At 67.7% G+C, this 114725-nt stretch carries 100 protein-coding genes, 1 tRNA gene and 1 pseudogene (2 of these 102 running past the window's edge); 38 read left to right on the top strand and 64 right to left on the bottom strand.

Annotated features, from left to right (window positions below):
* Positions 1-34, top strand: partial view of an SCO1664 family protein gene (locus tag AC1DB8_RS03475; RefSeq protein WP_476892177.1) — the 3' portion only. Its footprint begins 734 nt before the window's first position; 34 of the gene's 768 nt are visible here — the last part of the coding sequence; the start codon falls outside the window, past its left edge; its stop codon occupies positions 32-34.
* 106 nt (positions 35-140) lie between these two features.
* On the opposite strand, the gene AC1DB8_RS03470 is transcribed toward AC1DB8_RS03475, so the two are convergent.
* The 3 genes from AC1DB8_RS03470 to AC1DB8_RS03460 form a co-directional block, all read right to left on the bottom strand.
* Positions 141-1463, bottom strand: a complete 1323-nt coding sequence (locus AC1DB8_RS03470; protein ID WP_476892176.1) for a nicotinate phosphoribosyltransferase — start codon at positions 1461-1463, stop codon at positions 141-143.
* Between the two features lie 1170 nt (positions 1464-2633).
* Positions 2634-2897, bottom strand: a complete 264-nt coding sequence (locus tag AC1DB8_RS03465) for a hypothetical protein (protein WP_476892175.1) — start codon at positions 2895-2897, stop codon at positions 2634-2636.
* Positions 2898-3171: 274 nt separating this feature from the next.
* Positions 3172-3735: a dihydrofolate reductase family protein gene (locus AC1DB8_RS03460; protein WP_441417143.1), complete on the bottom strand. Its 564-nt coding sequence runs from the start codon at positions 3733-3735 to the stop codon at positions 3172-3174.
* A 335-nt stretch (positions 3736-4070) separates the two neighbouring features.
* Here AC1DB8_RS03460 and AC1DB8_RS03455 point away from each other — a divergent pair, with 335 nt between their 5' ends.
* Positions 4071-4508, top strand: coding sequence for a DUF1003 domain-containing protein (locus AC1DB8_RS03455; protein WP_476892174.1), 438 nt, complete (start codon positions 4071-4073; stop codon positions 4506-4508).
* A 118-nt stretch (positions 4509-4626) separates the two neighbouring features.
* The gene (locus AC1DB8_RS03450; RefSeq protein WP_476892173.1) at positions 4627-5541 is read left to right on the top strand and encodes a DMT family transporter; all 915 of its coding nucleotides are present in this window, start codon (positions 4627-4629) and stop codon (positions 5539-5541) included.
* A gap of 792 nt (positions 5542-6333) precedes the next feature.
* Here the strand turns inward: AC1DB8_RS03450 and AC1DB8_RS03445 are convergent.
* Both AC1DB8_RS03445 and ychF read right to left on the bottom strand, forming a co-directional pair.
* Positions 6334-8424: a putative bifunctional diguanylate cyclase/phosphodiesterase gene (locus tag AC1DB8_RS03445; RefSeq protein ID WP_476892172.1), complete on the bottom strand. Its 2091-nt coding sequence runs from the start codon at positions 8422-8424 to the stop codon at positions 6334-6336.
* A gap of 672 nt (positions 8425-9096) precedes the next feature.
* Positions 9097-10182 (bottom strand): redox-regulated ATPase YchF, encoded by a 1086-nt coding sequence (ychF, locus tag AC1DB8_RS03440; protein WP_441417133.1) that lies wholly within the window; start codon positions 10180-10182, stop codon positions 9097-9099.
* A gap of 145 nt (positions 10183-10327) precedes the next feature.
* On the opposite strand from ychF, the gene AC1DB8_RS03435 reads away from it, so the two are divergent.
* Positions 10328-11620 carry a DNA recombination protein RmuC gene (locus AC1DB8_RS03435; protein ID WP_476892171.1) on the top strand — a complete coding sequence of 431 codons (1293 nt, stop codon included), beginning with the start codon at positions 10328-10330 and terminating at the stop codon, positions 11618-11620.
* Between the two features lie 48 nt (positions 11621-11668).
* Here the strand turns inward: AC1DB8_RS03435 and AC1DB8_RS03430 are convergent, their stop codons facing one another.
* Positions 11669-12760, bottom strand: a complete 1092-nt coding sequence (locus AC1DB8_RS03430; protein ID WP_441417131.1) for a 4-hydroxy-3-methylbut-2-enyl diphosphate reductase — start codon at positions 12758-12760, stop codon at positions 11669-11671.
* Between the two features lie 22 nt (positions 12761-12782).
* Positions 12783-13646, bottom strand: coding sequence for a hypothetical protein (locus tag AC1DB8_RS03425; protein ID WP_476892170.1), 864 nt, complete (start codon positions 13644-13646; stop codon positions 12783-12785).
* A 220-nt stretch (positions 13647-13866) separates the two neighbouring features.
* On the opposite strand from AC1DB8_RS03425, the gene xseA reads away from it, so the two are divergent.
* Together xseA and AC1DB8_RS03415 are read left to right on the top strand one after the other, a co-directional pair.
* On the top strand, positions 13867-15153 hold the full coding sequence (xseA, locus tag AC1DB8_RS03420) for an exodeoxyribonuclease VII large subunit (protein ID WP_476892169.1): 1287 nt from the start codon (positions 13867-13869) through the stop codon (positions 15151-15153).
* Between the two features lie 99 nt (positions 15154-15252).
* Positions 15253-15495: an exodeoxyribonuclease VII small subunit gene (locus AC1DB8_RS03415; protein WP_175321268.1), complete on the top strand. Its 243-nt coding sequence runs from the start codon at positions 15253-15255 to the stop codon at positions 15493-15495.
* A gap of 15 nt (positions 15496-15510) precedes the next feature.
* Here AC1DB8_RS03415 and AC1DB8_RS03410 read toward each other — a convergent pair whose 3' ends face one another.
* The 8 genes and pseudogenes from AC1DB8_RS03410 to AC1DB8_RS03375 form a co-directional block, all read right to left on the bottom strand.
* Positions 15511-16365 (bottom strand): polyphosphate kinase 2 family protein, encoded by an 855-nt coding sequence (locus AC1DB8_RS03410; RefSeq protein WP_441417128.1) that lies wholly within the window; start codon positions 16363-16365, stop codon positions 15511-15513.
* A 69-nt stretch (positions 16366-16434) separates the two neighbouring features.
* Positions 16435-17655, bottom strand: coding sequence for a pyridoxal phosphate-dependent aminotransferase (locus tag AC1DB8_RS03405; RefSeq protein ID WP_175321266.1), 1221 nt, complete (start codon positions 17653-17655; stop codon positions 16435-16437).
* Positions 17656-17843: 188 nt separating this feature from the next.
* The gene (locus tag AC1DB8_RS03400; RefSeq protein WP_441417127.1) at positions 17844-18806 is read right to left on the bottom strand and encodes an ABC transporter substrate-binding protein; all 963 of its coding nucleotides are present in this window, start codon (positions 18804-18806) and stop codon (positions 17844-17846) included.
* Entirely contained in the window at positions 18803-19549 is a 747-nt protein-coding gene (locus AC1DB8_RS03395) for an ABC transporter permease (protein ID WP_441417126.1), read from the bottom strand. The genes AC1DB8_RS03400 and AC1DB8_RS03395 overlap by 4 nt, the downstream gene beginning before the upstream one ends.
* On the bottom strand, positions 19546-20256 hold the full coding sequence (locus tag AC1DB8_RS03390; RefSeq protein WP_441417125.1) for an ABC transporter permease: 711 nt from the start codon (positions 20254-20256) through the stop codon (positions 19546-19548). Before AC1DB8_RS03390 ends, AC1DB8_RS03395 begins: the two co-directional genes overlap by 4 nt.
* Positions 20256-21353 (bottom strand): ABC transporter ATP-binding protein, encoded by a 1098-nt coding sequence (locus tag AC1DB8_RS03385; RefSeq protein ID WP_476892168.1) that lies wholly within the window; start codon positions 21351-21353, stop codon positions 20256-20258. Before AC1DB8_RS03385 ends, AC1DB8_RS03390 begins: the two co-directional genes overlap by 1 nt.
* Before the next feature lie 261 nt (positions 21354-21614).
* Positions 21615-22784 (bottom strand): annotated as a pseudogene (gene rsgA / locus AC1DB8_RS03380) (ribosome small subunit-dependent GTPase A).
* Positions 22785-23026: 242 nt separating this feature from the next.
* Positions 23027-23479, bottom strand: a complete 453-nt coding sequence (locus tag AC1DB8_RS03375; RefSeq protein ID WP_175321262.1) for an NUDIX hydrolase — start codon at positions 23477-23479, stop codon at positions 23027-23029.
* A gap of 65 nt (positions 23480-23544) precedes the next feature.
* Here AC1DB8_RS03375 and AC1DB8_RS03370 point away from each other — a divergent pair, with 65 nt between their 5' ends.
* Positions 23545-24582 (top strand): pirin family protein, encoded by a 1038-nt coding sequence (locus tag AC1DB8_RS03370; RefSeq protein ID WP_476892167.1) that lies wholly within the window; start codon positions 23545-23547, stop codon positions 24580-24582.
* A 33-nt stretch (positions 24583-24615) separates the two neighbouring features.
* Here AC1DB8_RS03370 and AC1DB8_RS03365 read toward each other — a convergent pair whose 3' ends face one another.
* Positions 24616-25545, bottom strand: a complete 930-nt coding sequence (locus AC1DB8_RS03365; protein WP_476892292.1) for an N-acetylglucosamine kinase — start codon at positions 25543-25545, stop codon at positions 24616-24618.
* A gap of 51 nt (positions 25546-25596) precedes the next feature.
* Between AC1DB8_RS03365 and AC1DB8_RS03360 the strand changes: the two genes are divergently transcribed.
* Positions 25597-26631 (top strand): nitronate monooxygenase, encoded by a 1035-nt coding sequence (locus AC1DB8_RS03360; protein WP_476892166.1) that lies wholly within the window; start codon positions 25597-25599, stop codon positions 26629-26631.
* Positions 26632-26755: 124 nt separating this feature from the next.
* Here AC1DB8_RS03360 and AC1DB8_RS03355 read toward each other — a convergent pair whose 3' ends face one another.
* Positions 26756-27739, bottom strand: coding sequence for a LysR family transcriptional regulator (locus AC1DB8_RS03355; protein ID WP_476892165.1), 984 nt, complete (start codon positions 27737-27739; stop codon positions 26756-26758).
* Between the two features lie 90 nt (positions 27740-27829).
* Between AC1DB8_RS03355 and AC1DB8_RS03350 the strand changes: the two genes are divergently transcribed.
* A complete protein-coding gene (locus AC1DB8_RS03350) occupies positions 27830-29185 on the top strand; it encodes an MFS transporter (protein ID WP_476892164.1) in 1356 nt (451 codons plus the stop codon).
* On the opposite strand, the gene AC1DB8_RS03345 is transcribed toward AC1DB8_RS03350, so the two are convergent.
* Positions 29182-30345: a trans-sulfuration enzyme family protein gene (locus AC1DB8_RS03345; protein ID WP_476892163.1), complete on the bottom strand. Its 1164-nt coding sequence runs from the start codon at positions 30343-30345 to the stop codon at positions 29182-29184. The genes AC1DB8_RS03350 and AC1DB8_RS03345 overlap by 4 nt on opposite strands.
* Positions 30346-30478: 133 nt before the next feature.
* On the opposite strand from AC1DB8_RS03345, the gene AC1DB8_RS03340 reads away from it, so the two are divergent.
* Positions 30479-30985, top strand: a complete 507-nt coding sequence (locus tag AC1DB8_RS03340) for an Lrp/AsnC family transcriptional regulator (protein WP_175321256.1) — start codon at positions 30479-30481, stop codon at positions 30983-30985.
* Between the two features lie 22 nt (positions 30986-31007).
* Here AC1DB8_RS03340 and AC1DB8_RS03335 read toward each other — a convergent pair whose 3' ends face one another.
* Positions 31008-32249: an MFS transporter gene (locus AC1DB8_RS03335; RefSeq protein WP_441417117.1), complete on the bottom strand. Its 1242-nt coding sequence runs from the start codon at positions 32247-32249 to the stop codon at positions 31008-31010.
* 175 nt (positions 32250-32424) lie between these two features.
* Here AC1DB8_RS03335 and AC1DB8_RS03330 point away from each other — a divergent pair, with 175 nt between their 5' ends.
* Positions 32425-32964, top strand: a complete 540-nt coding sequence (locus AC1DB8_RS03330; protein ID WP_476892162.1) for an Lrp/AsnC family transcriptional regulator — start codon at positions 32425-32427, stop codon at positions 32962-32964.
* Positions 32965-32971: 7 nt separating this feature from the next.
* Positions 32972-33967 carry a magnesium/cobalt transporter CorA gene (gene corA / locus AC1DB8_RS03325; RefSeq protein ID WP_441417115.1) on the top strand — a complete coding sequence of 332 codons (996 nt, stop codon included), beginning with the start codon at positions 32972-32974 and terminating at the stop codon, positions 33965-33967.
* A gap of 92 nt (positions 33968-34059) precedes the next feature.
* Here corA and AC1DB8_RS03320 read toward each other — a convergent pair whose 3' ends face one another.
* The 5 genes from AC1DB8_RS03320 to AC1DB8_RS03300 all read right to left on the bottom strand — a co-directional run bounded on the left by AC1DB8_RS03320 (position 34060) and on the right by AC1DB8_RS03300 (position 38903).
* The gene (locus AC1DB8_RS03320; protein ID WP_476892161.1) at positions 34060-34401 is read right to left on the bottom strand and encodes a hypothetical protein; all 342 of its coding nucleotides are present in this window, start codon (positions 34399-34401) and stop codon (positions 34060-34062) included.
* Between the two features lie 67 nt (positions 34402-34468).
* On the bottom strand, positions 34469-36061 hold the full coding sequence (locus AC1DB8_RS03315; protein WP_476892160.1) for an ABC-F family ATP-binding cassette domain-containing protein: 1593 nt from the start codon (positions 36059-36061) through the stop codon (positions 34469-34471).
* A gap of 214 nt (positions 36062-36275) precedes the next feature.
* Positions 36276-36929 (bottom strand): hypothetical protein, encoded by a 654-nt coding sequence (locus AC1DB8_RS03310; RefSeq protein WP_476892159.1) that lies wholly within the window; start codon positions 36927-36929, stop codon positions 36276-36278.
* Between the two features lie 239 nt (positions 36930-37168).
* Entirely contained in the window at positions 37169-37630 is a 462-nt protein-coding gene (locus tag AC1DB8_RS03305; protein WP_476892158.1) for a GatB/YqeY domain-containing protein, read from the bottom strand.
* Between the two features lie 133 nt (positions 37631-37763).
* Positions 37764-38903 carry a hypothetical protein gene (locus AC1DB8_RS03300; protein ID WP_476892157.1) on the bottom strand — a complete coding sequence of 380 codons (1140 nt, stop codon included), beginning with the start codon at positions 38901-38903 and terminating at the stop codon, positions 37764-37766.
* Positions 38904-39262: 359 nt separating this feature from the next.
* On the opposite strand from AC1DB8_RS03300, the gene AC1DB8_RS03295 reads away from it, so the two are divergent.
* Positions 39263-39676, top strand: a complete 414-nt coding sequence (locus AC1DB8_RS03295; RefSeq protein WP_476892156.1) for a hypothetical protein — start codon at positions 39263-39265, stop codon at positions 39674-39676.
* A 163-nt stretch (positions 39677-39839) separates the two neighbouring features.
* Here AC1DB8_RS03295 and AC1DB8_RS03290 read toward each other — a convergent pair.
* The 5 genes from AC1DB8_RS03290 to galU form a co-directional block, all read right to left on the bottom strand.
* Positions 39840-39912 (bottom strand) — tRNA-Ala (locus tag AC1DB8_RS03290).
* Between the two features lie 46 nt (positions 39913-39958).
* On the bottom strand, positions 39959-40759 hold the full coding sequence (locus tag AC1DB8_RS03285) for an SDR family oxidoreductase (protein WP_476892155.1): 801 nt from the start codon (positions 40757-40759) through the stop codon (positions 39959-39961).
* Between the two features lie 79 nt (positions 40760-40838).
* Positions 40839-41603, bottom strand: a complete 765-nt coding sequence (locus AC1DB8_RS03280; protein ID WP_476892154.1) for a hypothetical protein — start codon at positions 41601-41603, stop codon at positions 40839-40841.
* 300 nt (positions 41604-41903) lie between these two features.
* Positions 41904-42545 (bottom strand): GNAT family N-acetyltransferase, encoded by a 642-nt coding sequence (locus tag AC1DB8_RS03275; RefSeq protein ID WP_441417107.1) that lies wholly within the window; start codon positions 42543-42545, stop codon positions 41904-41906.
* Between the two features lie 4 nt (positions 42546-42549).
* The gene (gene galU, locus AC1DB8_RS03270; protein ID WP_441417106.1) at positions 42550-43455 is read right to left on the bottom strand and encodes a UTP--glucose-1-phosphate uridylyltransferase GalU; all 906 of its coding nucleotides are present in this window, start codon (positions 43453-43455) and stop codon (positions 42550-42552) included.
* A 109-nt stretch (positions 43456-43564) separates the two neighbouring features.
* Here galU and AC1DB8_RS03265 point away from each other — a divergent pair, with 109 nt between their 5' ends.
* From AC1DB8_RS03265 to AC1DB8_RS03255, 3 genes are all read left to right on the top strand, one after another.
* The gene (locus AC1DB8_RS03265) at positions 43565-44194 is read left to right on the top strand and encodes a 5-formyltetrahydrofolate cyclo-ligase (RefSeq protein WP_476892153.1); all 630 of its coding nucleotides are present in this window, start codon (positions 43565-43567) and stop codon (positions 44192-44194) included.
* 137 nt (positions 44195-44331) lie between these two features.
* Positions 44332-44583: an FmdB family zinc ribbon protein gene (locus AC1DB8_RS03260; RefSeq protein ID WP_441417104.1), complete on the top strand. Its 252-nt coding sequence runs from the start codon at positions 44332-44334 to the stop codon at positions 44581-44583.
* Between the two features lie 297 nt (positions 44584-44880).
* The gene (locus tag AC1DB8_RS03255) at positions 44881-45447 is read left to right on the top strand and encodes an RcpC/CpaB family pilus assembly protein (protein WP_476892152.1); all 567 of its coding nucleotides are present in this window, start codon (positions 44881-44883) and stop codon (positions 45445-45447) included.
* Positions 45448-45480: 33 nt separating this feature from the next.
* Here the strand turns inward: AC1DB8_RS03255 and AC1DB8_RS03250 are convergent, their stop codons facing one another.
* The 8 genes from AC1DB8_RS03250 to AC1DB8_RS03215 form a co-directional block, all read right to left on the bottom strand.
* The gene (locus tag AC1DB8_RS03250; protein ID WP_476892151.1) at positions 45481-45768 is read right to left on the bottom strand and encodes a hypothetical protein; all 288 of its coding nucleotides are present in this window, start codon (positions 45766-45768) and stop codon (positions 45481-45483) included.
* 52 nt (positions 45769-45820) lie between these two features.
* Positions 45821-49636 (bottom strand): AAA family ATPase, encoded by a 3816-nt coding sequence (locus AC1DB8_RS03245; RefSeq protein ID WP_476892150.1) that lies wholly within the window; start codon positions 49634-49636, stop codon positions 45821-45823.
* 221 nt (positions 49637-49857) lie between these two features.
* Positions 49858-51447, bottom strand: coding sequence for a glutamine-hydrolyzing GMP synthase (gene guaA, locus AC1DB8_RS03240; RefSeq protein WP_441417101.1), 1590 nt, complete (start codon positions 51445-51447; stop codon positions 49858-49860).
* Positions 51448-51542: 95 nt separating this feature from the next.
* Positions 51543-52055: a DUF3817 domain-containing protein gene (locus AC1DB8_RS03235; protein WP_441417100.1), complete on the bottom strand. Its 513-nt coding sequence runs from the start codon at positions 52053-52055 to the stop codon at positions 51543-51545.
* Positions 52052-52924, bottom strand: a complete 873-nt coding sequence (locus AC1DB8_RS03230) for an SURF1 family protein (protein WP_441417099.1) — start codon at positions 52922-52924, stop codon at positions 52052-52054. The genes AC1DB8_RS03235 and AC1DB8_RS03230 overlap by 4 nt, the downstream gene beginning before the upstream one ends.
* A gap of 75 nt (positions 52925-52999) precedes the next feature.
* Complete coding sequence (locus AC1DB8_RS03225) at positions 53000-53488, bottom strand: PTS sugar transporter subunit IIA (RefSeq protein ID WP_441417098.1); 489 nt, start codon at positions 53486-53488, stop codon at positions 53000-53002.
* Between the two features lie 62 nt (positions 53489-53550).
* Positions 53551-55302 carry a glycerol-3-phosphate dehydrogenase/oxidase gene (locus AC1DB8_RS03220; RefSeq protein ID WP_175321236.1) on the bottom strand — a complete coding sequence of 584 codons (1752 nt, stop codon included), beginning with the start codon at positions 55300-55302 and terminating at the stop codon, positions 53551-53553.
* A 92-nt stretch (positions 55303-55394) separates the two neighbouring features.
* Entirely contained in the window at positions 55395-56531 is a 1137-nt protein-coding gene (locus tag AC1DB8_RS03215; RefSeq protein WP_441417097.1) for a GuaB3 family IMP dehydrogenase-related protein, read from the bottom strand.
* 294 nt (positions 56532-56825) lie between these two features.
* Here AC1DB8_RS03215 and AC1DB8_RS03210 point away from each other — a divergent pair, with 294 nt between their 5' ends.
* A complete protein-coding gene (locus AC1DB8_RS03210) occupies positions 56826-58730 on the top strand; it encodes a S8 family peptidase (protein WP_476892149.1) in 1905 nt (634 codons plus the stop codon).
* Positions 58731-58861: 131 nt separating this feature from the next.
* On the opposite strand, the gene AC1DB8_RS03205 is transcribed toward AC1DB8_RS03210, so the two are convergent.
* From AC1DB8_RS03205 to AC1DB8_RS03195, 3 genes are all read right to left on the bottom strand, one after another.
* Positions 58862-60703, bottom strand: a complete 1842-nt coding sequence (locus AC1DB8_RS03205) for an ABC transporter ATP-binding protein (RefSeq protein WP_476892148.1) — start codon at positions 60701-60703, stop codon at positions 58862-58864.
* A 116-nt stretch (positions 60704-60819) separates the two neighbouring features.
* Complete coding sequence (guaB, locus tag AC1DB8_RS03200) at positions 60820-62331, bottom strand: IMP dehydrogenase (RefSeq protein WP_476892147.1); 1512 nt, start codon at positions 62329-62331, stop codon at positions 60820-60822.
* A 181-nt stretch (positions 62332-62512) separates the two neighbouring features.
* Positions 62513-64609 carry an acyltransferase family protein gene (locus tag AC1DB8_RS03195; RefSeq protein WP_476892146.1) on the bottom strand — a complete coding sequence of 699 codons (2097 nt, stop codon included), beginning with the start codon at positions 64607-64609 and terminating at the stop codon, positions 62513-62515.
* 146 nt (positions 64610-64755) lie between these two features.
* Here AC1DB8_RS03195 and AC1DB8_RS03190 point away from each other — a divergent pair, with 146 nt between their 5' ends.
* On the top strand, positions 64756-65724 hold the full coding sequence (locus AC1DB8_RS03190; protein ID WP_476892145.1) for a DUF389 domain-containing protein: 969 nt from the start codon (positions 64756-64758) through the stop codon (positions 65722-65724).
* A gap of 67 nt (positions 65725-65791) precedes the next feature.
* On the opposite strand, the gene AC1DB8_RS03185 is transcribed toward AC1DB8_RS03190, so the two are convergent.
* The 4 genes from AC1DB8_RS03185 to AC1DB8_RS03170 form a co-directional block, all read right to left on the bottom strand.
* On the bottom strand, positions 65792-67855 hold the full coding sequence (locus AC1DB8_RS03185) for an acyltransferase family protein (RefSeq protein WP_476892144.1): 2064 nt from the start codon (positions 67853-67855) through the stop codon (positions 65792-65794).
* Positions 67856-68044: 189 nt separating this feature from the next.
* Entirely contained in the window at positions 68045-69655 is a 1611-nt protein-coding gene (gene groL / locus AC1DB8_RS03180) for a chaperonin GroEL (protein ID WP_175321229.1), read from the bottom strand.
* 79 nt (positions 69656-69734) lie between these two features.
* Positions 69735-70031 carry a co-chaperone GroES gene (groES, locus tag AC1DB8_RS03175; RefSeq protein WP_028275747.1) on the bottom strand — a complete coding sequence of 99 codons (297 nt, stop codon included), beginning with the start codon at positions 70029-70031 and terminating at the stop codon, positions 69735-69737.
* Positions 70032-70365: 334 nt separating this feature from the next.
* A complete protein-coding gene (locus tag AC1DB8_RS03170) occupies positions 70366-70779 on the bottom strand; it encodes a hypothetical protein (RefSeq protein ID WP_476892143.1) in 414 nt (137 codons plus the stop codon).
* A 56-nt stretch (positions 70780-70835) separates the two neighbouring features.
* Here AC1DB8_RS03170 and AC1DB8_RS03165 point away from each other — a divergent pair, with 56 nt between their 5' ends.
* A complete protein-coding gene (locus AC1DB8_RS03165) occupies positions 70836-72065 on the top strand; it encodes a THUMP-like domain-containing protein (protein ID WP_441417089.1) in 1230 nt (409 codons plus the stop codon).
* A 21-nt stretch (positions 72066-72086) separates the two neighbouring features.
* Here the strand turns inward: AC1DB8_RS03165 and AC1DB8_RS03160 are convergent, their stop codons facing one another.
* Positions 72087-72920, bottom strand: coding sequence for a shikimate 5-dehydrogenase (locus tag AC1DB8_RS03160; protein WP_476892142.1), 834 nt, complete (start codon positions 72918-72920; stop codon positions 72087-72089).
* A gap of 355 nt (positions 72921-73275) precedes the next feature.
* Between AC1DB8_RS03160 and AC1DB8_RS03155 the strand changes: the two genes are divergently transcribed.
* The gene (locus AC1DB8_RS03155; protein WP_476892141.1) at positions 73276-74427 is read left to right on the top strand and encodes a glutamate--cysteine ligase; all 1152 of its coding nucleotides are present in this window, start codon (positions 73276-73278) and stop codon (positions 74425-74427) included.
* A gap of 16 nt (positions 74428-74443) precedes the next feature.
* On the opposite strand, the gene tsaD is transcribed toward AC1DB8_RS03155, so the two are convergent.
* The 6 genes from tsaD to AC1DB8_RS03125 form a co-directional block, all read right to left on the bottom strand.
* On the bottom strand, positions 74444-75583 hold the full coding sequence (tsaD, locus tag AC1DB8_RS03150) for a tRNA (adenosine(37)-N6)-threonylcarbamoyltransferase complex transferase subunit TsaD (protein WP_476892140.1): 1140 nt from the start codon (positions 75581-75583) through the stop codon (positions 74444-74446).
* Positions 75580-76071: a ribosomal protein S18-alanine N-acetyltransferase gene (gene rimI / locus AC1DB8_RS03145; RefSeq protein ID WP_441417085.1), complete on the bottom strand. Its 492-nt coding sequence runs from the start codon at positions 76069-76071 to the stop codon at positions 75580-75582. The genes tsaD and rimI overlap by 4 nt, the downstream gene beginning before the upstream one ends.
* A gap of 53 nt (positions 76072-76124) precedes the next feature.
* Positions 76125-76796, bottom strand: coding sequence for a tRNA (adenosine(37)-N6)-threonylcarbamoyltransferase complex dimerization subunit type 1 TsaB (gene tsaB / locus AC1DB8_RS03140; protein ID WP_476892139.1), 672 nt, complete (start codon positions 76794-76796; stop codon positions 76125-76127).
* Between the two features lie 2 nt (positions 76797-76798).
* On the bottom strand, positions 76799-77410 hold the full coding sequence (gene tsaE / locus AC1DB8_RS03135) for a tRNA (adenosine(37)-N6)-threonylcarbamoyltransferase complex ATPase subunit type 1 TsaE (RefSeq protein ID WP_476892138.1): 612 nt from the start codon (positions 77408-77410) through the stop codon (positions 76799-76801).
* A complete protein-coding gene (alr, locus tag AC1DB8_RS03130; protein ID WP_476892137.1) occupies positions 77407-78630 on the bottom strand; it encodes an alanine racemase in 1224 nt (407 codons plus the stop codon). Before alr ends, tsaE begins: the two co-directional genes overlap by 4 nt.
* Positions 78631-79259: 629 nt before the next feature.
* Entirely contained in the window at positions 79260-80351 is a 1092-nt protein-coding gene (locus tag AC1DB8_RS03125; protein ID WP_441417081.1) for a carbohydrate kinase family protein, read from the bottom strand.
* 82 nt (positions 80352-80433) lie between these two features.
* Here AC1DB8_RS03125 and AC1DB8_RS03120 point away from each other — a divergent pair, with 82 nt between their 5' ends.
* Positions 80434-81873, top strand: coding sequence for a family 4 glycosyl hydrolase (locus AC1DB8_RS03120; RefSeq protein ID WP_476892136.1), 1440 nt, complete (start codon positions 80434-80436; stop codon positions 81871-81873).
* Between the two features lie 55 nt (positions 81874-81928).
* Here the strand turns inward: AC1DB8_RS03120 and AC1DB8_RS03115 are convergent, their stop codons facing one another.
* Both AC1DB8_RS03115 and AC1DB8_RS03110 read right to left on the bottom strand, forming a co-directional pair.
* Entirely contained in the window at positions 81929-83713 is a 1785-nt protein-coding gene (locus tag AC1DB8_RS03115; RefSeq protein WP_476892135.1) for a glycoside hydrolase family 5 protein, read from the bottom strand.
* An 83-nt stretch (positions 83714-83796) separates the two neighbouring features.
* Positions 83797-84333, bottom strand: coding sequence for a GNAT family N-acetyltransferase (locus tag AC1DB8_RS03110; RefSeq protein ID WP_441417078.1), 537 nt, complete (start codon positions 84331-84333; stop codon positions 83797-83799).
* Between the two features lie 97 nt (positions 84334-84430).
* Here AC1DB8_RS03110 and mshA point away from each other — a divergent pair, with 97 nt between their 5' ends.
* A complete protein-coding gene (gene mshA, locus AC1DB8_RS03105) occupies positions 84431-85696 on the top strand; it encodes a D-inositol-3-phosphate glycosyltransferase (protein ID WP_476892134.1) in 1266 nt (421 codons plus the stop codon).
* A 71-nt stretch (positions 85697-85767) separates the two neighbouring features.
* Entirely contained in the window at positions 85768-87525 is a 1758-nt protein-coding gene (locus tag AC1DB8_RS03100; RefSeq protein WP_476892133.1) for a formate--tetrahydrofolate ligase, read from the top strand.
* An 85-nt stretch (positions 87526-87610) separates the two neighbouring features.
* Here AC1DB8_RS03100 and AC1DB8_RS03095 read toward each other — a convergent pair whose 3' ends face one another.
* From AC1DB8_RS03095 to glmS, 8 genes are all read right to left on the bottom strand, one after another.
* The gene (locus tag AC1DB8_RS03095; protein WP_476892132.1) at positions 87611-88696 is read right to left on the bottom strand and encodes an inositol-3-phosphate synthase; all 1086 of its coding nucleotides are present in this window, start codon (positions 88694-88696) and stop codon (positions 87611-87613) included.
* Positions 88697-88888: 192 nt separating this feature from the next.
* Entirely contained in the window at positions 88889-89926 is a 1038-nt protein-coding gene (mgrA, locus tag AC1DB8_RS03090; RefSeq protein WP_476892131.1) for an L-glyceraldehyde 3-phosphate reductase, read from the bottom strand.
* 15 nt (positions 89927-89941) lie between these two features.
* A complete protein-coding gene (gene treZ, locus AC1DB8_RS03085; RefSeq protein WP_476892130.1) occupies positions 89942-91699 on the bottom strand; it encodes a malto-oligosyltrehalose trehalohydrolase in 1758 nt (585 codons plus the stop codon).
* Positions 91700-91735: 36 nt separating this feature from the next.
* Positions 91736-94072, bottom strand: coding sequence for a malto-oligosyltrehalose synthase (gene treY / locus AC1DB8_RS03080; protein ID WP_476892129.1), 2337 nt, complete (start codon positions 94070-94072; stop codon positions 91736-91738).
* The gene (glgX, locus tag AC1DB8_RS03075; protein ID WP_441417071.1) at positions 94069-96309 is read right to left on the bottom strand and encodes a glycogen debranching protein GlgX; all 2241 of its coding nucleotides are present in this window, start codon (positions 96307-96309) and stop codon (positions 94069-94071) included. Before glgX ends, treY begins: the two co-directional genes overlap by 4 nt.
* A 91-nt stretch (positions 96310-96400) precedes the next feature.
* Positions 96401-97924, bottom strand: coding sequence for an NAD(P)H-hydrate epimerase (locus AC1DB8_RS03070; RefSeq protein ID WP_441417070.1), 1524 nt, complete (start codon positions 97922-97924; stop codon positions 96401-96403).
* Positions 97925-97928: 4 nt separating this feature from the next.
* On the bottom strand, positions 97929-98276 hold the full coding sequence (locus AC1DB8_RS03065; protein ID WP_175321209.1) for a holo-ACP synthase: 348 nt from the start codon (positions 98274-98276) through the stop codon (positions 97929-97931).
* A 4-nt stretch (positions 98277-98280) separates the two neighbouring features.
* A complete protein-coding gene (gene glmS / locus AC1DB8_RS03060; RefSeq protein ID WP_441417069.1) occupies positions 98281-100173 on the bottom strand; it encodes a glutamine--fructose-6-phosphate transaminase (isomerizing) in 1893 nt (630 codons plus the stop codon).
* Positions 100174-100294: 121 nt separating this feature from the next.
* On the opposite strand from glmS, the gene coaA reads away from it, so the two are divergent.
* From coaA to mscL, 3 genes are read left to right on the top strand one after another with little or no spacing between them, the layout of a single operon-like run.
* Positions 100295-101260, top strand: coding sequence for a type I pantothenate kinase (gene coaA, locus AC1DB8_RS03055; protein WP_441417068.1), 966 nt, complete (start codon positions 100295-100297; stop codon positions 101258-101260).
* A 5-nt stretch (positions 101261-101265) separates the two neighbouring features.
* A complete protein-coding gene (locus AC1DB8_RS03050) occupies positions 101266-102186 on the top strand; it encodes a M15 family metallopeptidase (RefSeq protein WP_476892128.1) in 921 nt (306 codons plus the stop codon).
* Between the two features lie 29 nt (positions 102187-102215).
* Entirely contained in the window at positions 102216-102605 is a 390-nt protein-coding gene (gene mscL / locus AC1DB8_RS03045) for a large conductance mechanosensitive channel protein MscL (RefSeq protein ID WP_476892127.1), read from the top strand.
* Positions 102606-102671: 66 nt separating this feature from the next.
* On the opposite strand, the gene glmM is transcribed toward mscL, so the two are convergent.
* The 3 genes from glmM to rplM form a co-directional block, all read right to left on the bottom strand.
* Complete coding sequence (gene glmM, locus AC1DB8_RS03040; RefSeq protein ID WP_476892126.1) at positions 102672-104033, bottom strand: phosphoglucosamine mutase; 1362 nt, start codon at positions 104031-104033, stop codon at positions 102672-102674.
* Positions 104034-104233: 200 nt separating this feature from the next.
* On the bottom strand, positions 104234-104743 hold the full coding sequence (gene rpsI / locus AC1DB8_RS03035) for a 30S ribosomal protein S9 (protein WP_441417064.1): 510 nt from the start codon (positions 104741-104743) through the stop codon (positions 104234-104236).
* 36 nt (positions 104744-104779) lie between these two features.
* A complete protein-coding gene (gene rplM / locus AC1DB8_RS03030; protein WP_015937805.1) occupies positions 104780-105223 on the bottom strand; it encodes a 50S ribosomal protein L13 in 444 nt (147 codons plus the stop codon).
* A gap of 308 nt (positions 105224-105531) precedes the next feature.
* On the opposite strand from rplM, the gene AC1DB8_RS03025 reads away from it, so the two are divergent.
* From AC1DB8_RS03025 to AC1DB8_RS02970, 12 genes are all read left to right on the top strand, one after another.
* On the top strand, positions 105532-106197 hold the full coding sequence (locus tag AC1DB8_RS03025) for a prepilin peptidase (RefSeq protein WP_441417063.1): 666 nt from the start codon (positions 105532-105534) through the stop codon (positions 106195-106197).
* Between the two features lie 265 nt (positions 106198-106462).
* Complete coding sequence (locus AC1DB8_RS03020) at positions 106463-106669, top strand: Flp family type IVb pilin (protein WP_441417062.1); 207 nt, start codon at positions 106463-106465, stop codon at positions 106667-106669.
* A gap of 110 nt (positions 106670-106779) precedes the next feature.
* Complete coding sequence (locus tag AC1DB8_RS03015; protein WP_441417061.1) at positions 106780-107184, top strand: TadE/TadG family type IV pilus assembly protein; 405 nt, start codon at positions 106780-106782, stop codon at positions 107182-107184.
* A gap of 53 nt (positions 107185-107237) precedes the next feature.
* Positions 107238-108203 (top strand): Tad domain-containing protein, encoded by a 966-nt coding sequence (locus tag AC1DB8_RS03010; RefSeq protein ID WP_441417060.1) that lies wholly within the window; start codon positions 107238-107240, stop codon positions 108201-108203.
* Between the two features lie 20 nt (positions 108204-108223).
* The gene (cpaB, locus tag AC1DB8_RS03005; protein WP_441417059.1) at positions 108224-109003 is read left to right on the top strand and encodes a Flp pilus assembly protein CpaB; all 780 of its coding nucleotides are present in this window, start codon (positions 108224-108226) and stop codon (positions 109001-109003) included.
* Positions 109000-110202, top strand: a complete 1203-nt coding sequence (locus tag AC1DB8_RS03000; protein ID WP_441417058.1) for a CpaE/TadZ family protein — start codon at positions 109000-109002, stop codon at positions 110200-110202. Before cpaB ends, AC1DB8_RS03000 begins: the two co-directional genes overlap by 4 nt.
* Positions 110199-111674, top strand: a complete 1476-nt coding sequence (locus AC1DB8_RS02995; RefSeq protein ID WP_441417057.1) for a TadA family conjugal transfer-associated ATPase — start codon at positions 110199-110201, stop codon at positions 111672-111674. The genes AC1DB8_RS03000 and AC1DB8_RS02995 overlap by 4 nt, the downstream gene beginning before the upstream one ends.
* A gap of 11 nt (positions 111675-111685) precedes the next feature.
* Positions 111686-112624 carry a type II secretion system F family protein gene (locus tag AC1DB8_RS02990; RefSeq protein ID WP_441417056.1) on the top strand — a complete coding sequence of 313 codons (939 nt, stop codon included), beginning with the start codon at positions 111686-111688 and terminating at the stop codon, positions 112622-112624.
* A 14-nt stretch (positions 112625-112638) separates the two neighbouring features.
* Positions 112639-113520 carry a type II secretion system F family protein gene (locus AC1DB8_RS02985; RefSeq protein ID WP_476892125.1) on the top strand — a complete coding sequence of 294 codons (882 nt, stop codon included), beginning with the start codon at positions 112639-112641 and terminating at the stop codon, positions 113518-113520.
* Positions 113521-113795: 275 nt separating this feature from the next.
* Positions 113796-114044 carry a Flp family type IVb pilin gene (locus AC1DB8_RS02980; RefSeq protein ID WP_441417054.1) on the top strand — a complete coding sequence of 83 codons (249 nt, stop codon included), beginning with the start codon at positions 113796-113798 and terminating at the stop codon, positions 114042-114044.
* A 98-nt stretch (positions 114045-114142) separates the two neighbouring features.
* Positions 114143-114559 carry a TadE/TadG family type IV pilus assembly protein gene (locus AC1DB8_RS02975; protein ID WP_441417053.1) on the top strand — a complete coding sequence of 139 codons (417 nt, stop codon included), beginning with the start codon at positions 114143-114145 and terminating at the stop codon, positions 114557-114559.
* Positions 114547-114725: the 5' end (the start) of a pilus assembly protein TadG-related protein gene (locus tag AC1DB8_RS02970; protein WP_476892124.1), read on the top strand. It continues 799 nt past the right edge of the window; 179 of the gene's 978 nt are visible here — the first part of the coding sequence; its start codon is at positions 114547-114549; the stop codon falls past the right edge of the window. The genes AC1DB8_RS02975 and AC1DB8_RS02970 overlap by 13 nt, the downstream gene beginning before the upstream one ends.

The raw sequence follows: 114725 nt of genomic DNA, 5'->3' as shown, positions 1-114725 counted from the left end.
TGAGATGCCGGCGGTACCCTGGCCGCTGTTCTAAGGAACGACGGCGACGGCTTCGCCGGCTGTGCCGCGTTGAGTCGTCCCTCTGCGGACGCGCCCGCAGAGCGGATCCAACGCCAGGCAAGGTCGGCGCCTTGACCACTTCACTCGTAGATGGTCGGGATAGCCGGACCGCCGGCCTGCAGCCGGTCCACGACCCGGGGCAACTCCGCCATGGAGGCCGCGTGCCGGTCCCGCGCCCGACCCACCGCGCCCGGCCCGGTCCACCCGGGCAGGAGCTCGCCGCCTCTCATGAACTGCTGCAGGAGCGGCCGGCCGTTCTTGCCATCGGCCGGCGGATGCTCCACGCCGAGGACCTCATGGGTGGCGGTGCCGCGGCCATCCAGGCGGCGCACCGCGAACTTGCGGCCGCCCACGTTGATCTTGTCCTTCGAGGTCTTCGCGACGGCGACGAGCCCGCCTGAGTCGCCGGCGCGGCTTACCAACTTGTAGACCATGCCGGCGGTGGGCGCCCCGGAACCCGTCACCAGCGACGTGCCGATCCCGTAGGAATCGGCCGGCGCTGACCCTAGCGCGGCGACGGAAAACTCGTCCAGGTCCGAGGTCACCACGATTTTGGTGTGCACGTTGCCCAGGCTGTCCAGGAGTTCGCGGACCCAGCGCGCCTGGGCCACGAGGTCTCCGGAGTCCAGCCGGATGGCCCCGAGCTTGTCTCCGGCAAGGTCGACGGCGGTGCGGACAGCCGCTTCGACGTCGTACGTGTCCACGAGCAGTGTGGTGCCCGCCCCCAGCGAGGCAAGTTGCGCCGCGAAGGCGTCGCGCTCGGAGTCGTGGACCAGCGTGAAGGAGTGTGCCGCGGTGCCGACGGTCCGGAGGCCGTAGCGCCGGCCGGCGGCCAGGTTGGACGTGCCGGAAAAGCCGGCGATCACGGCCGCGCGGGCCGCCGCCGCGGCCGCTTCCTCGTGCGTACGGCGGGAACCCATCTCAATACAGGGCCTGCCGCCGGCGGCACTGGTCATTCGGGAGGCGGCCGAGGCGATGGCACTGTCGTGGTTCAGCACCGACAGGACGTAGGTCTCCAGGACGCAGGCCTCGGCGAAGGTCGATTCCACGATCAAGACGGGGGAATGCGGAAAGTAAGCCTCGCCCTCCGGATACCCCCAGATGTCACCGGAGAACCGGAAGGCGGACAGGTGTTCCAGCGTGTCTTGATTAACCACCCCGGAGCCGGCCAGGAAATCGAGGTCGTCCTGGCTAAAGCGGAAGTCTGCGATGCCTTCAAGGAGCCGGCCGGTGCCAGCCACGATCCCGTACCGGCGCCCGGCCGGGAGTCCGCGGGCAAAGGCCTGGAAGACGGACCGGCGGTGTGCGGCCCCGGAGTAGAGCGCCGCCTGGTACATGGTCAGCTCATAGTGATCGGTAAACAGTGAGGTCCGGGATCCGTCCGGTGCGGCAGATGTGCCCATGACTCACTCTAGGGCGGGGCCGTGCGGAAAGGGAGGCCGCTGGCCGCTGGTACCGGCTGGCGTGCTGTACCGTCTCCGGGCCGCACTTAGCCAGTGCATGGAGCTTGCCGGATCCGAGCCGGCCCACGAACTGCTCACGCTCGTCAGCGCCGAACTGGAACGCCGCGAAAGCCCGGAGCATCCGCACCCGCGGTTCCCACCACGGTGAGGGACCAAAGACCCCACGCCGCCTCGGCGGCCTGGCTGCTGGCCCACCGCAAGGACCTTCGCCCCTACTCAGGGAACTCATACAAGCGATTAATGAGGGCTAGAGCGTGCGCTAAAGAGGAGAGGGATCATGGGAACATGCGATGTTTGCGGTAACCCCGACGGAAGGACGTTCACCGTCTCCATGGGAAACCAGAGTGGAACTTTCGACAGCTTCGAATGCGCCATACAAATGATGGCTCCGGCGTGCGAACACTGCGGCTGCCGGATCATCGGACATCCGGTGGAGAGCGAATCGGGCGTGTACTGCTGCCTCCACTGTGCCAAGGAAGCAGGAAACCCGCACAAGCCCGCCAAGGAACAACCTTCCGGCCTCGCCGTTCCGGCCCAAGACCCATCTTCCCCCCGCTGAGTGCTTCCGCGGTGAACCGCCACCTCGGACTGGGCGGTTCACCGCGGAGATGGGGTGAGCGCGGTGGGAGATAGGGGCCGCTGTGGGCGAACCACGCGTCGACCATGTCGGATTACGTGGGCCAGGGAAAGTGCGTGGCCTGGCACTAAATAGGGGAAGCCCCACCAGCAATGCTGAAGGGGCTTCGACTGTTTTGATTCCGTTATGACGAACATCATCTCCCGAACTTGCGGGAATCCTAGCGCTTCCTGCCTCGTCACCGGCAGACCACGGAGGATTAGATCCACCATGCGTTCAAGGGTTCCCCTGTTGTTCGTTCCCGTCCTTCTTTCGAAGAACGTATTAACAGTGATACGCCCAGTTTTTCGATGGCGCAAGAGCCAATGCTCCCCGCGTCGGCGGGACTTTTCCGAGCGGTGTCGGTGGATCAAGGTGACTGCAGGAGACTGCAGCTTGGATCCAGGGCCACAGCACCGCCGCAGAGGCCAGTTCCTGACGCCCGAACTGAACCTGAATCGAAAAGCCATCCGCCACGGGATCCGATAGCAACGCTAGGCTGTCATCGTGTTTGCCAGCTCGTGTTTCTCCGGGGTGACTTCCACCGGCAGATTTGGCCTGACATTGTTGTCGAACCATGCATCGTGCTGCGCGGCCTCCTCCCAAATTTCCACGACAGTCATTCCGCCTACGCTCTCATAGGCGTAATGGGCGTTGAATCCTGGCGTGGCCATGAGCTTGTCCCTGAGAGCGGCGGCGATGCCTTCGTACTGTTCCCGGGTCAGGCCGGGCACAAGGTTTTGGACCAGAACAGTCATGGCGGACTCCTTTATAACCGAACGGCCAGCCGGGCGGACGGAACCCGCGGACAGGGCCGGCACAGCCGAAGCCTACGCCGGTAACGGCGGCCGCGACATAGCTGGGTGCTACGCCGTGGGGCTGGGACGGACCCCAAGACGGGGCGTTTGCGTGGCGAGCCTCGACACGTTGGATTCGTCCCGGGAACACGCGCCCGGCCGGGGGCCAGTCGGCGATGTGTACGTTGGGTTGGCCGCGTCCGGCCCTGTCAAGGTTGGCGCTCCGGCCGGGCACTCAGTGCCGGGTCTCGTACCTAGTGAGGACCACACCGCCCGGAAAGGTCCGGGTCTCCACCAAGCTCAGGTTCACCCAGTTGTCCAGGGCTGTGAAGAACGGCGTGCCGCCGCCCAACAGCACCGGATGAGTGACGATCGCGTACTCGTCGATCAGTCCGGCCCGCATGGCTGCCGCGGCGAGCGTGGCACCGCCGATGTCCATGGAGGCGCCGTCGTCCGCCTTGAGCCGGGTGATCTCCGTGACCGCGTCGCCGGTGACCAGGCGGGTATTGCCGTCGACCGTGCGGGTCGTCGAGGAGAACACCACCTTTGGCATGTCCCGCCAGCGGCGGGCGAACTCGATCTGCGCCGGTGTGGCGCCAGGCTGCTGGTCGGCAGTCGGCCAGTGGGAGCTCATCCTCTCCCACAGTTTGCGCCCGTACAGCGCCAGCCCGGTCGCCGCCACCCGGTCGGACCACCATTGGAACAGCTCGTCGCTCGGTGCGCTCCAGCCGAGGTCATCGCCGGGCGCAGCGATGTAGCCGTCCAGGCTCAGGTTCATACCGAAGGTCAATTTGCGCATGGCGTCAGTCTCCCGTGAGGGGGTATTCCTTGTACAGAGTCGAACAGACCCGGAACGCCGTCGCGTGACTAACCGTTCATATCGATCGCCGGTCAAGCGGGCCGCAGAAGTTCACTGCACCGCCGAGGCTTCGCCGTCACAAACGGGACAGCAGGTGATGGACGCTATGTGTGTGAAGTCCCGCCAGCCAGCATGGCCGGCGGGACCTTTCAAGTTAGCTCTCGCCGCACCCTGCTTGACAGAAAGAGAAACTAAGCAAGCTTATCATCCTGACGCTTCTCCACCTGCTGGTAGGCAGAGGCCCGGCGGCGGTCATCCTCCGGCTACCCTGAGTCATGACCGACCACCCAAAGACCTGGCACGACGGGCACAAAGCCACCCTCACTAGAGGGCAGCGCGCCGCAGACATCATGCGAAACGGAATGGGAAGTTGGCCATTCGTGGGCGGCTTCATCACTTTCATGCTCATCTGGGCCGCCATAAACACCTGGGCCCTGGCCACCAACTCCTGGGATCCGTACCCCTACATCCTTCTCAACCTCCTGCTCTCGATGCTGGCCGGACTCCAAGGGGCCATCCTGTTGATCGCCGCCAAAAGGCAGGATGCCATCGCCGCCGCCATGGCTCAACACGACTACGACACCAATGTAAAAGCCAAGGAAGAGATTGAGCTGCTTATGGCAATCAACAGCCAACAGTTGGAGATTCTCAAGGAGCTGAAGGAACTGGCGACCATTGAACGCCATGGCGTCATCGATCCTGCCGGCATCTGACCTGCACCCGTTGCCCGGACTAGGCCAGGCCAGTAGGCCGTCCTGGCCCCCGGCTCCTTCTCCTGGGAAGCGCTGAGGCGGTGCAGTCAGCGCTGCAAGCCACCTGTAGGGTCGGAGCATGATCCAGACTGTCGCAGCGCCAATCTTGTCGTCCTATCACTGGCTTGGCATCCCGATCGCCGTCGCCGGAGCGATTCTGCTGGCCCTGGGCACCCTCTTCCAGCACAAAGCCGTAGACGAGCAGGCGCCCGCACCGGGGCGCGGCGCCGGGAGCATGGGAGGGGGCCGGCTGCAGGCCCTCCTGGGCAAACCGGCGTGGCTCGCCGGCACAGCCATGCTGGGAGCAGCAATACTCCTGCAGCTCACAAGTCTGAGATTCTCACCCCTGATCGTTGTGCAGCCCATCGGCGCAGTCGCCCTTGTGGTCACGGCCCTGGCGACCGCCAAAATGACCCGGAGGCCGCCGGGCCGCCGAGCGCTCACATCCGTGGCCCTTTGTATTGCCGGTGTCGGGGTGTTTGTTGCAGTCGCTGCAGTTTCCGCGCGCGACGCTGCAATCACCGACCGGCAACTCATCACAATTCTGATACTGCTCGGCGCTGTCCTCGCCGCGCTCGGCACGGGTTTCGGCCTTTGGCGCCACAGCTGGAGCGCCGTCGTGTTCACCGCCGGAGCCGGGACACTCTTCGGGTTCGTCGCGGCGCTGGCTAAAACCGTCATTGCCCGACTCTTCCAGGGCGACTTCGAATGGCTATCCCTAACCTGTCTGGCAGGGCTCATCATCGCAGCCCTGTTCGGGACGTTTTTGGTCCAAAACGCCCACACCCGAGGGACACCCGAACTCGTCGTCGCGGGCCTGACAGTAATTGATCCGCTCGTCGCCGTCACCATAGGCATTACCGTCCTCGGGGAGGCTGACACAGCCCCGGCAGAAGCATTCATCGCATTCCTCCTCGCCGGCGCAACAGCCGTCGCCGGAGTCGTCCTGCTGGCCACCGTCAAAAAGGCACCGGTCAGCACTACGGCCGCATAGTCCGTAGCACAGCAGCCTCCTCCGTCCTGACCGCGACAGCGGCCCCTACGGCCGCATCCGTCTCCCCCGCAGCTCTGCCCCGACCAGTGCGCGGCAGCCAACACTAGCCACCGCTGTACTCTTCAAGTCGCCGCGCAATATGGCAACCGCGGAAGGCGTCACCGCCATGGTCGCGATTGATGTCTGCATACCTAGACAGACCTTATTCCGTGAGACGCGTCGACCCGGCCCTTTTGCGCGTGCGAAGAAGCTCTGGCGGTCGTGGCACCATGCAGGGATATTTCCGCAAAAGCGGCCGCCAGGAACATGTGTTCTTGGCGGTCATCGCAAAAGGGCTCAGGGACTACACCTTGAAGCGGAACTCCCCCACGTTCCGTCACGGAATAAACTTTGCTCCACCACGATGGACCCGAAGACGAGTTCGCGGCCGATCCAGAGCACCCGCGCACTCCCGGACCCGCTCGAGAGGACCTCATGAAGTTGCGCGCGGCACTCCGGAAGGTTCAGCGCCTGGACGGACCGGACATCACCGGCGGGTTCCTCACCCTCGTTGAAGAGGAACGTCGTCGTCGCAGGACGGCGCGGAAAATCCCCATCTCCGGGCCCGCCCGGGCACGTCGACGCCCGCCCCGCACCGGACCCGGCACCGACCCCGCACCGAAGAGAGCGCGGTCGGTGACCTGTGCTGCGCTGACAGAAAAGACACGGGCCACGACCTCGTTTTCGCCACCTCCACCCGGACGTCGCCGCCGACTGACCTGCAACCGGGAAGGATCCTGGGACGCCCTCGAATCAGACCAGGCCGGGCACAGTCCCGTGTCCCGGTTCAACGGCAAGGAGAGCGCCCATGCCGGGCGCCGGCTCTGAATCCCGGGACTCGAGCCAGGAGTCCAGCTCCTCAGCGGACACCGGACTGGACATGAAGAAGCCCTGGGCGAGGTCGCACCCATAGTCACTGAGCGCCCGGTAGGCCCGTTCGTCCTCAACGCCCTCCGCCGTCATTTCAAAGCCCAAGCTGTGGGCCAAGTCGATGGTCGAGACCACCAAAGCGGTAGCGCGGGCGTCATCCATCATCGAAAGAACAAAGGACTTGTCGAGCTTGAGCTCATCGATGGGAAGCTCCCGCAGGTAGGACAGCGAACTGTACCCCTTTCCAAAGTCGTCGACGGCGATCCTGACCCCCATCTCCCGCAGGGCCGCCAGCACAGCACAGGCACGCTCACGGTCAGCAACCAGCACGTCCTCCGTGATCTCCACGACCAGCACAGAAGGAGATAACCCCCGGGCGGCGGCCATGGCGGCAACCTGCTCTGGCAGCCGCGCGTCCATAATCGACCCCGCGGACAAATTAACCGCAACAGAAATCAACCGTCCCTGCCTCGTCCACCGAGCCGCCTGATCCAAGGCCTTGACCAGCACCACGCCCGTCAGGGCCCGCATGAGCCCGGCCTCCTCAAAGCGATTGAGGAAAGCATCGGGCTGCAATAACCCCAGGCTCGGGTGGGTCCAGCGAACGAGCGCCTCTACGCCGCGGACCTCGCCCGTCCCCAGCTCAAGCTTCGGCTGGAAATGCAGAACAAGCTGATCTTCGGTCAGGGCTGCATTTAATGCCTGCACGCTGTGGAAGTGCGTGTGACCAGAGGCGCCCACTGTCTCCATGTAGAGAGCGTGGCCGCTGCGGTTGGACTTCGCCGAGTACATGGCCATGTCCGCTTTGCGCAATAGCAAACTCAGGTCCCGGCCTTGCTCCGGAAAACACGAAATGCCGATACTGGCGTTGACCTGCACCGTGACCCCGCCCAAGTCATAAGCGCTCCCCAAAACCTCCCGAAGCTTCAGGGCCACCGCCTCCGCTTCCTTCGGCGAACAGTCGGCGACATGAACCACAAACTCATCCCCGCCCATCCGGGTCAATAGATCGGCGTCACGGAGCTTTCCGGACAATCGAGCGGCGACCTGCCTGAGGAGCTCATCCCCCACATCGTGGCCCAACCCGTCGTTGATCTCCTTGAACTTATCCAAATCCAGTAACAGGACTGCGCTGGCCCGGCGGGCGTCGGCCAGCCGTAACGGCAGATCAGCGTACAGGGCGCGCCTGTTCGGAAGACCGGTGAGCTCGTCAGTCCTGGCCTGCCGGTTGGCATCAGCCAGCCGGATCCTCTGCCGAAACACCAACGGCAACACGGCCAACGCCAACGTAAGTCCCGCCAGCACAACCGCCAGCAGCATCACGCGTTGTTGGGTGGCCAGGATTAGGACACCAAGTCCTGCAACCGTTGCTAGTGCCGGGACGGCCTGAACCGGGATATCAGGACGCCTTGCCCGGGCCGACGACTGCCCGGCATCTTCCTGAACTACCGCCCAACAACCGATCAAGGCAGTCCCCAGCGCCCACGCCGTATCCAGCGGAGTTCCCACGACATAAAGATCGTGGAGTTCCAGCAGGGCATACACGATGTCCGCCCCGGTAAACGTGAGCAATCCAGCCACCAGCAGGACCCACCCACGTCCCAACCCGCCGCCAGGGGTGGCTGCGATTCCCATGACCGTAGCGACCAACAACAGATCCAGCAGAGGATAGGCGGCGCCAACCGCTGCCGCCACCGAATGCGACCCCCCAAAAGCAGACCCAAAAACCGGCCCCAGGACCACGGTCAGAGCTGCTGCAGCCCCAAGGCCCCCCACAACACTGTCCAGGACGACCGGCCAGGTCATGTCACGCAACCGCCCCCTGACGACCACCAGCAACGCCGCGAGCATCAGGATGTAGAAGCCGACATACCCAATATCCGCGGGCGAAGGCAGGGGAACACTTCCACCGCCGGCCGACTGCACAGCATAGTAGGTGTCGCCCGCGGCCTGGCACGACACGGCAGCTGCCACCAAAGCGATGTCCGGTCTGCGGGAGCGCGCTCGTCCAGCCACAAGCCAACAGACAACCGCAGGCAGCCAAACGGTCAGGAGCGACAAGAATCCATCGACAAGGGGACTGAAAGCATCCGAATCACGGCACAAGACGCCGACCGCATACAGGACCGCGGCAGCGATCATGCCACCGGAACACACCCAGATAAAACGCCTCCACGAGTGGACTCCGGCGCCCGCCACGTCCTCTCCCGCCATCAGCCCTCACCCCAGCAACGGGCCACAGGGGCGATCCGTAGAGCAACGCCGCGCTTGGCTTTCGAAAAGTCACCAATTAGGGCAAAGACGTCGACAACATTGCAGATCATGATGCTCCTCCGCGGAAACCTTCCGCTACATACTCAGCTATCGACCTACAAACGCGCCCGGTAACGATATCCCGCCCATAAGGAAGTCCCCGAAGCTCTGGTACGGGCGTCGACCCAGCTGCAACGAACCTCAGTCGAATCCGGGAGGGATAAGGGGGTCCAAGAAAAACAATGCGTCAATCTTTCGGGGCCGGAGCCGGTTGCCTTCAGGATGCAAAGTCCGGGCGGCATCATTTCGCCTTGGCAACCGGTGGCGAAAGCGATGGCCGCTAAGAACACGTGTTCTTAGCGGCCATCGAAAATGGTCTCAGAGGATCAGGAACTACACGTTGAAGCGGAACTCCACCACGTCGCCGTCGGCCATGACGTATTCCTTGCCTTCAATGCGGACCTTGCCACGGGCCTTCGCTTCGGCCATCGAGCCGGCCTCGATGAGGTCGTCGAAGGACACAACTTCGGCCTTGATGAAGCCGCGCTGGAAATCGGAGTGGATCACGCCGGCGGCCTGCGGTGCCGTGTCGCCCTGGTGGATGGTCCAGGCCCGGGTCTCTTTGGGACCGGCGGTGAGGTAGGTCTGCAGCCCCAGCGTGTGGAAGCCGACGCGCGCCAGCTGGTCGAGGCCGGACTCGTCCTGGCCGTTCATTTCCAGCATTTCGCGGGCTTCTTCCTCGTCCAGTTCGACGAGGTCGGACTCGAGCTTGGCGTCGAGGAAGATGCAGTCGGCCGGGGCCACCATGGCGCGCAGCTCTTCCTGCTTCTCCGGACTGCCAAGGATTCCCTCATCCGCGTTGAAGACGTAGATGAACGGCTTGGCCGTGAGCAGGCCCAGCTCCTTGAGGTGTTCCATCTCGAGCTTGTCGCTCTTGATCGAGGAGAAGATGGTGTCGCCGCGTTCCAGCACAGCCTGGGCGGCCTTGACGGCGGCAAGCTCGGCGGCTTCGCGCTTTTTGATCTTTACTTCTTTTTCGATCCGGGGGACGGCCTTCTCGATGGTCTGCAGGTCCGCCAGGATCAGCTCGGTGTTGATGGTCTCCATGTCCGAGCGGGGATCAACCTTGCCGTCGACGTGGATGACGTCTGGGTCATCGAACACGCGGACGACCTGCGCGATGGCCTCGGCCTCACGGATATTCGCGAGGAACTGGTTGCCCAGGCCCTCACCTTCGGAGGCGCCCTTGACGATGCCGGCGATGTCCACGAAGGACACGGCGGCCGGGAGCAGGCGTGCGGAGCCGAAGATGGCCGCCAGCTTCTCGAGCCGCGGGTCCGGCAGGTTCACGACGCCGACGTTGGGCTCGATCGTGGCGAACGGGTAGTTCGCAGCGAGCACCTGGTTGCGGGTCAGTGCGTTGAAAAGAGTTGATTTGCCGACGTTGGGCAGTCCGACGATGCCAATAGTAAGAGCCACGAGTATTGATTCTACCGGTAAACGGGCCGGTCCCCTGCGGCGGCGGGGCGCTGTTCGCCGTCGGCGTCGCTCCTGACTGCCTCAGACCGTGAGGGCCCGTGCGTCACTGGCTAAAAGTGTCAGGGGTGCGTGCCAGAGTGAAGGCATGGACGCTTTCGCACTTATTCTCGCCCTGCTGATGTTGCTGATCGGAGCCGTCGCCGGCGCCGCCTTCACCTTCGTGGTGTTGCGGCGTCGCAGCGCCGGCCTTGAACAGGACTTCGACGGCGTCTCCGCGCGCCTTTCCGAGGTCAGCGCCCAGTTCGCCGCCGCCGACGCCGAACGCCGCCTGCTGGCGGCCCAGAACCGGGAGCTGGGCGACGCCAGAACGCAGGACGGCAGCGTGCTGCGTGCACTGGCCCCCGTAGCCGAAAAGCTCACCGCGGTTCAGCAGCAGGTCTCGCTGCTGGAGCGGGACCGGCTGGAACAGTACGGCCAGCTCGCCCAGCAGCTGCAGGAGGCGAGGCTGTCTGACGAGCAGCTGCTGCGCTCAACGCATGCGCTCGAATCCGCCCTGCGCTCCAACAGCGCGCGCGGCCAGTGGGGCGAAGTGCAGCTGCGCCGCGTGGTCGAGGCGGCCGGGATGCTCCGCCACGTGGACTTCCACGAGCAGCTTCACAGCTCCAGTTCCGGATCAGAGAACACCGTTCGGCCCGACCTCGTGGTGCAGCTCCCGGGCGACAAGCAGCTCGTGGTGGACGCCAAGGTGCCGCTGACGGCCTACCTTGAGGCGCAGGAACTCGGCGCCACCGCCGGAAGCCGGGCCGCCGGGGCGGGAACGCTGAACGGTCAGCAGGCCCTGCTGGCCACCCACGCGAAGGCCCTGAAGACCCACGTGGACGCCCTGAGCAACAAGAAGTACTGGGACATCCCCGGCAATGCCCCGGAGCTGGTGGTCTGCTTCCTGCCCGCGGAGTCGATCCTGGCCGCGGCACTCACTGCGGATCCGGCCCTGCTGGACTACGCGCTGTCCAAGAACGTCGTCCTCGCCTCGCCCGGGACGCTGCTGGCGGTCCTTAAATCGGTGGCGTTCACCTGGCGGCAGGACGTTCTGACGGACAGCGCGCGGGAGCTTTTCGAACTGGCGCAGCAGCTCTATGAGCGGATGGGAACCCTGGGCGACAACGTCTCCAAGCTTGGCTCATCGCTGAAGACCTCGGTGGACCGCTACAACTCCCTGGTCGGCACACTGGAGGCCAGGGTGCTGCCCACCGCACGGAAGCTCAACGCCCTGGACGGCGCGGGCCTGGCGACTCCGGTCACCGTCGAGGTGACACCGCGCTCGGTGGCGGCACCGGAACTCCAGCAGGAAATTGGCGTACGGGACGTCGTCGGCGCCCGGGCCGACGACGTCGAGCGGCGCAACGACGCCGGCACCTCGCAAGAGTCAGCCGCGTAGGACTACTCTCCGGGCCAGGACTGTTCCGGGCGAGGACTGTGCCCCGGGCTAGGACTCTTTGGCGGCGCGGGTGCCGCGGCCGCCAAGGGCGCGGGTGACGTCCCCGGCCTGCTTCAGCGTGGCCCGGAGTTCCTTTGGCAGCGAGAACAGCAGGTCCTCCTCCGCTGTGACGACTTCCTCGACGGAACCGTAGCCGTAGTCGGCCAGGAGCCGCAGTACGTCCTTCACCAGGACCTCGGGCACGGACGCCCCCGAGGTCACGCCTACCGTGGCCACGCCCTCGAACCAGGACTCGTCCACCTCGTTGGCGAAATCCACCCGGTAGGAGGCCTTCGCCCCGTATTCAAGTGCCACTTCCACGAGGCGCACGGAGTTCGAGGAGTTGGCCGAGCCAACCACAATCACGAGGTCGGCCTGGGGCGAGATCTTCTTGATGGCCACCTGGCGGTTGGTGGTGGCGTAGCAGATGTCGTCGCTGGGCGGATCCTGCAGCGTGGGGAACCGCTCTTTCAGGAGCCGCACGGTCTCCATGGTTTCGTCCACGCTCAGGGTGGTCTGCGAGAGCCAGATAACCTTTTCCGGGTCGCGGACCGTCACCTTGTCCACCTCGTGCGGGCCGTTGATGATCTGGATGTGCTCGGGGGCCTCGCCGGCGGTGCCTTCGACTTCCTCGTGGCCGTCATGGCCGATCAGCAGGATGTCGAAATCGTCCTTTGCGAAGCGGACAGCCTCTTTGTGCACCTTGGTCACCAGCGGGCAGGTGGCATCGATGGTGCGCAGGCCCCGGTCCTCCGCAGACTGCACAACAGCCGGCGAGACACCGTGCGCCGAGAAGATCACCAGGGCGCCTTCAGGAACCTCGTCGGTTTCGTCAACGAAGATGGCACCCTTTTCCTCGAGGGAGCTGACAACGTGGACGTTGTGCACGATCTGCTTGCGGACGTAGACGGGAGGACCGTAGTGCTCAAGCGCTTTTTCCACCGCAATCACGGCACGGTCGACGCCGGCGCAGTAGCCGCGCGGGGCCGCCAACAGTACCTTCTTCGGTCCGGTCACGGGTGCCGCCGCCAGCACTTCCTCCGGCGAACGCCGCCGGCGCGGAACGGAGGGCATCGGAATGGATACAGCGGTGGAGGTCATGCCCCAATGCTACCGGTGTTCGCTACGGCAGGTTATTTGACGCCGGCCGGCGGCCGCCGACAACACGGAGCACGATGCCGGTGGCCAGCAGCACGCCGCCCGCCAGCAGCGCCGCCACAATCCACTGCCCGAAGCTGGCCATGGCCGCCGCCACGAATTCACGTTTGAAGATCCCCGCCACGTCGTTGCCGCTCCCGACGCCCTGGACCATCGTTCCTGCCGCGTCCGAGCCAAATTTCCAGACACCGGCAAGGACCAAGGCCCCCAGACCGGTCCCGGCAAGGACCGTCCACTTCCGCCGCGCCGCGACGAACGCCAGGAGGAACGCAATGGCCGAGCCCACAGCCACGGCGGTGCCCATCGGCGCATAGGCCGAGACCCGTTCGATGAGCTGGCGCTGGTCGGACTGGCCGATGCTGATGCGCACCTGCTCCGGCGCCTTAATCGGAACGGGAGAGGCCTCCGAGACGCGCTTGACCACCAACCCGACCAGCGGGGCGACGTCCAGTGTCAGGGAGGTGGTGCCGGCCACTTCCGGCGGAAGCGTGCGGGGATCGGCGAAGCTTAGCCGGTGACTCCTGCGCAGGGTCTCTGCCCAGGCCTCCGAGTATCCGGGCATGGAGGTCAGTGACTGCGCGGCGTCCGCCAGGATCGGTTTGACCACGGCCTCGAGGGGGGCGGGCAGCTGCTGGCCGCCGAAGGCCATCCCATTCACGGCGGCCGTGGCCAGCCTCTTCTGGAACGCGGGGTCCTTGCCGAGCGGTGCGGTGAGGCCGACGAAACCCTCCTCCTGGACAATGTTCCGGTCCACCCACATGGCCGGGACGGCAACAGCCGCCATGGCGAGGCCGATCAGCACTGCAATGGCCGAGACAAAAGTGCGCACGAAAGTCTCCTAGGAGGTTGGGAGTAGAGCCATCCTACGGTGGCGTCGCCGCGAACCCGAATGCAGGGCACCGTAAAGCGGGGCACCGTAAAGCAGCAGCCCAAAACGTCCGGCCCTACTGGTAGAGCTATGGATAGAGTTGAAGCAGCTCCCCTCTTTACCAAAGGACCATGCATGCACCAGCACCTGCACCAGGCACTTTTCGCCGGCGGCCACCGGCATGTCTGAAGACACCGCCGCGGCCACCACCCTGCCGGCGACTGCGGCAGACACCAGCCCGGACAACCCGTGGCCGCTGCAGCTGCTCTCACAAAAACTGAAGATGCACATCGACCGGGCGCCCTCGGCCTGGGTCGAGGGCCAAGTCATCGAACTCAACCGGCGCGGCACCAACGCCTACCTCACGCTGCGGGACATCGACGCGGAGATCTCCCTCCCTGCCTCGGTCTGGACCAACGTCCTGGACCGCCAGCCCACGCCGCTGGAGCGCGGTTCCCGGGTGGTGGCGCTGCTCAAAGCCGAGTTTTGGCTGAAGACGGGCCGGCTGAACATGTCGGTCAAGGACATCCGGCCGGTAGGACTCGGCGATCTGCTGGCCAGGATCGAACGTCTTCGCCAGGCCCTCGCGGCGGAGGGGCTGTTCGCCGACTCCCGCAAAAAGCGGCTGCCCCTGCTCCCCCACCGGATCGGCCTGATCACCGGCCGCGACTCGGATGCTAAAAAAGACGTGCTCCGCAACGCGGCGCTGCGCTGGCCCGCCGTCGAATTCGAAATCCGCGAGGTGGCCGTCCAGGGCAACACCGCGGTGGCCCAGGTCATCGGCGCGCTGCAGGAGCTGGACGCCCACCCGGAGGTCGACGTCATCGTCATCGCCCGCGGCGGCGGCGCCCTGGAGGACCTGCTCCCCTTCAGCAGCGAGGAACTCATCCGGGCCGTGGCCGCCGCGGCCACGCCGATCGTCAGTGCGATCGGCCATGAGGCGGACCGTCCCATCCTTGATGACGTCGCCGACCTGCGCGCCTCGACGCCCACCGATGCGGCGAAACGGATTGTGCCCGACGTCGTGGAGGAACTGGCGCGGGTCCGGCAGGCCCGGGAGCAACTGCGCCGCGGCGTCACCCGCCTGGTCGAGCGGGAGACGGACCGGCTGGCCTCGCTTCGCTCCCGACCGGCGCTGGCAGCCCCGGAGGGCATGGTCACCGCCCGGCACGACGACGTCGAACGGCTCAAGGGCCGCTCCCATGCGGCCATCAACACCGCCGTCGTGCGGGCCGCCGACCAGCTGGTCCACCTTAAGGCCCAGGTGCGCGCCCTCTCGCCGCAGAAAACGCTGGACCGCGGCTACGCCGTCGTCCAGCTCGACGATGGCAGCACCGCCCCGGGAACCCGCCACGAAGTGGTGCGACACCCGGACCAAGCACCCGCCGGCACTCCCCTGGCCGTGCGGGTGGCCGGCGGCAGGTTTAAGGCCCAGTCCACCGGCGGCCAGGAGCCCGCCGAGGACTGACCGGCCCATTTCCAAGAACCCAGGCAATCCAGACTTCCCGGACCCCGCGACGGGACCCCGACACGCGGCAGGCACCGGACCCACGCAAGGAGCATCAGCATGGCAGCAGAAAACGCAGCAACCCCGACCCCGAACACCGACATCGACGGCCTCAGCTACGAGGAGGCCCGCGAACAACTCGTGGGCGTGGTGGGCAGGCTGGAGGCCGGCGGCGCCAGTCTTGAGGAATCCCTCGCACTGTGGGAGCGCGGGGAGGCCCTCGCGAAGCGGTGCGAGCAGTGGCTCGAGGGCGCCCGCAAGCGTCTCGCCGCGGCCCGGGACCAGGCCGGCCAGGAAAGCTGACCTACGGCCGGCCGGCTAGGAGCGCCGCACCAGCTCGCGCTCCATGTCGACGTCGATCTCCGGGACCGGCCACTCGAGCGCCAGTCCTTCCAGCGCGTCCAGCAGCAGCTGCTGTACAGCGATCCGGGCATACCACTTCTTGTTGGCAGGGACCACGTGCCAGGGCGCAAGCTCGGAGCTGGTCCGCTCAAAGGCGGCCTGGTAGGCGTCCATGTAGTCGTCCCAGAAGGCCCGTTCCTTGAGGTCGTTGCCGCTGTACTTCCACATTTTCGAGGGGTCTTCCAGCCGTGCGAGCAGCCGTTCCTGCTGCTCGTCGCGGCTGATGTGCAACATGACCTTGACGATCTTCGTCCCGGCGGCCGTCTGCCGGGCCTCGAACTCGTTGATGGCCCGGTAGCGGCGCTCCAGTTCCTCTGCGTCCGCCCAGCGGTGCACCCGGTGGATCAGGACGTCCTCATAGTGGGAACGGTCGAACACGCCCACCATGCCGGCCGCTGGTACTTCCTTCTCGATCCGCCAGAGGAAGTCGTAGGACTGTTCCTCCGGGGTGGGCGCCTTGAACGACTTGAGCTGCACACCCTGCGGATTCATCTGGCCCATGACGTGGTTGACGATGCCGCCCTTGCCGGCGGTGTCCATGGCCTGCAGGACCAGCAGGACGCGCTTCTTTCCGCCGGTCCTGGACTCCGCAAAGAGCTGCTCCTGCAGCTGCGTGAGCTTGCCGTCGAGCTCGCTAAGCAGGGTCTCTCCGGCGGCTTTGTCCCCGGCGTAGCCCGGTGTGGAACCCGGGTCAAGGTCGCGGAGGCTGAACTTCTTGCCTGCCCTCAGGGTCTCGGAGGGATGTTTGTCGAAGTCCACGACATCTGCCATCAAAGCCTCTTTCCGGTTCGGGCAGCCCGCCGGCCGGACGTTCGGCGAGCGGCGCTGCTGTCCCGAATCCTAGTTGCCCTGGTACCGGCTCAGGAAGTCCGCCATGCGGTTGATCGCTTCCTCGAGGTCCTTGACGTTCGGCAGGGTCACCATTCGGAAGTGGTCCGGCCGGACCCAATTGAAGGCGCGGCCGTGGGAGACGAGGATCTTCTGCTGGCGCAGCAGGTCCAGGACGAACTTCTCGTCGTCGCGGATGTGGTAGACCTCGGGGTCCAGGCGCGGGAACAGGTACATCGCCCCGCGGGCCTGCTGCGTGCTGACGCCCGGGATGGCGTTGAGCATGTCGTAGGCCTTGTTCCGCTGCTCCAGCAGACGGCCGCCGGGCAGGATCAGGTCGTTGATGCTCTGGTATCCGCCGAGTGCCGTCTGGATCGCATGCTGCGCCGGCACGTTAGCGCACAGCCGCATGTTGGCGAGCAGGTTGATGCCTTCAAGGTAGTCCGCAGCGTCCTTCTTCGGACCCGAGATGGCCATCCAGCCGGCCCGGTAGCCGCAGACGCGGTAGGCCTTGGACAGCCCGCTGAAGGTCAGGCAGAGCACGTCGTCGCCGGTGAGGCTGGCCATGTTCACGTGGACGGCGTCCTCGTAGAGGATCTTCTCGTAGATCTCGTCGGCGAACAGCACGAGGCCGTGCTTTTCGGCCAGGGCCACGATCTTCTTGAGCGTTTCCTCCGGGTAGACAGCGCCGGTGGGGTTGTTGGGGTTGATCACCACGATGCCCTTGGTGCGCGGCGTGATCTTCGCTTCGAGGTCGTCCAGGTCCGGCTGCCAGCCGGATTCCTCGTCGCAGAGGTAATGCACAGGCTTCCCGCTGGCCAGGGCCACCGACGCCGTCCAGAGCGGATAGTCCGGGGTGGGAATGAGGACCTCGTCGCCGTCGTCCAGCAGGGCCATCAGCGACATGGTGATGAGCTCGCTGACTCCGTTGCCCAGGTAGATGTCGTCGACGTGGATGTTCTGGATGCCGCGGGTCTGGTAGTACTGCGAGACGGCGGTGCGGGCGGAGAAAATGCCTCGGGAATCGCTGTAGCCCTGGGCGTGCGGCAGGTGGCGGATCATGTCCACCAGGATCGCGTCCGGCGCTTCAAACCCGAACGGGGCCGGGTTTCCGATGTTCAGTTTGAGGATGCGGTGACCCTCTGCCTCCATCTGCTGGGCGGCCTGAAGAATCGGTCCACGGATGTCGTAGAGGACATTATGAAGCTTGGTGGACTGCTTGAATTCTGCCATTCATCAAATATGCCATATGGCGGATGTACTTCCCCTGAGACTTGTCTCACAGCGGAAGTCCGCGTCACACGGGCTCCCCGGGGCCGCCTGGCACCGAGCGGCGCAACGACGGCGGCGTAGCGACGGCGGCCGCCGGGTCCGGGGGTTCCGGATCCGGCGGCCGCCGTCGAACGCTCAAAAGCTCCGGTCTACTTGACCAGGCCCTTGTCCTTGAGCCACGCTGCCGCGGCGTCCTTCGGGTTCTGCTTCTCGCTGCCGCCGACCGCCCGGTTGAGGTTGATCAGGTCCTCAGTGGTGAGCAGCTTGGAGACGGCGTTGAGCGCCTCCTTCGCCTTGTCGGTCATCTTGGCCTTGTTGTACAGCGGCAGGACCTGCTGGGCGATGAAGTTGTTCTTCGGGTCCTCCAGCACCACCAGGTCGTTGTCCGCGATGGCCGGGGTGGTGGTGTAGATGTCGGCCACCTGGACCTGGTCCGAAAGCAGGGCCTTGACCGTGACGGGGCCGCCGCCGTCGCTGAAGGGTTCCAGCTTCTTGGGCTCGCAGTTGTAGTTCTTCTTCAGGCCGGGCAGCCCGTAGGCGCGCTCGGCGAACGTTGCGGGGGCGCCGACCACGATCTCGTTGCAGACCTTGGCCAGGTCCTCGATGGACTTCAGCTTGTACTTCTCGGCGGTGGCCTTGGTGACCACCATGGCATCCTTGTCCTCGGCCTTGGCGGCGTCCAGCACGGCCAGGCCGTCGGGAAGCTTGCCCGGCAGTGCCTTGGCAATGTCGTCGGCGGAGATCTCGGTGGCGTCCTTGTTGACGTGCAGCAGCAGGTTTCCGCTGTAGTCCGGGATCACGTCCACGGAGCCGTCCTGCACGGCCTTGAAGTAGACCTCGCGGGAACCGATGTTCGGCTTGGTGGTGGCGGTGACGCCGGCGGCGTTGAGTGCCCCGGCGTAGAGCTCCGCGATGATCTGGCTCTCGGTGAAGTCGGCCGAACCGATCACGAGGGCGCCGCCGGCTCCCCCGGAGGAACCGCCGCTCGCGGGTGCCGAGGACAGCGGGTTGGACGAGCCTCCGCAGGCGGACAGGGCCAGGGCCAGGCCGACGCCGGCGGCGAGGCCGCCGAATGCGCGCCTGCCGAGGGCTCGTTGGCGGTTTTCTTTCATGACGTACCTCCTTGGACAACAGTCTCCGCCGGTGCGGGGTCTGTGAGATCAACCGCGGCCTGCTGGCTCCGGTTTGGCTTGTTGGCGGCCCCACGGGACAGGAAGAGCCGCTGGAATAGGACGAGGACAAGGTCGACGGCGATGGCGAGTCCCGCGATGAGCAGCGAGCCGCCGAGCATCTGCGGGAAGTCGGAGAGCACCAGGCCGTCGAAGAGGTAGCGGCCCAGGCCGCCCAGGTTGATGTACGCGACCACCGAGACCGTGGCGATCACCTGGAGGACACCGGTGCGGAACCCGCCGAACATCACCGGAAGCGCGTTGGGGAACTCGGCCCGGAAGAGCACCTGGAGTTCGGTCATGCCCATGGCCCGGGCGGCGTCCACGACGTTCCGGTCCACGCTGGAGATTCCCGCGTAGGTCCCGGCCAGCAACGGCGGCACGGTCAGGATCACCAGCGCCCAGACCGGAGGCATCAGCCCGATCCCGGCCAGCAGGACGAAGAGCGTCAGCAGGCCCAGGGTCGGCAGGGCGCGCAGGGCCCCGGCGAGGGCCACCACGGCCACCCGGCCGCGGCCGGTGTGGCCGACGTAGAGGCCGATCGGGACGGCGATGGCGGTCGCAATCAGCATCACGAGGCCGGTGTACTGCAGGTGCTCGGCCAGGCGAACCGGAATGCCGGTGCTGCCGGACCAGTTGTCCGGGTCGGCGAGCCACGCGGCGGTGTCGGTGATGACGTTGCTCATGCGGACGCCCCAGCCGTGGAATCGGACAGCCGCCGGGCCGCGGCCGGCTCCCCGGGCTTCCCGGTTTTCCCGGCGCCTGCCCGGGTCCACGGGGTCAGGAGGCGTTCGAGCAGGACCAAAACGGAGTCCATCAGCAATGCCAGCACCAGGATCGCAATGATGCCCACCATCACCTCGGTGACGAAGTCGCGCTGCAGCCCGGAGGTGAAGAGCATGCCCAGGTTGCCGATGCCCAGCAGGGCGGCGACGCTGACCAGGGAGATGTTGCTGACCGAGACCACGCGGAGCCCGGCGAACAGCACCGGCAGGGACAGCGGCAGGTCGATCTGCAGGAACCGTGCCAGGGGTTTGAAGCCCATGGCGACGGCGGCCTGCTGCAGGTCCTCGTCCACGGAGTCAAACGCGTCCAGGGCGGCCCGGACCAGGAGCGCGACGGCGTAGATGGTCAGGGCCACCACGACGTTGACCGGGTCAAGGATCCTGGTCCCCAGCACGGTCGGCAGGATGATGAAGAGAGCCAGCGACGGGATGGTGTAAAGCAGCGAGGACGCGGTCAGGACCACGGTGCGCAGGGTCCGGTTCTGCCTGGCAAGCTGGGCCAGCGGGATCGAAATCAGCAGGCCGAAGAGCATCGGCAGGATCGCCAGGACGAGGTGCTGGCCGGCGAGGCTGAAGACCTGCCCGCTGTTGGCCAGGAACCATTGCATCAGCGCACGCCCTGCCGGACCCGGCGGTCCGCTTCGATCACGGCGAGCACTTCTTCCGCCGTGATCACACCGGCCACCCGGCCGTCGGCGTCGACAGCGACGCCGAGTCCGGACGGCGAGGACAGGGCCGCGTCCAGCGCGCGGCGCAGGGTCTCGCCCTTGTGGAAGAGGGAACCGCCCGGGACGGTCGCCGCTCCGGCGCCCGGCGCGCTCCAGCCCAGCGGCCGGTTGTCGGCGTCGACCACGAGCTGCCACTCGCCCGCTCCGGGGCCGCCGTCACTGCCGAGGGCGTCGGCGCGGACGGTGTCGACCGGGTGGATCGTGACGCCGTCGGAGGGGCTGAAGGCGAGGTGCCGGAAGCCTCGGTCGCGGCCCACGAAGGACGCGACGAAGTCGTTCGCCGGGGCCCGCAGGATCTCTTCCGGCGTCGCGTACTGCGCCAGCTTGCCGCCGCCGGCGAAGACGGCCACCTTGTCCCCGAGCACCGTGGCCTCGTCGATGTCGTGGGTGACGAACACGATGGTTTTGGCCAGGTCGCGCTGCAGGCGGAGCAGTTCCTTTTGCAGTTCATCGCGCACCACGGGATCCACCGCGCTGAAAGGTTCGTCCATGAGCAGCACGGGCGGATCTGCGGCGAGGGCACGGGCCACTCCCACGCGCTGTTGCTGGCCGCCCGAAAGCTGTGAGGGGTAGCGGCGGCCGAGGCCGGAGGCGAGGCCGACGACGTCGAGCAGCTCCGCCGCGCGCTTGCGGGATGCCGCCTTGGACACGCCGTTGAGCCGCGGGACGGTGGCGATGTTGTCCAGCACGGACCGGTGCGGCATCAGCCCGGAGGACTGCATGACGTAGCCCATGGAACGGCGCAGCTGCGCGGCGGGCACGGAGGTGACGTCCTGCCCGTTGACGGTGATGGTGCCCGAGGTCGGCTCGACCATGCGGTTGATCATCCGCAGCGAGGTGGTCTTGCCGCAGCCCGAGGGGCCGACGAAGACCGTGATGGCGCCCTTGTCGATAGACATGCTCAGATCGTCGACGGCGGCCTGGCCGCCCTGGTACTGCTTGGTGACGCTCTGGAACTCGATCATGGCCTCTGCCATTCCGGGCTTACCTAACTGTTGGCGGCAACATGGGACGGTCCAGCCAACTGATCATATGCATGCTGATTTTTGGCTGTAAAGCGGGTATGACCCAGCGTAGCTGCCACCGCCGGCGATGTCGGAGCACAGAATCAAAGAAACGGGCCCGATAACGTCGGCGGCGCCGGGGCTACCGTTGGCATTCGGCGCCGGGCGGGATTTGGATGGGCGCGGGTTCAGGCCCGGTCCCGGACCCCGCGCTGGTCCGGGACCGGCACTGTGTCACGTCGCCCGGCCGCTGCCCTTACCGTGGCCTTTTCCGTTGTCTTTTCCCCTGCGGGGATGGTCGTGGCTGAGCCGCTCGGCCGCCCGCTGGCTCCGGCTGGCCACCACCACCTTCTGATGCCACTCCCGCTGGTACGCCCGTCGGGCGGCGGCGTCGTGGCGCCGGGCCAGGGCCGCCACTTCGCGCTGCATCTTGAGGTAGCTTGCCCAGCGGCGCTCGTCCAGGGCGCCCTCCGCGAGCGCGGCCTGCACGGCGCAGCCGGGTTCGCGGCCGTGCGCGCAGTCGGTGAACCGGCACCGGGTGAAGACCTCCTCGAGATCGCCGAACATCTCGTCCATGCCGTCCCCGGCATCGAACAGGCCAAAGCCGCGCACCCCGGGCGTGTCCATCAACACCGAGCCGCCGGGCAGTGGCACCAGCTCCCGGGACGTCGTGGTGTGCCGGCCCTTGCCGTCACCGGCCCGGACCGCACCCGTTTCCTGCGCCTCGAACCCGACGAGGGCATTGATCAGGGTGGACTTCCCGGCGCCCGAGGGGCCCAGCAGCACGATGGTCCCGCCGGTCGGCAGATGAGCCAGCAAGTCATCGAGTCAATCGCCCTGCTCGGCGGAGGTGGTGACCACGTCGACGCCGGCGGCCTGCAGCATGACCTGCCCGACGACGTCGTCCGCCACCTCAGCGAGGTCTGCCTTGGTGATCACCACCAGCGGGGTGGCGCCGGAATCCCAGGCCGCGACGAGTGTCCGTTCGAGCCTGTTGTGCGTGAGCGGACGGTCCACCGGCACCACGACGCCGACGATGTCCATGTTGGCGCCGAGCACCTGCGCTTCGGAGGATGCCTCGAAGGCGCGCTTGCGGCTCAGCTCTGAGCGGCGCGGCAGCACGCCCACGATGGCTGGTTCGCCCACCGGGTTGCTGCCGAGCCAGACCCAGTCGCCGGTGGCCGGGATGGGCCCGGTCCGCGGGTAGGGCAGCTGTGCCTGGCCGGCATGGTCCGCGACCAGCACGAGGTTGCGGTCCACCCGGACCACCCGCCCGGCTCTGGTGCCGCCGGGGACGGGATTGGCGGCGAAAAGTTCCGTGACGGCCTCGGTGAAACCGAAACGGGCCGGCCCCTGGAGGCCGGAGTGGTGACTGAACTGAAGATTCAATGGAAACCCTTTGATGGGCCCGGCTGCGCATTGCCCGCCGGTCTGGAGAGACCGGTCAGCTGTAAGGGCTAGGAGGTGTGGACTGCCGGGGCAGGAATAATGATGGGGCTTTGGGGTGTGCGCTGCGCGCGCAGTTCCGTTGCTTTCATTGCTTCCACCTCCCCGGCTATCTGGCCCACAGCTGGGCTCATCGGGCGGCCTTCCCGGCCGCGGTTTCTCTAGGGTAACCGGCCGCGCCGCGGCTGGCTAGGGATTTCTCAGGCGAGCTTCCCGTCCAGCGGTCGCTCGCGGTACAGCCGGAGCGCGGCATCGACCAGTGAGACCCGGTTCAGGCCCGCCACCTCGGCCAGCGGGATCCAGGCCGCGTGCGTGGTGCTGCCGCCTACCTCATGCCGCAGTTCCCCGCCGGTGATGCTCGCTTCATAGACCAGCCGCAGGGACTGGAAGTCGCGGTGGCCGCCGTCGAGCCGGCTCTCGGCGGGCCAATGCCCGACGTCGATCCCCAGCATGGCGCCGATCTCAGCGTGGTAGCCGGTCTCCTCGTAGATCTCCCGGCGGCACCCGTCCACGGGGTGCTCGGCGAGATCCAGACCGCCACCCGGCAGGGTCCAGCCCTCCTTGCCGCCCTGCTTCCAGTACGCGAGCAGGAGGCAGTCATCCCGGAGGATCAGTCCGTAGGCAGCCGGGCGGGTATCGAATGGCAGGGTCATTGCTCCAGCGTAACGGCGCAGCGCGGGCCCTGCCGGATCTCCGGGTTCGGCCCTAAAGTTTGAGTGTGACCAACCTCGAAGTCCTTCCGCCCGAAGAAGTCTGCCCCGCCGCCCACAGCGTGGAGGGGACCGCCAGCGGCCCGTGCCTGCAGTTGTGGCCGGCCAGGGAGGTTCCGCTGGGCGGCGTGCGCGCCATGAACGTCTCGCGGACCTTGCCGCAGCGCGGGCTGCCGACGGTAGGCGCGTGGTGCTTCCTGGACAGCTTCGGACCGGACCGGGTGGCCATGTCCGTGCTGCCGCACCCGCACACGGGGTTGCAGACTGTCACCTGGCCGCTGGCCGGCAACATCCGGCACCGGGACAGCGTGGGCAGTGACGTGATCGTCCGCCCGGGCGAACTGAACATCATGACGGCGGGCCGCGGCGTTTCTCACTCCGAATTCGCGGTGCTCCCCGTGAACGGGGTTCCGGGCGGGCCGACACCGGAACTGCCCGTGCAGCGCGGGCTGCAGTTGTGGGTCGCGCTGCCGGACTCCGAACGGCACCGCGCACCGGCCTTCGAGCAGCACCGCGAGCTGCCCGTGGTCCGCGGCGACGGCTTCAGTGCAACCGTCATGGTGGGGACCCTGGCGGGCACCACCTCGCCGGCCACTGTGTACTCCCCGATCGTTGGCGCCGACATCAGCTGCACCGGAAGCATCAGCCTGCCGCTGCGGCCGGAGTTCGAGCACGCCGTGCTGGTGCTCGACGGCGCCCTGGCCCTGGACGGCCAGGAGGTGCGGCCGGGCCCGCTGGGCTACCTCGGCTCCGGGCGCAGCCGCCTGGACCTGGACGCTGCTCCGGGTACCCGTTTCCTGTTGCTGGGCGGCGAGCCGTTCGAGGAGGAGCTGCTGATGTGGTGGAACTTCGTCGGCCGCAGCCACGAAGAGGTGGAGCAGTCACGGCTGGACTGGGAAGCCCAGGCCGGGCTCTCCGACGACGACGCGTCGCGGGCACGGTTCGGGCTGGTGCGCGGACATGGTCCCGACGCCGGATCCGAAGCCGGCCGCATCCCGGCGCCGCCGTTGCCGGGGGTGCCGCTGCGGCCGCGACGCCGGCAGTGACTCCGTCCTAGGTTCCCGCCGCTGCGGCTGCCGCTAGCCCTGCTCGGCGACGAGCTGGAGCACCCCAAACACGGGTTCCTGCTGCAGCACCCGGACGTCGGTGATCCCGGCCGCGGCCAGGGCAGCGCGGAACGATTCCTGCAGCCGCGGCACGTTCATGCCGAGCCCGCTGCCCAGGATGACCGGGCCCTCGATGCCGAGCTGCCTCACGGTCTGCTCGGCCATGGCGGCGAGGTCGCGGCCGGCCTGGTCTATCAGCTCCCGGCTCGGCTCATGGCCGGCGTCCGCCGCCTCCACGACGAGCCGGGCGCGCTGGGCCCAGAAGCGGCGTCCGGTCTCGGGTGAGTGGAACAACGCAATGAGCTTGTTCGGGTGGCCCACCCCGCAGGAATCCAGCAGGGCCCTGGTAAGTTCATCCGGTTCCAGCCCCTGGTTCATCCGGCGCAGGCTGTGCCGCACGGCCTCGCGACCCAGCCAGTAGCCGCTGCCTTCGTCGCCGAGCAGATAGCCCCAGCCGCCGGCCCGGGCTTCCTGTCCGCGGCTGTTCTTGCCCCACGCGGCCGAGCCGGTTCCGGCGATCACGGCGACGCCGGTGCTGGCCCCCCCGGCTGCCAGCAGGAGCCGTGAGTCGTGCACGACGGTGATCTTGGCGCCGGGCACGTGCGGGGCGATCAGCGCGGCGAGGGCCGCGGCGTCGTCGTCGGTGTCGATGCCGCCGGCTCCGGCGTAGACCTGGGCGACGTCACCGCCGCCAATGCGGGCGAAGAGCTCCGCAAGGTTCCGGGCGGCTTCCCCGGGAGTGACGTTCTGGACGTTCGCGCTGCCCACGGACTCGTCGGCCACGGGCGTGCCGGCCTCGAACCGGACCCCGCGGGTCTTGGTGCCGCCGATGTCGAGTCCGATCACGGCGCCGGATGTAGTGGCATGCGCGGCGGCGGAAACGGCGTCCGGCGGGGTGGGGATGTCAGAATGAGTCACCGGAACAGCCTACTGAATCACCGACAGGAGCGAGCAATGTCCCGCGATATCTTCGGTACCCGCATTATCGCCGCGCCGATGGCCGGCGGGACTTCAACTCCGGCCTTCGTCACGGCCGTGCACGAGGCCGGCGGTCTGGGCTTCCTGGCCGCGGGCTATAAGAGCGTTGCTGCCATGCTGGCGGACATCCGCGCCGTCCGCGAGTCCGGTGCGCGGTTCGGCATGAATGTCTTCGTCCCGGACCCGGCCCAGCTGGCGCCCTCCGCGCCCACCGTGGCCGAGCTCGAGGCATACCGGCTGCAGCTGCGCGCAGACGCCCTGCGCTACGGTGTGGAGCTCCCGACTTTGCGGCTCGATGACGACGACGCGTGGCAGGCCAAAGTCGAGGCCCTGCTGGCGGATCCGGTGGAGCTGGTCAGTTTCACCTTCGGCCTCCCCGGCGCGGACGTAGTCCACGCCCTGCAGCGGGCGGGGTCGGCGGTACTGGCCACGGTCACCACCGCGGCCGAGGCCCGGCAGGCGGCCGAACAGGGCGTGGATGCCCTGGTGGTGCAGCATGCGTGCGCCGGGGGCCACAGCGCGGCGTTCCTGCCCGTGTCAGGCGATCCGGGTTCCGCCGCGCCGGCCACGACGGCGGAGCTGATTGCGGCGGTGCGCTCCGCCGTCGCGCTCCCCCTCGTCGCGGCCGGCGGGATCATGGACGCCGCCGGCGTGGACCGGGTGCTGGCCGCGGGCGCACAGGCAGCCCAGCTGGGCACGGCCTTGCTGCGCACGGAGGAGAGCGGCGCCCGGCAGTTGCACAAGGACGCCCTGGCCAGCCCGCACTTCACCCGGACGGCCCTGACCAGGGCTTTCACCGGACGGCCGGCCCGGGCGCTGGTCAACGAGTTCGTCCGGGACCACCCGGACGCGCCGGAGGCCTACCCGGCGGTGCACCACCTCACTGCCCCGCTGCGCGCGGCCGCCGCCGCCGTCGGGGATGCGGAGCGGCTGAACCTCTGGGCCGGAACCGGCTGGCAGCAGGCGCGCGCCGCCTCCGTCGCGGAGGTCTTGCCGGGCCTGTTGGGCTGAGCGGCGCGGGCGGGCCTGCCCGCTCGCGGCGTCGCTGCGGACTCGCCGTGTGGAGACGTCGAGCCCGGACGGAACCCGCGAGCGAAGAACGGCGACGACGGTGCGTGCGCGGGTTCCGTCCGGCTCAGGTGCCCGAGCGTCCGCGGACAAAGCCGGCCAGGAGCGCCGGGCCCTCGCTAAGCACCAGCTCGCGGAACAGCCGCACCGGGTCCGGCTCGGCGTCCGCTCCCCCGCGCCGTTCCCGCCAGGCCAGGCCGATCTCCCGGAACGCAAGGCCGGAGTCGAGCGCCAGTTCCACCCAGCCCAGGTCGCCGGACTGCCCCGGGGTGTGGCGTCCGGGGGCCAGTCCGCCGGGCGGCAGGATGCTTACACCCAGCCCCGCCGAGACGAGCCCCCTGGCCGTGTGGGAGTCCTGGCTTTCGAAGGCGATGCGGGGCCTGAATCCGGCTTCCCGGAACAGTGCGTCCGTCAGCGAGCGCATGCCGTAGCCGGGGCCCATCGCCACGAACGGGTCCTGACGGATCTCCGCGAGGCGGGCACGACGACGCCGGGCGAGCGGGTGCCGGTGGTGGACCACCAGCCGCAGCGGTTCCCGGTACAGGGCAGCCGAGGAGATCAGCCGGCTCGGCGCCGCGATCGGGGCGGTGAGTGCCAGGTCCGCGTCCCCGGCGGCCAGTTCGGCCAGGCAGCCGTCCCGCGCACCCTGGCTGAGGTCGAAAGCCGGCTGCGGATGCCGGCTGCGGAAGGCACTGATCAGCAGCGGCAGCATCGCCTCGCCGAAGGTGTGCTGGAACGACACCGCGATCCGGCCGCGCACCACCTCCGACTCGTGGCGGACCAGGTCCAGCCCGGTCTGGAATTCGCCCAGTGCGGCCTCAATGTGCGGGAGGAGCGCCTTGGCCGCGGGGGTCAGCCGCACGCCGCGTCCGTCCCGGATCAGCAGTTCCGTCCCGATGATGCCGCTGGCCCGCGCAATCCCACGGCTCACCGTCGACTGGGGCAGTCCCAGCACCTCGGCCGTGGCGGTGATGTGCTGGGTCCGCCCCAGCTCGGCCAGCAGGGGCAGCAGCGGCAACAGCTGGACGAGCTGCTTGTGCTCAACGTCCATGGCCAACCCTCTCAATCGTTCCGCATTTGCCATGCATTCTATGAGAAACATGCATTGGAAGCATGTCTTTCCGGGACCTATTCTGGGGACATGCCCCGCCTCCCCCTCCGCAATCCCGCAACCGAGCCCGGTACCCCAGCTGATGCGGGTACCGCAGCTGATGCGGGCACCGCGGCGGACGGCAGCCCCGCAGCCGGCGGCCGGGTTACCGCGTGGGCGGGCCATCCCAAAGGCTCGGCGGCTTACCGCCGGATCCTCGCCGGCCTGGCCTTCGCCGGCGTCGCGACCTTCGCCCAGCTCTATTCAACCCAGGCCGTGCTGCCGATCATCGCCGCCGATTTGCAGGTGACGGCCGCCGAGGCGGCCCTGACCATCTCCCTGGCCACCGTTGGCCTGGCCGCGACGGTCCTGCCGTGGTCCTTTTTGGCCGACCGGATCGGCCGGGTGCGTGCCATGGCCTGGGGCATCTCCGCGGCCACCGTCCTGGGGCTGCTGGCCCCGCTGGCACCCAGCTTCCCGGTCCTGCTGGGCCTGCGGATGCTCGAGGGCATGGCACTGGGCGGCATCCCGGCCATCGCCATCGCCTACCTGAACGAGGAAGTGAACAAGGCCCACGCCGCCCTGGCGGCCGGTACCTACGTCGCAGGCACCACCCTCGGCGGGCTGGCGGGCAGGCTCGTGGCCGGTCCGGTGGGCGAGCTGTGGGGCTGGCGGGCCGCAGCACTGGCCGTGTCCGTGATGGCGACGTCCGCCGCCGTCCTGTTCCTGGTGCTGGTGCCGCCGGCACGGAATTTCACCGCCGCGGCCGCCAGCGGCTTCCGCGGCGCCCTCGCAACCCTCGCCGGCCACGGCCGGAACCCGCGGCTGCTGGCCATCTACGTCCAGGCGTTCCTGCTGATGGGCGGCTTCGTGGCGGTCTACAACTACCTCGGTTTCCGGCTGTCCGGCGAACCTTTCAGCCTGCCGGCCACCCTGATCAGCCTGATCTTCCTGGCCTATCTCTCCGGCACCGTCTCCGCCCGCTGGGCCGCCGGGCTGACGCTGCGCTTCGGCCGGCGCAGCGTGCTGGTGGCGGGCACGGTCCTTATGGTCGCCGGGCTCGCGCTGACCCTGACCGAGCTCCTGGTCCTGATCCTGGCCGGGCTGTTGCTGTTCACCGGCGGTTTCTTCGCGGCCCACAGCATCGGCTCCGGCTGGACCGGGGTGATCGCGAGCACGGGCCGCGCGCAGGCAGCCTCGCTCTACAACCTCGCCTACTACCTGGGATCCAGCGTCATCGGCTGGGCCGGCGGCCCGCTGTTCCAGTCCTTGGGCTGGACCGCCCTCGCCCTCGCCGTGATGGGCCTGGCCTGCACGACGGCGGTGATCACCGCCGTCGTGCATCCCGCCGGCGCGGGCGGCGCCGTCGCCCCGAGCGCATCCCCAGGGCGGAGCGCGGCGCGCTAGCGGGTCGCCTCGAGGGCCTGCACAAGATCGGCGACAATGTCCGCCGGGTCCTCCAGCCCCACGGAAACCCGGAGCAGGCTGGCGTGCGGCTTGGCCTCCGCGGCGACCGGCCGGTGGGTCAGGCCCGCGGGGTGCTGGATCAGGGTGTCAATGCCGCCCAGCGAGACGGCGTGCGTGATCATGCTGACGGCTGCCGGAATGCGCTCGGCATGTTCGGCACTGGCCAGCTCGAACGCCAGCAGCGAGCCCGGGCCCGCCATCTGGGTGCCGACCAGGCCGCGCGGATCGCACTCCGGCAGGCCCGGATAGAACACCCGCCGGATCAGCCCGTGCTCCGCCAGGGCGGCCGCGACCTTCTCGGCGCTGGCCTGCTGCGCCCGCACCCGGACCGGCAGGGTCGCCAGGCCCCGGTGCAGCAGGTACGCCGGCCATGGCGTGAGGATGCCGCCGGTGATGGCCCGGATCTGCCGGAGCCGGACGGCCCATTCCGGGGAAACGGCGACGACGCCGCCCATGGCGTCGCCGTGGCCGCCGAAGAACTTAGTGGCGCTGTGCAGCACCATGGCCGCACCGTGCCGGTACGGCTGCTGGAGGACGGGAGTGGCGAAGGTGTTGTCCACCAAAAGCGGCACGCCGTCCGCCGCAGCCGCCGCGGCGGCGATGTCGACGAGCTCCAGGCTCGGGTTCGCCGGCGTCTCCAGGATGACGAGCCCGGTGTCGGGGCGCAGTGCCGCGCCGATGCCGTCGGGCGTGGTGAAAGTGACCTCGGTGCCCAGCACCCCGGAGGCCAGCAGGTGGTCGCTGCCTCCGTAGAGCGGCCGGACCGCCACCACATGCTTCTTCCCGGTGGCGACGACGGCGAGCAGCACCGCGCTCAGGGCGGCCATGCCGGTGGCGAAGGCGACGGCTTCTTCAGTGGCCTCAAGCAGGGCGACGCCGTCTTCGAAGCGGGCGACGGTCGGGTTCCAGAGCCGCTGGTAGACCGTGCTCTGCCCGTCCAGGTGCGGGCCGCCGGTGGCCATCTGTTCGTAGGCGAGGCCGCCGTCGTGGACGGAGGGCAGCGGCGCCGTGGTGGACAGGTCGATCGGGACGGCGTGGACGCCGAGTTCCGTGAGGCCGTTCCGGCCGGCGTGGACCGCCAGCGAGTCTTGAGAAAGCACCGTTACTCCTTATGAATATTCACCATTGAATGCGGTAAGTATCTGGCAATAATTCGGCGTTTTACAAGGGTTCTGAATGGAACTGTCAGATAGTGGCGTTTATGATGAACTCACAACACATCAAGGAGGATCCGTGAGCAGCACCACGAAGAATGTTCGGCCGGGAGCCGGAGCCGGCGAACCCCTGGACGCCATTGACGAGCGCCTGCTCGCGGCCCTGGTCGCGGATGCCCGGATTTCCAACAAGCAGCTGGCCGAACTGGTGGGGATCGCACCGTCCACGGCACTGATGCGCACCAGGGCCCTGTCCGAGCGCGGGATCATCCAGGGTTTTGAGGCCAAGCTCAGCCTTGCCGCGGTGGGCCGCTCGGTGCAGGCGCTGATTGCCGTCCGGCTGCGCGCCCACGACCGCGAACAGATCGACCGTTTCACGGCCCGGGTCCCCAAGCTGCCCGCCGTGCTGTCCACGTTCCACACCTCGGGTTCGGTGGACTACCTGCTGCATATCGCCGTCGCCACAACGGAGGACCTGCGCGACTGGGTGCTGGACAACCTGGCCACCGACCCCGTCGTGGGCCACACCGAGACCACCCTGGTGTTCGACCACATCCAGGGCAACCACGGGCCGCTGCCGGACTAGGGGTTTCCGCCCGGCTGCGGGCTCAGGCCCGCTGCCGGAGGGCGCTGCGCAGCGTGACGGCCGCCAGGCCGAGGGCAACGAGCGCGCACAGCACCACAAAACCCGCCACGGCAGCCTGCAGGCCGAAGTATCCGGCCGCCAGCCCCAGCCCGATCACCGGGAAGGCGCTGCCGAGGTAGGTGATCACGTAGACGGTGCTGATGATCTGGGCGTGGCGCGACGCCTCCACCTTGCCGGCCACATCGTTGAAGACCGTCCGGAACGAGACGCCCTGGCCCAGGCCCGCGGTGATGCTGGCGGCAATCAGCAGCCACGGGCTGCTCCACGCCGCGGCTGCCGCGATCAGCAGCACGGAACCGGCGAGCAGGGACAGACCTACGGGCACCACGAAGCGCCCGCGTACGGCCAGCAGCTGGCTCAGCGCCGACGCCGCCAGGGTCAGTCCCGCGAGCAGACCGATCAGCGGCCGTGAGTCCGCATGGACAATCTGCGCGAAATAGCCGGGAGCCAGCGAGAGGCAGAATCCGAAGACGGCAAAACTGAGGAACCCTACCGCCGAGGCCAGCCAGAACGCGCCCCGCGCCTCCCTCGACACGGAGGGGCGCCGGGGTGCGAGGACCTTCAGCGGCTGGGGACCCGCGACCGAGGTGATGGCGGGCCTGGCCTTGAGCAGATAGAGCGGCACCAGCAGGGCGGCCAGGACTACGGAGTGCAGGTAATAGGGCGTGGACGTCGGCCCGGGAAGCACGGAAAGCACCCCGCCAATGGCCGGCCCCGCCGCCACCCCGCCGGCGGAGGCCAGCAGCGTAAACCGCGAGGCCCACTCGGGCCGGCTGGGCAGCAGCTCGCGCAGGGCCGCGGAACTGGCACCGGTGGCCAGGGCAACCGCGGCGCCCTGCAGCGCCCGGCCGGCGGACAGCGCCAGCAGGCTGTTGGCGGTGGCGAAGACGAAGCCCCCCGCGAGGCCTACCAGCACGGCCAGGACCAGGGCAGCGCGCCGGCCGATGTGATCCGACCAGTGTCCGGCGAGGATGAGGGTGGCCACGAGCGCCAGGACGTAGGCGGAGAAGGCAACCGTGACATCCAGGGCCGTGATGCCAAGTTTGGCCTGCAGCAGGGGGTACAGCGGTGTCGCCAGGTTGGCGCCGACCAGCAGCGTGAAAATCACGACGCCGGCCATCACCAGCCGTGCGGTGACGGAAGCGTCCCAGCCCCAGCGTTCTGCCGTGGCCGGGCGCATGCGAAGTTCGCTGAAGACGGTCATAGCGGTGCCCCTGCTGCATCGAAGCGGGCCGCACGCGTTCCCTGTGGGGAGGCGCCGGCCCGGTGAAGATTGATATCTACAGAATGCGGCACGAATGACTGTTCCAGCCAAGTTCTGTGCCAAAATTGATCAAAACCGTCAATCACGGACCACAAGTATGAACCGGAGTGATGATTTGAACAGTCTGGACCCCACCGATCTGAAGATTCTGCTCGAACTTATCAAGGACCCGCGGATCCAGATCGGCGAACTCAGCGACGCCCTCGGGATCGCGCGGAACACCGCGCAGTCCCGGGTCCGGCGGATGCTGCGCTCCGGTCTGCTGCACGACGGCGGCCGGGAAATCGACCTGGAGGCGGTGGGGTACGACGTCGTCGCCTTCGTCACGATCGAGGTCAACCACCGCGAACTCGACGGCGTGGTGGGCGCCCTGCGCCTGATCCCCCAGGTCCTGGAGGTCCACGAGATTTCCGGCCGCGGCGATGTCTGGTGCCGGGTGGTGGCGACCGACACGCACAACCTCCAGGCGGCGCTGCGGTCCATCCTGAGGATCAAGGGCGTCATCCGGACCGAGACCGTGCTGGCCCTGCACACCCACATCCCGTACCGGACCGAGCCGCTCATCAGCCGGCTTGCCCAGGGCAGCGCCCTTGCCCCCGGCCGGTCGGCCTCGCGCCGGGCCGGTGCCGCGGATCCACAGCTAAAGACTGGATAATGTCCCCGTGACTATCATTGACAACGCCGTCTACGTTGACGGCGTCCGGCGTGCCGAGCCGCGCAACCTGGAACAGACTTTTGAGACCCTGACCGAACACGGCGGCATGGCCTGGATCGGCCTGTACCGGCCGACGGAAGAGGAAATGGCCGCCGTCGCCGAGGAGTTCGGCCTGCATGGTCTGGCGGTGGAAGACGCGATCTCCGCGCACCAGCGCCCCAAGCTGGAACGCTACGATGACAACCTCTTCACCGTACTCCGGCCGGCCCGGTACCTCGACGAGACCGAGACCGTGGAGTTCGGTGAGCTGCACGTATTCACCGGCCGGAACTTCGTGGTGACCGTCCGGCACGCCGAGACGGCGGTCGTGGGCCAGGTCCGGCGCCGGCTGGAGCGGCGCCCGGACCTGCTCTGCCACGGCCCCGAGGCGGTTCTCTACGCCCTGATGGACCAGGTGGTGGATGATTACGTCCCAGTGGTGGCCGGGCTGGAGAACGACATCGACGAGATCGAGGACCAGCTCTTCAGCGGGGATCCGCTGGTTTCCCGGCGCATCTACGAGCTCGCCCGGGAGGTCATCCATTTCCAGCGGGCCATCCACCCGTTGCCGGCCATGATGCAGCAGCTCCGGCGGGGCTTCGAGAAGTACCAGGTGGACACGGAACTGCAGCACAGCCTCCGCGACGTCGAGGACCACGTGGAGCGGCTGATTTCCCGCGCCGATTCCTTCCGCGACCTGCTGCAGAACGCGCTCACCCTGGACGGCACGCTGACGGCGAACCGCCAGAACGAAGCCAGTGCGGAACAAAACGAGCAGGTCAAAAAGATCTCTTCCTGGGCCGCCATCTTCTTCGCACCGTCCTTTGTCGCCGGTGTGTACGGCATGAACTTCGAACGGATGCCGGAGCTGCATTGGACCTTCGGCTACCCGATGGCGCTCGTCATGATGGCGGGCACGGCAACGCTCATGTACGCCATTTTCAAACGCAAGGGCTGGCTCTAGCCGGCGCGGCGCCAATGTCCTGTCGACGCGTATACGGGCTGACGCGAGGGGCATACCCGCCGCGCCAGCCTTTTTGCGCGTCATGGAATCATTTACGCGTCGGGCCGGCCTCCTGAGCGGCGCTGGCGTGCCTGGGCCACAAGGCGGATGAACGCGAGGACGAAGCAGCTCTCGATCACGGCCATCAGCCCGAGCCACAGCCACTGCCCGTGGCCGATGAAGTAGATCGTCCCGAGAAGGACCAGCACGCTGCCGAGGACAAGGGCATAGACGGCGAAGCCGAAGGCCACGCGTGCGCTGCGCACCCCGGTGCGGAAGCCGAAGCCGTGGGGCTCACCGCCCGGGTAGCCGCCCACGCGGTCCTCCGCGGCCGGCTCGAGCCGGTCGAACTCCTCCCACGGGTCACGGTCCTGTTCCCGTCGCTGCTCGGCCATAGCCCCATTATCCCGCGACGACGGCGCGCCGGCTGCCCCGGGCGGCTGCCCCGGGCGGCTTGACCGCTTAGGCGGCCCGCTGGCCGACTTCGCCGGGCGCGGCTCCGGCTGCGCCGAAGATGAGCTGGCGGGTGGCGATCTTCTCGGTGAAGAACCGGTCATGGCTTACTACCACGACGGCGCCGGGGAAGTGCAGCAGCGCCCGCTCCATGACCTGGGTGCTGGAGAGGTCCAGGTGGTTGGTGGGTTCGTCGAGCAACAGCACCGAGGCGCCGGAGAGAAGGCACTGCGCCATGGCCACACGTGCCTTCTGGCCCCCGGAGAGGTTGCCGATCTTCTGCTTGAGGTCTGCTTCGGAGAACTGGAACATCGCCAGGAAGCGGTTCACGGACTTCTTCGTGGCGCTGAAAGCCAGGCTGTCCGGCAGCGCGTTGACGGCGTGTGAGACGGTGTCCCCGTCGTCGAGGTCTTCCAGCATCCGGTTGTACGAAACGAAGCCGGGGCCCTTCGCCCACGCCACCGCACCGGCGTCGGCGGCCTCTTCGCCGGTCAGGACCTTCAGCAGGGTGGACTTCCCGCTGCCGTTGGCCCCCAGCACCGCGATCCGGTTGCCCCTGCGGATTTCAAAGCTCAAATCGTCGAACAGCACCTTCTCGCCGTAGGACTTGCCCAGCCCCTCCACCCGGCACAGCACGTCCTTCACGTGCAGCCCGCCGTAGATCTCGGTGACAATCTGGTCGACCGGCCGGGGCGTCCGGGATTTCTTGATCTTGGCGAGCTGGTTTCCCAGGCCGCGGCCGGCGGCCTTGGCGGCTTCACGGCGGTCGGCGATCCCTTCGGCCTCGAACGCGAGCAGCTCGGACTCGTGCACGAACTGCTGCTCGAGGGTCTTGAGCCGGAATTGCTTCTGGACCACGTATTCGCCGAAGTTGCCGGGGTATTCGTGCAGGTGGAAGTTCTCCACCTCGATGATGCGGGTCACGACGGCGTCCAGGAACGTCCGGTCGTGCGAGACGATGACCGCAGCACCCTTGAAATCGCGGAACCAGCTTTCCAGCCATTCGACACCGGCGACGTCCAGGAAGTTGGTGGGCTCGTCGAGCAGCAGGACGTCCGGCCCTTCGAGCAGGATCTTCGCCAGCGCGGCACGGTTGCGCCAGCCGCCGGAGAGCGCGTCGATCGCACAATGGCGGTGCGCGTCGTCGAACCCTAGAGTGGTCAGCACCGTATCGATGCGGCGCGGGTAGTCCCAGCCGTCGAGCCGGTCCATTTCCTCGAACAGTCCGGCCTGCCGCCCGATCAGCCGGTCCAGCTCATCTGCCGCGGGATCTTTGGCGATGGCCGCATCAATGGCGGCAAGCTCGGCTTCCACCGCCTTGATCTCGCCGAACAACCCGTCGAGGACTTCGGTGATGGTCGCGTCGCCGTTGAGCTCGGAGAACTGGGAGAAGTACCCCACCCTGGTTCCGAGGTCCACGCTGACCGTGCCGGTGTCCGGGGACACCTGGTCCAGGATCAGCTTCAGGATGGTGGTCTTGCCGGATCCGTTCTTGCCGATCAGGCCGACCCTGTCGCCGGCTTCGAGGCGGAAGAACGCCTCGCGGAGGATCTGGGTGTTGTCGAAGCGGACGCTGACGTCGTGCAGCCGGATCAGGCTCATTGCTGCTGTCCTCTCAAGGGGGTTGGCCCCGGCGATTCCCGGGGGCTGTCCGGGAGGGGGCTGGCCGACGATATCCGCCGCCGACGCCGAAACTGTGGGCGGGCGTCCGTAAGCGGGCCGGGGTTTCAGACTATCCCGAACGGGCGGAGCGGTCGGACACGGAGACAGCAAAGACCCCGCACCGCGATGCGGTACGGGGTCTTTGGACCAATGCTTACTTGTGGTGCTTGCCCGACCCGCTGGGCTTGGCGTGCGCGGCCTTGGGTGCTTCGGCGTGGCCCGGCGCGCGAACGGCTGCGGTGACCGACCCGGATCCGTAGCTCGGAACCGCGGGGGTGGCGGCGTGCTCATTGCGGTGCTCGGCGGCCTTCGCGAGCCCGGCTGCGCGGTGCGCAGCGGCGTTCTGGTGGGCCCAGGCGCTGTTGCCGTGCTCCGAGGACTTCTCGTGCTCGTTTGACTGGTCTTCCCCGGCCTCGTCGGCATCATCGCCGTCGGTCGGCTCCGGGGCGGGAGCGGTCTCAGTCTCGGTCGGCTCGGGGGCCGGAGTAGTCTCGGTCGGCTCGGGGGCAGGAGTAGTCTCCGTCGGTTCCGGGGCGGGAGCGGTCTCAGTCTCCGTCGGCTCCGGGGCCGGAGCGGTCTCGGTCGGCTCCGGGGCGGGAGCGGCCTCCGTCGGCTCAACCGTCGGATCCGCCGTCGGGGTCTCGGTGGCGGTCGGTTCGGGAGAGACGGTGGCGGTCGGGTCCGAGCTGAGTTCCGTTACGGTGGCAGCCATGGCGGCGCCGGCACCACCCGTGACGACGACGGCGGCAACGACGGTGGCCTTGCCTGCAGTACCGAGGGCGCTGAGCCAGGTGAAGATTCCTGCCAAGGGGTGATCCTTCCAGAGTTCGTACGTTGAGGGCGGCTCGCGGTTCCACACCGCCAGCCGCGCGCAACGTTACCGAACAGAAAGCAAGGTCCGGGGCGGGAAAGGAATTCCTGCGGAATTCCTTGGGAAAAACACTGTCAGCCGCGGCTCAAAGGCACTGGTCCGGCGCCTGCCGGGCGCCCGGGGGCCTGGCACCCCCGGGGCTTGGCAGCGGAGGCTGTGCATAACCGTGTCCCGTTTCAGGCCAGGCGGCTGCGGACGATCTCGCTGACGGACTTGCCGTCGAAGCGACCGGCCACCTTGGCGGTGACCGGCTTCATCACCGCGCCGATGGAGCGCATGGAGAGCTCCTGACCGTCGGCCTTAAGCGCAGCGATGGCCTCGTCGACGATCGTTTCCACCTCGTCGCGGGTGAGCGCCTTAGGCAGGTATGCCTCGATGATTTCGGCTTCAGCGACCTCGGCGGCGGCGCGGTCGGTTTCGCCGGCTTCGGTGAAGATGCGGGCGGTGTCGCGACGCTTGGCGGCTTCCTTCTGCAGCAGCGACGTCACCTGGGCGTCGTCTAGCTCAACCGGCGTCTTGCCTGACTTCTCCCGGGTGCTGATCTCGCCCAGGACGTTGCGGACGGTAGTCAGCGCGGTCTTGTTGCCGGCCTTCATGTGGGTGACAACGTCTTCTTTCAGGCGCTCTTTGAGCGTCATGGTGTCCTCTTTCCTAGATCGTTAGCGGGGTGCCCTACAGGCCAGTTTCCCCCAGGAGCGTGCGAATGACGATGCCGGGCCGCCTACGGCCTGCCGTCCACAGGTACAGGCCGTTGTTTCCACCGCTCCCCGCTCAGACTTCGGGCCTGCACGCCCCCTGGCCGAGAACGGACAGGCCTGTGAGGTCCCCGGCCTGGTACGTGGTTACCCCGGGGACGGCCGTGGGGTTCATCAGCTGGGCCGGGTCCTGGACGTGGCCCAGGCCCACGACGTGGCCGAGCTCGTGTTCGATGACCCCGCGGGCGGGCGCCAAGCCGTCCCGGAGGATCAGGGACTGCATTGCGGGCCCGTTCAGTTCCAGCTGGCCGCTGACGTAGGTGACCTCGGTGCCGTCCCGGCTGAGCGCGGCGCTGCCGCCCAGACCCATGACGTTGGTTCCCACGGCGTAGTTGGTGAAGCGGGGCTCCTCGGCTGTGGTCTCCCAGGCGATAAGCACCGGCGCCCAGCGGTCCCCGTACCGCGCCGGCTGGTAGGACTTGTGCTTCGCCGCCGGGGCCTCCGTGGTGGCTCCGTCGTTGATAAACACCAGCCCGGTCGCCCGGGAGACGGCTGCGATGGCCTCCTTGATCAGTCGGGGCCCTTCCGCCGGCTGGTTGGCGGCGCGCGTGACGTAATGGATAGGCCGGCAGGGGTCGTAGGCGGCCGGCCGCTTGTCCTTGCCGGTGGCCGTAAACGCGTAGGAGCGGGATTTGACGGTGACCGGCGCGGGTCGACCCAGCGGGGCGACGGCCTCTTCGCGCCCGGGTGTGGGGTGGTCCGCAGCCGCGCGCGGGGTGGGCGCCGGAGTAACCGCCGCAGGAGCCGCCGCCGGAGTCCGGGGCCTTGCACCGGCGGACGGAGCGGTGCGGTACACCAGGGGGTCGGATGCGCCGGCGGCAGGATCGCCCGCGGGTCCGCCCAGGAACGACGACGGCTTCAGGTCACCTTTGAGGTACAGCAGGAAACCGCACACGAGCGCAATGGCCGTCAGGACGGCGACAGCCTTGAACAACCGTCCCAACATCCTGCCGAGGGCCCGGAGGAGGCGGACCGGCCACGGGGCGCGGCGCGCCCAGACGTCCCGGACGGTCGAGGAGGTGTGGACCTGGCTGGGGTCCCAGCCGGGCAGCAGCGGGGCCGGGTTGCCGCGCCAGCCTTCCGGCGGGGCCTGGCTGCCGGCCGTTTCTTCAAGTTTCCAAAGCGGAATCCGCCTCGGCTCCCCCGGATCACTCATCGGCGCCCCTACCCCCGTCGTCGTCGGCTCCGGTGTCAGCGTAAGGGAATTCGAGGCGCCGCACTACGTCAGGGGCTCCGTTGGCCCGCTGAACGGGCAGAAAGGCGCAGGATGGGGGCATGACTCTCGGGCGGCGCCGCAGGGTCCAGGCCGACCTTGGCCGCCCGGAGCGGCACGATGCGCCGGCGCCGGGCCGCGGGCGAAGTCTGGTTAGCTCTACCGCTTTCTCCCCGGGTCGGGTAGCTTGATGCCCTGTCGCATGCTGGGGGGTGATGGCAGCCGCATTTTCGTCAGTGCGCTGCGCCCATCCACTACTCCAGGCCCCGCCCGGGGCTTCCGCCCCCAACGAAGAGGTTGTCATGCGCTTAGTAACCCGAACCCTTGCCCCGATTGCTCTGTCCCTGGCTTTGCTGGCTCCCGCTGCCGCCGCGACAGCGGACCCCGCCGAATCCGAACGGCATCAGTCCTACAACAGTGGGATCAACACCTGCAACGGTGAATATGTCGAAGTGAAGGGGAGCTTCCACATCGTAACCAAGCTGCAGAAGGACGGCACCTATTTTCACCGCTACGTCTATCAGGGCATTGGCCTTGGTGACCAGGGCAATCGATACGTGATGACGACAACAAATAAGCTCACCTCGTCGAGCAGCGATTTCTCGCAGGACATTCGCGTCATGATGGTCAGCCAGGGGTCTGCACCCAACCAAGTGATCATCATCCACTACGGCCCGGGCGGAAGCTCAAGGACGACCACAGACTGCCGGGGCTGAGAGTCGGTTGCCGGACTGGGGGTCTCTGGGCCCTCCCTGGCCGCTTGGCCGCCACGCGTCCTCGCCGGCTGGCCAGGCGGGCGCCGTCGGATTCGCGTGTACAGCTAGGGCCTAAACGAACGTTCTTCCAACGGCGCAGGGATTCAAAAACCCCTGCGAATTGTGGAGCTAAGGAGATTCGAACTCCTGACCTCTTCGATGCGAACGAAGCGCTCTACCAACTGAGCTATAGCCCCGCAGCAACGCCGCTCCCGGAGGAACGGCGTTGTCAACGTTCCTAGGCTACAAACTATCGGCGTGCATTGCCAGCCAGCCCTCGAATGTCTGCGTGCCGTGTCGCTCGCCGGGGGCCAGGTTGAGGCCGGCGCGCAGGTAGTTGCCCATGCCGCCGGGCAGCGGCAGTTCCACTAGCCGGCCGCGCGCCCCGGTAGCCTGCCGCCAGCTGTGGGCCAGCTCGCGCATCCCGACGATCTCCGGACCTCCGACGGTCCGGACCCGGTGCTGCACGCCGGACGGCGCCTCCAGCGCCGACTCCAGTAGTTCCGTGGCCACCTCTGCGGGCGCAATCGGCTGGAACCGGGCGCCCTTCACCACTGGGATCAGCCGGATCCTTGCTCCGGCGGCAAACACGCCGGCGAGCAGGGAATGGAACTGCGTGGCCCGAAGCACCAGGGTTTCAAGCCCGGAACGCTCGTAGACCTGCTCTTTGGCCGCCTTCGACTTGTAGTAGCCAAAGCTGCTCCGGTCGCAGTTGACGATCGAGAGCATGACAGCCTTCCTGACGCCGGCGTCCTGGGCGGCAGCGAGCAGCCGCGCTCCGCCGTCGGCGAAGTTCTTCAACGCCCTGCCGGATTGTCCCTCAAGGCAATCGATGACGACATCGGCTCCGGCCAGCGCGGCGGCCAGCCCCTCCCCCGTGGTGACATCCCCACGGAAATACTCTGCGCCGTCGTCCCGGCCGGCCTCCCCCGGCGCGGGCGGACGACGGCTAAGCACGGCGACGCGGTGTCCGCCCTCGACGGCCTGCCGCACCACTTCACGGCCCACCTGGCCGGTTCCCCCCGCAACGCAGATTCTCGTCATGCTCGTCAGGATAACTCCCGCGGGCAACAAAAAGCCCCGGGCGGCCGATGCGTCGGCTGCCCGGGGCGGGAAGTTTGAGTCAGGCGCGTCGGCGCTGCAGGACGTCGTCGAGGTTGCTCAGGGCGCTCTGCCCCTTGCCCATCACCTTCGACTCGGCAGCAGCCGCCTCCGGCTGCCGGACGGTGGCCTGCTTGAGCGAGGGCTTGCCGACGGCTTTCGGGGCTTCCGGCAGGTCCAGAGGCTCCGGGGCGGGGCGTTCCGCCTTGGGCGCCTCCACATACGTCGGCTTGGGGACCTCCACGGGTTCCCAGCTGGAGCCTTCTGCAGAGGACGGGTCGCCGACGCGGCGCACGGACGTATCGCCCGAGGCGGCGGCCTCGGCCAGTGCCGCCTGCCGCAGTTCGTCGGCTGTCAGGGGTGCGGGGGCGGCCTGGGGCTGCGCGGCGCCTGCTTCTGCATCGAAGAGCGGACTCTCCTTGGCGGGCACCGCAGCTTCCCGGACGACGTCGGACTGCGCCGGGGTCTCCTCGGAAGCTCTCCGCGCCGGGGCGCCCATGGCCGAGCGGAACGCGGCGTTCACCTTGCGCCGGCGGTCCCGCACCGCAAGCCTGCGGAGCAACACGACGGCGGCAACGGCCCCGAGCAGGGTGGCGGCGGGCAGCCAGCCCGAGCCGACGCCGAAGAGCCGAAGGGCGGCGGACACGACGCCGGTGAGCAGCGAGAGCAGCCCCAGCACGGCAAGTGCCAGCCGGCCGTAGCGGATCCGGAACGCCGGAGCCGCCGGTTTCCGATCGCCGGGGTTAGTGGAACCCGGGGCTGACTCGGGGCGCTGCGTACTCGTCATCGGTGTCTCCTGCGGGGCAGCCATCTTCATGAGGTTTCCGGCTTGGGGGTCTGCTTTTTCTACATCCACGGCATTCATCAGGAGCTCCCCCGCCGGCTGCAGCTGGGGGCGGCCGTTCCGGAGCATGTAAGGAGCCACCCATACGATCCAGAGCGCAACAGCAATGACAAGGATCACTGAGCTGCTAAGAGGGAAGTCCACAATCAAAACCGTATGAGCAAGACGGCGGAGCGGGCGGCATTGGCAGCGGTGTGTCGCGAGGCAACTGCCAAATCACTGGATATATGACGAAACTGCTGGTCAGGCGGGGGTTTCCGGTGCCTGTGCGGGGCGTGTTTCCAGCCACCGGGCCAGCAGGCCCCCGGGGACTTCCTCGGAGGTCAGGGCGAAGGTGCGGTGGTCCGCCCATGCGCCGTTTATGTGCAGGAAACGCGGCCGGTAGCCCTCGTCGCGGAATCCGAGTTTTTCCACCACCCGCAGGCTCGGACGGTTCTCCGGCCGGATGTTGATTTCCATCCGGTGCAGCCCCAGGGTCCGGAAGCAGTAGTCAGTCGCCATCGCGACGGCGGTGGGGGCTATGCCCTGGCCGGCGCGGTCCTGGTCGACCCAGTAGCCGAGGGTGGCCATCATGGCCGAGCCCCAGACAATCGAGGAGACCGTCAGCTGCCCCACGATCACCGGTTCCTTGAACCCGGGAGTCCAGGCAGCAATGACAAAGGGAAGCGCGGTGGCCTGCGCCGCCTGGGCCTTGAGCGACCGCACCATCTGCCGGTAGTCAGGCAAGCCGCCGCCGGGTACCGGGTTGGACGCTTCCCAGGGGGCCAGCCACGCGTCGTTGCGGGCCCTAAGCTCGCTCCACTCTTTGCGGTCCCGGTACCGGATCGGACGCAGCACAAGATCGCCGCACTCCAGGGTCACCGGCCAGGTGAAGCTGCCCCCCATGGGACTATTTCGTCAGGCTGGAGGCGAAGCCGGGCAGCCATTCGCGCAGACCGGGGCCGAGGTCATCGCTGTCGCAGGCGAGCTGGACGCAGGCCTTGAGGTAGCTCAGCTTGTCGCCCGTGTCATAGCGGCGGCCGCGGAAAATGACGCCGTACACGCCGTAGCCTTCACCTTCGCCGGCGGAAAGTTCCTGCAGGGCGTCGGTGAGCTGGATTTCCCCGCCGCGGCCGGGCTCGGTCCGCTCGAGGACCTCGAAGACCGCGGGGTGCAGCACATAGCGGCCGATGATGGCCAGGTTCGAAGGGGCCTCGTCGACGTCGGGCTTCTCCACCAGCTGCTTGATCCGGACGTACTCCTCGCCCTCAACCGGCTCGACGTCGGCGCAGCCATAGGCGCTGATCTGCGAGGGGTCGACCTCGATCAAAGCCACGACCGAGCCGCCGGTCTTTGCCTGGACCTCGATCATGGTGCTGAGCAGCTCGTCGCGGGCATCGATGAGGTCGTCGCCCAGCAGCACGGCAAAAGGTTCGTAACCGACGTGCTGCTTGGCGCGCAACACGGCGTGCCCGAGGCCCATGGGGTCGCCCTGGCGGACGTAGTGGATATCGCCCAGGTTGCTCGCGGCCTGGATGGACTCCAGCTTGGCGGTGTCGCCCTTGGCCTCCAGCGTCGCTTCCAAGGTGGGCACGCGGTCGAAGTGGTCCTCGAGGGCGCGCTTGTTGCGTCCGGTGATCATCAGGACGTCGTTGAGGCCCACGTTCACGGCTTCCTCGACCACGTACTGGATGGCCGGCTTGTCGACGACCGGCAGCATTTCCTTCGGCATCGCTTTGGTGGCCGGAAGGAAACGGGTGCCGAGGCCCGCAGCAGGGATGACGGCCTTACGGACGGAGGCGTTGGGTGTAATCACTCGACTAATCTAACTGAGGGGGCAAAACATCAGGTAATTGTCCCCACCGGCACGGCAGCCGCGGCAGCCGACATCATCAGGCGCCGCCCGGGCGAGAGGACGCCACCGCATGAGCACCAAGGAAGAGATCCGTTCGCGGCACCGGCTGCGCCGGACAGCGATGTCGCCGGCGGAGCTGGATGCCGCCGGTTCGGCAATCGCCCGGCACGGGCTGGCGTGGGCCTCCGGGCTGGCCGACGGCGGACCACGCACCTTCGCTGCCTACCTCGGCGTCGGTTCCGAGCCGCCCACCCTGCCCCTCTTGGCCGCCCTGCATGATGCCGGCCACCGGGTGCTGCTCCCGGTTTGCGAACCTGGACTGGCGCTGAGCTGGGTGTACTGGACTCCGGCCTCGGAGTTTGTCCGCAGCCGCTATGCACCCATCCAGGAGCCGACCGGTGAACGGCTCGGCACGTCCGTGATGCGGGACGTGGCCGGAATCTTCCTCCCGGCCACGGCCCTGGACCGTTCGGGCAACAGGATCGGGCAGGGCGGCGGCTATTACGACAAGTTCCTTGCGGCCCTCGCCGCCCTGCCGGCGGGCCCTTCCCGGGCTGGCGATGGCCCGCTGCCGACGGCGGCCGTCGTCTACGACGCCGAGGTACTCCCCGCTGGCAGCATCCCGGCGGAGTCCTTCGATCAGAAGGTCGCCGCCGCCCTGACTCCTGGCGGCTTGGTCCGGCTTGCCGGGCTTTCCTAGCCGCAGTCGGCGGGTGATAGAATTGGCACTCAGGCCCTGCGACTGCTAACGCGGTTTCCTCGTCCACCGATTCCGGTGGCGGAAATGCCGCTCCGGCAGCACGGGACCTGCTCGTTTGTCCAAGAGGAGGAACCCCAGTGCCCACGTATGCATATGCCTGCAAGGACTGCAGCCACGCCTTCGAGACCGTGCAGTCGTTTACGGACAGCTCCCTGACGACCTGCCCGGAGTGCCACGGGACGTTGCGCAAGAAGTTCAACAGCGTCGGCGTCGTGTTCAAGGGCTCCGGCTTCTACCGGACCGACTCACGCGACAGCAAGGGCAGCGCCGTCGCCCCCGCTGCCAGCCCGGCTGCGAGCTCCGCACCGGCTTCCGCCGCCGCCAACTAGTACCCGGCAGGCCGGCACCCTCGCGGTTGTCCACATAGCGCCGCCCGGGCCTGACGCCCGCTGGCTTCCCCACCATAACGTGGCGACATGGCCCACCGCAGCCGCCGCACACTCTTTTCCCGATCAGCACCGTCTTACGGGTCGACGCCGCGTTTCAGATCGGCTCCGTCACCGCTTCCGCGCGCTGCCATCCGCCCTGGCGCCCGCCGCAAATTTCCGCCGAGGCGGCGCTTCCGCGGCTGGCTGGGCAGACACCGCCGGCTGGTCATAGCCCTGCTGCTGTGCCTCGCCGCCGGCATGGCCGTGCAGCAGCTGACGCCTGCGCCCGAAGCCACCGTCACCGCGTGGGCCGCGGCCAAGGATCTCCCGGCCGGCCGGGTGCTGGACGCGGCCGACGTCGTCGCCATCCAGATCCCGCCCGGCGTTCTGCCCGCCGGCCCGCTTGACCCTGCCGGACTGGACGGGAAACAGCTCGCCGTGGCCCTGCGCAAGGGCCAGCTACTCTCCGACTCACAGTTCGTCGGCCCCGGGCTGCTTGCCGGCAGTCCGCCGGGTTCGGTGGCCGTGCCACTTCGCATGGCAGACCCTGCCTCGATCCAGCTGGTCTCCCCAGGCCAGCTGGTCAATGTCGTGATGACGAGCGGCGACGGTTATGAAAAGGCAGCCGCTTCCCGGCTCCTCGCTTCGGCTGTTCCGGTCCTGTGGACCTCAGCGCAGGGCGGCCGGGCCGGCCCATGGCTCGACGCCGGGGCGCCGGACGGCCTGATCGTGGTGGCCGCGGACCCTGACCAGGCCCGCCAACTCGCCGGAGCGTCCACGCAGGGCAAGCTGTTCTTCGTCCTGGTCAGGGCCACGCGCGGATAGCGAAGGCCGCCGGCTGCTTCGCCGGCGTGCGGGTCAGCCCCAGTGCGGCGGCCGCTGCTCCTTGAGCCAGGCATCGTGGTCGTAGCTCCCGGGCTGGTCGCCCCAGCGGCGCGGATCGTCTTCGGCCGCCTTGTTCGGCAGCAGTCCGCCGGAAGCCGCGGCGCCGGCCCCCGGCTGCCCCTGTGGTTTCTGGGCGGGCGCTTCCTGATTCCGTTCAGCGGTGTCCGGGGCAGTCACGTTCGGGTCGCCTGCCTGCTTTGCGTCACCGCTGTCACTGCCGTCACCGTGGTTGTTGTTTTCGTTCTCGCCGTCTGCGCTCATGCCGCCGGCCTCCTTGCTGCAAATAACTGTTCAGTGCCTCCGGGCCTGCCGGTCAGCCCCGGTCAGCTGCGGCCGGAGCGTAGGCATCTTGCCCGTCTTCGACGCTCAGGTTTTCGATGTCGTCGGAGAAACCGGGCGAGGGGCGCACCCGGCTCGGCGCCGCAGGCTTCTCCAGTCCGAGGTAGCCGCCGATCCGGTCCGCGCAGGCGGACGGATCGGTGAAGACTTCTATTGTCCATAGTGGCATGTACCGCCAGCCCATGCGCTCCAGCAACTGCGGGCGGAGCCGGCTGCGCTCACGCACTGTCATCCGCCGGTACCGTTCGGTGCCGTCAGACTCGATGGCAACCGGGCGGGGAATCTCGGCGTCGTCCTGGCCGATAGTGTGCATCGGGTCGGCCGCGGCAACCATGTCCAGGACGCCGTCGTACTGGTGCCAGACGCGGGCGCCGCGGGCACGGAGCCGGTCCCCGAGATCGGCCACAAGCGGGTCGGCGCCAAGGGCCTGCTCGCTGGCCGCGGCACGGGATGCCGGGCTCCCCAGGTCGGAGTTGCCGGCGATCTCGCGGTCCAGGAGCTCGTAGAAGTCCACCGCGCCGTGGCTCAGGCGGGTGACGTCCAGGTCCTCGGGCCGGAAGCAGCTCAGCACGTGCAGTGAACGCCGCGCCCGGGTCATCGCCAGGGCGAATTTAGCACGGCCGCCCTCGGCTGAAAGCGGCCCGAGGCTATGCAGCGCACGCCCGTGCGGGGTGCGGCCGTAACCGGGCGAGAAGATCACATGGTCGCGGACCAGCCCCTGGGCCCGTTCGAGGTCCACGACCCGGAAAGATTCGTCGCCGGCGGTGAAGAAACTGCCCAGCACCGGGTAGTTGGGCAGCTGCCGCCGGATGGCCTCGCCGATCCGGGCGGCGTGACGCAGGCTGCCCGTGACAACCGCCAGGGAGGTGCGGGGGCGCAGCCGTGCGTGTTCGAAGACCAGCTCCACCACACGGTTCACTTCGGCCACGACGGATTCGACGCCGTCGTGGTCGGCGCTCGGCAGGCCGGTCCCGTCCGGCAGGTATTCCACTGTCAGGGCCCGGTCCAGGCCCGTGGCCGACTGCCCCTCCGGGAGCCGGCGGAGTCCGCCCTCGTAGAATCCCTTGCTCAACTGCCGGACCAGGTCCTCGTCGACGGCGCGGTAGACGGTCCGCAGTTTCCAGACCGGCAGCACGGCGGCCAGGGCCTGGTAAGCGCTGTCCACCGGCTGGTGCGAGTTCTCACCCGCGGCGAGCCGCTCGACCCCCACGGTGAAGCCGCGCGGGCTGGCGATTTTGTCGTCGCCAAAAGCAATGACCTGCCGGGAGCGCGCCACGGCGGGCAGCACGGCCTGCAGGGAGGTCGCCTCGGCGTCGAGGATCACGACCGCGTCGAAGCGCTGTTCGGCCGGCAGCAGGCTGGTCATAAGGTAGGGGCTGACAGACCAAACCGGCACGAGCATGGGCACGAGCTCCGGTGACTGCGCGGTCAGTGCCGCCGGAGTGACCCGCCCGTCCTTGAGCAGGCTGCGCAGCAGGTCGGCCTGGCGGGGGTGCTCGCTGAGGGCGGCGCGCCACCGCTCGGCCAGTTTCCAGCGCAACCGGGCGGCGCCGCTGGCGATGTGCGCGTTGTCCGCGAGGCGGTACTCCGCCTCGAGCTGGCGGAGTGCGTCGCCGTCGGACATGGCGAGATAGTCGTCACCGCTGATCATGGCTTCGAGGGCCGACTGCCACCAGGCCAGCTCAAGCTCCGCGGCCACCGACTCGGCCGGCACCTCGCGCTCGGCGAGGTCCGCGAGCAGCTCGCCCAGGCCGTGCTCGCGCATGTTCTCCACCAGCAAGGTGCGCTCGGGCAGGGTCTCCAGCGTGCCGGTGTCCGCGACGAGGCGTTCCAGGCGCTCCACCAGTTCCTCGTACGGGGTGTCCCGGACCGCTCCGCCGGCAGCCGTATGCCGCACGGCCTCACTCAGCTCGGCCAGCTCGGAATCCAGCTCCCGGTACAGGGCGGTGATCTCGGCCAGCCCGGAGGGAACGGCAGGGTGGCGCTGAGTGGTGGCGTACCCCGACCAGGTGGCCCGCTGCTCCTGGACCAGCACCAGCGAACTGTGAAGGTCCGCGATGTGCACGCCCGGACGGACGTACTCCTTGGCAACGCGGCGCAGGCGTGAGCGTTGCATCGACGCCATTTCGATGTTCCGCTCGCGGCGCCACGAGGACGGGGCGGTGGCCGAAATCAAATCATGGACGGGCCGGTCGAAGATGTCGGGGGTGAACTTGTCCAGGCTTTCCCGGACCGCGACCAGCAGGTCGATCTGGTCCCCCCATTCGGCGAATGTCTCGCCGAGGCGGATCTCTGCGTGTTCGGCGACGCCGTTCATTCGTTCGCGCAGCTGCGGGAGCTTGTCCGCGACAGAGCGGGCCACCTGCTGCGCCTCCTGGGTCTCCTTGCGCGTCAGCAGCCGGGCGCCATGCCAGGGGCTCATGGTCGAGGCGCGGCTGAAGCTGCCCAGCTCGGCCGCCCGTTTGAGCCGTCCGGCCAGTTCCTCACGGTCCCGGATGCTGTCCAGCACGCTGCGCTTGAGCCGGACGGTGGTGGCCGGTGCCGGGTGGATGGCGGTCAGGGCCGCGAGCGACTGCATGGCCTCGTACGGCGAGCAGCCCCAGCGCTGGCGAACGTTGTGCAGGGATGCGACATGGTCCATCAGGGCGTGCCGGTGCTCGGTCAGGGTGGAGTGCAGGTTCTTCAGCTGCGGTTCGAGCGACTTTTCGTTGCGGACAATCGCGCGGACCAGCTGCCCCTTGAGCATCAGGGGCGTGGAGTTGCCGGCGAGCTGCACGAGCAGCGATTCGAGCCCCAACGTCTCCAGCTGTGCGGAAACTTCGCCCAGGCTGGCCCGGCGGTCGCCCACGACCAGGACGCTTTTGCCTTCATCGACCAAGGCGCCGATGGTGTTGATCGCGGTCTGGGTCTGTCCGGTGCCCGGCGGGCTGCTGACCACCAGTGAGTCGCCGGCGCGGACGGCGTCCACGACGTACTGCTGGTCCGTATCGGCGTCAAGCAGCAGGAGTTCGTCGGCGGGGCTGCGCTGGTCCGTGCTGGGAAAGCGCCCCTCTTCGAGGTGGGGAACATCCACCGGGTCGCCGGCCGCGGCACGGCCCAGCGCCGCCACGAGCGCGTTGTTCGGGTTGATCCAGGGGTCATCCAGGTTGCCGGAGAGGTCGGCGAACGTCGAGACGAGCAGGTTGTGCTCGATTTCGGCGCCGTGGATCGGCTGGATCAGGGTGCCGAGGCGGTCCAGCACCGGCTGCGGATCGTACCGGGCCGTGCTGTAGGCCATCCGAGTCACGGCGTTGACGTCGAAGACAATCCCGTGGATGGTCTTCAAGTGCCGGACCAGGGCGGGGTTGATCCGGGCCTGTTCCGTGAGCTGCAGTTCGTAATCGTCCTCGCCGGGGCGCACGGTGAGGGAAATGGCGGTGAGCATGACCGGCGCGGACACGCGCTGCGGCTTGCCCCCGACGGCGGAGGTCCAGACAACGGTGCCGGCCGAGAAGTAGCCGGCGTCGATGCCGCGGTCGTTGGCGAGCTCGAAGATCTTGGAGCGAAGGTTGCGCGAGGCCCGCGCGGCGACGACGTACTGCTGACGGTCACGGATCAGGGTCGACAGGCGGGTCCTGCGGCCGGCCATCAGCTGCGCCAGGCCCGAGGGATGCGCGTGAGTCAGGTCAATGGAGCCCTCGGGCGTTTTCGTAAAGCGCAGCATGGTGTCTGCTCCGGTAACGGGTTTGAGACCCGACAGCCATTTCCTGAACTCCTCGGAGCCCTCGGGGTGGCCTTGACCAACTGACACTGCTGCCTTCTTTTCTGTGCTCACGGTTTCTGTGCTCGCGGTTTCTGAGTTCGCGCGGGACGCCCTGGACCATACCGGCATGCCTTCGAGGTTAGCCCGAATCGGGCGTCAGTGCGGGGCCGCAACACTGGCGTACACCAAATTCGTGGGCAAATTGCTTCGGCGAAAGGGCTGGCCAAAAGAAAATGGCCGGCCTCCGAAGAGGCCGGCCATTCACAACGCTATTCCCACTCGATGGTTCCCGGCGGCTTGCTGGTGACATCCAGTACCACGCGGTTCACGCCGTCCACCTCGTTGGTGATCCGGTTGGAGATCCGGGCGAGCAGCTCGTAGGGCAGCCGCGACCAGTCCGCTGTCATGGCGTCCTCGGAGGACACCGGACGCAGCACGATCGGGTGGCCGTAGGTGCGGCCGTCGCCCTGCACCCCGACGCTGCGGACGTCCGCCAGCAGCACGACCGGCATCTGCCAGACCTCGTTGTCGAGGCCGGCCGCGGTCAGCTCGGCGCGCGCGATGGCGTCGGCCTTGCGCAGCAGGTCCAGCCGCTCTTTGGTCACTTCGCCGACGATCCGGATGCCGAGCCCGGGGCCCGGGAAGGGCTGACGGCCCACGATTTCCTGCGGCAGGCCGAGCTGGGCGCCGACGGCGCGGACCTCGTCCTTGAACAGTGCACGCAGCGGTTCCACGAGCTCGAACTGCAGGTCTTCCGGCAGGCCGCCCACGTTGTGGTGGCTCTTGATGTTTGCCGCGCCCTCGCCGCCGCCGGATTCGACGACGTCGGGGTACAGGGTGCCCTGGACCAGGAACTTGATCTTTTCGCCGTGCGCCGCAGCCTCGGCGATGATGGCCAGTTCGGCCTCTTCGAACGCGCGGATGAATTCGCGGCCGATGATCTTGCGCTTGGTTTCCGGGTCGCTGACGCCGGCCAGTGCGGCCTGGAAACGCTCCTGCTCGTTGGCGACGTAGAGCTTGACGCCCGTGGCGGCCACAAAATCGCGTTCCACCTGCTCCGCTTCGCCTTCGCGCAGCAGGCCGTGGTCGACGAAGACACAGGTGAGCTGGTCCCCGACGGCGCGCTGGACGAGGGCTGCGGCCACGGCGGAGTCCACGCCGCCGGAGAGCCCGCAGATCACGCGGGAGTCGCCGATCTGTTCGCGGATCCGCGCCACCTGCTCTTCGAGGATGTTGCCGGTGGTCCAGTTCGGTTCCAGCTTGGCGCCCTTGAAGAGGAAGTTCTCCAGGACCTGCTGGCCGTAGGCGGAGTGCTTCACTTCGGGGTGCCACTGCACGCCGTAGAGGCACTTCTCCTCGTTGGCGAAGGCGGCGACGTCGGCGCCCGCCGTCGTCGCGAGGACCTCAAAGCCCTCCGGGGCCTCGTGGACGGAGTCGCCGTGGCTCATCCAGGTGCTCTGGTGCTGCGGCATGCCCTCAAGGATGGAGCGGCCTTCGCCGATGGTGGTGGTCTCGGTGGCGCCGTATTCGCGCAGTCCGGTCTGGGCGACCTTGCCGCCCAGGGCGTTGGCCATGGCCTGGAAGCCGTAGCAAATGCCGAACACCGGGACGCCGGCCTCGAACAGGTCTGCGCCGACGCTCGGGGCACCTTCGGCGTAGACGCTCGCGGGGCCGCCGGAGAGGATGATGGCGGCCGGGTTCTTGGCCAGCAGCTGCTCGGTGCTGTAGGTATGCGGAACGACTTCCGAATACACATTCGCTTCCCGGACGCGGCGGGCAATCAGCTGCGCGTACTGGGCACCGTAGTCAACAACCAGCACAGGCCTTTGGGACGTCTGGGATGCAGTGGGAGTGGTCACCCCACTAGCCTACTTTGCACCGCCGGTCCCCCGCACATTGAGAAGCCCCGGGTAAGCGAACTCACAGGCCGCCGGAGCGTCCGGAGGAGAGCAGGTCAGTAGCGCTGCGGCGCCTGCGGGTTGGCCGCCAGTTCCGCCTCCACCTCTGCGTGGAACCTCTTTTCCACAAAGAAGGACAGGAACGGCACGACGCCGCCCAGCGCCAGGATGACGAGCTTGGCAAAAGGCCAGCGCATCAGCGACCAGAGTCGGAAGTTGGACATCAGGTAGACGACGTACATCCAGCCGTGCACGATCAGCACCGCCACGGAGAGGTTCACTCCCCCGATCACTCCCGGCGGCTCGGCGTCGGCGAACCCGAAGCCGAACGGCTGCCCGGTCACGGCGTTGGTGCCGCCGGCGAAAAGGTAGTGGCCGAAGACGTAGCGGGCGATCAGCTCCGCGCAGAGCAGGAGCAGCATGGAGCCCGTCAGGTAGGCGAGGACCTTGTAGAACTTCAGGGCGGAGCGGATCTGCGCCTCGGTCCCGCCGAAGCGGCGCTTCTTGCCGTTGGCGCTTCCCGTTCCGTTGGACTGCTGCGGCTGGATGGCCGGCTGGGGCTCGATCATGATTGCACTCTCGGATTGGTTGGTTCGGTTGCGGGGGAATCAGTGGGCGGATCGGTGTCGTGGGGTCCGCCGGCGGCGGCCAGCCGGGCGGCCGCCTCGTCCTGGGCGTCTTCGAGGCCGCGGCGGTAGTCGTCCTTGACCAGGCGCCACCAAATAAACAGTGCGAAGCCGGCAAAGACCACCCACTCCGCGGCGTAGAAGAGGTTGAGCCAGTTCACGGTCTGGGCGGGCGGCTGCGGGCCGATATTGAGCGGTTTGACGGAGCCGGCGGCGGCAACGTCCGCACCGCCGGAGCGCTCGGCGCTGGCGGCCACGAACCCGGGATAGCTGCTGACGTCCCAGAGATTAATGAGTTCCGCGACGGAGACGGCGCTTGCCCGCCCGGCGCCGGCGTCGGTGTTGGGCAGCGGCGCTTCGGAGGGGATCAGCCGACCGGTGAGTTCAATAGTGCCCGACGGCGGCGCCGCGGCGTCAGCCGCATCGGCCACCCAGCCCCGGGCCACCGGGATCCAGGTCTGCGGCGATGCGCCGGCGCCGGTCAAGGCGGGAGCGCCCTGCACGGCGAAGGCGGAGACGATCCAGAATCCCTTGGCGCCCTCGTGAATCCGGCCCGGCACCAGGACCTGCTTCCGCGGGTCGTAGCTGCCGGTGGCGGTGACGACCTGGTCGGCCACCGAGCCCGGGAAGAACTGTCCCGGCTTCAGGACCGTGGTCAGCGGGCGGGCGTCCTCGGTTCCTGTGGAAACCGGCGCCTCGGACCGTGTGGAGCGGCCGAACTGCCACTGGCTCAACAGCACAAAGACTCCCGAAATCACGATCGCCAGCACCAGGCCTGCGATCCAGCGGGGTTTGAGGGCGGTTTTCAGCACCCCTTAACCGTACTTCGTCGGCGTGTAGAACAACGAAACGGCTCTGGAGACCAGCCATAGCGTCGGCAGCAGGTGCTAGTGGTCGAAGAACACCAGGCTGGAATTGATCAGTTCGGAGATCACTTCGGGATCATAGGCTCGGCGGAGCGACTCCCGGAAGGACTCCTTGGACAGCGAACGCGCCAGGGTGGCCAGCACCTCCAGGTGGTCCGAGAAGGAACTCGCGGGCGTCGCGATCAGCAGGATAACGGTGGCCGGTCCGTCGGCCGCCCCAAAGTCCAGCGCCTTGCCGTACTTGGTGATGCCGACCGCGATCGAGGTGCGGGAAACAAATTCGCTGCGGGCGTGCGGCAGGCCGACGCCGCCGGGAAGCCCGGTGGCCAGCTGGTGTTCGCGGGCGTTGACGTGGCTGAGGAACCCCTCCAGATCGGAGATCCGGCCGGCGTCGTACATCCGCTGCGCGAGCTGGGCGGCGGCGTCGAACTTGTCCTCCGCGTCCAGCTCCAGGATCACCATCTGCGGCGTGGTGAGGTCGGCATCGTACCGGTCCAGTGGTTCCGCCAAGAGGTGTCCCTTCGAAGTGGCGTCGGTGCACGCCGGCTGGCGGCGCCGTACGGCGTCCCCGGTCAGCGCAGCGGAACGATGTCCTCGACGCCCAGGCGTGCTGCGTCGGCGGATTCGTCGTCCGGCTGCTCCTGGCTCAGCCGTTCCGCGTCGACCCGGGCCAGGTAGTGCTTGATCTCGCTCTCGCGCTGCGCGTCGCTCCAGCCGAGAACCTCACCGATCAGTTTAGCGACTACCGGCGCCGCGGACACACCGCGGTCCCACGCCTCGATGGAAATGCGGGTCCGGCGGGTCAGCACATCCTGGACGTGGCGGGCCCCCTCGTACCTGGCCGCGTAGACGGCCTCGGCTGCGAGGTAGTCGTCCGCGCCCGGCAGCGGCTCGGCCAGCTCGGGGTTCTCCCCGATCAGCGCCAGCACTTCCGGGGCCATCGAACCGTAGCGGTTGAGCAGGTGTTCGATCCGCGCGACGTGCACTCCGGTTTCTTCCGCCATCCGGTTGCGCTTGTTCCAGGCAGCCTTGAAGCCGCTCGCACCGAGCAGCGGGATGGACTCGGTGCAGGACGGCGGGACGCGTTCGTCCATGCTGCGGGTGGCTTCGTCGACGGCGTCCTTGGCCATGACCCGGTAGGTGGTCCACTTGCCGCCGGCCACGACGACGAGGCCGGGCACCGGGTGCGCCACCACGTGTTCGCGGGAGAGCTTGGCCGTTGAGTCGTTCTCCCCGGCCAGCAGCGGGCGCAGTCCCGCATAGACGCCTTCGACGTCCTCGCGGGTCAGCGGCCGCTTGAGGACCTTGTTGACGTGCTCGAGGATGTAGTCGATGTCCTTGCTGGACGCCGCCGGGTGCGCCTTGTCCAGGTGCCAGTCCGTGTCGGTGGTGCCGATGATCCAGTGCCGGCCCCAGGGAATAACGAACAGCACGGACTTCTCGGTCCGCAGGATCAGGCCCACCGTGGACTGGAAGCGGTCGCGCGGCACCACCAGGTGGATGCCCTTGGAGGCGCGGACCTTGAGCTGGCCGCGGTCGGTGACCATGGCCTGGGTTTCATCGGTCCAGACGCCGGTGGCATTGATGACCTGCTTGGCCCGGATGTTGAAGCTGGAGCCGTCCTCGTGGTTGACGACCTTGGCCCCGACCACCCGTTCGCCCTCGCGGAGGAAGTCGACAACGGCCATCTGGTTCACCGCGTGCGCGCCGTAGTAGGCGGCGGTGCGGACGAGGTTCGCGACGTACTTCGCGTCGTCGACCTGGCCGTCGTAGTAGCGGATGGACCCGACGAAGGCGTCGTCTTTAAGGCTGGGCGCCGCCCGCAGGGTGCCGCGCCTGCTCAGGTGCTTGTGGAACGGGACGCCGCGGCTGTGGCCGCCGGTGATGGACATGGCGTCGTAGAGCGCGATGCCGGAGCCTACATAGGGCCGTTCCACGAACCGCTTGGTGAGCGGGTAGAGGAATGGGACGGGCCGGGCAAGGTGCGGGGCGAGCACGGAGAGGATCAGCCCGCGCTCGTGCAGGGCCTCCTTGACCAGCGCGAAGTCCAGCATCTCCAAGTACCGCAGGCCGCCGTGGATGAGCTTCGAGGACCGCGACGAGGTGCCCGCAGCCCAGTCGTTGGCCTCGACGATGCCCACGCTGAGGCCGCGGGTCACGGCATCGAGGGCGGCGCCGGCGCCGACAATGCCGCCACCGACGATCAGGATGTCGAGTTCCTTGCCGGGCTGGGTGCTGGCTTTGAGAACCGCGAGGGACGCTTCGCGTTCCGCGGGCCCTAGCGCGCCACCGGCCAAGGGAGCACCACCGGGAAAACTGTTCATCTCACGCCTCCATCCGGATCAAACCTCGTAGTGCACCACACTACTTCCAAGTTCTTCGGATGGGCAGGGTCTTGGCCCCGCCGGCGCCGGGCTCAGTTTCCGGCGTACGGGGAGACGACGACGTCGACGCGCTGGAATTCCTTCAGGTCCGAGTAGCCGGTGGTCGCCATTGATCGGCGCAGCGCGCCGATCAGGTTCGAGGTCCCGTTGGTGTGGTGGCCCGGGCCGAACAGGACCTCCTCGAGCGGTCCGACGGTGCCGACGTTGGCCCGGTCGCCGCGGGGCAGTTCGAGGTGGTGGGCTTCCTGGCCCCAGTGCCAGCCCTTGCCTGGAGCCTCTTCGGCGCGGGCCAGGGCGCTGCCGAGCATGACCGCGTCGGCTCCCATGGCGATGGCCTTGACGATGTCGCCCGAGGTGCCCATGCCGCCGTCGGCGATCACATGCACGTAGCGGCCGCCGGATTCATCCATGTAGTCCCGGCGGGCGGCCGCGACGTCGGAGATGGCGGAGGCCATCGGCGAGTGGATGCCCAGGGCGCGGCGGGTGGTGCTCGTCGCTCCCCCGCCGAAGCCGACCAGCACGCCGGCGGCGCCGGTGCGCATCAGGTGCAGGGCCGGGGTGTAGCCGGCCGCCCCGCCGACGATCACCGGGACGTCGAGTTCGTAGATGAACTGCTTGAGGTTCAGCGGCTCGTGGTCCTTGGAGACGTGCTCGGCTGAGACCGTGGTGCCACGGATGACGAAGATGTCAACGCCGGCGGCCACGACGGTTTTGTAGTGCTCCTGGGTGCGCTGCGGCGTCAGGGAGCCGGCCACGGTCACGCCTGCGGCGCGGATTTCGGCGAGCCGCGAGGTGATCAGTTCGGGCTGGATCGGGGCCTGGTAGAGCTCCTGCATCCGGCGGGTGACGGCCGGGCTGTTGGTCTCGTTTTCGAGGGCGGCAATCTGGTCCAGGACCGGCTGCGGGTCCTCGTAACGGGTCCAGAGGCCTTCCAGGTCGAGGACGCCGAGGCCGCCGAGGCGGCCCAGTGCGATGACGGTTTCCGGGGACATCGCGGAATCCATCGGCGCGGCAATGACGGGCATATCGAACTTGTAGGCATCGATCTGCCAGGAGACGGAGACGTCCTTGGGATCGCGGGTACGTCGGTTGGGGACGATCGCAATGTCGTCCAGGGAGTAGGCACGACGCCCACGCTTGCCACGGCCAATCTCAATCTCGTAAGTCACGTCCCCACTTTACTTGACCGGGCCGGGGACCCGGCATTGGCCGCGCCTGCCGGGCTGCGGGCCGGCCCGCGGGGGCACGGCGGCGGCCGCCGCGGCGGCGTTGCCGGGCCGGCCGATAGCGAAGTATGCACCCGAATTAATCGATAGCTCACACTTACTTGACACGATCTGTCAATAGTTTACAAAACCTGAAAATGCCCTTACGTTTACTTTCGGCCGGCCGGGGATTTCGCCGGGGGCCTCCACACCCAGTTCCGGGCATTCCGCAATGCCCGGTTAAAGAAAGCAGAACCCATGGGAAGTGCATCACTCAGGAAGTCCCGCGTCCTGGCCCTGTCGCTGGCCGCCGTCGTCGGAACCATGACCCTCGCCGTCACCCCGGTGCTCGCCGCCCCCGGCACCGGGCCGGTCGCCACCGAAAATGTCCCCGCGCCGGACGTCAACGCCGGCGAGGCGTACACGCAGTTCATCGTCAGTTTCAAGAAGACCCCGGGCAACGCCACCCCCAACGGCCGCGCGAACGCCTGGGGCAAGGCCGCCAAACAGCAGGGGGTGAGCGTACGGGAGCTGCGCGCCCTGGCTACCGGAGCGACCCTGATCGCCTCCGACAAACCCCTGTCCGACCAGGCCGCCACGGACTTCATGGACTCGATCGTCGCTTCCGGCGCCGTCAATGCCGTCGAACCCGACGCCCGCATGACGGCCGTCCTGACGCCGAACGACACCCGCTACGGGGAGCAGTGGGACTTCACCGGCGCCAATGGCATGCGGATCCCCGGCGCCTGGGATGTCTCCACCGGGTCGGGGTCCACCGTTGCCGTGATCGACACCGGCATCACCGCACACCCGGACCTGGACGCCAACGTGCTGCCGGGCTACGACTTCGTCTCCGATGCCAACGCTGCGCGCGACGGCAACGGCCGCGACTCCAACGCCCAGGACCAGGGTGACTGGTACGCCGCCGGCGAGTGCGGGCAGACCACCGCCGGCAACTCCTCCTGGCACGGCACGCACGTCTCCGGCACCATCGCCGCGGTGACGGGTAACTCCACCGGCGTGGCCGGTGTCGCGCCCAACGCCAAGGTCCTGCCGGTCCGGGTCCTCGCCAAGTGCGGCGGCTCCCTCTCCGACATCGCGGACGCCATCATCTGGGCCTCCGGCGGGACTGTCTCCGGGATCCCCGCCAACGCCAATCCGGCCAGGGTCATCAACATGAGCCTGGGCGGCTCCGGCGCCTGCGGCACCACCTACCAGGCCGCCATCGACTCCGCCGTGTCGCGGGGCACGACCGTGGTGGTGGCTGCCGGCAACAGCAACCAGGATGCCTCCGGCTTCCGTCCGGCCAACTGCAACTCGGTGGTGACCGTCGCCGCCAGCAACCCGAGCGGCGCCCTCTCCTATTACTCCAACTACGGCGCCACCGTGGATCTCACCGCTCCGGGCGGCGACACCAGCGTCAGCGGCGGAGGCATCCTCTCCACGCTCAACACCGGAACCACGACGCCGGGTGCGGCGGGCTACGCCAGCTACCAGGGCACGTCGATGGCGACCCCGCACGTCGCCGGGCTCGTCGCCCTGATGAAGTCCAAGTCACCGGCCCTCACCCCGGCCCAGGTCGAGTCCACGCTCCGGCAGGGCACCCGGGCCATGCCCGGCGGTTGCACCAAGGGCTGCGGCGCCGGCCTCTCTGACGCCACGGCTACGATGGGGCTCCTCGGCGGAAGCAACCCGCCGCCGCCGTCGGGCAACCTGCTCCTGAACCCCGGCTTTGAAAGCGGCTCGGCGTCCTGGACCTCCAACCAGTCGGACACCTTCGAGACCGGCACGGCCGCCCGCAGCGGCAGCGGCTTCGCGGGGCTGAACGGCTGGGGCAAGTCGACGTCGTACACGCTGGACCAGGCCTTTTCCATCCCGTCCTCCGTCAGCGGCTCCTCGCTGTCCTTCTACCTGAAGACGCTCTCGGATGAGACCACCACCAGCACCGCGTACGACACCCTGAAGGTCCAGGCCATCAGCGGCGGCGTGACCACGACGCTGGCCACCTACTCCAACCTGAACAAGTCCACCGGCTATGTCCTGAAGACGCTGGACCTGTCCTCGTTCAAGGGCAAGACCGTCACGCTGCGGTTCGTCGGCGTGGAGGATTCCTCCCTGGCAACGTACTTCTACCTTGACGACACCTCGGTGACTACCTCGTAGCACCACCGGCCGCTGCTAAGAATGGGCATGCCCTCCCTCCCCGGGAGGACATGCCCATTCTTTGTGCCCCGGAGTGGACATAACACCGCTACGTCCACGGGACGTCGCCGGCAGAGGGCATGTCCGGCGGCTCAGACCCCCTCGGCCTCGTCGACGGCGAGCTGCGATTCGAACATCCGGAAATAGCGGCCGCGCAGTGCCACGAGTTCCTTGTGCGTGCCCTGCTCCACGATCCGGCCGTCCTCGAGCATGTAGACGATGTCCGCCTTCTCGATCGTGGCGAGCCGGTGGCTGATGGCGATGATCGTGCTGCTGCGGTCGGCGAAGAGCCGGGTGAAGATCCGGTGCTCGGCCAGGGCGTCGATTGCCGACGTCGGTTCGTCCATCACCATGAAGGACGCGTCCCGGTAGAAGTTCCGGGCCATGGCCAGGCGCTGCCACTGCCCGCCGGACAGGCCGCTGCCCTTCCGGCCGCGCGGGTCCTCCATCCAGTTGCTGACGTGGTTATCCAGCCCGTTGGGCAGCTTGTTGATGAACTCGAGGGCCTCCGCGTCCGACGCGGCCCGGCGGATCCGGTCGTCGTCGCGCGGCGCATCGACGTCGCCGAAGAAAATGTTCTCCGCCGCGGTGGCGAACTCGTACTTCAGGAACTCCTGGCTGAGCACCGCGAGGTGGCGGTGCCACGACTTCACGTCGACGGCGGCGAGGTCCACGCCGTCGAGCAGCACCTGGCCCGAATCCGGGCGGTAGAGCCCGGCGAGGATCCGGATCAGGGTGGACTTGCCGGCGCCGTTCTCGCCCACTACCGCGATGTGCTGGCCCTGCCGGATGGTCAGCGAGATCCCTTTGATGACCTCCAGCTCGCTGCCGGTGTAGGTGAACCGGATATCCCGCAGTTCCACGGTCCGGGGCGCCTGGAGCAGGGGCGGGGCATGGTCGGAGTGGACGGGCAGCGCCATGAACAGCTCGTAGTCCTTGAGGTTGGCGAGGTCCTCGTCGATGGAACTGAGCGAGGAGACGAGGCTGTTGGCGGTGGACAGGGCGCGGCTGACGATCTGCTGGACGTAGAGGAACTGCCCCACCGGCTGGGCCCGGGCGATGATCTGGCCCACCACCCAGATCAGCGAGACCACCTCCGCGCCGTATTGCAGGGCGTCGGCGGCGAGCTGTTTGGGGATGTAGCGCTTCTGGAAGTCGAGCCGGCGCTTCTCATCCGCGTCCCGGAGCCGGGAGCGGAGCCCCATCAGGTAGCCGACGATCCCGTAGAGCCGCATCTCGGCGATGTGCTGCGGGCGCAACAGGTTGGTTTCGATCATCCGGCGCTGCCGGCGTGAATCGACCTGCGTGTTCCAGTGCGCGATCTGTTCCCGCGACAGTTTGAACTGCAGGTAGACGCTGGGCACGATCGCGACCAAAACGATCACCGCGATCCACCAGCTGACCAGCAGCAGCGCGCCGATCGCCAGGACCACCGAAACCAGTTGGGTGAAGATGGCGGCGATCCGGTCCAGGACCCGGGCGTAGGAATCGGAGAAGCGCTTCGCCCGGTCGTACAGGTCCACCGTTTCCTTGTCGTCATAGCGCCAGAAGTCGAGGGCGAGGAACCGCTCGTACATCAGGTCCCCGACGATCGCGCCGACCCGGAAGCTCATCAGCTGCTGGATGTAGCGGTCCACGCTGCTGAAGGCTCCCCAGAACAGGCCAAGCGCCGCGGTGATGATGACGTAGACGATGGCCTGCTGCCCGGCGGCGGCGTTTCCCGAATAGGCGGCTGCCAGCGCCGTCGTGGTCAGCGCGGCGTAGTAGGTGGTGACGAGGGGCAGCAGCGCCGAGACCAGCGAGCCCACGACTTTCATGACGACGGCGGCGGGCGAGGCGCGGAAGCTGACCCGCAGAACCTGCGCAACGGCCCGGGCGTAAGGCCGCAGCGCCAGTTTCCGCTTCGGCTCGCGTGCGGGCAGGAGTTCGGACATGCCTCCAGCCTAGTTGCGGGCCGCGGCGGCGGAACGCGGAAGGGCCACGGGACGAATCCCGTGGCCCTTCAAGTTGGCGTGGTGGCAGGGGCCGGGTGGGCCCACGGCGCCGGGGACTAGCGCGAACCGTAGTTCGGCGCCTCCACCGTCATCTGGATGTCATGCGGGTGGGATTCCTTCAGCCCGGCCGGGGTGATCCGGACGAACTTGCCACGGGCCTTGAGCTCGGGGACGGTGGGTGCTCCGGTGTAGAACATGGTCTGGCGGAGGCCGCCGACCAGCTGGTAGGCCACGGAGGAGAGCGGGCCGCGGTACGCCACGCGGCCTTCGATGCCCTCCGGGATGAGCTTGTCGTCACCGGAAACGTCGGCCTGGAAGTAGCGGTCCTTGGAGTAGGAGGTGTTCTTGCCGCGGGTCTGCATGGCCCCCAGCGAACCCATCCCCCGGTAGCTCTTGAACTGCTTGCCGTTGACGAAGATCAGGTCGCCCGGGGACTCGTCGCAGCCGGCCAGCAGGGAACCGAGCATGACGGTGTCCGCACCGGCGACCAGGGCCTTGCCGATGTCGCCGGAGTACTGCAGGCCGCCGTCGGCGATCAGCGGCACGCCGGCCGGGATGGCCGCCTTGGCGGACTCGTAGATGGCGGTGATCTGCGGGACGCCGACGCCGGCGACGACGCGGGTGGTGCAGATGGATCCGGGGCCGACGCCGACCTTGATGCCGTCGGCGCCGGCGTCGATCAGGGCCTGGGCGCCTTCGCGGGTGGCCGCCTGGCCGCCGATGATGTCCACGTGCGCTGCCACCGGGTCGGACTTCAGCCGGCGGATCATGTCCAGCACGCCCTGCGAGTGGCCGTTGGCGGTGTCCACGAAGAGGGCGTCCACGCCGGCGTCGATCAGGGCCATGGCCCGCTCCCAGCCGTCACCGAAGAACCCGATGGCGGCACCGACGCGCAGCCGGCCCTCGTCGTCCTTGGTGGCCAGCGGGTACTGCTCGGCCTTGGTGAAGTCCTTGGTGGTGATGAGGCCCGTGAGCCGGCCCTGCTCGTCGACGAGCGGGAGCTTCTCGATCTTGTTGGTGGCAAGCTTGTGCGAGGCTTCCTCGCGGCTGATGCCGACGTGACCGGTGACCAGCGGCATCTTGGTCATGACATCGCTGACCAGCCGGATCGGGAAATCCGTCTCCGGCACGAAGCGGGTGTCGCGGTTGGTGACAATGCCCAGCAGCCGCATGCCCTCGTCCACGACCGGCAGGCCGGAGACCCGGTAGTGCGAGCAGATCTCGTCCAACTCGGCCAGCGTGGCCTCGGGGCCGATGGTGAGGGGGTTGGTGATCATGCCGGACTCGCTGCGCTTGACCCGGTCCACCTGGTCGGCCTGGTCGGCGATCGAGAGGTTCCGGTGCACGACGCCAAGGCCGCCCTGGCGGGCCATGGCGATGGCCATCCGCGACTCGGTGACGGTGTCCATCGCGGCGGACAGCAGCGGCGTGTTCACCGTGATGCGCTTCGAGATCCGCGAGGAGGTATCAGCTTCGGAGGGGATGACGTTGGTGTGTCCCGGCAGGAGCAGGACGTCGTCGTAGGTCAGGCCAACAAAGCCGAAAGGGTCGTGTTCGGGCTGGGTCATGAGTGCGCCTCTTACCTTGGGTTTCTGGGGTCACGGGTAGGGGTTGCAGCAGATGACCAGCCCGTCATTACGGGCATGGCCTGTGCAGAAGTGTTGTGTAAATACTAGAACCTTGGCGGCGATCCCCATATTCCGGGACGCGAATGTGAGCAACGGCATCCGACTGGCGGCGCCGGGGGCGTCACTTCCAGCCGGTGGCGGCGAGCAGCCGCTTTTCGAACATTGGGATCATGCTCTGGACGTAGGTCTTGGTCAGGTGGTTGTCGTCCTTGTAGACGTACACGTTCCCGACGACGGCGGGGCAGGTCCCGTCGGCGCAGATGAAGTCGCTCATGTCCATCAGGTGCAGGCGGGCAACCTTGCCGCGGTAGTCGTCCAGCGGTGAGGACGCCGCCAGGGATTCCTGCAGCGGGACGTTGCACTCGGCGGCGTCGGGGCCCTTTTTCTGGACGCATTCGGGCATGTTGGTGGTGAACCGCGGGTTGTCGCGGATGCCGACAACCTCGATGCCGGCGTCGGTGAAGGGCTTGATCCCCTCCAGGTACTGCGGCACCTCGGTTTCGAACGGCGCCTCCTTGTGCGTCAGCGACGCGACCGTGAAGACGGCGTCGGGCTTGTGCGACAGGACGTAGTCGGAGCTGGCTTTGTTGAAGGCGTTGCAGTCGGCATCCCGCTCGGGTGACTCTCCCCCGAAGCGGCAGTTTCCCTTGAGCAGGGTGACGACCTCCCAGCCGTGGCTCTTGGCGATGGGGCCCAGCGCGGCCATGTACTGCTGCGCATGCGAGTCGCCGAGCACCACGATTTTCTTGGTGACCTTGTCCGGCCGGCTGTTCTGCAGGCAGCCCTGCAGGAGGGGGTCGCTGGGCACGTTGCCGTCGGTGCAGAGCCCGTCGATGTCGGCCCATTCGTTCTTCATGGCGGCCGGTGCCGGGATGATCTTGGCCTCCGGCGTCGGCTTCCCGGCGTTCTCCGGGGCCAAGGCTGCGGCGCCGGGCGTCAGTTCCTTCGGCTGGGACGCGGCCGCGGCTTCGTCGGCCACAATGTGGCTCTGCCACAAAGTCACCGGGCCGGCCAGCAGGGCCCCGCAGGCGGCGATGACGACGGCGGTGCGCCAGGCGCGGCGCTGCGGCCAGTGCCACTCGCGCAGCGGCTTCTCCACGAAGCGGGTGGTGAGCACGGCCAGCACCACGGAGATGGCGACTATCGCGAGCCCCTGCCACAGGTCCGGCGCGCTGACTCCCATCCCGGCCAAGGCCAGCACCAGCAACGGCCAGTGCCAAAGGTAGAGGGCGTAGGAGTTGTCGCCGAGGGCGACGAGCGGCCGCCAGGTCAGGAAACGGTCCACGCCGAACCGGCTGCCGCTCTGCCCCGCCACAATGATGGCGGCGGCAGCCAGCGTCGGCCACAGCGCGATGAATCCGGGGAAGGAGCGGTCGACCGTCAGCAGCAGCCCGCAGGAGAGCATCGCCACCAGTCCCGCCCAGCCCAGCACCAGGCGCAGGATCCTTCCCGGTTTCAGGTACGGCAGGGCCAGCGCCAGCAGCGAGCCCAAAGCGAATTCCCAGAGCCGCGCACGGGTGTCGAAGTAGGCGTAGGCCTGGTTGCTGGCGGTCTGCTCGATCGAGTAAACCAGCGACGCGGCGAAGATGGCGCCGAACGCGAGGGCCAGGAACAGGCGGTAATTCAGCAGTCGTTCGTCCACCCCGGTCCAGCGGCGCAGCGCGTAGCGCAGTCCCTTGCGCAGCAGGGCGGCGCCCGCGAACACGAGCGGCCACAGCAGGAAGACCTGCCCCTGGATGGACAGCGACCAGAAGTGCTGCAGCGGGCTGGCTCCCGAGTGGTCCTGGGCGTAGTAGTCCACGGCAGAGTCCGCGAGCAGCCAGTTCTGCCGGTACAACAGTGACGCCCAGGCCTGGTCGAGGATGTCCGGCCAGCGGCTTGCCGGCAGGATGGCCCAGGTGCCTGCCAGCACGCCCAGGACCACCACGACGACGGCGGGCAGCAGCCGCTTGAGCAGATGCAGCCAGTGGCTCACCAGGCGGAGCGGCTTACCGCTTTCCACCTTGCGGGCAAAGCTCAGGGTCATCAGGAAGGCCGAGATGAGCAGGAAGATGTCGACGCCACCGGAGACCCGGCCAAGCCACACGTGGTAGGTCACCACCATAAGAACGGCGAGGGCACGCAGGCCCTGCACCTCCGGGCGGTACCCCGATTTTCGGCTCGCGGGAGAACCCGCGGCCGCGTGCTGCGGGCTGGCTATGGTTCGCTCGTTCGTCACGCGGGATCCCTCAGGCTGGCTTCCAAAACATCAATGTTACCGAACCGTAATTTTCATTGCCAATTTCCGGGGCGCCTTCCGCCCGGGATTCCCGGGGCAGGGCGTACCGGCGAGGCTAGGCTGTTACGAGTCGAAGGAGGCCGCGAGTGATCGTGCAGGTGCGGATATGTGTCCCGGAGGAGCTCTCCGGAGCCGTGGTGGAGTGCTGCTCCGGTGAGCTTGGCGTCGCGGAGGTTGCGTTGCACCCCGGCGCCTCGGTGGTGCCGCCGGGCAACGTCATCCTCGTGTTCATGGCACGGGAGTCCGTCGAGTCGCTGATCGAAAAACTCCACGCCCTGAACGTCCAGGACGTTGGCTCCATCTCGGTCACCACGCCGGAGCTGGTGCTTTCCGATCGCGCGGATCAGGCGGTCGCTGAGGCGCCCGGCGAAGGCGCGGACGCGATGATCTGGGATGAGGTGTCGCGGCAGACCGGGGAGGATTCCCGGCTGACGTGGAGCTACCTGGCGTTTCTGGTCCTCGCGACGCAGCTGGCCGCGATCGGCATCGTCACCGACTCGACCATCGCGATCGTCGGTGCCATGGCGGTGGGGCCCGAGTTCGGCCCGCTCGCCGCCCTGGCCGTGGCCCTGGTGCGGCGCCAGTGGCGGCTGGGGCGCAGCGCGGCACTGGCACTCGGCGTCGGGTTCCCGGTCGCGATGCTGGCGGCGGCCTTCACGGCCTGGCTCTCCGTACCACTCGGGCTCTTTCCAGCTGACGCCCTGGACCGCGGTTCGGCTGTGGAGTTCATCTATCACCCGGGGCCCTATTCCCTGATTGTCGCCCTGCTGGCAGGGACCGCCGGCATGCTGTCCGTGATCAGCCGGCGCTCGGCGGCCCTCATCGGGGTGTTCATCTCCGTGACCACCGTCCCGGCCGCCGGTTTCGTAGCGGTTTCCCTCGTGCTGGGCGAGTACCAGAAGGCCGCAGGTTCCGCCCTCCAGCTCCTTGTGAACTTGGTCGGGATTATTGTCTCGGCGGTGGCGGTGCTGCTGTTTTACCGGCTAGTCACGAAGCGGCTGCCGCGCGACGCCGCGCGGAAGCTGCGGAGGAACGCCCAGCGCCTGCACCACTGAGCTGCACCGGGGCGGCCCCGGGGCGTCCCCTGCGGGGCCTGCGCGCTACATCCAGCCGGTCGCCGGGCTATTTCCAGCCGGTCGATTCCAGGAGCCGCTGGCCGAAGACCGAAGCCATCGAAGCCACGTAGGTTCGGGTTAGGTGATTGTTGTCCTTGTAGACGAAGGTGTTCCCCACCACCCCGGGACAGATTTTTCCGTCGCAGATCAGGTCCGTCATGTCGACCATGGACAGGCCCGGCACCCGGCCCTGGAGCGCAGCGAGGGGACTCTTGGCGGCCAGCACGTCGCGTTCGGCGCGTTGGCAGTCCGGGCTGTCCTCTCCCTTGTTGGCCGCGCATTCGGCGATATTGAAATTGAAGCGTGGGTTGTCCCGGATCGCCACCATCTCGACGTGCTTCTCGGTCCAGAACCTTGCGGTTGCTTCGAGGTCCGGGGAGAGCTTTTCAGCGGGGGAAGATACCGCGGCGACGGTACCGACGGTGATGATGGCGTCCGGCGGATTGTCGGTGACCTCCTCCGTCACGGCTGCGTTGTAGCTGTCGCAAGGAATGGAGCGCCTCTGGGCGGAGACGCTGTACCGGCAGCCGGCCCTGAGCATCGAGTAGACCCGCCAGCCCTTTTGCTTGCCGACGGCGTCGATGGCGGCCAGCCATTGCTGCGCGTGGGAATCACCCAGCACGAGGAGTGTTTTGGCGGGTTTGTCCGGCGCGTTGTTCTGTGAGCACGTGCTTCTCAGCGCCGGGCTCGAAGGCTCGAGGTCGCCGGAACACCGGTTGCCGAGGCTGGCCCAGTCCTTGTTGAGCTGTTCGGGCAGAGGCAGGATCGCGGCGTCGCCGTCGGCAGCGCTGACGAATCCGGGCAGCAGCGCCAGGGCGCCGGGATTGTTTCTTTGCGATTGCGACATCGCGGCCTCCGCCTGGAGGTGCTGCTGGAGCTGCAACGCCGTCAGGGGCAGGGCGACCACCGCGAGGGCAAGCGCGACGGCGACGGCAGCGCGCCGACGTCGCACTTCCGGCCACGCCCAGGACCGCCACGGCTTCTCGACGAAGCGAGTGGTAAGGAACGCGAGGCCCAGTGAGACGGCGATGATTACGCTGCCCGAAAGCCACCCCGCGTGCTCCTTGCCGCTCCAGGCCAGGGCCAGCACCAGCACCGGCCAGTGCCAGAGGTAGAGCGCGTAGGAGTTGTCACCGAGTTTCACGAGCGGGCCGGAGCTGAGGATACGGTCAACTCCCCAGCGGCTGTTCGTCTGCCCGGCCAGGATGATGCAGCCGGCGGCCAGGGTCGGCCAGAGCGCCACGAAGCCGGGGAAGGCCCCCTCCACGTCCAGGATGAAGCCGCAGCTGATCATGGCCACGACGCCGATCCAGCCGAGGACGACGCGGACCGGCCGGGACAGCAGGCTCAGTCCGGGCAGGAAGAGTGCCAGCAGCGTGCCCAGCGCAAACTCCCAGAGCCGAGCGCCGGTGTCGAAGTAGGCCTGGGACTGGTTGGTGGCCGTGTAGTAGATCGAGAAGGTCAGCGAAGCCAGGAAGATCGCGGCGAAGATGTAGCTGAGCAGCGCCCGGTAGCGGAGGTTGTACCGTCGTGCGAGGAACGCTGCGCCAGCAAAGATAAGCGGCCACAGAATGAAAATCTGGCCTTGAATGGAGAGTGACCAGAAGTGCTGGAGCGGGCTGGCCATGGCGTGGTCCGCCGCGTAGTAGTCAACAGCCTCGGACTGCAGCAACCGGTTTTCAACGTAGAACAGCGATGCCCAGCTTTGCTCGACCACGTCCGGAAAACGGGTGCGGGGCAACAAGAAGTAGCTGGCCGCCAGCACGCTTAAGATGACGACTGCCGCCCCGGCCAGGAGTCGACGGAACAGGTGGAGCCAATGCTTGACTAGGTCCATCCGCGAGACCCGTTCGAAGCGCCCCACGAACTGCAGCGTCATCAGGAACGCCGAGATCAGCAGGAAGATATCGACGCCGCCGGACACCCGGCCAAACCAGATGTGGTAGGTGACCACCATGAGCACCGCGAGCGAACGCAGTCCTTGAATTTCCGGCCTGAATTTCGTCCCCCGGGCAGGACGTGGCTCGGCGCTCGTTTCGCGCGGCGAGACGAGCGTTACCGCTCCAGACATATGAACCCCCGTAGAAACAACGCAAGACAGCCAGAGCAACTATACAACCCGGTTCGGCGTCGGTCCCTTTCGGATGACGCCGGCCACGATGCCCGGACCCCGACGGCATGGCTCCGGGGAACAAAAAGGACCGGACCAGCTGACGCTGGTCCGGTCCCTTCTTTGCACAGGAACTAGTGCGCGGAAACCTTAGTGCTGGTGTCCGGCGTGCTCGTCCTCGTCGGCCGGCTTTTCCACCACGAGGGTTTCGGTGGTGAGAACCAGCGCCGCGATGGAGGCCGCGTTGCGGAGGGCCGCGCGGGTGACCTTGACGGGGTCGATGACACCGGCCGCGATCAGGTCCTCGTATTCGCCGGTCTTGGCGTTGAAGCCCTGGTTGACGGCGGATTCGGCCACCTTGGCGACGACGACGTAGCCGTCAAAGCCGGCGTTCTGGGCGATCCAGCGCAGCGGCTGGGTCAGGGCCCGGCGGACGATGCCCACGGCAGCTGCCGCGTCGCCGTCGAGCGCCTGGACAGCCGGATCCTCATCAAGCGCCTTGAGGGCGTGGATGAGGGCGGAGCCGCCCCCGGCCACGATGCCTTCTTCGAGGGCCGCGCGTGTGGAGGACACGGCGTCCTCGATGCGATGCTTCTTTTCCTTCAGCTCGACCTCGGTGGCAGCGCCAACCTTGATCACGCCGATGCCGCCGGCCAGCTTGGCCAGGCGTTCCTGCAGCTTTTCCTTGTCCCAGTCCGAATCGGTGCGGGTCAGCTCGGCGCGCAGCTGGGCAACCCGGGCCGCGACGTCCTCGGCCGAACCGGCGCCGTCAACGATGGTGGTGTTGTCCTTCGTGACGGTGATGCGGCGGGCGGTACCCAGGACCTCAAGGCCCACGGTGTCCAGGCTGAGGCCCAGTTCCGGGGAGACAACCTGCGCGCCGGTGAGGGTCGCGATGTCCTGCAGCATGGCCTTGCGGCGGTCTCCGAAACCGGGAGCCTTGACGGCCACGACGTTCAGGGTGCCGCGGATACGGTTGACGATCAGCGTGGAGAGTGCCTCGCCGTCGACGTCTTCGGCGATGATGAAGAGCGGCTTGGAGCTCTGCAGCGCCTTTTCCAGCAGCGGCAGGAATTCCTGGACCGAGGAGATCTTGCCCTGGTTGATCAGGATAAGGGCGTCTTCGAGGACTGCTTCCTGGCGTTCCGCGTCGGTGACGAAGTACGGGGACAGGTAGCCCTTGTCGAACTGCATGCCCTCGGTGAGGACCAGTTCGGTCTGCGTGGTGGAGGACTCCTCGATGGTGATCACACCGTCCTTGCCGACCTTGCCGAAGGCCTCGGCCAGGAGCTCGCCGACCTCGTCGCTCTGTGCGGAGATCGCGGCCACGTTGGCCACCTGGGTGCCCTCGACCGGGCGGGCGTTTTCGAGCAGGCGGGCGGCCACGGCCTCGACGGAGACCTCGATGCCGCGCTTGATCTGGCCCGGGGCGGCGCCGGCGGCAACGTTGCGCAGGCCTTCCTTGACCAGGGCCTGGGCGAGGACGGTGGCGGTGGTGGTACCGTCGCCGGCGACGTCGTTGGTCTTGGTGGCGACCTCCTTGGCGAGCTGTGCGCCAAGGTTTTCGTACGGGTCGTCCAGCTCTACTTCGCGGGCGATGGTCACACCGTCGTTGGTGATCGTGGGGGCGCCCCACTTCTTGTCCAGCACGACGTTGCGGCCGCGCGGGCCGAGCGTCACCTTGACCGTGTTGGCGAGCTTATCGATGCCGGCTTCGAGCGACCGGCGGGCAGCGTCGTTAAACGCAAGCTGCTTTGCCATGGTTTTGTCCTTTCAAGACAGAACCCCGCGCAGCCGTTCGTTCAAAGCGAAGGATCGGCGGCGCGGGGGTCCAAGAGAGTTACTTTACGACGATCGCCAGAACGTCGCGGGCGGAGAGCACGAGGTACTCGGTGCCGCCGGTCTTAACTTCGGTTCCGCCGTACTTGGAGTAGATGACAACGTCGCCAACGGCAACGTCAACGGGAACGCGGTTGCCATTGTCATCAAAGCGGCCGGGGCCTACTGCAACAACTTCGCCTTCCTGCGGCTTCTCCTGTGCGGAGTCCGGGATAACCAGGCCGGAAGCCGTGGTCTGCTCGGCTTCGAGCGGGCGGACAACAATACGATCCTCAAGAGGCTTAATAGAGACCGACACTCGGACCTCTCCTTTTCGTCAGCAAATTTGTGGACTATGAAGCGGTGATCCGTGGCGTACAAACCGTCGTCGCGGTGCCGGCAGTAGCCCGGCGGAACATGCTTCACGTGTTAGCACCCGCCTAGGGAGAGTGCTAATGACGACTCTATGTAAGTAGTTAGCACTCGGTCAAGGTGAGTGCCAGAAGTTCGTCACTGGTGAACGTCCGGCGGGACCGTCCGGAGTGACGGACATGCCCATCGCAACCGGCCGGCACCGGACATATCGGCAATATGTCCGGTGCTGGTGCCGAAGGATGGGCATGTCCCTCGGTCCGCGCCCAGGCTGGGGCGGCCTACTCCCCCGCCAGGTCCTCGTAGTCCCAGTCCTGGCCGTCGTCGTCTTCCTCGATCCGGGCGGAGGCGTTGCGTTCGCGGTACAGCACAAAGCCGCCGGCGAGGGCAGCGACCGCGCCGAGGACGAGGGCGATGATGCCGCCCACCCGGGCTGCGGCATAGGTGTCACGGATCGCGCGCGCCTCATCGGTCGCATCCTTCACGTCTTTGCCGCCGACCGAGTAGACGGTCGCATTGAAGGAGTCCAGTAAGAAGATAATGACGAGCAACGCCACGCACACGACGGCGATCACGACGCCGGCGATCAGCGCCGGCCGGGCGAAGCGGGCCAGTCCCCGGCTGTCCCGGGCCTCCCCGACGGCGTTCTCCCGGGTGCCTGCCGTGCCGAAGTCGTCTGTGTCCCTGCCATCCATGCCGTCCAGCCTATCGGGCGCGCCGGGCGTTCCCCGCCTGAACTACGCTTGATGGCATGGCTGAGACTACGCAGGACCAGATCGCCCCGCTCCTCAATCCGGAGGGCTGGGAGCTGCTGGCCTCGCTGGGACCGTACCGCGAGGAGGAGGCCTTCCGCCTCAACGCCTCGCTCCGGAAGGCCGGCCATTCCCCCGAACTGGTGTCCGCGGCACTCACCCAGTCCCGCCTGCGGACAAAGGCGGAAGCGAAGTTCGGTGAATTCGCCCGGCAGATGATTTTCACCCGGGCCGGCCTGGAACAGGCCACCCGGCTGACCGTAGCGGCGCGGCACGCGCAGCGCTTCGCCGAGGCCGGGATTGCCCATGTGGCGGATCTGGGCTGCGGACTGGGAGCCGACGCAATGGCCCTGGCCTCGCTGGACATCAAGGTGACCGCCGTGGAACTGGACGAAACCACCGCCGCCTGCGCCACGATGAACCTGATCCCGTTCCGGAACGCCACCGTCGTCCATGCCGATGCCGCCGCCGTCCCGCTCGACGGGATTGACGGCGTCTGGCTGGACCCGGCCCGCCGCACCACCTCAAGTTCCGGGACCAAGCGACTCTGGGATCCGGAGGACTTCTCCCCCCCGCTGTCCTTCGTGGAATCCCTGGCCTCGTCCGGCCGTGCCGTCGGCGTGAAGATGGGCCCGGGCATGCCGCATGCCTCCGTCCCGGAGGACTGCGAGGCGCAGTGGGTCTCGGTGGGCGGCGACGTCACCGAAGTTGCGCTGTGGTTCAACGCGGTCCGCCGACCCGGAATCCGGCGTGCCGCGCTGGTACTCGGCCCGCAAGGCGCCGCGGAGCTCACCAGCTCGGAGGACTTCGGCGCCGGGCCGGAGGCCCCGCTGGGCCCGGTGGATGGCTACCTCTACGAGCCCGACGGCGCCGTGATCCGCGCCGGCCTGGTCGCCGACGTCGCGCTCCAGCTGGGCGGTCATCTGCTGGACGAACACATCGCCTATATCTGCGCGCCGGAACTGCACGATACCCCGTATGCCCGCGCGTACAAGGTCCTTGAGGTGATGCCGTTCAACGTCAAGGCGCTCAAGTCCTGGGTCAAGGACAACGGCGTGGGCGTCCTTGACATCAAGAAGCGCGGCACCTCGGTCACGCCGGAGGAACTGCGCAAGCAACTGCTCCCCGGCGGCGGCAGGAGCGCCAAGAATGCGGCCAAGAAGACGGCCACCCTGGTCCTCACCAGGATCGGGGAGGAGCGGGTGGCCATCTCGGTGGAACCGGCCTAGGGCCGGCCTTGCGGGGCGGGGCTACTGGGCCCGCATGAACTCCTCGGCGGCACGGACCTGTTCGTCGCTGGGCCGGATGCCCGTGTAGAGCACGAACTGTTCGAGGGCCTGGATGGTGGCGACCTCGGCGCCGGTGATCACCTGCTTGCCGGCCGCCCGCGCGGCTTTGATCAGCGGCGTTTCGGCGGGCAGCGCCACAACATCGAACACCACCTTCGCGGCCGCCACGGCTTCCGGCGGGAAGGACAGGGCGCCGGACTCGGGGCCGCCAGCCATGCCGACGGGCGTCACGTTGATCAGCAGGTCGGCTGTGCCCTCTGCGGAATCCGGGGCCGGGAGTACTGCACGCCATTCGAATCCGTAGAGCCCGGCGAGCGTCCGGCCGGCCGCCTCGTTGCGGGCGATGATCGTGACGTGCCGGAATCCGGCGTCGCGCAGTGCCGCCGCAGTGGCCTTCGCCATTCCACCGGCGCCCAGCAGCCACACCGTGTAGTCCGTGGGGACGGCGTTGCGTTCCAGCAGCTGCTCGATCGCCGTGTAGTCGGTGTTGTAGGCCGTGAGCTTACCGCCGTCGTTGACGATCGTGTTGACCGAGTCGATGGCTTTCGCGGACGGGTCCATGACATCCACGAGGGCGATGACGTCTTCCTTGAATGGCATGGACACGGCGCAGCCGCGGATGCCCAGGCCCCGCACGCCGGCGATGGCCTGGGCCAGGTCGGTGGGGGCGAAGGCCTTGTAGATCCAGTTCAGGCCCAGCTGTTCGTACAGGTGGTTGTGGAAGCGGGTCCCGTTGTTGCTCGGCCGGGCCGAGAGCGAGATGCACAGGGTCATGTCTTTATTCAGGATGGGCACAGCACCATTAAACGCCACGAAACGCCACGGCAACGGCTCAGCGGCAGCCGGAACCAGGCCCTTGCCGCCCGACGGGGCCGGTGCAGCCTGTGGATACCAGGGAGAGCCCTGGCAGAACCGCCGCGGCTGCCGGGAACAGGCTTCTTCTGTGAAAACTCTCACGCATCAGCTGTAACTTGACCACCAGTTGGATGCTACCCCTGCACTAGACTTTGAACACCGCTGCCTGGCCACTGCATGCCGCAACCGGGCTGCACCAGCGGCCAATGAACACCAGCGGCCAATGAACACCGGCGGCGAACACACACTGGCGGGTGACAAACTCCGGCGGGCAACAAAACAGCGAAGGGACCACATGAAGATTGATTTCGCTTCATCCAGGCAATCAACTCTTGGTGTGGAATGGGAGCTCGCGCTCGTCAACGCCGAAACCGGTGAGCTGGCCTCGGTGGCCAGCGAGGTGCTCCGCGGCGTGTCCGCCCGGCATCCCGAGCTGAACGAGGATGACGAACACCCGCACATCAAACAGGAGCTGCTGCTCAACACGGTGGAGCTCGTCACGGGCATCTGCACCACCGTGGCGGAAGCGAAGGCGGACCTGAACAGTTCCCTCGCCGCGGTGCGCGAGGTCACCGACCCGATGGGCGTCGAAGTCTTCTGCGCCGGCAGCCACCCCTTCAGCCCGCCGCAGCTCCAGCCCGTCACCGACAAGGCGCGGTACGCCAAGCTGATCGACCGCACCCAGTGGTGGGGCCGCCAGATGGTCATCTACGGCGTCCACGTGCACGTGGGCCTCGACAGCCGCGACAAGGTACTTCCTGTACTCGACGGGCTCGTCAATTACTTCCCGCACTTCCAGGCGCTTTCCGCCTCCAGCCCGTTCTGGGGCGGCGAGGACACCGGCTACGCCTCGCAACGCGCGCTGATGTTCCAGCAGTTGCCGACGGCGGGACTGCCGTTCCAGTTCTCCAGCTGGGAAGAATACGAGTCCTACGTCCAGGACATGTTCACCACCGGGGTGATCGACACCCTCTCCGAGATCCGCTGGGACATCCGGCCGGTACCCAACCTCGGCACCATCGAGATGCGCATCTGCGACGGCCTGGCCACGCTTGAGGAGGTGGGGGCCATCGCCGCCCTGACCCAGTGCCTCGTGGACGAGTTCTCCACCATCCTGGACAACGGCGGCACCATCCCGACCATGCCGCCCTGGCATGTCCAGGAAAACAAGTGGCGCGCGGCCCGCTACGGTCTGGACGCAATTATCATCCTCGACGCCGACGGCAACGAGCAGCTCGTCACCGAGCACCTGCGGGAGACGCTGGCCCGGCTCGAGCCCGTGGCTGCAAAGCTCGGCTGCAGCGCGGAGCTGGCCGACGTCGAGAAGATTATCGAGCGCGGGGCCGGCTACCAGCGGCAGCGCCGCGTCGCCGCGGAGCACGGCGGGGACCTGCGCGCCGTCGTCCTGGATCTGGTCGAGCAGATGCGCAAGGGGCCCGAAGCCTAGATTCCTGGGCCGTCTCCTAGGCGGATACGCTCGTCACCGGCATCGACGAGTCCGGCGCGAAGCCGAGCCCGCTCGGCACTATTCCGGACATCACCAGCTGCGCCCCGAGCGCGGCCACCATGGCCCCGTTGTCCGTGCACAGCGAGAGCGGCGGGACGGTCAGCCGGATTCCGGCCGCCGTGCACCGCTGCTCCGTGAGCTGGCGCAACCGCGAGTTCGCCGCCACTCCCCCGCCCAGCAGCAGTTCGGTGATGCCGTTTTCGCGGCAGGCGAGCACCGCCTTGGAGGTGATCACGTCCACCACGGCCTCCTGGAAGGCGGCCGCGATGTCCGCCACCGGCACCGCTTCGCCGCGCGACTCAAACTGCTCCACGCAGCGGGCGACGGCGGTCTTGAGTCCGCTGAAGGACCAGTCGTAGCGGTGCGGGCCGGGTTCTTCGGCGGTCCCCATGTACTTGGGCTGGGTAAGACCGCGGGGGAAACGGATCGCCTTCGCATTGCCGGTGCGTGCCAGCTTGTCGATGGCCGGCCCGCCCGGGTAGCCGAGCCCCAGCAGCCGGGCCACCTTGTCGTACGCCTCGCCGGCGGCGTCGTCGATCGTGGAGCCCAGCAGCTCGACGTCGTCCGTGATGCTGCGGATCCGGAGGATCTCGGTGTGGCCGCCGGAGACCAGGAGCGCGCCGAGGTTCTCCGGCAGGGCGGTCCCGGAGCCGGCCGCCTGCCCGCTGTCGTCCGAGCCGCCGTCCTCCGGCGCGCCGCCGCCGGGCTCGAGCAGTCCGACGCCCACATGCGCCACGAGGTGGTTGATCGCGTACAGCGGCTTGCCGGTGGCGACGGCGAGGGCCTTGGCTGCGCAGACGCCCACCATCAGGGCTCCGGCCAGTCCCGGGCCGGAGGTGACAGCGATGGCGTCGATATCGTCCAGCGTCACTTCCGCTGCGGCGAGCGCTTCCCGGAGGGTGGGGACGAAGGCGTCGAGGTGCGCGCGGGAGGCGATCTCGGGGATGACCCCGCCGAAGCGCACGTGCTCCTCCATGGAGGACGAGACGGTGTTGGCGAGCAGGCGGGTGCCGCGGACGATGCCGACGCCGGTCTCGTCGCAGGAGGACTCGATCCCAAGCACCAGCGGGGCGGAGCTGCGTGGGTGGTGGTTCATTCTTGGCCTGTTCCCCTTGGCTGTGTGTGGTCCGTGGTGTTGCCGGGCGCTGGCTGTTCCGTCGCGTGCAGCTCGAGGCGCATGATGAGCGCGTCGACGCCGTCGCGGTAGTAGCGCGGCCGGACATGGATCTGCTCGAAGCCGAAGCGCCGGTAGAGCTGCTGGGCGCGGGGGTTGTCCGCGCGCACCTCCAGCAGCACATCGGCCGCATGCCGCCGCCGGCTTTCCCGGATGAGCTCGGTCAGCAGCGCCGAACCGATGCCACGGCCCTCCTGTTCGGGCACAACCGCGATGGTCTGCACGTCCGCGATGGGTTCGATGCACATCAGCCCCGCGTACCCGACGATTGAGCCGCCGGACTCGGCAACGATGTAGCGTCGGGTCTCGGTCTGGGCGAGCTCGTCGACAAACATCTGCAGGGGCCAGGCGTCCACCGGGAACAGCCGGCGCTCCAGCTCGTGCACCGCGGGGATGTCCGCGGAGGCCATGTCCCTGAGGCTCACACCTGCCGGGGACGGTCCGCGCGGCGTATCCGGGGCGTTCACAGGGCGCGCTTCCGCGGGCCCGGGACCTGCGCGTCCGATTCCCGCAGGTACAACGGGGTGGTGTCCAGGAGCTGCTCGCCGGCGGCGAGCCGCGCCAGCGCGAACTGGCCCAGCGAAAGCGCCTCGGGCTGCCGCGCGGCGAACTCGGGGACGGCATTGAGGACGTCCGGGTACAGGCCCGCGCCCGCGCCGTAGACCGGAAGGTCCGGCAGATCGGCGGCGAAGCCCACATGCGGCCCGTCCAGCAGCTGCGGCAGCTGGCTCCCGGCCAGCGCGTAGCGGGCCCAGTAGACCTCCTTGCGCCGCGCGTCGGTGGCCACAATGAACTCCGGGGCCGCTTCCGTGGACTCCGCTACCTCCAGGGCAATGGCATCCAGGCTCATGAGCCCGTAGAGGGGCTTTTGCCAGACGAAAGCCAGGCTGCGGGCGGTGACGATGCCGGAGCGGAGGCCCGTGAACGGACCCGGTCCCACCCCGGTGACAATGACGTCGACGTCGGCGCCGCTGAGACCCGCGGCGGCGAGCAGCTGCTTGATGCCCGGGGCCAACACCTCGGCATGGCTGCGGGTGTCCGCGGTGGCGAAGCTGCCGACGACAGATTCCAGGGAATCATCGGAAACGAGCGCCGCGCTGGCAACGGCCGAGGTATCGATGGCGAGGATCAGCATCTTCAGTCCGTTTCCGTGGTCGCGGGCAGGTCAGGGATTCCGGCAAGGGCGGCGGGCGGTTCGGCCCAGCGCGGCCCAAAGCCGCGGAAGACCACGGTCCTGGGCTCGTCGGCGTCGTCGGTGTCGAAATCCAGCACGTCGGTGCCGAGCTGTGCGGGGCCGGACGGGGCTGTGCCGCTGGGCTGGGCGCCACCCAGCCGGCGTTGCAGCTCAACCTCCAGCCGGCTCTCGCTTAGGTGCTCCACCCGGCCGCGGCCCCACTCCACGACGGTCACTGCACTGTCCATGGTGTTTTCCAGGTCGATGTCGTCGATTTCGGAAGCAGAGGCGAGCCGGTACGCGTCGACGTGGACCAGGTCCGGGCCGCCGGGACGGGGTCCGTCCGGAAGGTTGGGGTGGATCCGCACCAGCACGAACGTGGGAGAGATGATTCCGGCGCGGACGCCAAGGCCCTCGCCGAGCCCCTGCGTGAAGGTGGTCTTCCCGGCGCCAAGCTCGCCGCTGAGCACTAGCAGGTCGCCCGCCTGCAACTCGGCGCCAAGGCCGGCCGCGAGGGCATGTGTCTGCTCCGCGGTCCCCACTTCCAGGGTCCGCTGCCAGGCCGGGTGGCTCACTGCGCGGCCCCGTCGCCGGGTGCGGGCTCTTCGTTGATGTAGCGGCGCGGCACCCGCGGGCTGATGCGGGTGACGATCTCGTAGTTGTTGGTGCCGGCTGCCCTGGCCCAGTCCTCGGCGGTGGGACCGCCGTCGGCACCGTCTCCGAACATCACGGCTTCGGCACCCAGCAGGCTGGGACCGCCGGCGGAGACGTGGAGCGGGCCGAGGTCGATCACCATCTGGTCCATCGCGATGCGGCCCACCACGGGGTAGCTGATTCCGGCCACCCTGATCGGACCTCCGGTGGCGACGCGCGGAACGCCGTCGGCGTATCCCAGCGGGACGAGGCCCAGCGTGCTGGCGCCCCCGGTGCGGTAGTTCAGTCCGTAGGAGACACCCTGGCCGGCGGGCACGTCCTTGCAGTGCGAGACGACGGTGCGCACCGTCATTGCCGGGCGCAGCCCGACCTCCGCGGAACTCTGGCCCTCGAACGGTGAGAGCCCGTAGATGCCGAGGCCCACCCGGACGAGGTCGAAGTGCGTGTCCGGGCGGGACAGCGTCGCCGGGGTGTTCGCGAGGTGGCGCACCTCGGGATCGACGCCGGCGTCCTGGGCCATCGCCAGGACATCGCGGAAGGCGGCAAGTTGCTCGTCGGTTTCGGGGCGCTCGGGTTCGTCGGCCACGGCAAGGTGGGAGAAGATGCCCACCACCCGCAGCAGGCCCTGGTCCTGGTAGTCCATCGCTTCGCCGAGCAGGGTGTCCCAGGACTCCAGGGTGGCGCCGTTGCGGCCGAGCCCGGTGTCCACCTTCAGGTGAATCCTGGCTGGGCGTTCCTGCTCGCGGGCTGCGGTCACGATCCGGCCCAGTTCCCAGCCGGAGCAGCCGATGTCGATCCCGGCAGCGACGGCGGCGGCAAAGTTGCTCTCGGGGGTGTGCAGCCAGGCCAGCAGGGGGGCCTCGATCCCGGCGGCGCGCAGGGCAAGCGCCTCGGAGATATGCGCGACGCCTAGCCAACTGGCCCCGGCGCTGAGCGCGGCGCGGGCCACCGGGATGGCCCCGTGGCCGTAGGCGTCGGCCTTGACGACGGCCATCACCTTCGCCGGCGAAGCCACCTTGGCCAGCCGCCGGACGTTGTGCCGTATCGCCTTGAGGTCGATGACGGCCGAGCGCTCCTCGACGTGGTCCGGACCTGCTTCCGCCACCGGCCGGAAATCACCTGTTGCTGCTGGGTATATCACTTTACGATTCTACGGGTGGCCGCAGATCCTGCTGAATTCCGCTGGCGCCCCGCACTTTGGGACATGCCCATCCTTGGCTTCGGGACATGCCCACTCCTCGCAGCCGCGACTGGGCATATGCGGACTATGTCCAGTCCACGGCCCGGGCGCAGGGCATGTCCCTCGGCCCGCACCCCGCGGCATCCCAAACCATTCACGGATCCATTCCTGGCGTCGGGACATGCCCACTCCTCGCAGCTACGAGTGGGCATATGCGGAATATGTCCAGTCCACGGCCCGGGCGCGGGGCATGTCCCATGTCCCGCACCGCGCGGCGCCCCCGAACCATTCACGGATCCATTCCTGGCGTCGGGACATGCCCACTCCCCGCAGCCAAGGGCGGGCATATGCGGAATATGTCCAGTCCACGGCCCGGGCGCGGGGCATGTCCCATGTCCCGCACCGCGCGGCGCCCCCGAACCATTCACGGATCCATTCCTGGCTTTGGGACATGCCCACTCCTCGCAGCCACGAGTGGGCATATGCGGAATATGTCCAGTGCACAGCCCGTGCGCAGGGCATGTCCCTCGGCCTGCGTCCCTCGGCCTGCGGGCCTGCACCCGCTCCCCAGCCGCCCGCCACCCCAAGGGCTACGCGTCGGAGAGGTGCGCGATCGTCGCCGTCGCCCGCCGCTGCGCCTCCGGCGGCACGTCGCGGACGATTTCTTCCAGGAAACGGTAGCGGCGCAGCCATTGACTGCCCTGCCGCTCCTTGCGGGCATTGGCCCGCTGCCACCAGTCGGCGAGGTCGCCCCAGCCGGGAGCGGCCAGCGAGCCGCCCACCTGCTGCACGGCCAGGGCCGCGCACAGGTTGGCGAACCGGAGCCGGTCCCCCAGCGGCCAGCCGGCCAGGCAGCCGACGATGAACGCGGCCCCGAAGCAGTCCCCGGCCCCGGTGGGGTCGAAGGCCGCCACGGGCAGCGACGGCACCCACTCCTCCTCACCGGTCTCGGAGTCCACCGCCATGGATCCCTGCGGCCCCAGGGTCACCACGGCCACTGGGACCCTGTCCGCGAGCGCGTAGAGCGCGGCCCACGGGTTGTCCTTGCCGGTGAACGCCATGGCCTCCTGCTGGTTCGGCATGAAGGCGTGGAAGTATTTCAGGTTGTCCAGTCGCGCCTGCGCCCACGTCCCGGTGGGATCCCAGCCGACGTCGCCGAAGAGACGCACACCGGCCCGGTGAGCGTCGACGGCCCACGGTTCCAGCTCCTCGCCTAGCTCGGCGACGGCGGCGAGCGCGGGCGGCGGGCAGCCGATCAGTTCGCTTGAGGTTACCGGCGCCGGGTGGCCGTGGGTCACCATGGACCGGTCCTTCTCGACACTCAGCGACACGGTGACCGGCGAGTGCCAGCCGGGAACGCGCCGCGACAGCGACAGGTCCACGTGTTCCTGCCGGTCGAGGATCTTCCAGTTGTAGTCGCCGTAGCCGTCGTCGCCAAACGCTGCGGCCAGCCCGGTCCTCAGCCCCAGCCGTGCCGCGGCGATGGCCTGGTTCGCCACCCCGCCGGGACAGCTGCCCATCCCGTCGCTCCAGATTTCCGTGCCGGGCCGGGGTGCGTGCGGCAGCCCGGTGAAGATGATGTCCTGGAACACGGTGCCGGTCAGGAGCACGTCGAAGCTTCCCGCCGCCGGGGTACGGACGGCGGCGAGCGGGTCGAAGCGCGGCGCTGGAATCGCGTCCATACACGGCACACTACGCCGTCCAGGTAGCCGGCGAAAGACGACGTTCCGGGCCCATCAGCGCGGCGCGGAATAGACTGCAGCCATGCGGCTCATGATTGCTGGCGGCGGCGGATTCCGGGTGCCGCTGGTCTACCGGGCGCTCTCCGCCGGCCCCTTTGCCGGGCTGGTCCGGGAGCTGGTGCTGTACGACGTCGACGCCGGCCGGCTGGCCGCCATCGAAGCGGTGCTGGCCTCCCTGCCGGGCCGGGAACCGGGCAGCGAGCCGGGCAGGGAACGAGGCGGCGGGCCGCCGGTCCGCACCACCACGTCGCTGGCCGAGGCCCTGTCCGGCACGGACATGGTTTTCGCCGCCATCCGGCCCGGCGGCACGGCCGGCCGCACGGCCGACGAGCGCGTGGCGCAGGAGCTGGGCGTGTTAGGCCAGGAGACCACCGGCGCCGGCGGCATCTCCTACGCCCTGCGCACCATCCCGCCGATGTTGGCCCTGGCGCAGGCGATGAAACGCCTCTGCCCCGGGGCGTGGCTGGTCAACTTCACGAATCCGGCTGGCATGGTGACCGAGGCCCTGGTCCCGGTGCTGGGCCGCCGGGTGGTGGGTATCTGCGATTCGGCCGGCGGACTGGTTCACCGCGCGGCGCGGGCCGCCGGCGTCGTGCTGCCCGAGGGCAGGCTCGACGGCGTCGGCTACTACGGGCTCAACCACCTGGGCTGGCTGTACCGGCTGGAGTCCGGCGGCAGGGATGTCCTCCCCGCCCTGCTCGCCGACGCCGGGACCCTGGCAGGTTTCGAGGAGGGCCGGCTCTTCCCCCAACCCTTTCTGGCCGGCCTCGGCTGCCTGCCGAACGAGTACCTGTTCTACTACTACGAGACCGCCCGCGCCCTGGCCGCCATGCGGGCCGCTGCCCAGACCCGCGGCGAGTCCATCCACCGGCAGCAGTCCGAGCTGTATCCGCGGCTCGCGTCCGCCGGTGCGGAGGCCTACGGGCTCTGGGATGCCGCCCGCCGGTCCCGCGAGGAGGGCTACCTGGCCGAGGCCCGAACCGCTGGCGAGCACCGGGACGAGGAGGACCTGGCCGGCGGCGGCTATGAGCGCGTCGCGCTGGCGGTGATGCGCGCCCTCTCCGGCGGCGGCGGGGCCGAACTGGTGCTGAATACCCCCAACGCGCTACCCGGCCCGGACGGTGCACGGACTGCCGCGATCCCGGGGCTGCCGGCGGACGCCGTCGTGGAGGTCCCCTGCCGGGTGGACGCCGACGGAGTGGTGCCGCTCCCACAGGACCGCCCGTCGGAAGCGCAGCTCGCGCTGATGCTGCGGATCAAGGAGGTGGAACGGCTCGTGGTCCAGGCCACCGGGCCGGGACCCGGCAGCCTGCGGCGTGGGGCCGCCCTCGCCGCGTTCGCCCGGCATCCGCTGGTCGACTCGGACGAGCTCGTGGCGAAGCTGCTCGCCGGTTACGAGGCCGCGTTCCCGGGCCTGTTGCAGCTCTGGCGCAGCGACGTCCGCAGTTCCGGTGACTCCTAGCCGAGTCCGCCGCTCAACGCGGGCCACTCAACGCGGGCCACTCAGCGCAGTCCGCTCAACGCAGTCCGCGGGCGAGGGTCTCCTGTAGCGCCTTGTTGGGTTCGCCCGGCTGGCCGGTGCCGCTGAGGTAGAGCCCCATCTGGGTCCCGTGGTATTCCCAGTACGCGAAGCTGAGCTCGTTCTCCGCCAGGAGATCAAGCATGTCGGTGACCCACTGGCTGCCGCCCTTGCCCTCCATCTCAAATGCTTGCCGGACCAGTCCGAACTCCATGACCGACATCGGCACGTTGTTATCGATGCCGAACTTGAGTCGCTTCCCCAACTCATGTGCCAAATAGCCTTTGTCGCGTGCCAAGAAGCCGTTTCCGGGTGTTCCGGGCGACTGTGCGTAGACGTCGAGCTGGAGCCCGATCCGGGGTGCCGAACCGGCCGAGGCCGCAATGCTCTGCCCCCGCATGTGGCCCTGGATGCGGTACTTGTTACCCGGCACGACCTTGAACAGGTGGGCGTCGTTGCTCCACCCTGCGATTGCCGTGGCGTCGACGGCATTGCTGATGGAGAGGCTGCCGCTGTCCTGGTGCCCGGTCTTCTCCCGCGCGAACTTCGGCGGCGCCGCCGTGTCCCCGTACTGCCATTGATGCCAGTCCAACGTCGAGTCGCGGTCCAGGGGATCGTTGATGACTTGCCGGAGTTCCGTCCCGTCGGGGCCGTATTCGGTCACCCTGATTGCATCGAAGCCGGCCGTTCCGCGCATGCCGCCCTGCGCAGTGACCATGGGTGCAGCCGCCACCGCGCTGCTGTCCTCGATAGTTACGATGCCGCTGTCATACGCCGCCCAGCCTGAGGTGCCGGGCGGCAAGGACTTGGTTGCGATGCGGCTTTCCGGCAGCAGGACCCGCTGACCGGTCGGGAGAATGGTGTCGGGGTCGGGATAGCGGCCGCCGTCCTGAACCGGGCCCTCGACCCAGGACGCATACTGGTGGGTGTATTTGATGGGCTCGTAGAAGTGGAAGTCGTAAACCACGTTGTCGTCATCAACAAGGAAATGCTGGTCGACCCCGGAGATGCCGTAGCTGCCGTTGACCCCATAGATCCCGCCCACAACCAGAAGGTGGTTCTGGTCCTCGGACCGGACTGCGGCGACCAACTGCCCGGCCAGCACTTTCCATTGTTCCCCGGTTGCGTCAGTCGTCACCGGCTCATTGAGCAGGTCGTAGGCTGCGATGGCTGGTTCATCCTTGTAGCGGGCTGCGATATCGCGCCACAGGTCCGCGTTCTGCTGCTGCAGCCGGGGGTTGGACCAGATGTCGAAACTGACGGCGTCGCTGGTGGGGTCCAGCCAGAATCCGCCGATCGGGGTGTGCAGATCCAGGATCAGGCGCATCCCGTGTTCCCGCGCCCAGGCCACGTTTTGGTCCAGCCACTGCCAGAAGACCTGCGGGGAGTCGACATACCAGTCCCCGTCGAAGGCGAAGCGGATGCTGTTGAAGCCAATTTCTTTCGCCCGGGCGAAGTCGTCCCCCGCATGGTGCTGCGAATTAGGAAGCTCGGCCCCGTTCAGGTTTCGATGGTAGAAGTTGGAGAAATTCACCGCTTTCAGCCGGGTGGGCTCGCCGTTGAGGACGAGTCCGCGGCCCGAGGCGGTGACGAAGCCCGGCGAATTCTCCGCCGAGGAGCTTCTGTCGTTGTTCCGGGCCAGCGTGCACCCGGCCATGACCAGCAACGGAACCACCAGCAGCAGGACGGCCGGAACCCACCCAGGCAAGCGGCGCCGTCGTGCACCCCGTTCAGGGCTGCGCCGTTCCTGATGCGGCAGTTGCGGATCGCCACTTCCGGGCATTCAGGCCTCCCTCGCTCGGCCCCCAGAGGGCCAGCCTATTCGGGCCGGCAGAAAATGTCTTGGGTTGAATCCGGCGAAGGCAGCTATAGCTTGCGGTACATCACGTGGAGTCCCACGTAGCCCAGCTGCGGGTGCCGGAAGGCTTCCGGGATGGTGGCGAGGATCTCGAAGCCCATGGCTTGCCAGGCGGCGACGGCCCGGACGTTGCTTTCCACCACGGCGTTGAACTGCATGGCGCGGAAGCCCGCGGCGCGGGCGGCGTCCAGCGAGTAGGCGCACAACGCCCGGGCCACTCCCTGGCCGCCGTAACCGGCGCGGACCATGTAGCCGGCGTTGGCGACGTGGCTGCCGCCGCCGCCCTGGTTCGCGTGCAGCTCGCCGGTGCCCAGTACGACGCCGTCGAACCGGCCAGTTCCGACGGCGACGAAAGTCCTGCCCGGGACGGTTTTGAACCACTTGGCGCGGGCCTGGTCCTCCGTGGTGTCGCGGTCCCAGGTAAACGTCTCCCCGGCACGGATCACAGGCTCCAGGATCTCCCAGATGGCGGCCCAGTCCTGCGCGGTGGCCTCGCGGATCTCCCACGACGCCGTGGCCGGCCGGTCTTTTGCGTTTGCGCTCACAGCCGCCACGCTAGCAGCAGGCAGCCGCCCGCGAACCGGCCCGGCGTTCAGGAGTAATGTTTTACCGAATCCACGTCACGCGAAGGGAAGGAAGAGGATGCCGCTGGTCCGCCGTGTCGCCTTCCTCTCCCTGCACACCTCGCCGATGGAGCAGCCCGGGTCCGGGGACGCCGGCGGCATGAACGTGTACATCCGGGCCCTCGCCGCCGCCCTCGCGGAGACCGGCGTCGAGGTGGAGATTTTCACGCGGTCCAACGCGGCCGGCCAGGCCGCCGTCGAACACCCCACCCCGGGAGTCTGCGTGCACAACGTGCTCGCCGGGCCGCCGCGGAAACTTCCCAAGGAGGAACTGCCGGCGCTGCTGCACAGCATGGTGGCCGAAATCGACCGGATCAAGCAGCTGCAGCCGCATGGCCGCTACGACGTCATCCATTCGCACTACTGGGTTTCCGGCGTCGCGGGCCTCGAACTCTCGGAGCTGTGGGGGGTGCCGCTGGTGCACACCATGCACACCATGGCCAAGGTCAAGAACCTGCTGCTGGAATCCGGCGAGCAGCCCGAGCCGCGCCGGCGCGAGGATGGTGAACACCGGATCGTCGACGGCGCCACCCGGCTGATCGCCAACACCGGCGCCGAGGCCGCCGAGCTGGTCTCGCACTACGACGCCGACCCCGACCGGATCGACGTGGCGCCCCCGGGCGTGGACCTTTCCGTCTTCACGCCCGCCTTCCGGAGCCGCGCCCGCAGCCAGCACGGGGTCCCGCCGGGCCGCTTCCACCTGCTCTTCGCCGGGCGGATCCAGCGGCTCAAGGGCCCGCAGATCCTGATCAAGGCGGCCGCGCTGCTGCGTGCGCGCCGCCCGGACATCGACCTGCAGCTGACCATCCTCGGTGCGGTGAGCGGTGCGAAGGACTTCGACCTCAAGGCCCTGATCACCGCCGCCGGGATGGACGACGTCGTCACGCACCATCCGCCGGTCAGCGCGCCCAAGCTGGCAGGCTGGTACCGTTCGGCCGACGTCGTGGTGATGCCTTCTTACAGCGAGTCGTTCGGCCTCGTCGCGCTGGAGGCCCAGGCCTGCGGAACGCCCGTGGTCGCCACGAAGGTGGGCGGGCTGTCGCGGGCGATCTTCGACGGCCGGACCGGGCTGCTGGTGGAAGGGCACAAGGCCGCGGACTGGGCCGATGCCCTGGAGGCACTGCACGACGACCCGGCCACCCGGGAGGACATGGGCCGCGCGGCGTCGGTGCATGCCCAGGGCTTCGGCTGGCAGCGCACCGCCGCGATTACGCTGGAGAGCTACCAGTCCGCATTGCTCCAGTATTTTGGAACACGGAGCATCCCGGTGGGCCACACGCCCTGAGGGAACCACACCGGGCGCCTGGCCGGAACCGCCGGCCGGAGCGACCCGAAGCCACGAGCTGAAGGGCAACGATGTCTGAGAACACCACGGAAACCGCAGCAGCTACCGAAGCGCCGGCCGGGACGGCGGCACCGGGTACGCCGGCCGCAGCGCCGGTCCTGAGCGACTTGGAGATTGCGCAGCGGGCCACCATGCGGCCGATCGAGGACGTGGCTGCCGCGGCCGGGATCAACCCGGAGGCGCTGGAATTCTACGGCCGCTACAAGGCGAAGATCGATCCGGCCAAGCTGGCCCGGGACGGTGCGCACGCGCCGGGCAAGGTGGTGCTGGTCTCGGCGATGTCCCCCACGCCGGCCGGCGAGGGGAAATCCACCACCACCGTGGGCCTCGCCGACTCCCTGGCCCGCGCCGGGCACCGGGTGATGATCGCCCTGCGCGAGCCTTCGCTGGGTCCGATCCTGGGCATGAAGGGCGGCGCGACCGGCGGCGGCTACTCCCAGGTCCTGCCGATGGACGAGATCAACCTGCACTTCACCGGCGACTTCCACGCGATCACCTCGGCGAACAACGCCCTGATGGCTCTGGTGGACAACCACATCTACCAGGGCAACGCGCTGAACATCGATCCGCGCCGGATGACGTTCAAGCGGGTGCTGGACATGAACGACCGGGCGCTGCGCGAGGTCGTGATCGGCCTGGGCGGTCCCACCCAGGGCGTGCCGCGACAGGACGGCTTCGACATCACGGTCGCCTCGGAGATCATGGCCGTGTTCTGCCTGGCCACGGACCTGGACGACCTGCGCGCCCGGCTGGGCCGGATCACCTTCGGCTACACCTACGACCGCGAGCCGGTCACGGTCGCGGACCTCGGCGTCCAGGGTGCCCTGACCATGCTGCTCAAGGACGCGATCAAACCGAACCTGGTGCAGACCATCGCGGGCACCCCGGCCCTGGTGCACGGCGGGCCCTTCGCCAACATCGCGCACGGCTGCAACTCGCTGATCGCCACCCAGACGGCGCGTTCCCTGGCCGACGTCGTCATCACCGAGGCCGGCTTCGGCGCCGACCTGGGTGCCGAGAAGTACATGGACATCAAGGCGAGGATGGCCGACGTCGCCCCGTCCGCCGTCGTGCTGGTGGCCACCATCCGCGCGCTCAAGATGCACGGCGGCGTCGCCAAGGACCAGCTCAAGGAGCCCAACGTCGAGGCGCTGGCCGCCGGCGTCGCCAACCTGCAGCGGCACGTGCGCAACGTGGAGAAGTTCGGCATCACCCCGGTGGTGGCGATCAACAAGTTCGGCACCGACAGCCGGGAGGAGCTCGACTGGCTGCTGGACTGGTGCGCCGCGGAGGGTGTTCAGGCGGCCGTGGCCGACGTCTGGGGCCGCGGCGGAGGGGGCGACGGCGGCGACGAGCTTGCCGCGAAGGTTGCCGCCGCCATCGACGCCCCGCACGGCTTCCGCCACCTGTACCCGCTGGCGATGTCGGTGGAGGACAAGATCCGCACCATCGTGCAGGAAATCTACGGGGCCGACGGCGTCGACTTCTCCGTCCCGGCGCTCAAGCGGCTCGCGGAGATCGACAAGAACGGCTGGTCCGGGATGCCGGTCTGCATGGCGAAGACGCAGTACTCCTTCAGCGACGACGCCACCAAGCTCGGCGCCCCGAAGGGCTTCACCGTCCACGTCCGGGACCTGATCCCCAAGACCGGCGCGGGCTTCATCGTGGCGCTCACGGGTGCGGTGATGACCATGCCCGGACTGCCCAAGGTCCCGGCGGCCATGCGGATGGACGTGGACGCCAACGGCAACCCCGTCGGCCTGTTTTAAACAGCAACGCGGGGTCACTTACGGCCCATCCCAAGGGGGATGATGGGCTGTAAGTGACCCCGCGTTGCGGTGTACGGTGCGGGGCTTAGCGCTCCAGGTCGCCGCGGATGAAGGCCTCGACCTTTTCGCGGGCGAGGTCGTCGTTGAACTGCTCCGGCGGGGACTTCATGAAGTAGCTCGACGCCGAGAGCAGCGGGCCGCCGATGCCGCGGTCCAGGCCGATCTTGGCGGCTCGGACGGCGTCGATGATCACGCCGGCGGAGTTGGGCGAGTCCCAGACCTCCAGCTTGTATTCGAGCGAGACCGGGGCGTCACCGAAGTTGCGTCCCTCGAGGCGTACGAAGGCCCACTTGCGGTCATCGAGCCACTGGACGTAGTCCGACGGGCCGATGTGCACGTCCTTGGCGGCGAGTTCGGCTTCCACGTTGGACGTGACGGCCTGGGTCTTGGAGATCTTCTTGGACTCGAGGCGGTCGCGCTCCAGCATGTTCTTGAAGTCCATGTTGCCGCCGACGTTCAGCTGGTACGTGCGGTCCAGGGTGACGCCGCGGTCTTCGAAGAGCTTGGCCATAACGCGGTGCGTGATGGTGGCACCGATCTGGCTCTTGATGTCGTCGCCCACGATCGGCACGCCGGCGGCGGTGAACTTGTCCGCCCACTCCTTGGTCCCGGCGATGAACACCGGCAGCGCGTTGACGAAGGCCACGCCGGCGTCGATCGCGCACTGGGCGTAGTACTCGGCGGCTTCCTGGGATCCGACCGGCAGGTAGCAGACCATCACGTCGACCTTGGCGTCCTTGAGGGCCTGGACGACGTCGACCGGCTCCTCCGGGGACTGCTCAATGGTCTCGAGGTAGTACTTGCCGAGGCCGTCGAGGGTCGGGCCGCGCTGGACGGTGACGCCGGTCGGCGGGACGTCGGCGATCTTGATGGTGTTGTTTTCGCTGGCGAGGATGGCGGCGGAGAGGTCCTGGCCCACCTTCTTGCCGTCGACATCGAATGCTGCGACGAACTGCACGTCGTTGACGTGGTACTTGCCGAACTGCACGTGCATCAGACCCGGAATCGTGGCCTGGGGGTCGGCATCCTTGTAGTACTGGACACCCTGGACCAGCGAAGTGGCACAGTTACCCACGCCGACGATTGCAACACGAATCGGATTTGAAGACACGAAACTCCCTTTGAGAACAAACTTCACGTGCCCGGCGCGGCCATACTCTGATGTACGACGGCGGCAAACGGGCACAACGCCATGCGGCACTCTTGCATTCTAGTCAACGGCGCCGGGACTCAAGTTGTTCCCGGCCACGGCACCGAATCTGTTACGTCAGCCGGCGGCGCCGCGGAACGGCGCCCCCGGGGCTTATTTCTGGGCCCAGAGGTTGATGTCGGACTCGACGGCGAACTCGTCGATCGCGTCCAGCTCGTCGGCCGTGAAGTCCAGGTTGTTGATCGCGGCCAGGGTGTCCTCCAGCTGTCGGACGCTGGACGCGCCGACCAGGGCGGACGTCACCGAGGTGCCTTTGCCCTGCTCGCGCAGGATCCAGGCGATCGCCAGCTGCGCGAGGGTCTGGCCCCGGCCCTCGGCAATCCGGTTGAGCCCGCGCACGCGGTCCAGCTTCTCCCCGGTGATCATCGCCTCGTCCAGGGACTTGTCCTGCGCCGCACGGGAATCCTTGGGGACACCGTTGAGGTAGCGGTCGGTAAGCATGCCCTGCGCCAGCGGCGAGAAAGCGATGGCCCCTGCACCCACCTGCTCCAGCGCCTCGTAGAGGCTGGGGCTGCCATTCTCGGTCCAGCGGTTGAGCATCGAGTAGCTGGGCTGGTGGATCAGCAGCGGGGTGCCGAGTTCCTTCAGGATCCGGGCCGCCTCGAGCGTCTGCTCCGGAGTGTAGGACGAAATGCCGGCGTAGAGCGCCTTGCCGGAGCGCACGGCCTGGTCCAGGGCGCCCATGGTCTCTTCCAGCGGCGTCTCGGGGTCCGGGCGGTGGCTGTAGAAGATATCCACGTAATCCAGGCCCATCCGGCCCAGCGACTGGTCCAGGCTGGCCAGCAGGTACTTCCGGGAGCCCCAGTTGCCGTAGGGCCCCGGCCACATGTCGTAGCCGGCCTTGCTGGAGATGATGAGTTCGTCGCGGTACGGCTTGAAGTCGTCCTTGAAGTGGCGGCCGAAGTTGGTCTCGGCGCTGCCGTAGGGCGGGCCGTAGTTGTTGGCGAGGTCGAAGTGGGTGACACCCAGGTCGAAGGCGCGGCGCAGGATGGCCCGCTGCACTTCGAAGGGCTTGTCATCGCCGAAGTTGTGCCAGAGGCCCAGGGAAATGGCCGGCAGTTTCAGTCCGCTGCGTCCCACCCGGCGGTAGGGCATCGTCTCGTATCGGTTCGCTGCTGCAACATAAGTCATGGCTATTATCCTGTCCTAGTTTGAGACGACGGCGGCACTGTGGCCGGGCAGTTCCACGCGGCCGGCGGACAGCGCGACGCCGTCCTCGGTGGCCAGCAGCAGCGCGCCGCCGTCCACGGCTACCTGGCGGGGTTCGGTAGAGAAGTTCATCGCGACCTCCACGCTGCCGCGGCGCAGGCGCAGCCAGCCCTCCTCCTCGCTGAACGCCACTGCGGTGTCCTCGAACCCGAGCCCGGCCAGCTCCGGGGTCGCACGGCGCAGCGCGATAAGTTTCCGGTACAGCTCCAGCAGCCGCGCGTGCTCCCCGGACTCGGCTTCGGACCAGTCCAGCTTGGAGCGGGTGAACGTGGCCGGGTCCTGCGGGTCGGGCACGACGGCGGGGTCCCAGCCCATCCGTTCGAACTCCTTGATCCGGCCCTCCGCCGTGGCCTTGCCCAGCTCGGGCTCCGGGTGCGAGGTGAAGAACTGCCAGGGCGTCGTGGCGCCGTATTCCTCACCCATGAACAGCATCGGGGTGAAGGGCGAGGCCAGGGTCGCGACCGCTGCGAGCGCCAGCTGCCCGTAGCCGAGGCTCTGGGAGAGCCGGTCGCCGGTAGCCCGGTTGCCGATCTGGTCGTGGTTCTGGCTGCAGACCACGAGGGCGGCCGGGTGCACGAGGGCGGTGTTGATGGGCCGGCCGTGGTGCCGCTCCCGGAAGCTGGAGTAGCTGCCGTCGTGGAAGAACCCGTCCACCAGGACCTTGGCGAGGGCCGCGAGCGAATCGAAGTCGCTGTAGTAGCCGGTGGTCTCGCCGCTGACGTTGACGTGGACCGCGTGGTGGAAGTCATCGCTCCACTGCCCAGCCAGGCCGTAGCCGTTTACCTCCCGCGGGTAGAGCAGCCGCGGGTTGTTCAGGTCCGACTCGGCGATCATCGTCGCAGGGCGTCCGGTTTCGGCGGAGACCTCATCGGCGAGCGCCCCGAATTCCTCCAGCAGGTGGACCGCCCGCTCGTCCTTGAAGGCGTGCACGGCATCGAGCCGCAAGCCGTCCACGTGGTAGTCGCGCAGCCACATGGCTGCGTTGTCGAGGATGTAGCGGCGGACGACGTCGGAGCCGGGGCCGTCCAGGTTGACCGAGTCGCCCCAGGTGTTGCCCTCGCCGGACTTGAGGTACGGCCCGAACCGGGGCAGGTAGTTGCCGCTGGGGCCGAGGTGGTTGTAGACGACGTCCTGGATGACGCCCAGGCCGGCGGCGTGGGCGGCGTCGACGAAGCGCTGGTAGGCGGCCGGGCCGCCGTAGCCCTCGTGCACGGCGTACCAGAGGACCCCGTCGTAGCCCCAATTGTGGGTGCCGTTGAACCCGTTGACCGGCAGCAGTTCGACGAAGTCGATGCCGAGGTCGGCGAGATAGCCGAGCTTGCCGATCGCGGCGTCCAGCGTCCCCTCGGGCGTGAACGTGCCCAGGTGCAGCTCGTAGATCACGCCGCCCTGCAGGCCGCGGCCCTTCCACTGCCCGTCGGCCCATTCGTGGCTGCCGGCGTCGAAGGTCCGCGAGAGTGCATGCACTCCCCCGGGCTGGCGGCGTGAGCGCGGATCCGGCAGCGGGGTGGAATCCCCGTCGAGCAGGTAGCCGTAGTCGACGTCGCCGGAGGCCGGTGCCTCCGGCGCGCTCCACCAGCCGGCGGACCCGGACCGGACCATCGGGTAGTGCCGGCCGTCGGCGAGCAGCGTGACGTCCTGCGCTTCCGGTGCCCAGAGGTCGAAGCGTGCGGTTCCGTGTGCGGGCAGAGTCATTGCCGTTCCCCTAAGTTGGTTCGTCAGTTCGTGCGTTCAGGCGCCCGGCACCAGCAGGGCCACCGGGTAGTCGCGGAGGATCTCCGCCACGTCCGTCGTGCCCGGCCCGAAGGACCTGCCGCTGAGCTGGTCCGTCATGGCGACGGTGAGGCCGATGGCGGTGTCCTGCCAGCCTCCGCGTTGTTCGAGGCCGCGGGGCAGCCTGGTGGCCAGGGTGAGGGCCCCGGGCGTGCCGGCGCCGCGGTCGAAGGCGACCAGGTGTTCGGCGGCGGCTCCGGTGGCAGCAACCGGGGCGTAGCCGGCGAACAGCTCCGGCCGGTCCCGGCGCAGCCGCAGCGCCCGCGAGGTCACGAGCAGCTTCGCCGCGTCCTCCCGGTACGACGCCGGCCGCTCACCGGCGTCGATCGCTTTGAGGGCGGCGCGCCGCGCCCCGAAGTCGAACGGCCGCCGGTTATCAGGGTCGGTCAGCGACCGGTCCCAGAACTCGGTGCCCTGGTAGACGTCCGGCACGCCCGGCATGGTGAGCTGGACCAGTTTGGCGGAGAGCGCGTTGGCGGAGCCGTAGGGTTCCAGCAGGCCCACCAGCGAATCGAGTTCGGCGCGCACCTGGGCGTTGTCGAACGCCGCGTCGACGGCGGCTGCAAGTTTCGCTTCGAAGTCCGGGTCCGGGTCCAGCCAGTTCGTCGAATTGCCGGCCTCTCGGGCCGCCTTCTGGGCGTAGGACTGGAGGCGTTCCCGGTCCGCGGGCCACACCCCGGCCACGGCCTGCCACAGCAGGTTGGCCAGCGGGCCGTCCGGCAGGGGCGCCAGCTCCTGCAGCCGGCGCAGCGAGGCCGTCCATTCCGGGGCCAGCTCCGCAAGCACGGAGATCCGGGCCCGGGTGTCCTCGCTGCGCTTTGTGTCGTGGGTGCTGAGCGTGGTCATGGACAGCGGCTGGCCCGCCTGGCGGCGTGCCATCCGGGCGTGGAACTCGTCGGCGGACAGCGCGAACTCGGTGGGGTCCGCGCCGACCTCGGTGAGGGTGCCGAGCCGGGTGTAGCGGAAGAACGCGGTGTCCTCCACACCCTTGGCCATCACCATGCCGGAGGTCTGTTGGAAGCGGCGGCCCAGCTCGGCGTCGGGCCCGGGGCCGGCATGCAGCAGCAGCGGGAGCAGCGCCTGCACCACGGGTTCGAGCTCGGGACGCCGCCGGGCGGCGAGTTCGCATGCCTCGCGCAGCACGCCCTCGCCCTCGGGCAGGTAGCTGCGGTAGACCGGGAAGGCCGCGGTGATCTCGGACAGCGCATCGACGGCGGCCTCCGGGCTGAGGCCGGCGGACGCCGGTACCAGCCGGGCGAGCCGCCGCATCTCCGAGTGCAGGATGCCGTCGGTGATCCGGCGCTTGGTGCCGCGGATCATGTCCTCATAGTCGGCGGGGGTGCCGCCGCGCAGCGAGGTGTCCAGGGCGTCGAGGCCCGCCTGGCCGGCGGGGTCGACGAAGAGCCGGTCCACGTCCGCGAGGGCGTCGTACCCGGTGGTCCCCTCGCACTCGAAGCCGGCCGGAAGCTCTTCACCGGGCTCCAGGATTTTCTCGATCAGCAGGTAGGCCCCGCCGGTCACTTCGCGCAACCGGCGGAGGTAGCCTGCCGGATCCGCGAGGCCGTCCGGGTGGTCGATGCGCAAGCCGTCAACGAGGCCCTCCCGGAACCAGCGGACAACCTCCTCGTGCGCCTCATCGAAGACCTCCGGGACCTCAACCTTGATCCCGGCGAGGGTGTTGACCGCGAAGAACCGGCGGTAGTTCAGATCGGTGTCCGCACGGCGCCAGCCCACCAGCTCGTAGTGCTGCCGGTCATGGACCGCGCGCGGGTCGTCGGCAGTGGAGTCACCTGCGGTATAACTGCCCTCGGCCAGCGGGAAACGGTGGTCGTAGTAGCGCAGTTCGCCGTCACGGATTTCGAGCGCGTCCACGTCCGCGTCCTCGCCCAGCACCGGGATCCGGATCCGGCCGCCGCCGAAGTCCCAGTCGACGTCGAACGCCTGGGCGTAGCGCGACTGTTGGCCTTCCTTGAGCAGCGACCACCACCACGGGTTCTGGACCGGGGTGGCGACGCCGACGTGGTTGGGCACGATGTCCACCAACACACCCATGCCGGCTTCCCGCGCCGCGCGCGACACCGCTGCCAGCCCCTCCGGCCCGCCGCGGTCCGGGTCGATCGCGGCGGGGTCGGTGACGTCGTAGCCGTGGTCCGAGCCCTGCTCGGCCGTCAGGATCGGAGACAGGTAGATCCAGTCGACCCCAAGGGACTTCAGGTAGGGCACGGTGTCGGCGGCATCCTGCAGGGTGAAGCCCGGCCGGATCTGGAGCCGGTAAGTCGAGACGGGGGTCCTCATGAAGCAGTGGCCTTCGCTTCGCTGGCTTCGGCGGCCTTCGTCTGGGCTTCCGCCATCTCCTCCTGGGCGTCCTCGTGCTCGGCCATGGAGGCCAGGGAGGCGGCTGCGGAGTGGTCGACCTCGATCTCGGGGCCCGAGTAGGCGCGCAGCACGGCCATCGACTTGGCCGCCAGCGTCAGGGTCGACCCTGCCTTGAGCGGCTCGTCCGTATCGGCCTGGTCCGCGGTGTCCACGAGGATCTCCCAGAAGGGCGAGTACTCGTCGTTGGGCAGCACGAAGTCCACGCTGTCGTCGTGGGCGTTGAAGGCCATCAGGAAGCTGTCGTCGGTGATCCGGCGGCCCCGGGAGTCCTGTTCCTGGATGCCGTGGCCGTTGTAGAACACGCCGATGGTCCGGCCGAAGCCGCTGTCCCAGTCCTCCGGCAGCATTCCGGTGCCGTCGGTCTTCAGCCAAACGATGTCCGGCAGTTTCTCGCCCTCACCACGGACGACCGGGCGGCCGTCGAAGAAGCGGCTGCGGCGGAACGTCGGGTGGTCGTGGCGGATCTTGTTGACGAACGCGGTGAACTCCACGAGGGGCTGGTCCATGGCTTCCCAGTGCACCCAGCTCAGTTCGGAGTCCTGGCAGTAGGTGTTGTTGTTGCCCTGCTGGGTGCGGCCCAGTTCGTCGCCGTGCAACAGCATCGGCACGCCCTGGGAGAGCAGCAGCGTCGCAATGAAGTTCCGCTGCTGGCGGGCGCGGAGGGTCAACACCGTGTCGTTGTCGGAGTCGCCCTCTTCGCCGCAGTTCCAGGAGCGGTTGTGCGATTCGCCGTCGTTGTTGCCCTCGCCGTTGGCCTCATTGTGCTTCTCGTTGTAGGAGACCAGGTCGCGCATGGTGAAGCCGTCGTGCGCGGTGACGAAGTTGATCGAGGCCACCGGGCGCCGTGCCGAACTCTCGTACAGGTCCGCGGAGCCGGTCAGGCGGGAGGCGAATTCGCCCAGGGTGGACGGTTCGCCGCGCCAGAAGTCCCGGACGGTGTCGCGGTACTTGCCGTTCCATTCGGTCCACTGCGGCGGGAAGTTGCCCACCTGGTAACCGCCGGGGCCGACGTCCCACGGCTCGGCGATCAGCTTGACCTGGGAGACGATCGGATCCTGCTGGATCAGTTCGAAGAAGGTGGAGAGCTTGTCGACGTCGTAGAACTCGCGGGCCAGCGTGGAGGCGAGGTCGAAGCGGAAGCCGTCGACGTGCATTTCCGTCACCCAGTAGCGCAGCGAGTCCATCAGCAGCTGCAGCGAGTGCGGGTGCCGGACATTGAGCGAGTTACCGGTGCCGGTGTAGTCCATGTAGTGCTTCAGGTCGCCGTCGACCAGGCGGTAGTACGCCTGGTTGTCGATGCCCTTGAAGGAAAGGGTGGGGCCGAGGTGGTTGCCTTCGGCGGTGTGGTTGTAGACGACGTCGAGGATGACCTCGATGCCGGCCCGGTGCAGCTCGCGGACCATGGCTTTGAATTCCTGGACCTGGTGTCCGACGTCGCCGGAGGAGCTGTAGGTGTTCTGCGGGGCGAAGAAGCCGATGGTGTTGTAGCCCCAGTAGTTGTTGAGGCCCTTCTCCACCAGGGTGCCGTCGTTGACGAACTGGTGGACCGGCATGAGCTCGATCGCCGTGACGCCGAGCTTCTTCAGGTGCTCAATGACGGCCGGGTGGGCCACACCGGCGTAAGTGCCGCGCTGCTCTTCGGGGATTTCCGGGTGCAGCTCGGTCAGGCCTTTAACGTGGGCCTCGTAAATGACCGACTCGTGGTAGGGGACGCGCAGCTGGCGGTCACCGTCCCACTCGAAGTACGGGTTGATGACGACGCCGTGCATGGTGTGCGGTGCCGAATCGGCGTCGTTGCGCGAATCGGGGTCGCCGAATTCGTAGGAGAAGAGCGCCGGGTCCCAGTCGATCTGGCCCTGGATTGCCTTGGCGTACGGGTCCATCAGCAGCTTGTTGGCGTTGAAGCGGTTTCCGCTCGCCGGGTCGTACGGGCCGTGCACCCGGTAGCCGTACTTCTGTCCGGGCTGGATCTGCGGCAGGTAGCAGTGCCAGACGTAGCCGTCCACCTCGGTCAGTTCGATCCGCGTCTCGCTCAGGTCGTCGGCCAGGAGGCAGAGCTCAACCCGCTCCGCTTGCTCGCTGAACAGGGCAAAATTGGTGCCGGTGCCGTCAAAAGTGGCTCCCAGCGGGTAAGCCGTTCCGGGCCAGACTTCCATGTGTACTCCTCGTGCGATGCGGACAATCTCTAGACAGACTACTTGTAAGTAAGGTTACTAATTTACCGGAGGCGCGAGGCGCGCGCTTTTGTTACAGCTTCGCGATAACCTCCGGCAGGGCTTCGGCAATGTCCGACGCCGTCAGCGGCCCGCCGTTCGAGGCAGCTGTTCCGGCACGGCCGTGCAGGCTGGCCGCCATCGCGGCGACGGCGGCCCACCGGTCCGGCCCCTCGAGCCCCAAGGCGCTGAAGGCACCGGAGCCCTCCGGGAGTTGTGCCAGCAGGGCGCCGAGCACCCCGGCCAGGACGTCGCCGCTGCCGGCGGTGGCCATCCACGGGCTGGCTTCGGCCTGGCTGAAGACCGCCCCCGAGGGGGCAGCCACCAGGGTGGTGGCGCCCTTGAGCAGCACGGTCGCTCCGGTGAGCCCGCTGGCCTGCCGGACGGCGGCGAGCGTTGCGTCCTCGACGGAGGTCCGGGCCGGGCCGGCGCCGTAACGTTCCAGCAGGGCGGCCAGCTCGCCGGCATGCGGGGTCAGCACGGTGTGCGGGGACAGTTCGCGGGGCAGGGCCGGCAGCGCACCGGCGTCGGCCACGGTGGGAAGTCCGGCGGCTGCCGCCTCGCGGACCCGCTCCAGCTGCTCGTGGGCGCCGGCGTCGAGTCCGGATCCGAGCAGCCAGGCCTGGACGTGCGCGTCGGCGACGGACGTGCCGCACACCACTTCGGGGCAGGCCTGGCGGACCAGGTCCGCGACCTCCGGCGGGCCCACGTAGCGGACCATGCCGGCACCCGCGGCCAGGGCGCCGCGGCAGGCGAGGACGGCCGCCCCCGGGTAGCGGGCGGATCCGGCCACGACGCCGAGCACGCCCCGGGAGTATTTGTGCGAGCGGCGGCCGGGCTGCGGGAGCAGCGCGGCCAGGTCCGCGGCCTGGAGGCGCCGCAGCTCCGGATGCACCAGCGCGTCCTCGATGCCGATCGGGATGGTCCGGAGCCGGCCGGTGAAGTCCGCGCCCGGGTCGGCGAGCAGGCCGGCCTTCGCGGCCCCGAAGCTCACGGTGACGTCCGCGGCCAGGACAGGGGCGTGCGCTTCGCCGGTGTCGGCGTCGACGCCGCTGGGGATGTCGCAGGCAACAACCAGCCCGTGGCGGCTGCGCTGCAGCTCTTCGATCAGCGTGCCGGCCGCGCCGCGCAGCCCACCCTGCGCGCCGGTTCCCAGGACCGCGTCAATGACGACGTCGGCGCGGGCGGCGTCAGCAGCCAGGTCCCTGGCGTTGCCGTCGGTGAGGGCGGTGTCCCGGCCGCCGGCGGCGCGGAAGGCCGCCAGCCCGCTTGGATGGGCGTCGCCGGCGGTGAGCACCGCCGTCGTCCGCAGGCCCCGGCGGGCCAGCAGCGCCGCGGCGTAGAGGCCGTCGCCTCCGTTGTTGCCCTTGCCGGCAAGCACGGTGACGCTGGAGCCGTAGGGCCGCAGTCCGCGGCGTTGGAGTTCCCGGATGACCGCGTTGGCGAGCCCGTAGGCGGCCCGCTGCATGAGAACAGCGCCCATACCAGGGTCCGCACTCGCCTCAAGGAGTTGCTTCTCGAGGCCTCGAATGTGGGTACCTGTATAGGCGCTGATCATGTGCTTAGCCTTCGGCGATCACCGTGGCGGTGGCGATGCCGCCGTCGTGGCTGATCGAGAGGTGCCAGCGCTTGACGCCTTTCGACTCGGCCACGGCCAGTACCGTGTCCTTGACCTGGACGGTGGGTCCGTTCTGGTCCAGGCCGATCCAGCAGTCCTGCCAGTTCATTCCGGCGGGCGCGCCGAGCACCTTGGCCACGGCCTCCTTGGCCGCGAACCGCGCGGCCAGGGACCGGGTGTTCAGTTCCCGCTCGGCCGGGACAAACAACCTGTCGCGCAACCCGGGGGTGCGCTCAAGCTGCCGGCCGAACCGCTCAATGTCTACGACGTCTACGCCAATGCCAACAATCATGCGGCTATTCTACGGTCACGCTCTTGGCCAGGTTCCGCGGCTGGTCCACGTCGTAGCCCTTGGCGCTGGCGAGTGCCAGCGCAAAGATCTGCAGGGGCACGGTGGACAGCAGCGGGGCCAGGAGGGTCGGGGTCTCCGGGATGTAGATGACGTGTTCGGCGTAGGCCTTCACCGCTTCGTCACCCTCCTCGGCGATCACGATCGTCTTGGCGCCGCGGGCACGGACTTCCTGGATGTTCGAGACGACCTTGGCGTGCAGCGAGTCGCGGCCCCGGGGCGACGGGACGACGACGAAGACCGGCTGGCCTTCCTCGATCAGGGCGATCGGGCCGTGCTTGAGCTCGCCGGCGGCGAAGCCTTCGGCGTGGATGTAGGCGAGCTCCTTGAGCTTGAGCGCACCCTCCATGGCAACCGGGAAGCCGACGTGGCGGCCCAGGAACAGCACGGACTTGGCGTCCACCATGTCGTGGCCGAGTTTCTTGATCGCGTCGGCATTGTCCAGGATCTGCTGGATCTTGGCCGGGATCTTGCCCAGGTCGGCGAGGATGTCCTTGATCTCGCCCTGGAACTTGTTGCCGCGCAGCTGTGCCAGGTACAGGCCCAGCAGGTAGGCGGCCGCAATCTGGGCGAGGAACGCTTTGGTGGAGGCCACCGCGATTTCCGGACCGGCGTGCGTGTACAGCACGGCGTCGGACTCGCGCGGGATGGTGGAGCCGTTGGTGTTGCAAATGGACACCGTCTTGGCGCCCTGTTCCTTGGCGTACCGGACAGCCATCAGCGTGTCCATGGTCTCGCCGGACTGCGAGATGGAAACGATCAGGGTGTTGGCGTCCACGATCGGATCGCGGTAGCGGAACTCGTGCGAGAGCTCGACCTCGGTGGGGATCCGGCACCAGCGTTCGATCGCGTACTTCGCGACCTGGCCGGCGTAGGCGGACGTGCCGCAGGCCAGGACGATGATTTTGTCCACGCTCTTCAGCAGTTCCGTGTCGATCCGGAGTTCGTCGAGGGTCAGCTTGCCGTCGACGTCCGACCGGCCCAGCAGGGTCTGCAGCACGGCGTCCGGCTGGTCGTGGATTTCCTTTTCCATGAAGGACGGGAAGCCGCCCTTCTCCGCGGAAGCGGGATCCCAGTTGACGTAGTATTCCTTGCCCTCGGCCGGGGCACCGTAGAAGTCGGTGATCGCGACGGTATCGGCGGTGATGGTGACGATCTGGTCCTGGCCCAGTTCCACGGCGCGGCGGGTGTAGTCGATGAAGCCGGAGACGTCGGAACCGAGGAAGTTCTCGCCCTCGCCCAGGCCCACCACGAGCGGGGAGTTGCGGCGGGCGGCCACGACGACGTCGGGCTGGTCGGCGTGCACGGCGAGCAGCGTGAAGGCGCCCTCGAGGCGCTGGCAGGCAAGTTCCATGGCCTTGGTCAGGCCGCCGTTGGCGTTGTCGCCGCCCAGCTGGTTGCGGTAGATGTCACCGATCAGCGCTGCGGCCACCTCGGTGTCGGTCTCGGAGAGGAAGGTCACGCCTTCGCCCACGAGTTCCTGCTTCAGCTCCGCGAAGTTTTCGATGATGCCGTTGTGGATGAGCGCCAGCTTGCCGCCGTCGGACAGGTGCGGGTGCGCGTTCAGGTCCGTGGGGCCGCCGTGGGTTGCCCAGCGGGTATGCCCGATGCCGGTGAGGGCGTCCGGCAGCGGGTGGGCCTCCAGTTCGGTGATCAGGTTGCTCAGTTTCCCCGACTTCTTGCGGGAAGAAATGGCACCGTCCGCCACGACCGCGATCCCGGCGGAGTCATAGCCGCGGTACTCAAGGCGCCGCAATCCCTCCAGGACAACGTCCAGGGCTTTGTGTTCAGTATTTACCCGGCCAGCCGAGCGGCCTACATATCCAACGATTCCGCACATGGACATAAGCCTAACCGGTTTCCCGGTCGTCCGACGTAGGATGTGCCGGTCCGGGCCCGCCGCTGGCGGCTGGCGGGGTGTCCATTTCGCTCTGGGCGTTGTCAAGGGCAGAATCTCTAAGGTGACTTTGCAACGCAACGAAGCGAACGGCGAGGGCGTCTCCCCGTTCGTTGAGCTGGACCGGCAGACCTGGTCCCGGCTCGCTGCCCAGATGGAGCAGCCCCTCAACGAAGAGGATGTGCTCCGCCTCCGCGGCCTGGGCGACCCCCTGGACATGAAGGAGGTCCGCGAGGTCTACCTCCCGCTGTCCCGGCTGCTGCACCTCTACGTCGAGGCCGCCAACCAGCTCCACGCGGCCACCACGACCTTCCTGGGCGAGAAGACCCAGCGCACCCCCTTCGTGATCGGCGTGGCCGGCTCCGTGGCGGTGGGCAAATCGACCATCGCCCGCGTACTGCGTGAAATGCTGCGGCGCTGGCCCGGCACCCCGAACGTCGAGCTGATCACCACCGACGGGTTCCTCTACCCCCTCGCCGAACTCAAGCGCCGTCAACTCCTGGAGCGCAAGGGGTTTCCGGAGTCCTACGACCGCCGCGCACTGCTGCGCTTCGTGAGCGAGGTCAAAAGCGGGGCCGAGGAAGTGCGGGCCCCCTGGTACTCGCACGTCACCTACGACATCGTTCCGGGCAAGGAAGTTGTGGTCCGCCGGCCGGACGTGCTGATTGTCGAGGGCCTGAACGTCCTGGCGCCGGCACGCCCGCGGCATGACGGCCGGCAGGGCCTGGCGTTGAGCGACTTCTTCGACTTTTCCATCTACGTGGACGCGAAGACCTCGTATATCGAGGAGTGGTATGTGGACCGGTTCCGCAAGCTGCGTACTACCGCCTTCGCACAGCCCGAGTCCTACTTCCACCGCTATGCGACGCTCTCCGATTCGGAGGCCGAGCAGACCGCCCGGGACATCTGGAAGCGCATCAACGAGCCGAACCTGGAAGAAAATGTCCTCCCCACCCGCGGCCGGGCCCAGCTGGTGCTGACCAAGGACGCCGACCACTCCATCCGACGCATGTTGCTGCGCAAGGTTTAGCACAGGTGTGCCACGACAGCGCCGGCACTTCCCCGGGCCCGGCAACCCCGAGCCGGCGGACGCTCGGGCGCCTGCTCGCGGCGGGAACGGCACTGGCTGTCCTTGCAGCCGTGGCCGGCTGTAGCCCGGGCAGCAGCCCGGAGCCATCCTCCAGCACGGCTGTGCCAACTGAGCGTTCCTCCGCCGCGGTTTCCGCCTCCGGCTCGCCTACGGCGACGACCACCTCCGCGGGCGTGGCCACCGCCCCCACACCCACGGCCGACGCAGCGCCGTCAGCCTCCGCGCCTGCGGCTTCCTGGCCTGCGACGTCCGGACCGGCCCGGAAGCATTCCCTGACCGATCCTGCGAGCCCGTGGGTGGTGGTGAACAAGCACCGGCCGCTCTCCCCCGCCACGTTCGTTCCGCCCGACCTCGTGCAGCCGGCCGTCAGGCTGGCGGTTTCCGGCGAGGCCGCGCAGCTGAACAGCACGACGGCGGCGGCCGCCGAGCGGATGTTTGCAGCCGCCGCGGCGGACGGCGTGGTCCTGACCCTGGCGAGCGGCTACCGTTCCTTCGCGACCCAGACGGCCACCTACAACGGCTACGCGAACGCCCGGGGGCGCGCCGAGGCGGACACGGCTTCCGCGAGGCCCGGTTACTCCGAGCACCAGACGGGCTGGTCCTTTGACATCGGCGACGGCGGAGGGGCCTGCAGCTTCCAGCCCTGCTTCGCGGAACAGCCGGCCGCCGTGTGGGCCAAGGCCAATGCGCACCGCTTCGGCTTCGTGGTCCGCTACCCCTGGATGGCCCACCCGGTCACCGGCTACTTCTACGAGCCGTGGCACCTGCGCTACATCGGTACCGAGGCCGCGGGCGACATGCACAAGCGCGGCGTCGCCACCCTCGAAGAGTATTTCGGCCTGGAAGCCGCGCCAGCCTACCGCTGAGCCTGCCGGGCCCGGGCTACCGTGGGTTCATGCTGACTGGATTCAAGAATTTCATCATGAAAGGCAACGTCGTTGACCTTGCCGTCGCCGTCGTCATGGGGGCCGCCTTCGGCGCCGTCGTGACCTCCATCGTGGAAGGACTCCTCACGCCACTCATCGGCTTGCTTTTCAACGCCAAAGGCATCGAGGAAATGGCCTGGGAGGGGTTCAAGTACGGCACCGTCATCTCCAGCATCATCTCGTTCGTGCTGATTGCAGCTGCCATCTACTTCGTGGTGATCCTGCCGATGAACCACATGATTGAACGCCGCAACCGCCGGCTGGGCATCAACCCGGACGTCAAGGAGGAATCGGCCGAGGACCCTCAGATCGCCCTGCTCACCGAGATCCGCGACGCCCTGACCCGCACCACCCGCTAGCTTCCGGACCAACAAAAGGTGGCCCGCTTCCTCACGGAAACGGGCCACCTTCTTGCGTTCTTGGAGTCAGTCGGCGATGAGCGCCAGGGCAAGCTCGGTCCGGACCACCTGGGCCAGGCCTTCGGCGACTTCCTGGGCGGTGTCCTGGTCCGCGGCTTCCACCATCACCCGGACAACGGGTTCGGTCCCGGAAGGACGCAACAGCACGCGTCCGGTGTCACCCAGCCGTGCCTCGGCCCGGGCCACGGCTTCAGCCACGGCCTCGTCACCCTTGACCCGGCTGCGGTCGACGCCCTTGACGTTGATCAGCACCTGCGGGAGCTTGGTCATGACCGTGGCCAGTTCCTTGAGCGGACGGCCGGTCAGCGCGACCTGGGCGGCAAGCTGCAGGCCCGTCAGGACGCCGTCGCCGGTGGTGGCGTAGTCGGCAAAAATAACGTGGCCGGACTGCTCGCCGCCGAGGTTGAAGCCACCTTCGCGCATGCCTTCCAGCACGTAGCGGTCGCCTACGCCGGTCTCACGGAGGCTGATGCCTGCCTCGCGCAGGGCGATCTTGAGTCCGAGGTTGCTCATCACGGTGGCAACCAGGACGTCGTCCTTGAGCTTGCCGGATTCCTTGAGGGCCACGGCAAGGATGGCCATGATCTCGTCGCCGTCCACCTCGTTGCCCTCGTGGTCCACGGCCAGGCAACGGTCGGCGTCGCCGTCGTGGGCGATGCCCAGGTCAGCCCCGTTGTCCAGGACCGCCTGCCTCAATGGGCCGAGGTGTGTTGAACCCACCCCGTCGTTGATGTTGAGGCCGTCCGGATCGGCGCCGATCAGTATCACCTCGGCGCCGGCCGTCTTGAAGACCTGCGGTGAGCAACCGCTGGCGGCGCCGTGCGCGCAGTCCAGGACCACCTTTAGGCCGTCCAGGCGGTGCGGGAGGGTGCCCAGGAGGTGCACGATGTAGCGGTCTTCCGCGTCGGAGAACCGCTGGATGCGGCCAACTTCGCCACCGACCGGGCGGTACGGCTCCTTGCTCAGCTGTTCCTCGATCGCGTCCTCGACGTCGTCGGGGAGCTTCTGGCCGCCGCGGGCAAAGAACTTGATGCCGTTGTCCGGGGCCGGGTTGTGGGAGGCGGAGATCATCACGCCGAAGTCGGCGTCGAGGTCGGCGACGAGGTACGCGGCGGCCGGCGTTGGCAGCACGCCGGCGTCGTAGACGTCGATGCCGGAGCTGGAGAGCCCGGCCTCCACGGCGGCCGCGAGGAACTCGCCGCTGGCCCGCGGATCGCGGGCGACGACGGCGCGCGGCCTGTTGCCGTTGGTGTTGCGGTCGTGGCCGAGCACGACGGCGGCGGCCTGCGCCAGCTGCAACGCCAACTCTGCGGTCAGTAGGCCGTTCGCCAGGCCCCGGACACCATCTGTTCCAAATAATCTAGACATCGAGCCCAAGTTTAGTCGATCGCGGGCCCGGGTCCGGTTTCCGACCATCGGAGACCCGTTAAACGCCGGAAACCCGCCCCGCAGAATGCGGGACGGGCTTCCAGTTGAGCGTGTTTAGCGCTTGTGGATCCGAGCGCTGAAAAGCGCCGCGGGCCCCAATCTGTGGTCGCGCCAGCGGCCACAGATTGGGGAGGCGCTGTTTAGCGCTTGGAGTACTGCTGAGCCTTGCGTGCCTTCTTGAGACCAGCCTTCTTACGCTCGATGATGCGAGCGTCGCGGCGCAGGTAGCCGGCCTTCTTCAGGGTGGCGCGGTTGTTCTCGGTGTCGATCTCGTTCAGTGAACGGGCGATGCCGAGGCGCAGGGCACCGGCCTGGCCGGAGATGCCGCCACCGTGGATGCGGGCAATAACATCGTAGGCGCCTTCAAGGTCAAGGATCTTGAAGGGCTCGTTGACGTCCTGCTGGTGCAGCTTGTTCGGGAAGTAGTTCGCCAGCTCGCGACCATTGATGGTCCACTTGCCCGAACCGGGCACGACGCGAACGCGTGCGACGGCTTCCTTGCGACGGCCAACTGCAGCGCCGGCGACGGTCAGTGCCGGACGTTCCTTCTTCGGCGCCGCTGCGTCAGCAGCACCGCTCTCCGAGGTGTAGCTGGTCAGGTTTTCCTCAGCCTCAACGGCTTCGGTGGTCAGTTCTTCGTTCTGAGCCACGATTCTCCTTGATAAAAAGTTGGTTGGTGGCCAGGACTACTGGGCGACCTGGGTGATTTCGAAAGTCTTGGGCTGCTGGGCGGCGTGCGGGTGCTCGGCACCGCGGTAAACCTTCAGCTTGCCCAGCTGCTGTGCAGCGAGGGAGTTCTTCGGGAGCATGCCCTTGATGGCCTTCTCCACGGCGCGGACCGGGTTGGACTCCAGCAGCTCCGCGTAGTTGACGGAGGTCAGGCCGCCCGGGTAACCGGAGTGGCGGTATGCGCGCTTCTGCTCCAGCTTGGCACCGGTGAGGGCGACCTTTTCAGCGTTGATGATGATGACGAAGTCGCCCATGTCCATGTGGGACGCAAAGGTGGCCTTGTGCTTGCCGCGCAGCAGGATTGCGGTCTGGCTGGCGAGACGACCAAGGACAACGTCGGTGGCGTCAATGACGTGCCACTGGCGGTTGATATCGCCGGGCTTCGGGGTGTACGTACGCACGGTGTTTGCCTCGTTCTTGTTCTGGCGTTCTTGTTTTAGGCGTCACGCAAAAGGTGCACCTACTATCTATGCGCTACCGGAACAGAGGTGAGGGCTCCATGTAACCAGTCATCCTGTGGTCTCGAATGTGCACGTTGAGTAGCTATCCTGCAACCGGATTCTCAAGCGGGCACGCATCATCGAGATAGGACACGCACAACGACTACCAAGAATAGCGGAAGCCGGGGTCGTGGGTCAAAATGGGGTGTCCGGTGGCACGCAGCCCTGCGTGCCGTTCAGTTCCGGTACGCCGTGTTCCTGGAGGTCCCGTGCCCGATCCCGCCGTTGCAGGTTCCGCATCGCTGCTGTTCCTCGCGGGAGTCGCCGCCGCCGGACTGTGCCTCGGGCTGCTGGCAGACGTCTTCGTCAGGCGCGCCCTGCCGGAGCTGGGACCCGGCCCCACGCCTGCGCAGCGGACGGCGACGGCGGTTGCCGCCGCGGTGCTTTGCGCCCTCCTGGCCTGGCGGTTCGGCGCCTCTCCGGAATTGCCGGCATTTATGGTTTTGGCGGTTATTGGCGTCCAACTGGCCCGAATTGACGTTATTCATCATTTGCTGCCTAACCGGCTGGTCCTGCCACTCCTGGGAGCCGGCGTTGTGCTGCTCGCAGTGCCTTCGATAGCCCTCGGAGGCTGGGGGCAGCTGGCCCGGGCCCTGGCCGGGGCGGTAATTCTCTTCTTTTTCTACTTCATCTTGGCCCTCATCAGCCCCACAGGCCTCGGAATGGGCGACGTTAAGCTCGCTGCGCCACTCGGCCTGTACTTAGGCCACTTGGGCTGGACCCAACTGTTCTATGGCGGCGCCCTGGGGTTTGTCGCCGGCGGCCTGGTTTCCTTGGTCCTCCTCCTAAAGAACCGCGGAAACAAGCCGAAGGAAGTGGCCTTCGGGCCCTCGATGCTGGCCGCCGCCCTGCTCACCGTCCTGCTCTCCGCGTAGCGCCCTGCGCCGCTTGTTGGGTGAACCAGTAAGCCGACTTATCAAAACAAGTAGTCGGCTCCGTAGCGCCCGAAAGTACTGAGTACACGTCCCTCAGAGCGGCAAGTAAACGCTCCTTTTCCACCCAAAAAGTCGGGTAGTCGCATGCATTGCCGGGCCGTTAATCGGCGTGCAAATGTTGTCCCAACGGAGCTCCAGCAGGTAGCAAAGGGGACTTGCTGGAATTCCGTCAAACTATTCAAATCTCTGGAGAAGGACTTTCAAAATGACTGGTCTCATGGTCTCAATGCTCGCTTTTGTTGCCGGCGTCAAGAACAAGCTCGAATCCGAAAAGGGAGCAACCGCGACGGAATACTCGCTGCTGGTGGCGTTCATCGCCTTCGCTGTTATTGGCGGCGCAACCGTCTTCGGCAACCAGTTGAGCGCCTGGTTCACCGAGCTGGGCAACAACGTCCGCGCTTGGTCCAACTAGGCAACTAGTTCCGCCACAGGTCTCAGTAACACCGATTGTGCCGCGTCCGTGTATCGCGGGCGCGGCACAGTTCTTATTTCGTCGACTGCATCTATCCCTGGGGGGATCCAATGAAGCGCAGCAATTTTTCGCCCTGGTTTGGGGCTGAGGGACGCGAGCAGGGGGCGGCCGCAGTCGAGTTCGCCCTCGTTGCACCTATACTCCTCGCCTTGGTGGGCGGGATCATCGAATTCTCTTACATCTACAATTTGCAGATCTCGGTGACCCAGGCCGCCCGCGAGGCTGCCCGGACTATGGCCATCTTCAACGATCCGGCCCGCGCCCAGGCTGCCGCTGTCTCAGGTGCGCCCGGGTTGAATGCGGCAGGCTTCACCTACACCTTCACGGGCGCATGCCCCGCCGGCGGCACGGGCAACGCCAAAGTGGCCGTTGGTTACACCGCAAATTCACTGACCGGGATTTTCGGTGGTTCCGTCACCGTCCACGGAACCGGAGCCATGCGATGCCACGGTTGAGGACTTCGATCCAAGACCAGTGCGGCCTAGGGCGGGAGCGGGGCGCGACCGGCGTGCTTGTAGCAGTGATGATGCTGGTGCTCATAGGAGCCGGCGCCCTGGCCGTTGATGCCGGCCAAATCTACGCCGAACGGGCCCAACTGCAGAATGCAGCGGACGCAGGCGCATTGGCGGCAGCACAGAGGTGCCACGCGGCCGGAACCTGCACAGTTCCCCAGGCTCTGGGCTGGGCCCGCGAACTTGCCGGTCCCAACTCCAACGACGGAGCCTCTGCCGTCGATTCAGTAAACGTGGACCTTTCCCGCGGCCAGGTCAAGGTGGTCACGTCCACCCTGGGCAGCAACGAGGCGGGCTTCCTGACCAAAATCTTTGCCAATGCGCTGAACGCCCCACCCGCAACAGTCCGCGCCGGCGCCACCGCGGCCTGGGCACCGTTGAGCAGCGGCTCCGGATTTCCGCTTGCGATCTCCAACAGCTGCTTCAACCTTTCCACTGCCGTGGCCACCGGAGAGGTACAAAAGATCTCCTACAAGCCGGGCGGAACCTGCACCGGTCCTTCCGGAACGCAAATCCCGGGCGGCTGGGGATGGCTCGACCGGAACTCACCATGCGTTGCCGTGACGGCCACCGGAAACAACCGGGTGGGGTCCGACCCAGGCAACAACCCGCCGACCGACTGCGACACCGTGCTGGGCGGCTGGATCGCCACCATCCTCGCCGGCGGAGAGGTGAAAGTCGCTTTTCCCGTCTTCGACGACGCGAGCAACCAGGGGCAGAACGGCTACTTCCACGTGATCGGTTACGCCACCTTCAAGATGTGGGGCTGGAAATTCGGCAACAACCACAACTACGAATTCCGGAACACAGCCGGCGACCCGAACATGACGAGCGCCCTGGCCTGCAGCGGCGGCAACAACCGGTGCATCATCGGCCAATTCGTGAAATTCGAAACTATTAACTCGACCGGACCTGGTGGCGGCGCCGACTTGGGAACCGTCGATATCAAACTCATCAAATAGGTAATTTCTAAGGAGTTACGATGAAAACACGCCTACTGGGAGGCATCGCCGCATTACTTGTGGCAATTATCGGAACCGTATTGCTGGTCTCATATGTTCAGAACGCTGATAAACGAGCGTTAGCCGGCACGGAAACAGAATCAATCTACATTGTGCAAAAGGCCATTCCGGCCGGAACCGCCGCGGACAAGATTGCGGCAATGGTGACAAAGAAGGAAGTTCCCAAGCTGGCGCTGGCTGACAGCAGCGTCACGGATCTCGCCTCACTGGGCACCAAGGTCACCGCCGTTACCCTCATGCCGGGTGAGCAGCTGCTGTCCACCCGGCTGGTGGAAGAGAGTGCTTTCCTCGGCCCGTCCCGGGTCCAGGTACCTGCGGGCTTCCAGGAGATCACGCTCAAGCTTCCGATCGAGCGCGTCGCCGGCGGCATTTTGAAGGCCGGCGACACGGTGGGGGTTTTCCTCTCGCTGGAAGACGCCGGCGGCAAGGCCGGTGCCAAGGTCAGCAGGACGCAGCAAACTTTCCACAAGGTCCTGGTGACCGCGGCGCAGTTCAGCGATGGGGCGGCCACGCAGACTGGGACCTCCGACACCGCGTCCGGGGCCAGCCAGGTCTCGTCAACCTCCTCCACCAAGGCACAGGGTGACGGCAGCTACCTCATTACCCTGGCCAGGAATTCCGCTGATGCGGAGCGGATCGTGTTTGCCACGGAGTTCGGCAAGGTCTACCTGTCGAAGGAACCGGGCAATGCTGTCGAATCGGGCAAGGGCACAGTCGATGCGGCAGGACTGTTCCGATGAGCCGCTTCGTCCTGATCACGCCCAACGCCGATTTCGAACGGCTGGTCCGGCTGGCTGTCGGCGGAATGCATGGGGACCTCCACGTCTTCAAAGCCGACTACCTGCCAGAGGGCCCCGCCGACATCCTGCGCCAAATGGTCGGCGACCCGCCCGAGGTCCTCATCCTTGGTCCCGGCGTGCCTGTGGCCGACTCACTGAAGCTGGCCGCAGTGGTCGACCTCCAGTATCCGGAGATCAGCGTGGTCCTGGCCGTTAATGCCAGCCCGGAAACCGTGGTCCAGGCAATGCGCGCCGGCGTCCGGGACCTGCTCGATCCCGGAGCCGACCCCGACACCATCCGGGTCATGCTGGAGCGTGCCAGCCTGGCCGCAGCGGGCCGGCGTCGGGGTCTCGGTCCGCAGACGACCGAGCATGCCGACCACGGCTCAGGACGTGTCATCGCCGTGATGTCCCCCAAGGGCGGCGTTGGCAAGACAACGGTCGCCACCAACCTCGCGGTCGGGCTGGGAAAGACCGCGCCGATGGGGGTTGTGATCGTGGATCTTGACCTGCAGTTCGGCGACGTGGCCAGCGGACTCCTCCTTGAACCGGAGTTCACGATCACGGACGCCGTAATGGGGGCCGCAAGCCAGGACTCAATGGTGCTCAAGACGTATCTCACAGTCCATCCTGCAGGCATCTACGCGCTCTGCGCCCCCAGGACGCCCGTGGAGATGGACCGTATCAGTGCGGCCCATGTCTCCCACCTGTTGGAACAGTTGCGGCAGGAGTTCCGCTACATCGTGGTGGACACGGCCCCGGGACTGGGCGAACACGTCCTGGCCACGCTCGAACAGGCGACCGACGCCGTGTGGATCTGCGGCATGGACGTTCCGAGCATCCGCGGTATGCGGACCGGGTTCCAGATCCTCGAAGAACTGAACCTGGTACCGGCCCAACGCCACATCGTCCTCAACATGGCCGACCGCCGGGCGGGACTATCGCTCAAGGACGTCGAAGCCACCATCGGGGCCCCCGTGGACGTCGTGCTGCCGCGTTCCCGGACCCTTCCCTTCTCCACCAACAAAGGCGTTCCCGTCCTTCAGGACGGCGGCCGGGACGCTGCCCTCAAGGGGCTCCGCCAGCTGGCTGACCGTTTTAAGCCGGATTGGGAAGCCAGACCGCACAAGCAACTGCACAGAAGGGCGGTAGTCCAGTGAGCCTCACCGACCGATTCCAGCAACTACGCGGCGGACTTCCGCCCGCCGCGCCCGAGGAAAAGCCGGCCGCCGTCGACGTCTTCGCCTCTCATACGCCACCGGCGACGCTGGGGCGGATCCTGGAAGCGAAGACGGCAGCAGAATCGCACCCCGGATTCACCGAGCTGCAGCAGACCGCGTCCGTGGCCAGCGAGGCGCTGAACGCGCTCAAGGAACGCGCCAGCCAGGCGCTCTTCGAACGGCTCGGATCCCGCATCACCGATTCCTCTATCGATGAGACGGAACTTCACCAGTCGGTCAAGGACGAGTTGAAGGCCGTCGTAGACGAGGAGCAGATCCCCCTCACCGCGGTCGAACGCCAGCGCCTGATCCGGGAGATCATCGACGACGTTCTCGGCCATGGCCCCATCCAGCGGTACCTGGATGATCCCACGGTGACAGAGGTCATGGTCAACCGTTTCGACCAGATCTACGTGGAACGCCAGGGGCAACTCCAGCTGACGGACTCGAAGTTCACCTCCGACGACGCCCTGCGGCGGGTCATCGAAAGGATTGTCTCCAACGTGGGACGCCGGATTGACGAGTCATCGCCGCTCGTGGATGCCCGGTTGTCGGACGGTTCCCGCGTCAACGCCATCATCCCGCCGCTGGCCGTCAATGGACCGGCCCTGACCATCCGGAAGTTCGGCCGGGATCCACTGACCGTGCATGACCTCATTTCGATGGGCAGTCTTTCACCGGAAATGGCGGAGCTGTTGCAGGCCTGCGTGCTGGCCAGATTGAACATCATTGTTTCGGGCGGCACCGGCACCGGCAAGACGACCCTGCTGAACGTGCTCTCCTCGTTCATTCCGAGCTCGGACAGGATCGTCACGATCGAGGACGCGGTGGAACTCCAGTTGCAGCAGGACCATGTGGTCCGGTTGGAGAGCCGCCCGCGGAACATCGAGGGAAAGGGCGAAATTTCCATCCGCGACCTGGTCCGCAACTCGCTGCGTATGCGGCCGGACCGGATTGTGGTCGGTGAAGTCCGCGGCGGCGAGTGCCTCGACATGCTGCAGGCCATGAACACCGGCCACGACGGCTCCATTTCCACCGTGCATGCGAACTCCCCCCGGGACGCGATCGCCCGGCTGGAAACCTTGGTGCTGATGGCCGGCATGGATCTGCCGCTGCGGGCCGTCCGCGAGCAAGTGGCTTCGGCGGTGAACCTGATCGTGCATATTTCCCGGCTCCGTGACGGTTCGCGGCGGGTCACGCACATTACGGAGGTCCAGGGCATGGAAGGCGACGTCGTCACGCTCCAGGATGCCTTCGTGTTCGACTACTCCGCCGGTATCGACGCCGGCGGCCGGTTCCTCGGCAAGCCCATGCCTACCGGTGTTCGTCCGCGCTTCACTGATCGCTTCGCCGAATTGGGAATCCCGATTTCGCCGGCGGTCTTTGGCGCAGCGCCTGCTAGGGGGCGGTAACAGTGCAGGATATGTCTCCCCTTGTCTTTGTAGCCGGCCTCGTCCTGGCGTACGCAGCCTTGGCGACGATTGTTGCCGTCCTCTTCAAGTCAAACGCGGTGCCGCTGTCCCGGCGCCGGCCCGACGAGGCGGCCGTCCACTCGTCAAACCTCAGCAGGCTCACCGATCAAGCCGTGCACACCCTCAACAGGGGCCTGCGGAGCCGTGACTCGGGACTGCTCAGCCGCACGAAACTCGAGAACGCCGGTCTGAAGAAACAACCCGGCGACTACGTGCTGATGGGCTGTGCCTTCACTTTCGTGGCCGCGGTCCTTGGCTTCCTCCTCGGCGGACCGGTCCTGGCCGTTTTGTTGACGCTGCTGACACCAGTGGTCCTGCTCTTGTTTCTCAACGTCCTGGTCTCGCGGCGGCGCAAGAAGTTCGACGAGCAGGTGCCGGACGCACTGCAGATGCTCGCGGGCGGCCTCCGGGCCGGCCACAGCCTGCTCCGCTCGGTGGACGCCGCCGCGGAGGAGAACGAGGCGCCAATGAAGGAGGAGCTCAATCGGGTGGTGAACGAGACACGCATCGGAAGGGACCTTGGCGAATCCCTCGCGGAGGTCGCCAGGCGGACCGACAACGAGGACTTTGCCTCGATCACCAGGGCCATCGATATCCACCGCGAAGTCGGCGGCGACCTCGCCCAGGTCCTGGACCACGTGGGCGAGACCATCCGGGACCGCAACCAGATCCGGGGCCAGGTCAGGGCCCTCAGCGCGGAGGGCCGGATGTCCGCCATAGTCCTGATGTCACTCCCGGTGGTGATGTTCATCGGGCTGACACTCTTCAACCCTCTGTACTCCAAGGTCTTCCTGACCACTTTTCCGGGGTTCCTGATGATCGTCGCTGCCATAGTCCTGCTGACTGTGGGCGGCTTCTGGCTCAGCCGACTCGTCAAGCCGAAGTTCTGAGAAGGGAGAGAACCGTGCAAACAATTGCCTACGCAGCGATCCTGGGGGTCGTCGCACCGCTCTCGATCATGACCTGGCTTGCCTTCACCGGAGACCGGGCCGGCCTTCGCAACGTGCAAGCCAACCTCGGGCGGGGTCCGCAGAGCAACGGATCCGCGCTCTCGGCCACCGGCCAATTCGCGGCACTAAGCCGGAAGGTCACGCCGAAGGGCTACACGGCGTGGCTGGACAAGCAGCTCGCCGGTGCCGGCCGGCCCAAGGACTGGCCCCTGGGACGCGTCCTTATGGTCAAGCCCCTGCTGGCCCTCGCGGGAGCCATGACGGGAATCTTCATGGTTGCCGGGAGCCCCGCGGCGACCACGGTCCTCCTGATGGTGGGCATGACCGCGCTGGCTTACTTCGTCCCGGACATTCTGCTCCGGAACCACGCCCAGAAGCGCCGCGAAGCAATCAAACTGGAGCTGCCTGACGCGCTGGACCAGATGCTCATCTCGGTCCAGGCCGGGCTCGGCTTCGAAACCGCCATGGCCCGGGCTGGCCAAAACGGCAAAGGGCCGCTCGCCGAGGAACTGATCAGGACCCTGCAGGATATCCAGGTCGGCCGGTCCCGAAAGGACGCGTACCTGGCCATGTCCCAGCGCGTGGATGTGCCGGACCTGCGGTCCTTTGTCCGGGCCGTGGTCCAAGCGGACGCTTACGGCATCGCCATCGCGCAGGTATTGAACGCCCAGGCGAAGGACATGCGCGTGAAGCGCCGCCAGCGGGCGGAGGAACACGCCATGAAGATGCCCGTCAAGATGCTCTTTCCGTTGATCTTCTCGATCCTCCCCACGTTGTTCATCGTGGTGCTGGGCCCCACGGTTATGAGCATCATGGAGGTTTTTGCCAACAAATAGCCACGCGGCCCGCGTCAGGGCCGCCCATAGACCGGACCCCCTTGGTACCCAGAGCCAAGGGGGTCCTCCTTTGTGCCCGGGGCCCACTCCCAGGGCCTACGGCCAGTTCCGCAGCCCCCAGCGCAGGATCCGCGCAGGGAAAGTACAGGAATAGGGCAGTTTGGGAAGTCTTGGCACAGGATGTTCCAAACTCCGATTGACGGCGTGTCGGCGCTTGCTAAGTTCCTCTCAGTGCTGGTGCAGGGCCAGCCGCCCAACTCGCTCAGGAGTCACCAATGCGTTCCTACCTCTCCAACATCGCAACCCGCCTTCGCCGCGACCAGCGCGGCGCGACCGCCGTCGAATACGGCATCATGGTCTCCCTCATCGCCGTTGTCATCATCGTCGCCGTTACGCTGCTCGGAGGCACCTTGAAGGACACCTTCACCCAGGTGCAGTGCTCGGTCAGCAACGGCAGCTTCTCTCCCGCCGTGGCCGGCGTCGACGGGGCTGCAGGAACCGCCGCCAAGTGCACGCCGAAATAGAACGCATTCACCGCGCATAGCGCGATACGTGTGGCGGCGGCTTTAGCCGCCGCCACACTGCCATCTCCGGATGTACCCAGCCAGGAAGGCGGTCCCCCATGTCCAAGACAAGCGAACGGGGCGCCGTCGCGGTGGAGTTCGCCCTGCTGGCCCCGGTCCTGGTCATGATGCTGCTGGGGATCATGGAGTTCGGCCGCGCCTACAACGTGCAGATTTCGCTCTCCAACGCTGCCCGTGAAGGCGCAAGAGTGATGGCCGTCAACTACGCGGCGCCAGCAGCCGCGACGACCGCCAAAGCCGCTGCTGTGAGCGCCGCGAGCGTCCTACAGCCGAGTCTGACAAACGACAAGATTGTCTTGACATATCAGACGACACCCGCCTCGACGCCCGCGCCAACGGCCTGCGCCGCGAATGTCCAAGTTACCGTGACAATCAACTACACCCTGTCCACTATGACCGGAATTGCCGGACCATTTGCGATGAAGGGCGTAGGTACGATGCAATGCGGCGGATAGCAGTTTCGGGCGACACGGAACGTGGCGGGATCGCTGTCATGGTCGCCCTCCTTATGCTGGTTCTACTTGGGTTCGCGGCCATCTCCATCGACGTTGCTCGACTCTATTCCGAGCGTGGCCAATTGCAGAACGGGGCCGATGCGGTGGCCCTCATGCTGGGCCAGAA

This window comes from Arthrobacter sp. 10N410 (genome assembly GCF_056394945.1).
This window is presented reverse-complemented; position numbering and strand designations above follow the sequence as displayed.

What these genes read in the sequence shown, in the direction of transcription:
- AC1DB8_RS03470 (WP_476892176.1), bottom strand. Translation starts at nt 1,463, where the DNA reads ATGGGCACATCTGCCGCACCGGACGGATCCCGGACCTCACTGTTTACC.
- AC1DB8_RS03465 (WP_476892175.1), bottom strand. Translation starts at nt 2,897, where the DNA reads ATGACTGTTCTGGTCCAAAACCTTGTGCCCGGCCTGACCCGGGAACAG.
- AC1DB8_RS03460 (WP_441417143.1), bottom strand. Translation starts at nt 3,735, where the DNA reads ATGCGCAAATTGACCTTCGGTATGAACCTGAGCCTGGACGGCTACATC.
- AC1DB8_RS03455 (WP_476892174.1), top strand. Translation starts at nt 4,071, where the DNA reads ATGACCGACCACCCAAAGACCTGGCACGACGGGCACAAAGCCACCCTC.
- AC1DB8_RS03450 (WP_476892173.1), top strand. Translation starts at nt 4,627, where the DNA reads ATGATCCAGACTGTCGCAGCGCCAATCTTGTCGTCCTATCACTGGCTT.
- AC1DB8_RS03435 (WP_476892171.1), top strand. Translation starts at nt 10,328, where the DNA reads ATGGACGCTTTCGCACTTATTCTCGCCCTGCTGATGTTGCTGATCGGA.
- AC1DB8_RS03430 (WP_441417131.1), bottom strand. Translation starts at nt 12,760, where the DNA reads ATGACCTCCACCGCTGTATCCATTCCGATGCCCTCCGTTCCGCGCCGG.
- xseA (WP_476892169.1), top strand. Translation starts at nt 13,867, where the DNA reads ATGTCTGAAGACACCGCCGCGGCCACCACCCTGCCGGCGACTGCGGCA.
- AC1DB8_RS03415 (WP_175321268.1), top strand. Translation starts at nt 15,253, where the DNA reads ATGGCAGCAGAAAACGCAGCAACCCCGACCCCGAACACCGACATCGAC.
- AC1DB8_RS03410 (WP_441417128.1), bottom strand. Translation starts at nt 16,365, where the DNA reads ATGGCAGATGTCGTGGACTTCGACAAACATCCCTCCGAGACCCTGAGG.
- AC1DB8_RS03405 (WP_175321266.1), bottom strand. Translation starts at nt 17,655, where the DNA reads ATGGCAGAATTCAAGCAGTCCACCAAGCTTCATAATGTCCTCTACGAC.
- AC1DB8_RS03400 (WP_441417127.1), bottom strand. Translation starts at nt 18,806, where the DNA reads ATGAAAGAAAACCGCCAACGAGCCCTCGGCAGGCGCGCATTCGGCGGC.
- AC1DB8_RS03395 (WP_441417126.1), bottom strand. Translation starts at nt 19,549, where the DNA reads ATGAGCAACGTCATCACCGACACCGCCGCGTGGCTCGCCGACCCGGAC.
- AC1DB8_RS03390 (WP_441417125.1), bottom strand. Translation starts at nt 20,256, where the DNA reads ATGCAATGGTTCCTGGCCAACAGCGGGCAGGTCTTCAGCCTCGCCGGC.
- AC1DB8_RS03385 (WP_476892168.1), bottom strand. Translation starts at nt 21,353, where the DNA reads ATGGCAGAGGCCATGATCGAGTTCCAGAGCGTCACCAAGCAGTACCAG.
- AC1DB8_RS03375 (WP_175321262.1), bottom strand. Translation starts at nt 23,479, where the DNA reads ATGACCCTGCCATTCGATACCCGCCCGGCTGCCTACGGACTGATCCTC.
- AC1DB8_RS03360 (WP_476892166.1), top strand. Translation starts at nt 25,597, where the DNA reads ATGTCCCGCGATATCTTCGGTACCCGCATTATCGCCGCGCCGATGGCC.
- AC1DB8_RS03355 (WP_476892165.1), bottom strand. Translation starts at nt 27,739, where the DNA reads ATGGACGTTGAGCACAAGCAGCTCGTCCAGCTGTTGCCGCTGCTGCCC.
- AC1DB8_RS03350 (WP_476892164.1), top strand. Translation starts at nt 27,830, where the DNA reads ATGCCCCGCCTCCCCCTCCGCAATCCCGCAACCGAGCCCGGTACCCCA.
- AC1DB8_RS03335 (WP_441417117.1), bottom strand. Translation starts at nt 32,249, where the DNA reads ATGACCGTCTTCAGCGAACTTCGCATGCGCCCGGCCACGGCAGAACGC.
- AC1DB8_RS03320 (WP_476892161.1), bottom strand. Translation starts at nt 34,401, where the DNA reads ATGGCCGAGCAGCGACGGGAACAGGACCGTGACCCGTGGGAGGAGTTC.
- AC1DB8_RS03315 (WP_476892160.1), bottom strand. Translation starts at nt 36,061, where the DNA reads ATGAGCCTGATCCGGCTGCACGACGTCAGCGTCCGCTTCGACAACACC.
- AC1DB8_RS03305 (WP_476892158.1), bottom strand. Translation starts at nt 37,630, where the DNA reads ATGACGCTCAAAGAGCGCCTGAAAGAAGACGTTGTCACCCACATGAAG.
- AC1DB8_RS03300 (WP_476892157.1), bottom strand. Translation starts at nt 38,903, where the DNA reads ATGAGTGATCCGGGGGAGCCGAGGCGGATTCCGCTTTGGAAACTTGAA.
- AC1DB8_RS03295 (WP_476892156.1), top strand. Translation starts at nt 39,263, where the DNA reads ATGCGCTTAGTAACCCGAACCCTTGCCCCGATTGCTCTGTCCCTGGCT.
- AC1DB8_RS03285 (WP_476892155.1), bottom strand. Translation starts at nt 40,759, where the DNA reads ATGACGAGAATCTGCGTTGCGGGGGGAACCGGCCAGGTGGGCCGTGAA.
- AC1DB8_RS03280 (WP_476892154.1), bottom strand. Translation starts at nt 41,603, where the DNA reads ATGACGAGTACGCAGCGCCCCGAGTCAGCCCCGGGTTCCACTAACCCC.
- AC1DB8_RS03275 (WP_441417107.1), bottom strand. Translation starts at nt 42,545, where the DNA reads ATGGGGGGCAGCTTCACCTGGCCGGTGACCCTGGAGTGCGGCGATCTT.
- AC1DB8_RS03265 (WP_476892153.1), top strand. Translation starts at nt 43,565, where the DNA reads ATGAGCACCAAGGAAGAGATCCGTTCGCGGCACCGGCTGCGCCGGACA.
- AC1DB8_RS03255 (WP_476892152.1), top strand. Translation starts at nt 44,881, where the DNA reads ATGGCCGTGCAGCAGCTGACGCCTGCGCCCGAAGCCACCGTCACCGCG.
- AC1DB8_RS03250 (WP_476892151.1), bottom strand. Translation starts at nt 45,768, where the DNA reads ATGAGCGCAGACGGCGAGAACGAAAACAACAACCACGGTGACGGCAGT.
- AC1DB8_RS03235 (WP_441417100.1), bottom strand. Translation starts at nt 52,055, where the DNA reads ATGATCGAGCCCCAGCCGGCCATCCAGCCGCAGCAGTCCAACGGAACG.
- AC1DB8_RS03220 (WP_175321236.1), bottom strand. Translation starts at nt 55,302, where the DNA reads ATGAACAGTTTTCCCGGTGGTGCTCCCTTGGCCGGTGGCGCGCTAGGG.
- AC1DB8_RS03210 (WP_476892149.1), top strand. Translation starts at nt 56,826, where the DNA reads ATGGGAAGTGCATCACTCAGGAAGTCCCGCGTCCTGGCCCTGTCGCTG.
- AC1DB8_RS03205 (WP_476892148.1), bottom strand. Translation starts at nt 60,703, where the DNA reads ATGTCCGAACTCCTGCCCGCACGCGAGCCGAAGCGGAAACTGGCGCTG.
- guaB (WP_476892147.1), bottom strand. Translation starts at nt 62,331, where the DNA reads ATGACCCAGCCCGAACACGACCCTTTCGGCTTTGTTGGCCTGACCTAC.
- AC1DB8_RS03185 (WP_476892144.1), bottom strand. Translation starts at nt 67,855, where the DNA reads ATGTCTGGAGCGGTAACGCTCGTCTCGCCGCGCGAAACGAGCGCCGAG.
- groL (WP_175321229.1), bottom strand. Translation starts at nt 69,655, where the DNA reads ATGGCAAAGCAGCTTGCGTTTAACGACGCTGCCCGCCGGTCGCTCGAA.
- AC1DB8_RS03170 (WP_476892143.1), bottom strand. Translation starts at nt 70,779, where the DNA reads ATGGATGGCAGGGACACAGACGACTTCGGCACGGCAGGCACCCGGGAG.
- AC1DB8_RS03165 (WP_441417089.1), top strand. Translation starts at nt 70,836, where the DNA reads ATGGCTGAGACTACGCAGGACCAGATCGCCCCGCTCCTCAATCCGGAG.
- AC1DB8_RS03155 (WP_476892141.1), top strand. Translation starts at nt 73,276, where the DNA reads ATGAAGATTGATTTCGCTTCATCCAGGCAATCAACTCTTGGTGTGGAA.
- tsaD (WP_476892140.1), bottom strand. Translation starts at nt 75,583, where the DNA reads ATGAACCACCACCCACGCAGCTCCGCCCCGCTGGTGCTTGGGATCGAG.
- rimI (WP_441417085.1), bottom strand. Translation starts at nt 76,071, where the DNA reads ATGGCCTCCGCGGACATCCCCGCGGTGCACGAGCTGGAGCGCCGGCTG.
- tsaB (WP_476892139.1), bottom strand. Translation starts at nt 76,796, where the DNA reads ATGCTGATCCTCGCCATCGATACCTCGGCCGTTGCCAGCGCGGCGCTC.
- AC1DB8_RS03125 (WP_441417081.1), bottom strand. Translation starts at nt 80,351, where the DNA reads ATGGACGCGATTCCAGCGCCGCGCTTCGACCCGCTCGCCGCCGTCCGT.
- AC1DB8_RS03120 (WP_476892136.1), top strand. Translation starts at nt 80,434, where the DNA reads ATGCGGCTCATGATTGCTGGCGGCGGCGGATTCCGGGTGCCGCTGGTC.
- AC1DB8_RS03115 (WP_476892135.1), bottom strand. Translation starts at nt 83,713, where the DNA reads ATGCCCGGAAGTGGCGATCCGCAACTGCCGCATCAGGAACGGCGCAGC.
- mshA (WP_476892134.1), top strand. Translation starts at nt 84,431, where the DNA reads ATGCCGCTGGTCCGCCGTGTCGCCTTCCTCTCCCTGCACACCTCGCCG.
- AC1DB8_RS03100 (WP_476892133.1), top strand. Translation starts at nt 85,768, where the DNA reads ATGTCTGAGAACACCACGGAAACCGCAGCAGCTACCGAAGCGCCGGCC.
- mgrA (WP_476892131.1), bottom strand. Translation starts at nt 89,926, where the DNA reads ATGACTTATGTTGCAGCAGCGAACCGATACGAGACGATGCCCTACCGC.
- treZ (WP_476892130.1), bottom strand. Translation starts at nt 91,699, where the DNA reads ATGACTCTGCCCGCACACGGAACCGCACGCTTCGACCTCTGGGCACCG.
- treY (WP_476892129.1), bottom strand. Translation starts at nt 94,072, where the DNA reads ATGAGGACCCCCGTCTCGACTTACCGGCTCCAGATCCGGCCGGGCTTC.
- glgX (WP_441417071.1), bottom strand. Translation starts at nt 96,309, where the DNA reads ATGGAAGTCTGGCCCGGAACGGCTTACCCGCTGGGAGCCACTTTTGAC.
- AC1DB8_RS03070 (WP_441417070.1), bottom strand. Translation starts at nt 97,924, where the DNA reads ATGATCAGCGCCTATACAGGTACCCACATTCGAGGCCTCGAGAAGCAA.
- AC1DB8_RS03065 (WP_175321209.1), bottom strand. Translation starts at nt 98,276, where the DNA reads ATGATTGTTGGCATTGGCGTAGACGTCGTAGACATTGAGCGGTTCGGC.
- glmS (WP_441417069.1), bottom strand. Translation starts at nt 100,173, where the DNA reads ATGTGCGGAATCGTTGGATATGTAGGCCGCTCGGCTGGCCGGGTAAAT.
- mscL (WP_476892127.1), top strand. Translation starts at nt 102,216, where the DNA reads ATGCTGACTGGATTCAAGAATTTCATCATGAAAGGCAACGTCGTTGAC.
- glmM (WP_476892126.1), bottom strand. Translation starts at nt 104,033, where the DNA reads ATGTCTAGATTATTTGGAACAGATGGTGTCCGGGGCCTGGCGAACGGC.
- AC1DB8_RS03020 (WP_441417062.1), top strand. Translation starts at nt 106,463, where the DNA reads ATGACTGGTCTCATGGTCTCAATGCTCGCTTTTGTTGCCGGCGTCAAG.
- AC1DB8_RS03015 (WP_441417061.1), top strand. Translation starts at nt 106,780, where the DNA reads ATGAAGCGCAGCAATTTTTCGCCCTGGTTTGGGGCTGAGGGACGCGAG.
- cpaB (WP_441417059.1), top strand. Translation starts at nt 108,224, where the DNA reads ATGAAAACACGCCTACTGGGAGGCATCGCCGCATTACTTGTGGCAATT.
- AC1DB8_RS03000 (WP_441417058.1), top strand. Translation starts at nt 109,000, where the DNA reads ATGAGCCGCTTCGTCCTGATCACGCCCAACGCCGATTTCGAACGGCTG.
- AC1DB8_RS02990 (WP_441417056.1), top strand. Translation starts at nt 111,686, where the DNA reads ATGTCTCCCCTTGTCTTTGTAGCCGGCCTCGTCCTGGCGTACGCAGCC.
- AC1DB8_RS02980 (WP_441417054.1), top strand. Translation starts at nt 113,796, where the DNA reads ATGCGTTCCTACCTCTCCAACATCGCAACCCGCCTTCGCCGCGACCAG.
- AC1DB8_RS02975 (WP_441417053.1), top strand. Translation starts at nt 114,143, where the DNA reads ATGTCCAAGACAAGCGAACGGGGCGCCGTCGCGGTGGAGTTCGCCCTG.